This is a genomic window from Escherichia sp. MOD1-EC5495 (genome assembly GCF_002965965.1).
GTDB lineage: Bacteria > Pseudomonadota > Gammaproteobacteria > Enterobacterales > Enterobacteriaceae > Escherichia > Escherichia ruysiae.
The window spans coordinates 1-115,343 of the sequence record NZ_PTRI01000016.1 but is presented as its reverse complement, the minus strand read 5'-3'; the positions used below and the strand labels follow the sequence as shown (position 1 = coordinate 115,343).

Here is a 115,343-nt window from a genome sequence, read left to right as displayed (position 1 = left end):
GAAGATTTCCTCAACCATCGCGCCCGCCAGACGCTGTGCTGAACAGAGCCGTGGCATCCCCAGCGCGACGGTTTGCCAGCGTTGGGTTACTGACCAGCAAACGGGCTGCTTATCGGCATCGGACCACTTGCCAAGCCAACTTAAAAAGTCAGCATGATCCCCGCCAGTCGGGGTAGTAGGAGAGGAAAACCACTGATGGTAATAATGGCGAGTAGTCGGTGCCGCATTGATACTTTCAGCCAGATATTGCGTCGCTTTCACGCGTAAATCGCCAAGCAACAACGCCGCTGCTTGTGGGTTTCCCAGACGGCAGGCATCACCAAACGCCCCCCAGCGCAGCTCTTCCAGAGCAATAAAACAACGTCCCGGCAGCGACCAGGCGTTGTACGCACCAGCACACCAGCGGGTAAAAATTTGTTCACTCTGCTCACCTGCCTGAACCAGTAACCCTCGTTGCATTAACGCTTTTTCCTTCCAGCGACAGCGGGCAGAAAACCACTCATACAACGCGGCAATTTGCTGGGGAAGTTCCGGGAAAGCGGAGTGCGAGCGGTGATCCATTTTTTGCAATAGCGCCAGATGTTGCGTGATCTGCGTCAGCGCCAGATGGCCGGGATCCAGCATCGCCGCCAGTTTTTCCACCAATGTCAGGCGCAGGCTAAGTGGCGCATTTAACATTCCGACATTCGCCCACGCCTGAAGCTGTGCGCGCGCAAGGATCTCCTGCATCAGTCGTTCACGAAACTGCTGCTGATGGGCTTGTGGATAGCGGGCATCATCGCCCTGCGCCAGATCCACCAAAAAGCGGGGATAAACCGACTCCAGTACGCGACCGGAGCCGTCCAGTAACGTCTTTGTCAATACTGTTCTGCCATGAAAAGAGTTTGAATATCATCGCGTAACAACTGAGAGTCCGTATAAATCCAGCCATGAATCATCACGGTCTGTTGCAATTGCTGCTGCATCATCCTGACCACGGATTCATTTTGTTGACGCAGAGCCAGACTATCGCGTAAACGCGCCTGTAATTCCGTCAAACATAACGCGAAATCAGCGAAAAAAGTGTTCATGCCTGCCGTGACAGAATCATCGACCTGAACCGCCAAAGCTTTAGCCATTTGTTGGCAATAAAGGTCTACTTCTTCGGTTAACGTTCGTTGTAGCGCACTGTAATCAACGGCCTCTGGCGGGGATTTCTCACCACCCCGTCCCCAGTCAGGCTGATTCAGCCAGCGCGAGAACGTCTCACGCACAATGCCAAAACGGCTGCTCTGCTCATCCGTTGCTTCCTGGTGGGATATTGCATCGCTGAACAACTGGCGAGTATTGAAGTGTGGGACTGCGCCATGAAAAGCAGGAAAATGAAAGCCGGGGCGAAACCCGGACTCATTCAATTCTGTTTTTACCCGCTGCTCGATGGGGTGAATAACATCGGTTAACACCCGGCAAAGGGTTGATTCCAGTTCAGCAAAACGCAGCGTAAAATCACGGCTGATTTTGGTCTGCGCCGCCTGTAACAGCGTCTCGCAGCGGGTACGAATCTCGCTTAACGACCATGAATCATGTTGAAAAAGTACAGCTAACTGGGTATTCACCTCATCTTGCTGCTGACGCAGAAAGTCGTTGGCTGATACCAGAGCCACCTCGATTTCATGTTTAATCTCGCCACTCACCTGCACCTGATTGAGCTGCAATAGCTGCATATTTTCTTCAACCTGGCGGATATTTTGCCGCAATTGCTCGCAGACGACGTTCAGCCCGTGTGCGCGAAAATCAAGGTATTCCCGCGCTTGTTGGGCATAATTCAACAACTTATGCGAGGCAGATCGCAGAGCATATAACGACGCGTTGGCGTAGGCAGCATGGAGTAATGCCTGAACCGGTTGCGCGAACAGCGAATCTTCCCACAGTTGATCGGCGGCATGACGAATACGGTCGATATCTGCCAGATCGGCATTGCGCCAGCGCCTGCCAAGCGCGGCATGGGCAAAATCCTCCACCCAGCGTTGTTGCTCCGGCGCAGGCAACTTCCCATTGTTAGCTAACTCATGACGTGCCCGATTCGCCAGATAGCCCCACATCGACGATACCGGAAATATCTGCCCTGGCGTAACACAGCCTTTCATCAGCGTTCCGGAAATCAGCGCCCGCACCTGTTCGGCATCGTCACTGTTACGATCCTGCTGATCGAACTTATTGACGAGCACATACAGCGGTACTGATTTCCCCACCGCTAAAACCGCCTCACGCACCTCTTCATCGGAGATTGACTTCAGTTGCGTATAGTCCAGCACCGCCAGCACTGCGGAGGCGCGCGCCAGTTGCTCGTTAAGCATTTTTTGCAGATGCGGTTGTCCGGCTTCATTCGGTCCGGGGGTATCCAGCAACGTCAATTGACCGGGATAACTCTCCAGCCCCGCCAGATGGACAAACTCCACTTCAATTACTGGAATATGCTCAATGGCGGCGTAAGCAGAAAAAGGAAAATCGACGTCCAGCGCCTTCGCCAGACGCACCAAATCATTCAAACTTTTCAGACAATGAAAAATTGGCTGGGCACCAAGATAATATTTTTCAAAAGCAACGCCATTTTCGATCCGCTGCATAAGCGCACGCATATCTTTATCTATTTCCAGCAGTTCGGTCAGATGCTCAATATCGCAATCGCGCAGGCGTTGTTGTAATTGTTGGATTAAACAGTCGATTGGTGCGACATGTGAAAAATGCAGCACCGGTTCTTTTTGCCCCGGCGTATGGCGAATAAGCGTCGGCAGCGCAGTCATAGGGCGATTGCGATTAGGCAGAACTTCAGTGCCAACAATAGCGTTAATGGTGGTTGATTTCCCTGCTTTCATGGTGCCAATAATCGCCAGCACCATTTCCAGACGGGAAATTTTACGCAGCTCATTATTCAGCATCGCATGACGCTCGGCGATATTAGGCTGACTCCAGGGTAAAGTCAGTGGTGGTGCATCTTCTCCGGGCACAGAGAGCGGCATTTTTTCCAGTAACTGCAACTGTTGTCGGGAAAGCTGTAACAGACGCTCAGCCTCCTGACTTAATTCATATATTGTCTGTGTGTACATGGAAAATTCTTCCTTAAGGCAAATTTCATTATTTTTTATTTAGCCAGATCGTTTTTTAGTTCTGTTGTCGGCTTTTATAATTACTGCAGGAAATAATTTTTATATTTAATATATTGTTTTTATTAGGATGAATAAATCTCTTCCGACAAGTTAAAAGTCAGAAAGATAAAATAACAATTTAATTAAAAAAAGAACAAGAAGAGAGTTAACCTTAACTTAAATAATAAACAGAGGCAAAAAGATTATTTTCTTTTTGCGTTGTCTTTCAAATGAAAACGATCGTCGACTAAAATCAGCAGTACCCCCGACAAACTCAGGGATTTTGTGTATAATTGCGGCCTTTTTCGGCAATCTGCCGTTTTTTGGCGCTTTTGCCCTGCTGACTTTTGAGGAAATCCACATGTCATTACCACACTGCCCGAAATGCAACTCCGAATACACCTACGAAGATAACGGCATGTACATCTGCCCGGAATGCGCCTACGAATGGAACGACGCCGAACCTGCACAGGAAAGCGACGAGCTGATCGTTAAAGATGCTAACGGCAACCTGCTGGCTGACGGCGACAGCGTTACCATCATTAAAGATCTGAAGGTGAAAGGTAGCTCTTCGATGCTGAAAATTGGCACCAAAGTGAAAAACATCCGCCTGGTTGAAGGCGACCATAACATCGATTGCAAAATCGACGGTTTTGGTCCAATGAAACTGAAATCTGAGTTTGTGAAAAAGAACTGATTTCGAATGCCGGGTGCGATACATCCGGCAACGGTGCCAAATGCCTGATGCGACGCTTGCGCGTCTTATCAGGCCTACTCTTCATCTGTACAAAATTCAAACTACACTTAACTGACTTCTCTTAACTGAGGTCACCATCATGCCGTTAAGTCCCTATATCTCTTTTTCCGGTAACTGTGCCGACGCGATAGCCTATTACCAACGCGCGTTAGGCGCGGAACTGCTCTATAAAATCAGCTTTGGGGAAATGCCGAAACCCACGCAAGAAAGCACCGAAGGCTGTCCTTCAGGGATGCAATTTCCCGATACTGCCATCGCCCATGCTAACGTGCGCATTGCCGGAAGCGACATCATGATGAGCGATGCCATACCGTCAGGAAAAGCCAACTACTCCGGCTTTACGCTGGTGCTCGATTCGCAACAGGTCGAGGAAGGGAAACGTTGGTTTGACAACCTTGCCGCCAACGGAAAAATCGAAATGGACTGGCAGGAAACCTTCTGGGCGCATGGCTTCGGCAAAGTTACCGATAAATATGGTGTGTCGTGGATGATTAATGTCGTTAAGCAGCAGTCAACACAATAGCGGGGCTTTAATAGCTGATGGGGAGAATTAGGGGGAGGGGCGATGCCTGCTCCACACCCAACATCACCGCCCATACTCATCTTCCATTCTCCGCTCTTCATCTTCCAGCTGCCGACGCTCCTGATCAAGCTGGCGCTGGCGGTCGTCAAGCTGCCTGCGGCGATCTTCAAACTGGCGGCGGCGGTCGTCATATTGTCTGCGACGATCGTCGCTCACTTGACGCTGCCAGCCGTCGTCGCGCGAATCTTCATAGTCACGCCCACGATCAGGGTTATAAGCGTCGTTAATCGCCTGCTGAATATTACCAATCGTGTCGTCGATAATATCGGCCTGAGCCGGAACGATGGTCAACGTGAGCAGGGTGAAAAGAAAGAGCGTGGAGTAAGGTTTCATAAGCCAGTCTCTGTGATGGACTGGCTTAACGTTAGTTGAGTGTGAATAACCGGAGTAGCGGAGTAATCTCAAATACGGTAAGGCGCAGACTCTTCCATTAGCTGGATAGCTCGCCGTTTATTTTCCGCCACCAGCACAATGCTATGACATTTTTGATCCGGAGAAATACTCCAGATACGTTCTTCCGGAATGCAGCCACCATCGTAGATCACTTTCGTGCCATCGTAAGGCCAAAATGTCTCTTGTTCAGTGTCTAATATAAACACTGAAATCTGATCGGACTCGCGCGCGATCTTCTGCCAGAGCATCTTCCCGCCATCATACTGATCAAAATCGCTGATGAGTGTGATTCCGCATTGCAGGATTAACGCTTCATACAGTCGCGTTGCCAGACCTTTATCGCGTTCACCTGGGGAGACGCAGATACCTTCCACTTGTACCAGATCCGAGTCTTCCCACCAGCGTTCAACGGCAATAATATCGCTGCCGAACTCTTTTTTACGCTGCAGGTCGAGAGCGGCAAGTACCCGATGACGTGGCACGCCTGCAAAAACTTCAATGTCCGCTTCAATGATGGCCGCTCTTGGCGTCTGGCTGTCATAAATCACCTGTAACAGACGCCCGGAAAGCTCGATCTCTTCCACCACGCGAAAAGAACGAGCAACCGTCATTGGGCTATAGGTGGTTGGCATCACGATCATATGTGAATCGCCTCTTGTCAGTACTGGCATAATTCCTTTTATATCCCATTCAGAACAGAATTGCTCACAATAGCAGCACATTTGCTCCAGGCCTCTTGATAAATTCTGAAAATCATCCCTCAATTTGCCCCAATGCCTGCGCCAGTTGCACGCGGGTAAAAGGTTTGCGCAGCAGCGCCACTTCTGGCAACGCGGGGTTATAGCTGGGGCGTAAATCCTGACCGCTGATAAGCAACAGCGTCAGGTGTGGGTAGCGTTTGCGTGCTGCATTGACCACTTCTGCGCCGCTCATACCGCCTGGGAGCATTAAGTCGCTGATAAAGATATCGATTTCCGCTGATGCCGCCAGCAGATCCAGCGCCTGTTCGCCGCTGCTGGCTTCCAGCGTCAAATAGCCCAGTAGGTGTAACTGTTCGCAGATTGTCTGGCGTACCGCAGCTTCATCTTCCAGCACCAACACCAGCTTATCGCCGCTGACGGCTGTCTGTTCTACCACCGCTGACGATACATTTTTCGCCGCCAACAACGCACGGGGAAGCTGTAGTCTGACTGTCGTTCCCTGCCCCGGCGCACTTTCGATTTCCACCCTCCCGCCGGACTGGCGCACAAAACCATAGACCATCAACAAGCCCAGCCCGCTGCCGCTCCCCGTCTGTTTGGTGGTAAAGAACGGTTCGAACACCTGGTCTTTCACCTCCTGCGACATTCCACAGCCATGATCGATAACCTCCAGAGCCACCATATCCTGACGCTGCCCACCGCTACGGGTGACACGCTGGTTCCAGGTGCGGATTTTGAGGGTTCCCGTCAGCCCTTCCATCGCATCACGAGCGTTCATCACCAGGTTGATGATGGCGTTTTCCAGTTGGCTGACGTCAATCCACGCAGGCCACGCCGGAGACTGCGCTTCAATCTCCAGCGTCAGCGTTGCCGGTAAGGAGTGGCGCATCAATTCGCTTAACTCTTCCAGTAATGTTTTCAGTTCAATGGCTTGTGGATGTAAGGACTGCTTGCGGGAAAATGCCAACAGCCGTTGGGTCAGTAGCGCGCCACGTTCGGCGGCTTGCTGCGCCCGCTGTATTCGCGGCGCGTCGGGCGAGTCCGTGTTCACCAGCTCCAGGCTGCCAATAATCACCGCCAACAGATTATTAAAATCATGCGCCAGTCCCCCCGTCAGTTGCCCGACCGCTTTTAGCTTCTGGCTGTGCAATAGCGCCTCTTCCAGCCCCTGCCGCTCGGTTTGGGCAATCTCCATCTGCGTGGTTTTCTCTTTCAGCAGCCGTGACGTCCGTTCAAGCGATGCGGTATTATGGGCGAAGACGTTAAAGGCGCGTGCCAGTTCCCCCAACTCATCGCGCCGCTGTAACGCCGGAAAGCTGACGTCTGCTTCACCGTGCGCCAGACGACTCATGGCGCGAGAAATCGCCGTCAGGTTTGAGCCAAGATTGCGATAGATGTACCAACCTGCAAACGCGGTGATCACCACCGCTAACAGGGCAAAGATCATGATCACTCTCTCGCCGGAGCGCAGATCCTGGTAGCTTTGCGCTACCCGCTGACCTGAAAGCATCGCCACCTGTTCGGCATAATGGTTAATATCGCTGTTAAGGATCGCCACCAGAGCTTTGATGTGAAACATATACCAGCTAATCGCCAGATCGCTTTGCTCCAGAGCGGCAGAAAGCGGCGCGAGTTTACGTAGTTCATCATTGAAATCAGTAAGTAGCGTATTTACTAACGGCGTATCACTATGAGTCGGCAGCGCAGACATCACTTCAACCAGTTGATGAATAATCGCCTGCGGTGCTGGAGTGGCAATGGTGGCAACAATCAGCCGGTTCATCTCGTTAAGCAAAATATCATCTTGCGCGTGAGTGACTTTTTGCAGATGCCGCAGATAACTTAAGTTTTGATATAGCGAACTTAACAACGCGTTGCGTTCCAGATGCCGCCTTTGCCCCCGCTCCAGCATTCCGCCGACGCTGGTTTGCAGTTCATTGCTGCGCTGGATGATTCGCGCCACCAGTCCGGCGTCCTGCTGTGCTAAAGGCGCTGTCGCCAGTTGCTCAAGTGAGTTTTTTAACGCCCGCTGTGTCTCCAGCAATCGCTCGGCTTCGCCTTTATATTCCAGCGCCCCCACCACCTGTGACAATCGCACCGCCGCCGTCGCCACGTTTGCCGTGTCGCGCGCCAGATTCAGGCTGCCGGTCATATCATCTACCGTTTGCTGCTGCACCTGCTCCTGCATCTGGCTGGCATGACGAAAGCCCATTACCGCCACGCCGCTGACCATCAGCGTCACTGCCACCACCAGCAAATTCAAAAGCAGCAATCGCCCGCGCGCGCTGGCAAAAAAGTGACGTCCGGGGTGCGCCATATCACGCTCCGTGAAGAAAATTCGCAATATGACAAATATGAACGGCTTCTGACATTTTGCATTTACTTTCCTGTGATGGAGTGCTGATATCGACAACCTCGCAGGAGTCCACCATGAACAGCACGCCAGTTCTGGAGATGCGCAATATTGCCAAAGCCTTCGGCAAATTTTATGCGCTCAAAGGGGTGGATTTGACGGTTTACCCTGGCGAGATCCATGCCCTGATGGGGGAAAACGGCGCAGGAAAAAGCACGCTGATGAAGGTGCTGGCAGGGGCTTATACCGCCACCAGCGGCGAGATCCTGATTGATGGCAACCCCTTTCACATTCGCACGCCAAAAGATGCCTTAAGCGCCGGTATTACGCTGATTTATCAGGAGATGCAGCTGGCACCCAATTTGACGGTGGCAGAGAACATTTTCCTCGGCAGCGAGCTTTCCCACGGCGGGCTGGTGCAGCGTAAAGAGATGCTGGTACAGGCGCAAAAAGTGATCGACCGCCTTGGCGCGCAGTTTAACGCCAGCGATAAAGTCATGACGCTGACCATTGCCGAACAACAGCAGGTCGAAATTGCCCGCGCGCTGCATCGCAACAGCCGCATTCTGGTGATGGACGAACCCACCGCCGCCCTCTCCTCCCGCGAAACTCACCGCTTGTTTGAACTGATTATGCGGCTGCGCGATGAAGGGATGGCGATTATCTACATCAGCCACCGCATGGCAGAAGTGTATGAGCTTTCCGATCGCGTCAGCGTGCTGCGCGACGGGCAATACGTTGGCAGCCTGACCCGCGACAACCTCAACGCTGCTGAACTGGTGCGGATGATGGTTGGCAGGCCGCTGAGCGATCTGTTCAATAAAGAACGCGATATCCTGCCCGGCAAAGCCCGCCTGAACGTTCACCACCTGACCGACGGCGGCAAAGTGCAGCCGAGCAGCCTGCTGGTGCGTTCCGGCGAAATTGTCGGCCTCGCAGGGCTGGTGGGTGCCGGACGTTCCGAACTCGCGCAGTTAATTTTCGGCGTGCGTAAAGCAACGGGCGGAATGATTGAAGTGGATGGCGAACCGGTGGTGATCCACTCCCCGCGCGAAGCCATCGATCTTGGCATTGGATTTCTGACCGAAAACCGTAAAGAACAGGGGCTGTTCCTTGAAATGGCAGCAGCCGAAAACATCACCATGGCAACCCTGGAGCGCGATGCCAGCTGGGGGATGCTCAACCGCAAAAAAGCGCAAACCATCTCCGATGACGCCATTAAGTTGCTCAACATTCGTGTGCCACATTCCCAGGTGCGAGCGGGCGGGCTTTCGGGCGGTAATCAGCAAAAACTGTTGATCTCCCGCTGGGTGGCGATTGGCCCACGCATTTTACTGCTCGATGAACCCACGCGCGGCGTGGATGTCGGCGCAAAAAGCGAGATCTACCGGATCATGAACGAGATGGCGCGCAAGGGCGTGGCGATCCTGATGATCTCCAGCGAACTGCCGGAGATAGTCGGGATGAGCGATCGCGTTTATGTAATGCGCGAAGGCAGCATTGCCGGTGAGTTAAACGGCAACAACATCACCCAGGAAAACATTATGACCTTAGCGACCGGCGTCAACGACGCCCATTCCCAGGCGGTGCGCTCATGACAACATCTGCAAAGACCTCTGCCAAAAAAATGTTAATGAGCGATCTGATGCAAACGGTCGGCATTTTGCCAATTCTAATCCTGATCGTGGTAGTTTTTGGCTTTATCGCGCCAAACTTTTTTACCGAAAGCAACCTGCTGAATATTACCCGCCAGGCGTCAATCAACATTGTGCTGGCGGCGGGAATGACCTTCATTATTTTGACCGGCGGGATCGATCTTTCTGTAGGTTCAATTCTTGGCACCACGGCGGTAGCGGCGATGGTCGTCTCCCTTAGCCCGGAGTTCGCCATGCTGTCGATCCCGGCTGCGCTGATGCTCGGCCTGCTGCTGGGGTTGTTCAACGGCGCGCTGGTGGCCTTTGCCGGATTACCGCCGTTTATTGTCACACTCGGCACCTATACGGCGCTGCGCGGGGCAGCGTATCTGCTGGCGGATGGCACTACGGTTATCAACTCCAACATTAATTTCGAGTGGATAGGCAACAACTATCTTGGACCGATCCCCTGGCTGGTGGTCATTGCGCTGGCGGTAATCGTGCTGTGCTGGTTTATTCTGCGCCGTACCACGCTTGGCGTTCATATCTACGCCGTCGGCGGCAATATGCAGGCGGCACGTCTTACCGGCATAAAAGTCTGGCTGGTGCTGCTGTTTGTTTATGGCATGAGCGGCCTGCTTTCAGGGTTGGGCGGGATTATGAGTGCCTCGCGACTGTACAGCGCCAACGGCAACTTAGGCATGGGTTACGAACTGGACGCCATTGCAGCGGTGATCCTCGGCGGCACTAGTTTTGTCGGCGGCATCGGCACCATCACCGGCACGCTGGTGGGGGCGCTGATTATCGCCACGCTAAACAACGGCATGACCTTAATGGGCGTCTCTTACTTCTGGCAACTGGTGATCAAAGGGGCGGTGATCATCATTGCGGTGCTGATCGACAAATACCGTACCCGACATCATCAAAGCGCATAACAACAATACCCTACACATGAGGAATACAGCATGAGGAATACAGCATGAGATTGAAGCCCTTAGTGACCGCGCTCTGTGCAGGCGCGCTGCTGGTCGCTGCACCGTTCGCCCAGGCGAAAGAACTGAAATCGATAGGCGTGACGGTGGGCGATCTGGCGAACCCGTTCTTCGTGCAGATAACCAAAGGCGCGGAGCTGGAAGCGCGCAAACTGGCAGGCGATAACGTCAAAGTGACGCTGGTGTCCAGCGGCTACGATCTGGGCCAGCAGGTGTCGCAAATAGACAACTTTATCGCCGCCAACGTCGATATGATCATTTTGAATGCTGCCGATTCAAAAGGGATCGGCCCGGCGGTGAAACGGGCGAAAGACGCCGAGATCGTGGTAGTGGCGGTTGACGTAGCGGCAGAAGGTGCCGATGCCACCATCACCTCCGATAACACCCAGGCGGGCGAAATGGCCTGTAAATACATCACCGATCGCCTGAAAGGCAAAGGCAACGTGGTGATCATCAACGGGCCGCCGGTGTCCGCCGTACAGAACCGCGTCGAAGGCTGCCAGACCGAATTTAAACGCCATCCTGACATCAAGGTGCTCTCTGACAACCAGAACGCCAAAGGCAGTCGTGAAGGCGGGCTGGAGGTGATGACCGGGCTGCTGGCGGCGAATCCGAAGATCGACGGCGTGTTTGCGATTAACGATCCCACCGCGATCGGCGCCGATCTGGCAGCAAAACAGGCACAACGTAACGAGTTCTTTATTGTCGGTGTGGACGGAAGCCCGGACGCCGAAGAGGCGCTGAAGCGTGAGAACTCGTTGTTTGTCGCGACTCCCGCGCAAGACCCACAGGTGATGGCGGCGAAAGCCGTTGAGATCGGTTATGACATTTTGCAGGGCAAGCCCGCGCCGAAAGAGCCGGTGCTAATCCCGGTGACGATGATCGACAAAGACAACGTCGGCAATTACAAAGGCTGGACGGTGAAATAAGTCCGAGGCCGGGCGGCGACGCTGCCCGGCGGTAGCGCATTAGCTAATCCAGGAGCTGGCATGATGGAACGTAAAGGTATTATCGCAGCAGGAAATATGTTGGTTGATCACGTCCACCAGATTATCCAGTGGCCGGAGCGCGGCTGGCTGGCGGAGATCACCCACAGCGAACGCTCTACCGGTGGCGCACCGCTTAACGTCCTGCTGACGCTGGCGAAAATGCGCGCCGGACTGCCTTTGCAGGCGGTCGGACTAATCGGTCAGGATAGCGATGGCGATTACATTATGGCAATGCTGGAGCAATATCACGTCAACCGCCAGCATGTGCAGCGCACCACCTTTGCGCCGACGTCGATGTCGCAGGTGATGACCGATCCCAGCGGACAGCGCACATTTTTCCATTCACCGGGCGCTAACCGGCTGCTGGATCTCCCGGCGTTCGACCAGCTTGATAGCAGCATGAAAATCTTCCATCTCGGCTATCTGCTCCTGCTCGAAAGCCTGGATATGCCAGACGATGTTTATGGCACTCGCAGCGCCCGCCTGCTGGCGCAGATGCATGACGCTGGCTATGAAACCTGTCTCGATCTGGTTTCCCGCAAGGGCGATCCGCGCTATCAGCCGCTGGTATTGCCCGCGTTGCGTCATCTGGATTATCTGGTGATTAACGAACTGGAGGCTGGGGAATTTAGCGGGCTGGAGATTCGTTTGCCTAACGGCGAGCCACATATCGCGCATATTGCCGCCGCCGCGCGCGAACTGTTAGATGCGGGCGTGCGCCAGCGCGTGGTGATTCACTGCGCGGAAGGCGCATGGGGAGAGACGCCAGAACAGGGCGGCATGTGGATACCCTCACGGAAATTAGAACCGCGCGAGATTATCGGTAGCGTCGGCGCGGGTGATGCGTTTTGTGCCGGATTTTTGTATGGCTGCCACGAACGCTGGACGCTTACCGAGAGCATCAAACTGGCACATGCCTGCGCACGCGCGAGCCTGTTATGCGCCAACGCCATCGACGGGGCAAAAACACTGGAAGAGCTGCAAACAGAAATGTCGGATTAATGCACGTCGGCAGCGAAGACATAACCCAGACCGCGCAGAGTTTTAATCAACATTGGCTGATGCGGGTTCAGTTCGATTTTGCGTCGTAGTCGCATGATTAATACGTCGATGGTGCGATCAAACACCTCTATGCTGTCACTATGGGTAAACTCCAGCAACTGCTCGCGGCTCAATACCCGACGGGCGTTTTGTGCCAGAGCCAGCAACAAGCCATATTCGCCCTGAGTCAGCTCAACAAGTTGCTGTCGCGGATTGTGTAGCTGGCAGCGTGTGGTACCGAGATACCAGCCATTAAATGACAGCCCGGCATTTTTCTCCTCATTGACCGCCAGCACGCCAACGCGCCGTAACACCGCTTTTAGTCGCGCGACCACTACCCGTGGGGTAAATGGCTTGCAGATGTAATCATCCGCGCCCATTTCCAGCCCGACCACCACATCAGACTCACTGCCCAGACCGGTCAGCATCACCACCGGCAATGCAGGACGCATTTTCTGTAGTTGTTGTAATACCATCAGGCCGTTGGTATCAGGCAACATCATATCCAGCACCACCAGCGCAATATCAGGATCGCCTTCAATACACGATATTGCCTCCTGTCCGGTATGGCAGACTGAAACCGTAAAGACATGTTCGCTTAACACGTCCTGCAACAGTGCACAGATAGCCGCGTCATCATCCACCACCAGCACCACGGGTTTCATGGTTACACTCCGCATTATTCACCTGATTAATCATTGTGCGTACTTCCTGGCGAAGTGAAAGAGGAAAGCAATATATATAATGAAAATATAATTCATGTCACATTATTGATATTGTTAATAGATATGCCGTACTTTTTCACCTTCAGCACAAATGCCTAATAAAATGGCTCGTTCCGCTCACACTTCCGTTTATTAAAGTCGTCGTTTCCCAATTATGATAACGCCAGCTTTAAATGACGTATTTTGCATGGATTACATATTTACGACATAAATGATAAATGGAGATTTATATGAATAACTCTCAGTTATTCCGTTTGAGCAGGATTGTTATTGCCTTAACCGCCGCCAGCAGCATGATGGTAAATACCGCTTACGCAACAGATGAAGCGAAAGCCGCCACTCAATATACGCAACAGGTAAATCAGAATTACGCCAAATCATTACCGTTTAGCGATCGTCAGGATTTTGACGATGCCCAGCGTGGATTTATCGCCCCGCTGCTCGATGAAGGTATTCTGCGTGATGCGAATGGCAAAGTTTACTACCGCGCGGACGATTACAAATTTGATATTAATGCCGCTGCGCCGGAAACGGTAAACCCCAGCCTGTGGCGTCAGTCGCAGATCAACGGTATTTCTGGCCTGTTCAAAGTCACCGATAAAATGTATCAGGTGCGTGGTCAGGACATCTCCAACATTACGTTCGTGGAAGGCGAGAAAGGCATTATTGTTATCGACCCGCTGGTGACGCCGCCAGCCGCAAAAGCCGCACTTGACCTTTACTTCCAGCATCGTCCGCAAAAACCGATTGTTGCGGTTATCTACACCCATAGCCACGCCGACCATTATGGCGGTGTGAAAGGCATTATCTCTGAAGCTGATGTTAAATCGGGAAAAGTTCAGGTGATCGCTCCGGCTGGCTTTATGGACGAAGCCATCAGCGAAAACGTACTGGCGGGTAATATTATGAGCCGCCGTGCGCTCTACTCTTACGGCCTGTTACTGCCGCACAACGCGCAGGGTAACGTGGGTAACGGCCTCGGCGTGACGCTGGCAACCGGTGACCCAAGCATTATTGCGCCAACCAAAACTATCGTCAGAACTGGCGAGAAGATGATTATCGACGGTCTGGAGTTTGACTTCCTGATGACCCCTGGCAGCGAAGCGCCAGCGGAAATGCACTTCTATATTCCGGCACTGAAAGCCCTATGTACCGCCGAGAACGCTACTCATACCCTGCACAACTTCTACACTCTGCGCGGCGCGAAAACCCGCGACACCAGCAAGTGGACCGAGTATCTGAACGAAACGCTGGATATGTGGGGTAACGAAGCAGAAGTATTGTTTATGCCGCATACCTGGCCGGTTTGGGGCAATAAGCATATCAATGATTATATTGGTAAATATCGCGATACCATCAAGTATATTCACGACCAGACCCTGCACCTGGCAAACCAGGGCTACACCATGAATGAAATCGGCGACATGATTAAGCTGCCGCCAACGCTCGCCAATAACTGGGCCAGCCGTGGCTATTACGGTTCTGTCAGCCACAACGCCCGTGCGGTATATAACTTCTACCTCGGCTATTACGACGGTAACCCGGCAAACCTGCATCCGTATGGTCAGGTGGAGATGGGTAAACGTTATGTGCAGGCGCTGGGCGGTTCCGCACGCGTCATCAACCTGGCGCAAGAAGCGAACAAGCAGGGTGATTATCGCTGGTCGGCAGAACTGCTGAAACAGGTGATTGCCGCCAATCCGGGTGACCAGGTGGCGAAAAACCTGCAAGCCAATAACTTTGAACAGCTCGGTTATCAGGCAGAGTCCGCCACCTGGCGCGGTTTCTACCTGACTGGCGCGAAAGAGCTGCGCGAAGGGGTACATAAGTTCAGCCATGGCACCACCGGTTCCCCGGATACCATTCGCGGTATGTCGGTCGAAATGCTGTTCGACTTTATGGCTGTTCGCCTCGATAGCGAAAAAGCCGCCGGGAAGAATATCAGCCTGAACTTCAATATGAGTAACGGCGATAACCTCAACCTGACCCTGAACGATAGCGTGCTTAACTACCGTAAAACGCTGCAACCGCAAGCCAATGCCTCTTTCTACATTAACCGTGAAGATCTGCACGCCGTGCTGACCGGACAGGCGAAAATGGCGGATCTGGTAAAAGCGAAGAAAGCCAAAATTATTGGCAATGGTGCGAAACTGGAAGAAATTATTGCCTGTCTGGATAATTTTGATTTGTGGGTGAATATCGTAACCCCGAATTAATTCCACTCATTCTCGGGGGCGTTCAAGCCCCCGAAAGCATTTATATTAAAAATATATGCAGCAAATTAATACACAATATATATAAGTTATGAATGCGGTGGCTGAATAAAGCTATTTTTATTCATCAAGAAAATAGCCATACTGACGCCTTCAATGGATATTGATATTCACTACAGATATTGTTCGCAGCAGACAGGATGTATTTAATATGCCAACAGTTCTCTCTCGCATGGCGATGCACCTCAAAAAAACAGCCTGGATAGTTCCCGTCTTCATGGTTTCGGGATGCTCATTATCTCCGGCAATCCCGGTGATCGGCGCTTATTATCCCAGCTGGTTTTTCTGCGCCATTGCCAGCCTTATTTTGACGCTCATCACGAGGCGAATTATTCAGCGGGCAAATATCAATCTGGCATTTGTCGGAATTATTTATACCGCCCTTTTTGCTCTCTACGCCATGCTGTTCTGGCTGGCATTTTTCTAATCTATTTGAGATGCGCTCATGGAAAGTACGCCGAAAAAAGCTCCTCGCAGTAAGATCCCTGCACTGCTGGTCGTTGCGCTGGCGCTGGTTGCCCTCGTTTTCGTTATCTGGCGCGTAGACAGTGCGCCATCAACCAACGACGCTTATGCTTCTGCCGATACCATCGATGTGGTGCCGGAAGTCAGCGGTCGTATTGTGGAACTGGCAGTCACAGACAACCAGGCAGTCAAACAGGGCGATTTGCTGTTTCGTATCGATCCTCGCCCTTACGAAGCGAATCTGGCGAAAGCCGAAGCCTCCCTCGCCGCACTGGATAAGCAAATTATGCTCACCCAGCGTAGTGTTAACGCCCAACAGTTTGGCGCCGACTCAGTTAACGCCACGGTAGAAAAAGCCCGCGCCGCCGCTAAACAGGCCAGCGATACATTGCACCGTACCGAGCCATTACTGAAAGAAGGTTTTGTTTCTGCTGAAGAAGTTGACCGTGCGAGAACTGCACAGCGCGCTGCAGAGGCCGACCTTAATGCCGTATTGTTGCAGGCGCAGTCAGCCGCCAGCGGCGTCAGCGGCGTCGATGCACTGGTCGCCCAACGTGCAGCGGTGGAAGCGGATATCGCGCTGACCAAACTGCATCTGGAAATGGCAACCGTTCGCGCACCGTTTGATGGTCGGGTTATTTCCCTCAAAACCTCGGTTGGACAATTTGCCTCCGCAATGCGCCCTATTTTCACGCTAATCGACACCCGTCACTGGTACGTTATTGCCAACTTCCGCGAAACCGATCTGAAAAATATTCATGCCGGTACGCCTGCGACAATTCGCCTGATGAGCGACAGCGGCAAAACCTTCGAGGGTAAAGTGGATTCCATTGGCTACGGCGTGCTGCCGGATGACGGCGGTCTGGTGCTTGGCGGCCTGCCGAAAGTGTCTCGTTCTATTAACTGGGTTCGCGTTGCCCAGCGTTTTCCGGTCAAAATCATGGTCGATAAACCTGACCCGGAAATGTTTCGCATCGGCGCGTCGGCAGTCGCTAATCTTGAGCCGCAATAATGAGCGCCCTCAACTCCCTGCCATTACCGGTGGTCAGGCTGCTGGCGTTCTTTCATGAAGAGTTAAGCGAGCGGCGGCCTGGTCGTGTGCCGCAGACCGTGCAGCTCTGGGTAGGCTGCCTGCTGGTGATTCTGATCTCAATGACCTTCGAGATCCCCTTCGTGGCGTTATCACTGGCGGTGCTGTTTTACGGTATTCAGTCGAACGCGTTTTACACCAAATTTGTGGCGATCTTGTTTGTGGTCGCCACGGTGCTGGAGATCGGCAGCCTGTTTTTGATCTACAAATGGTCATACGGCGAACCATTGATCAGATTGATCATCGCAGGTCCTGTCCTGATGGGCTGTATGTTTTTGATGCGCACCCATCGGCTGGGACTGGTCTTTTTCGCTGTCGCCATTGTCGCTATTTACGGGCAAACCTTCCCCGCCATGCTCGACTATCCGGAAGTGGTCGTGCGTTTAACGCTGTGGTGCATCGTTGTCGGCCTCTATCCAACCTTGCTGATGACGTTAATCGGCGTGCTGTGGTTTCCCAGCCGCGCCATTACGCAGATGCATCAGGCGCTTAATGATCGGCTTGATGACGCGGTACGTCACCTGGCAGAAAGTCTTGCGCCGCTACCCGAAACGCGGATTGAAAGAGAGGCGCTGGCGCTGCAAAAACTGAATGTCTTTTGCCTCGCGGACGACGCCGACTGGCGAACCCATAGCGCATGGTGGCAAAGCTGCGTGGCAACGGTAACCTACATTTACTCCACGCTGAATCGCTACGATCCCACCTCTTTTGCTGATTCGCAGGTAATCATTGAGTTTCGGCAAAAATTAGCCGCTGAAATCAACAAGCTGCAACATGCCATTGCCAAAGGGCAGTGCTGGCAAAGCGACTGGCGGCTTAGTGAAGATGAAGCGATGGCGGCACGGGAATGTAACCTGGAGAATATCTGCCAGACACTGTTACAGCTTGGTCAGATGGATCCGCACACGCCGCCAACGCCCGCCGCCAAACCGCCGTCAATGGTCGCCGATGCCTTTACTAATCCGGACTATATGCGTTACGCGGTAAAAACGCTGCTGGCCTGTTTGATCTGTTACACCTTCTACAGCGGCGTGGACTGGGAAGGCATTCACACCTGTATGCTGACCTGCGTGATCGTCGCTAACCCCAATATCGGTTCTTCGTACCAGAAGATGGCGCTACGTTTTGGCGGAGCTTTTTGCGGTGCAATTCTGGCGTTGCTGTTTACGCTACTGGTCATGCCATGGCTGGACAATATTGTCGAATTGCTGCTCGTACTGTCACCGATTTTCCTAGTGGGCGCGTGGTTCGCCACCAGCTCTGAGCGTTCTTCTTATATCGGCACGCAGATGGTGGTGACCTTTGCTCTCGCCACGCTCGAAAACGTCTTTGGTCCGGTTTACGACCTGGTGGAAATACGCGATCGTGCCATCGGCATTCTTATCGGTACGGCGGTATCGGCGGTGATTTACACCTTTGTCTGGCCTGAAAGCGAAGCGCGTGCACTGCCGCAAAAACTGGCCGGCGCGCTGGGTATGTTAGGCAAACTGATGTGTATCCCGCGCCAGCAGGAAGTCACGGCTCTGCGCACTTATCTGCAAATTCGTATAGGTCTACATGCGGCGTTTAATGCCTGTGAAGAAATGTGCCAACGCGTGGCGCTTGAACGTCAACTGGACGGCGATGAACGCGCCTTACTGATTGAACGCTCGCAAACAGTTATTCGTCAGGGACGCGACATTCTTCACGCCTGGGATGCCACCTGGAACTCGGCTCAGGCGCTGGATCACGCGCTCCAGCCGGACAGAGCCAGCCACTTTGCCGATGCACTGGAGAAATACGCTGCCGGTCTGGCAACCGCACTCAGCCATTCTCCCCTGATAACGCTTGAAGAGATACCCGCCTCGCAGGCCATCCTGCCCACCTTATTAAAACAGGAGCAACACGTCTGCCAGCTCATCGCCCGCTTGCCAGACTGGACAGCCCCGGCATTAACGCCCGCCACGGAACAGGCACAAGGAGCCACTCAATGATCAATCGTCAACTTTCACGCTTGTTGTTGTGCAGCATTCTCGGCAGCGCGACGCTGATTTCCGGCTGTGCGTTAGTGCGTAAGGATTCAGCCCCTCATCAACAGCTTAAACCAGAGCAGATCAAACTTGCCGATGATATCCATCTTGCCAGTTCCGGCTGGCCGCAAGCGCAGTGGTGGAGACAGTTTAATGATCCACAACTGGATGCGCTGATCCAACGGACGTTAAGCGGTTCTCACACCCTCGCCGAAGCGAAATTGCGGGAAGAAAAAGCGCAGTCGCAGGCAGATTTGTTAGATGCTGGTTCACAATTGCAGGTGGCGGCGTTAGGGATGCTCAACCGCCAACGCGTCTCTGCCAACGGCTTTTTAAGCCCTTATGCGATGGATGCGCCCGCACTGGGAATGGATGGTCCGTACTACACCGAAGCCACCGTAGGTTTATTTGCCGGATTAGATCTCGATTTATGGGGCGTACATCGCTCAGCGGTTGCCGCAGCCATTGGCGCGCATAACGCCGCGCTGGCAGAAACTGCGGCAGTGGAACTGTCGCTCACTACAGGCGTAGCGCAGCTTTATTACAGTATGCAGGCCAGCTACCAGATGCTCGATCTGTTAGAGCAAACCCGCAGCGTGATTGATTACGCGGTGAGAGCGCACCAGAGTAAAGTGGCGCACGGTCTGGAAGCGCAAGTACCGTTCCACGGCGCGCGGGCGCAGATTCTGGCGGTCGATAAACAAATTGCTGCCGTCAAAGGGCAAATCACTGAAACGCGAGAATCTCTGCGCGCATTGACTGGCGCGGGCGCCAGCGATATGCCGGAGATCAAACCAGTGGCATTACCGCAAGTCCAGACCGGTATTCCGGCGACACTCTCTTATGAGTTGCTCGCCAGACGCCCGGATCTGCAAGCCATGCGCTGGTATGTTCAGGCGTCATTAGATCAGGTGGATTCCGCACGGGCGCTGTTCTACCCAAGCTTTGATATCAAAGCGTTTTTCGGACTGGATTCCATCCACCTGGATACCTTATTCAAAAAAACCAGTCGCCAGTTCAACTTCATTCCGGGTCTGAAATTGCCGTTGTTTGACGGTGGGCGGTTGAATGCCAATCTCGAAGGCACTCGTGCTGCCAGCAACATGATGATTGAACGTTACAACCAGTCCGTGCTGAACGCAGTGCGCGACGTTGCAGTCAATGGCACGCGTCTGCAAACGCTGAATGACGAGCGGAAGATGCAGGCAGAACGCGTAGAAGCGACCCGCTTCACCCAGCGCGCCGCCGACGCCGCCTACAAGCGCGGTTTAACCAGCCGCTTACAGGCAACCGAAGCCGAATTGCCGGTGCTTGCCGAAGAGATGTCATTACTGATGCTGGATAGCCGCCGCGTGATCCAAAGCATTCAGTTGATGAAATCGCTGGGCGGCGGATATCAGGCGGCTCCCATCACCGAGAAAAAATAAAATGTCTGCCGCGTGATGGCTGTCACGCGGTATTTCGTTTCGTCACGTCAAAACTGACGACAGCCTGTTTTTCGTCAGAGTTTTGAATAAATAGTGCCCGTAATATCAAGGAATGTCCCCAAATAAAATGTGGCATAAAAGATGCATACTGTAGTCGAGAGCGCGTATGCGTGATTTGATTAACTGGAGCGAGACCGATGAAAAAAGTCGTCACGGTTTGCCCATATTGCGCATCAGGTTGCAAAATCAACCTGGTCGTCGATAACGGCAAAATCGTCCGGGCGGAGGCAGCGCAGGGGAAAACCAACCAGGGTACTCTGTGTCTGAAGGGTTATTATGGCTGGGATTTCATTAACGATACCCAGATCCTGACCCCGCGCCTGAAAACCCCCATGATCCGTCGCCAGCGTGGCGGCAAACTCGAACCTGTTTCCTGGGATGAGGCACTGAATTACGTTGCCGAGCGCCTGAGCGCCATCAAAGAGAAGTACGGTCCGGATGCCATCCAGACGACCGGCTCCTCGCGTGGTACGGGTAACGAAACCAACTATGTAATGCAAAAATTTGCGCGCGCCGTTATTGGTACTAATAACGTTGACTGCTGCGCTCGCGTCTGACACGGCCCATCGGTTGCAGGTCTGCACCAATCGGTCGGTAACGGCGCAATGAGCAATGCTATTAACGAAATTGATAATACCGATTTAGTGTTCGTTTTCGGGTACAACCCGGCGGATTCCCACCCAATCGTGGCGAATCACGTAATTAACGCTAAACGTAACGGGGCGAAAATTATCGTCTGCGATCCGCGTAAAATTGAAACCGCGCGCATTGCTGACATGCACATCGCACTGAAAAACGGCTCGAACATCGCGCTGTTAAATGCGATGGGCCATGTCATTATTGAAGAAAATCTGTACGACAAAGCGTTCGTCGCTTCTCGAACAGAAGGCTTTGAAGAGTATCGTAAAATCGTTGAAGGCTACACGCCGGAGTCGGTTGAAGATATCACTGGCGTCAGCGCCAGTGAGATTCGTCAGGCGGCGCGGATGTATGCCCAGGCCAAAAGCGCATCCATTCTGTGGGGCATGGGGGTTACCCAGTTCTATCAGGGCGTGGAAACCGTACGTTCTCTGACCAGCCTCGCAATGCTGACGGGTAACCTCGGTAAGCCACATGCGGGCGTTAACCCGGTTCGTGGTCAGAACAACGTGCAGGGTGCCTGCGATATGGGCGCGCTGCCAGATACGTACCCTGGCTACCAGTACGTAAAAGATCCGGCTAACCGCGAGAAATTCGCCAAAGCCTGGGGCGTGGAAAGCCTGCCAGCCCATACCGGTTATCGCATCAGCGAACTACCGCACCGTGCGGCACATGGCGAAGTCCGTGCGGCGTACATTATGGGCGAAGACCCGCTGCAAACTGATGCGGAACTGTCGGCAGTACGTAAAGCCTTTGAAGATCTGGAACTGGTCATCGTCCAGGATATCTTTATGACCAAAACCGCGTCGGCGGCGGATGTTATTTTACCGTCAACCTCGTGGGGCGAGCATGAAGGTGTCTACACTGCGGCTGACCGTGGCTTCCAGCGTTTCTTCAAGGCGGTTGAACCGAAGTGGGATCTGAAAACGGACTGGCAAATCATCAGTGAAATCGCCACCCGTATGGGTTATCCGATGCACTACAACAACACCCAGGAGATCTGGGATGAGTTGCGTCATCTGTGCCCGGATTTCTACGGTGCGACTTACGAGAAAATGGGCGAACTGGGCTTCATTCAGTGGCCTTGCCGCGATACATCAGATGCCGATCAGGGGACTTCTTACCTGTTTAAAGAGAAGTTTGATACCCCGAACGGTCTGGCGCAGTTCTTCACCTGCGACTGGGTAGCGCCAATCGACAAGCTCACCGACGAGTACCCGATGGTGCTGTCAACGGTGCGTGAAGTCGGTCACTACTCTTGTCGTTCGATGACCGGTAACTGTGCGGCGCTGGCGGCGCTGGCTGATGAACCTGGCTACGCACAAATCAATACCGAAGACGCCAAACGTCTGGGTATTGAAGACGAGGCATTGGTTTGGGTGCACTCGCGTAAAGGTAAAATTATCACCCGCGCGCAGGTCAGCGATCGTCCGAACAAAGGGGCGATTTACATGACCTACCAGTGGTGGATTGGTGCCTGTAACGAGCTGGTTACCGAAAACTTAAGCCCGATTACGAAAACGCCGGAGTACAAATACTGCGCCGTGCGCGTCGAGCCGATCGCCGATCAGCGCGCCGCCGAGCAGTACGTGATTGACGAGTACAACAAGTTGAAAACTCGCCTGCGCGAAGCGGCACTGGCGTAAATCAGTCCCTCTTACAGCCTCCTTTCGGAGGCTGTTTTTTTATCGATTCGAACTCTCTATACTGACTATTCCCTACCCAATCGTATTATCAAAATGAAAAAAATTATCGCATTGATGTTGTTTTTGACATTCTTTGCCCACGCAAACGACTCCGAACCCGGCAGCCAGTATGTAAAGGCAGCAGAGGCCGGAGACCGACGCGCACAATATTTTCTTGCCGATAGCTGGTTTAGCTCCGGCGATTTGAGCAAAGCCGAATATTGGGCACAGAAAGCCGCTGACAGTGGTGATGCCGATGCCTGCGCGCTGTTAGCGCAGATCAAAATCACCAATCCGGTCAGTCTGGACTATCCACAAGCAAAAGTGCTCGCCGAGAAAGCGGCGCAGGCGGGCAGTAAAGAAGGTGAAGTGACGCTGGCGCATATTCTGGTTAATAGCCAGGCGGGTAAACCAGATTATCCGAAGGCGATTTCGCTGTTAGAAAACGCCTCGGAAGATTTAGAGAATGATACTGCCGTTGATGCCCAGATGCTGCTTGGCTTGATTTACGCCAACGGCGTGGGCATTAAGGCCGACGATGACAAGGCAACCTGGTATTTCAAACGCAGCTCTGCAATTTCCCGAACCGGTTATTCCGAGTACTGGGCGGGAATGATGTTCTTAAACGGTGAAGAAGGTTTTATCGAGAAGAACAAGCAAAAGGCGCTGCACTGGTTGAACCTGAGCTGTATGGAAGGGTTTGATACCGGGTGTGAAGAGTTTGAAAAATTAACCAACGGTTAAGCCAGGCCTGATAAGACGCGTTAAGCGTCGCATCAGGCATCCACACATTGCCGGGTGGATATAACCCTCCGGCAATCTTCAATTACTGATCCGCAGTCTTATCAAATTTGCCCAGCATTTCACGTTCATAGGCCATCGCCTTTTTGCGGTCAAATTTGTGTTCCCACTTGGCAATCACCAGCACCGCCAGCGCATTACCCACCACGTTCAGCGCGGTACGTGCCATGTCGAGGATACGGTCAACACCGGCAATAAACGCCAGGCCTTCCAGCGGAATACCCACGCTCCCCAGCGTTGCCAGCAGCACCACAAACGACACGCCCGGCACGCCTGCAATCCCTTTCGAGGTCACCATCAGCGTCAGCACCAGAATGATTTCCTGCCAGATGGAAAGGTCAATGCCATACAACTGCGCGATAAAGATAGCGGCAATACTTTGATACAGCGTCGAACCATCGAGGTTAAAGGAGTAACCGGTCGGCACCACGAAGCTGGTGATCGACGCCGGTGCACCGTAGGCTTCCATCTTTTCAATAATTCGCGGCAGCACGCTTTCAGAGCTGGCAGTGGAGTACGCCAGAATCAGCTCATCTTTCAGAATGCGAATCAGGATCCAGACGCTCAACCCGCACAGACGCGCCACAATTCCCAGCACCACCAGCGCGAAGAACAAAATAGCGAAATGCACCAGCAGCACCAGTTTCGCCAGTGGCCACAGAGAAGAGAAACCGAAGTTAGCCACCGTCACCGCAATCAGCGCAAATACACCCACCGGTGCATAACGCATCACCATGTGAGTCACTTTAAACATGGTTTCAGAGATGGAGCGGAACACAGTCACCAGCGGTTCACGATGCGTCGCTGGCAGGGAGGAAAGCCCCAGACCAAACAGCACCGAGAAGAAGATGATCGGCAGCATTTCACCTTTCGCCATCGACGCCACAATGTTCGTCGGCACCAGCGACAAAATCGTGCCCATAATGCCGTGGGAACTGCTTTGTACCGCTTCCGTAGTGCTCTGATATTTCGAGATATCAACGGTCGCCAGCTGCGACATATCCACCCCGGCACCGGGCTGGAAGACGTTTGCCAGAGTGATCCCCAGAATGATGGCGACGGTGGTGATCACTTCAAAGTAGATAATGGTTTTCGCGCCGATACGCCCGAGCTGTTTAGCATCACCAACACCTGCAATCCCAACCACCAACGTGGAGATAACAATCGGCACAACAATCATTTTGATCAGGTGGATGAAGATATCACCCGCCGGAGAGAGCAAATTGACGACCAGCCATTCGCGACTGTCGCTATGGTAGTGCAGGTAGCTTCCCAGGAGAATGCCCAGCACCATAGCAAACAGAATCTGCCAGGCCAGGCTGAATTTTATATTTTTCATATGAATGACTTCCTCAATGGAGCGCCGTTCCCCGCTCAGAAACGCGAGAACGTGACATACTGCCAGGGCATGAATTGTGTTGCGTTGGTTTGTAGATTTTTTTAACGCTTATGATCAGTATCATTTGCGCGGTATGTTGCGCAACCCTTTAACAACAGAGCTTTTCGCTGCATTAATGCATAATAACGCGAGTTTATGACAGGTTATATGAATAACCATTTGTTATGGAAAGATTTTTATTTGTTTAATCTGCAATAATCGTTAATGGTGATTATTTTTTACATGTGTTCATTCGATTATTTTTTATGCAGCTCAATAACATAATCTGCAACACCGAATGATTAATCCGATCGCCGTTGAAGGAGTTTTGCCATATTAATCGACTCAACCAACTGTGTCCGGTTGACCTTGGGTGAATTGAGATCCATCACTTTTTGCCATAGTTCGATGGCTCGCGCGTAATTCGCCTGCATAAACGCATCGGAAGCCAGCAGCATCAGGGCGGTGATTTCGTTTTCGTCCAGCGCGAGAGCTTTGTCGATCATCGCGCGAGTCTGGGCGGTCATATGCTGGCTGGCCTGGTAATAAAGCACCGTCGCCAGCGCCGCGTACAGTTCTGCATTTTCACCACGCAGCCGTAGCGCCTGACGGTACGCCAGCAGCGAATTACTGTAATCGTTTTGCCACAGGTAATACTCGCCCAGCAACGCCCATTGTTCGCTGTTTTGCGGGTTGGCGCGGATTTTATCCTGCAATGCCAGAAGCTGTGTCTCTGGTGTTTGCTGGCTGGAAAACTGATGTAGCGGATCGCGCTGACGCTGATACTCCGCACGTACCGCCTGCCATTTTGGGGTTAACAGATAACTGCCGACACAGACAAATACCATCAAAATCGCGAGTGTTACCAGCATTTTTACCGGCATTTGAGGCTTTTTCATCGCTTCACCCTCACCCGCCAGAGGATCAGCACCATCAGCAGTAACAGCACCACTGGCAGCGCCCAAAGGAGCAGCGTCTGACCGGTCAGCGGTGGGTTATAGCGAACAAAATCACCGTAGCGTTCGGTCATCCAGCCAATGATTTCAGCTTCGCTTTTCCCCTCCGCCACCATGCCGTAAACCTGATGACGCATACTGACTGCCACCGGCGCATTAGATTCCAGTAAGTTCTGATTCTGGCACTGCGGACAGCGTAACTGACTGGCAATACTTAACGCCTGTTCCTGTTGTTGCGGATTGGCGAATTGCCAGGTGTCTACGACCTGAGCGTGCACAAAACAGGCGAACAGCAGCAGCAAAGTGAGAAGCCCTTTATTCATCGCGCTTCCTCCCCCGCCATCCGCTTAATAACGCGCCCGCAATCATCAACAATCCTCCCCCCCAAATCCAGCGCACACCGCTTTGTACATACAAACGAAATGCATAGCGATCCGACCCGGTTTTTTCTCCCATGACCGCATACCAGTCATGGATGCCGTTCCAGCGAATTGAGGGCTCCATCATTTGCTGACGACGTGCTTCGTAAAAACGCCGCTCCGGTGTCAGTTCACCAATGCGTTGCTGATGGTCAAACAGCGCCACTATCGCTTTTTCGCTGGTGTAATTGCCTTTGGCTTGTAGATCGAGGCGTTCAAAACGGAAGGTGTATCCTGCCAGCGTCACCTGCTGACCCGGCTGTAAATTCAGGCTGATCTCCTGACGGCTGACGCTGGAAACCACAATCCCGGCGGCAAACAACAGCACGCCCGCATGTGCCAGCAGAGCCGGAAGCTGCGCACGTTTGCCAGAGACAAGCGTCGCCAGCACAATCACCACCAGCATCAACAGGCCAAATGGTAACGTCGCGCGGTTAAAATACGGCGCGCCAACGGAGAGGCGTCCCCAGCCCAGCAGGCCGTAAATCATCGGATAAAGCGTTCCCACCAGCACGATCAGTAGCACCGCGCAAAACAGCAGCAGCGTTGCGAGGATTAACATTTCTCGCGATAACCCCGAAAAACGCCCCGCCGGCTCACCGTCCCGCGCTCGCCAGCCATATAGCGCCAGAGACGCAAGGCTAATCAGCGCAAACAGGCTAAACAGCGGCACTGCGCGGACATTATCCAGCGCGAACGCATGAACCGAAACCAGAATGCCAGAACGGACAATCAACGTACCCAGCAATGACAGCATCAGAGTAACTATCGCCAGTAACAGCGACCAGTGGCGGAAAATCCCCCGCTGGCGTGTCAGGGACAAACTGTGCAGCAGCGCAGTGGCAGAAAGCCAGGGTAATAAAGAGGCGTTTTCCACCGGATCCCAGAACCACCAGCCGCCCCAGCCCAGTTCGCAATAGGCCCACCAGGAACCGAGGATGATCCCCGCCGTTAATGCGCTCCAGCCAGGTAGTGCCCAGCGCCAGCAAATTCGGGCGCTGGCCGCATCAAACTCGCCGCGCAGTAAACTCGCCAGCGCCACGCTCGCCGCCACCATCAAACCGCCATAGCCGAGATAAAGCAGCGGTGGATGAAAGATAAGGCCGGGATGTTGCAGCATCGGATTGAGATCGCGACCTTCAATTGCTGGCGGAAATATCCGTACAAAGGGATCGGACCACAGCACCACAAACAGCAACAGTGCGGCGAGCATGAGAGATAAAACGGCTAACGTCAGCGGAAATAACGGATCGGTTTGCTGCCGATAATGCCAGGCAAACAGCGCGCTCCAGGCGGAAAGTAACAACATCCAAAGTAGCAACGAACCTTCATGACCGCCCCACACCGCCGCCAGTTTGAGTTCCCACGACAGCAGGCTGTAGCTATGTTGGGCGACATAAATGACCGAGAAATCGCTGATGAGAAAACAATATGTCAGCACGCCAAAGGCGAGCAGCAGGAGCACGAACTGCGCCAGAATGCCGATGCAAGTGAGTCGCATCATGGCAGGCCAGCGCAACCGCACTCCCGCGAAGGTCGTCAACGGGGTCAACACATTGACCCCAAGACTTAACAACAACGCCAGAAAACCGACTTCAGGAAGGAATACGTCCAGAAACCACCTCTTTTCTGGTTTACGCCACCGTCAACTGTCCGGCGTAGAGAATGAAAAAGCGCAGCATCAATACACCGACCAGGCTGGCTCCACACGCCGCCAGCACGGCAGGAATGCCGGAACTGCGATTCACCCACGGTTTGAGCAGCATTGGCACAATCAGCCCCAGCCCGGCAACACCAAGCCAGAACCACCACGTCCAGAAACCGCCGCCCAACGCCGCCACCAGCGCACGCACTTTACCGTCATCGCCCAGCGCCAGACCGACGAAAAACGCCACCAGCAGGAAGATTTCACCCCATACCACGGGAATTTCCATACGGTGAACAAAGTGCGCTTCCGTAGAATGCGGATTACTGCGCTGGCGTATCGCCATGGCGATCAGCGCCACCGCCGCACCGGACGAGATACCGGAGAACAGGAACAGCACCGGCAGGATCGGGTTATTGAGGAACGGATACGATTTCAGCGCCGACAGCAGAAAGCCGGTATAAGCCCCCAACAACACCGCCAGCACCAGCATCAGCGTTTCCAGTCCGCGATGAACGGGCGTCAGCAGGTTCAGAACCTTTTGCACGATCCCCAGCTTCGGCAACCAGCGTTGTTGCAGGGCAAGCAAATCGTGTTCAAAGATTTTCGCCAGCCACAGCACCAGCACCACCATGTAGAGCTGAAACAGCATTACCCCCATCGACATCACCGAGGTAAAACTGTAGTGGAACATCAGCTTCCAGAAGGTCCACGGCCTCGTCAGGTGGAAGACGAGGATCAACAGACCGAGGATCACCGCGCTAGGCCCGACAATCAGCGTGGTTCGCAGCAACGTACTGTCTGCGCCGCCCGCCTGCGGGTAGAAGCGACGCAGCAACACCGCCAGCGTCACCAGCCCGGCAGAAATCCCCACCAAAAACAGATAGATGGCAATCGGCCAGTCCCACACCAGCGATTCAAAATGAAATGCGGAAGCCTGCGTCATTGGCTCACCTCCCCGTATTTAAACGGTACGCGGTACAGCTTCGGTTTGGTTCCCAGCGCCAGCTTGTAGCGGTAAGTGGGCTTCTGGCGCAGCAGTTGCGAAATCTCACTGTTGGGATCGTCCAGATTGCCAAACGTCAGCGCCTTCGTCGGACAAGCCTCGACGCACGCGGGCAGCTTACCGGCCTGCAAATTGGTCTTACGGCAGAAATCACATTTGTCCGCCGTCTTCGTGACCGGATGGATAAAGCGCACGCGGTACGGACAGGCGGCGATGCAGTACTGACAACCGACGCAGAGATCCGGGTTAACATCGACAATCCCGCTGGCAGCATCGCGAAAAGACGCACCTGTCGGGCAGACGTCAACGCACGGCGCATGGTCGCAGTGCTGGCAAGACTTACGGAAGAAGCGATATTTCACATCAGGAAATTCGCCCTGTGGCTCGCTACGAATAATCGTCAGGCGCGAGACACCTTCCGGCACCTTGTTCACTTCCCGACAAGCATCCATACAGGCGGTACAGCCGATGCATAACGACTCGTCATGCACCATGCCGTAACGCACGCCATTAATATTCAACGTTTTCGCCACCACGCGCCCTGCGGTGCCGCTGACGGCTGCCAGCACGCCGACGCCGGTGAGAAACTGGCGACGTGACCAGGTCATGGCTGCTCCTTAAGCAACGGAACAGACGCCGGGTTAAAGTTCGGATTGGTGCGCTGATCGCTGTGGCAATCGACGCAAATCTTAATCCGTCCTTTGTCACTTAACGTCTGCATCGTATCTTGCTGTGGATGCAGGGAATGGCAGCTGGCGCACGCCACTTTGGTCACGTGGACATCGTGCGGCCAGAACGCTTTTTGCAACTGTTCCGGCAGATGGCAGGACATACAAACGCTGTTCTGCTCACCAACGTTGTACATCGGCTCGTTAAAGCGCATCACATCTTTCACCCCTTCACGGTGTTGCGGTGACGGCTGGCCGTGACAGTTGGTGCAGGTGACCGTCAGTTTATTATTTGGGTTGATAACGGAAGCATGTTTGCCATGCATACCTTCGGTGTCTGGCTTATGACAGTCCAGACAGGCGGCATCCGGGTTACGCTGCTGGGTAACTTCGTAGCGATCTTCAGATGCCTGCGCCGCAGGGGTAGCGGTAATTCCGTTCAGGCTCCACAACAGGCCCGACGCCAGCACCCCGGCAGTTAATAACGAACGTAATACGCTCATATTCACTCCATTGTGTTTTCCGCCCCTTGCGAGGCGGAACGGGGGTTATTGGCTTAACAGACCGTTTTTACGTGCCTGCTCTTCCCACTGCGGGATCACCGTTTTGATGAAGTCCTGCTTCTCGGCCTTGATTTGCTCCATGTTCAGGCCAATTGCCTGCTGGGCTTTCTCTTTGGTCGAGATATCCGGGATCTGGATTTCATGGGTGATGCCTTTGGTCGCCAGCAAACGCGCCAGTTTGGTACGCGCATCCGCCGCTTTATCCATCGCCGTGCCAAGCATCCGCAGACCTTCTTCCGGCGCGTGCATATGAATGCCGTGGGAAGCGATCGCCAGATCCCAACGCCACTGAGCATGACGGATATCGTCCTGAATCGGCTTCATTTCAGCCTCCGTCGCGCCTGCATCCAGCGCCGCTTTCGCTTCGAAGTGGGCGTGAACCAGTTGATCTTCGACCTTGATTTTCAGGTCGTTAATCGACTGTTTACGCTCCGCGACCACTTTTTGCAGCGTGGCTTTGTCCTGGGTATGGCAGTTCGCACAGGTCTGGGCAAAGTTATCAAACGGATTGCCAATTTTATGGTCGGTGTAAAGTTTGCCTTCGGCGTTCTGCACTTTCGGCATGTGACAGTCGATACAGGTCACGTTATTTTTGCCGTGAATGCCCGCACTCCAGGTTTCATATTCCGGGTGCTGCGCTTTCAGCATTGGCGTTTTGGACAGGGAGTTAGTCCAGTCAGAGAAGGCAATTTTGTCGTAATACTGCTCCATGTTTTCGACTTTCATGCCGTTATCCCACGGGAATTTAACGGCCTTATCTTTACCGTCAAAGTAATACTCCACGTGGCATTGACCGCAGACCATTGACTGCTGGTCGAAGCGTCCGCCTTTCTCAAAAGGTTTACCAATCGCTTCCATCGCACGAGCCGCATACGGACGTGAAAGGGTTAACTCCGGTTTGCCTTTGGCGAACTCTGGCGAAGCAGTGTTATGGCAGTCAGCACAACCCAAGTTGTTGACGATTTCCGGGCCGCCGCGCGCCCATTTACCGTGGAAGTAGCCATCTTCGCCGTCTTTCTGGATCAGACGCGCCACATCCGGGCTTTTACAACTCCAGCAGGCCATTGGCATCGTGCCATCTTCGGCATTTTTCGGCGCACCGGTACGCAAAGTTTCACGCACATCGGTCACAGCAAAGGCATGTCCGCGCGGCTTGTTGTAATCGCGTGAGAAGGGATATCCCGCCCACAGGATCACCAGACGTGGATCTTCCGCCAGTGCGTCAACACGCTCTGATTGTTCCGAGGTGGCTTTCCAGGAGAGATATTGATCGGGGTGCTGCGGGGCAAAGGTTTCATTCTTCGCTTCCACAGTTACAGGTTTCGCGGGAGCGGCCGTTTGTTCAGCGTGAACAGAAGTGAAAAAGAAAAAAGGAATCAATAAGCTGAAGATACGGCGTGCGTTTATTTTTATCCTTGTCATAGGGGCTTCATCCAAATTTTGCCATTGAGGAAATGGCAGTTTTTATTGTTTTTTCATAACAGTAACCGCACATACACTGTTATGACATTGCTCGCCCCTATGTGTAACAAATAACCACACTCAGAATGTTGTCTTTAATCAATTGTAAGTGCATGTAAAATACCACTTTAGAGTTAGCCAGTATCTTCCTCGTTTTCAACAGCATGCATAACTGCATGTTCCTCAAAGAATTAATCAACTTTTGTTGGTGACCTTCAAAAATTACCCTGCCGTTTATTTGCACAATTCTACTTTTGCGTGATCTGTCGCCCAAATACTAAACAAAACTGCCAATACCCCTACATTTAACGCTTATGACACATATTATTAACATTCTACAAGGAGAACAAAAGCATGAGTCAAATTCACAAGCACACCATTCCTGCCAACATCGCAGACCATTGCCTGATAAACCCTCAGCAGTACGAGGCGATGTATCAACAATCTATTAACGCACCAGATACCTTCTGGGGCGAACAGGGAAAAATTCTCGACTGGATCAAACCCTACCAGAAGGTGAAAAACACCTCCTTTGCCCCCGGTAATGTGTCAATTAAATGGTACGAGGACGGCACGCTGAATCTGGCGGCAAACTGCCTCGACCGCCATCTACAAGAAAACGGCGATCGTACCGCCATCATCTGGGAAGGCGATGACGCCAGCCAGAGCAAACATATCAGCTATAAAGAGCTGCACCGCGACGTCTGCCGCTTCGCCAATACCCTGCTCGAGCTGGGCATTAAAAAAGGTGATGTGGTGGCGATTTATATGCCAATGGTGCCAGAAGCCGCAGTCGCGATGCTGGCCTGCGCCCGCATTGGTGCGGTGCATTCGGTGATATTCGGCGGCTTCTCGCCGGAAGCCGTTGCCGGACGCATTATTGATTCTAACTCACGGTTGGTGATCACTTCCGACGAAGGTGTACGCGCCGGGCGCAGCATTCCGCTGAAGAAAAACGTCGATGACGCGCTGAAAAATCCGAACGTCACCAGCATTGAACATGTGGTTGTACTGAAGCGTACTGGCGGGAAAATTGACTGGCAGGAAGGGCGCGACCTGTGGTGGCACGACCTGGTTGAGCAAGCCAGCGATCAGCACCAGCCGGAAGAAGTAAACGCCGAAGATCCGTTGTTTATTCTCTACACCTCCGGTTCTACCGGTAAGCCGAAAGGCGTGCTGCACACTACCGGCGGTTATCTGGTGTACGCGGCGCTGACCTTTAAATATGTCTTTGATTATCATCCGGGCGATATCTACTGGTGTACCGCCGATGTGGGCTGGGTTACCGGACACAGTTACTTGCTGTACGGCCCGCTGGCCTGCGGCGCGACCACGCTGATGTTTGAAGGTGTACCGAACTGGCCGACGCCTGCCCGTATGGCGCAGGTGGTAGATAAGCATCAGGTCAATATTCTCTATACCGCGCCAACAGCCATTCGCGCGCTGATGGCGGAAGGCGATAAAGCGATTGAAGGCACCGACCGTTCGTCGCTGCGTATTCTCGGCTCCGTGGGCGAGCCAATCAACCCGGAAGCGTGGGAGTGGTACTGGAAGAAGATCGGCAACGAGAAATGCCCGGTGGTCGACACCTGGTGGCAGACCGAAACTGGCGGTTTCATGATCACGCCACTGCCAGGCGCTACCGAGCTGAAAGCCGGTTCGGCAACGCGTCCGTTCTTCGGCGTGCAACCGGCGCTGGTCGATAACGAAGGTAACCCGCTGGAAGGCGCTACCGAAGGCAGCCTGGTGATCACCGACTCCTGGCCGGGTCAGGCGCGCACGCTGTTTGGCGATCACGAGCGTTTTGAGCAGACCTACTTCTCCACCTTCAAAAATATGTATTTCAGCGGCGACGGCGCGCGTCGTGATGAAGATGGCTATTACTGGATCACCGGGCGCGTGGACGACGTGCTGAACGTCTCTGGTCACCGTCTGGGAACGGCAGAGATTGAGTCGGCGCTGGTGGCGCATCCGAAGATAGCCGAAGCCGCTGTCGTCGGTATTCCGCACAATATTAAAGGTCAGGCGATTTACGCCTACGTCACGCTTAATCACGGGGAGGAACCGTCACCAGAACTGTACGCAGAAGTCCGCAACTGGGTGCGTAAAGAGATTGGCCCGCTGGCAACGCCAGACGTGCTGCACTGGACCGACTCCCTGCCTAAAACCCGCTCCGGCAAAATTATGCGCCGTATTCTGCGCAAAATTGCGGCGGGCGATACCAGCAACCTTGGCGATACCTCGACGCTTGCCGATCCAGGCGTGGTCGAGAAGCTGCTTGAAGAGAAGCAGGCTATCGCAATGCCATCGTAACCCACAATTGCCGGATGCGGCGTAAACGCCTTATCCGGCCTACATTTGGCAACGGCTGTAGGCCTGATAAGACGCAACAGCGGCGCATCAGGCGATGGGTTACCTGAGCGTTAACCTTCTCCCATAAGGGAGCGGGAATTAAAACAATCCCTACATTACCTCTGGAGAATCTGTGATGAATGGCACTATTTATCAGCGGATAGAAGACAATGCGCATTTCAGGGAGTTAGTCGAAAAACGGCAACGGTTTGCCACCATCCTGTCGATTATTATGCTGGCAGTTTATATCGGCTTTATTTTACTGATCGCCTTCGCGCCCGGCTGGCTGGGCACTCCGCTGAACCCGAACACCAGCGTCACACGCGGGATTCCAGTCGGTGTTGGAGTGATTGTGATCTCCTTTGTTCTCACTGGTATCTACATCTGGCGGGCGAACGGCGAATTTGACCGTCTTAATAATGAAGTCCTGCATGAGGTACAAGCATCATGAAAAGAGTTCTGACGGCGCTTGCCGCCACACTCCCTTTCGCAGCTAACGCGGCGGATGCTATTAGCGGGGCCGTAGAGCGCCAGCCAACGAACTGGCAGGCGATTATTATGTTCCTGATTTTCGTCGTGTTTACGCTCGGTATTACCTACTGGGCGTCAAAACGCGTACGTTCTCGTAATGACTACTACACCGCAGGCGGCAATATCACCGGTTTCCAGAACGGGCTGGCGATTGCGGGTGACTATATGTCTGCCGCCTCATTTTTGGGGATATCCGCGCTGGTGTTTACTTCCGGCTATGACGGCTTAATTTACTCGCTGGGCTTCCTGGTGGGCTGGCCGATCATTCTGTTCCTGATTGCCGAACGTCTGCGTAATCTCGGTCGCTATACCTTTGCCGATGTGGCCTCGTACCGTCTGAAGCAGGGACCAATTCGTATTCTTTCGGCCTGTGGTTCTCTGGTGGTCGTGGCACTTTACCTTATCGCCCAGATGGTAGGCGCAGGTAAACTGATCGAACTGCTGTTTGGCCTTAACTATCACATTGCGGTGGTTCTGGTCGGCGTACTGATGATGATGTACGTCCTGTTCGGCGGAATGCTGGCGACCACCTGGGTACAGATTATCAAAGCCGTACTGTTGCTGTTCGGTGCCAGCTTTATGGCCTTTATGGTGATGAAACACGTCGGCTTTAGCTTCAACAATCTGTTCAGCGAAGCGATGGCGGTACACCCGAAAGGTGTCGACATCATGAAGCCGGGCGGGCTGGTGAAAGATCCGATCTCCGCGCTCTCTCTGGGTCTGGGACTGATGTTTGGTACGGCTGGCTTGCCGCATATTCTGATGCGTTTCTTTACGGTCAGCGATGCCCGTGAAGCGCGTAAGAGCGTGTTCTACGCCACCGGATTTATGGGTTACTTCTATATCCTGACCTTTATTATCGGTTTTGGCGCGATCATGCTGGTCGGTGCGAATCCGGCCTATAAAGACGCGGCAGGGGCGCTGATTGGCGGTAACAACATGGCGGCGGTTCACCTGGCCAATGCGGTAGGCGGTAACCTGTTCCTCGGCTTTATTTCAGCGGTTGCTTTCGCCACCATCCTCGCGGTGGTTGCGGGTCTGACGCTGGCAGGTGCATCGGCGGTTTCGCATGACCTGTACGCCAACGTCTTCAAAAAAGGCGCGACCGAACGTGAAGAGCTGCGGGTATCGAAAATCACCGTGCTAATTTTGGGCGTGATTGCCATTATCCTCGGCGTCCTGTTTGAGAATCAGAACATCGCCTTCATGGTGGGTCTGGCGTTTGCCATCGCGGCGAGCTGTAACTTCCCAATCATTCTGCTTTCTATGTACTGGTCGAAACTGACCACGCGTGGTGCGATGCTGGGCGGCTGGTTAGGATTGATTACTGCGGTGGTACTGATGATCCTCGGCCCGACTATTTGGGTACAGATCCTCGGTCACGAAAAAGCCATCTTCCCGTATGAATACCCGGCGCTGTTCTCGATCACCGTGGCATTCCTCGGCATCTGGTTCTTCTCGGCAACCGATAACTCAGCGGAAGGGGCGCGTGAGCGTGAACTGTTCCGTGCGCAATTTATCCGTTCCCAGACCGGCTTTGGCGTTGAGCAAGGCCGCGCGCATTAATCTCTACCCTTCCCCGGTCGCCTGATCGGGGAATTCCTTCAGAACATCATCCAGGCCACCAGCGGCGACACCAGTACCATCAATACGCCAGAAAGCATCATGACCAGACTGGCAACCACTCCCTCTTGTTGACCCAGTTCATACGATCGCGCAGTCCCGGCGCCATGAGACGCCGCGCCAAATCCAGCACCTTTCGCCATCCCTTCGCGAATAGATAGACGTAAAAACAGCACGTCGCCAATCGCCATACCAAACACGCCGGTGACCACCACAAACAGCGCCACCAGATCGGGCTGTCCGCCGAGCGACTGGCTCGCTGCCAGAGCAAATGGCGTAGTGACCGAACGCACCGCCAGGCTCCGCTGGATCTCATCCGGCAGGGTAAATAATCGCGCCAGCCACACCGAGCTGGTCACTGCCACCACCGTTGCCGTCAGTACGCCCGCCGTCAGCGACATCCAGTGACGTTTAATGATCGCCCGATTGTCATATACCGGCACCGCAAAGGCGATGGTTGCCGGGCCTAATAGCCATAGTAGCCAGTGCGCTTCGCCAATATAGTTTTGCCAGGAAATATTGCCAAAAACCAGCAGCATAACCAGTAGCGCAGGCGTCAGCACCAGAGGCATCAACGGCAGTTTACGAAAGCGGCGATAAAGGCGTTTGTTAAGAAAATAGATAACCAGCGTAATCGCCAGGCAGAGCATACTTAGCTGAAAATTAGTCACGGTTTAACCTGCGCATTTCATAGCGATAGACTTTTTCCACTACCCAGGCGGTCGTGCCCAGAACCATCACCGTGCTCAACGCGATCACCGCAAAAATACGCCAGCCATCCACCAGTAATAGTTGTGCATAGTTCACCACCGCCACCACGGCAGGGACAAAAAACAGCAGCATTTCGGCCAGTAACCAGCGCGCCCCGGCACGTACCCATTGCAGAGGAATAATGCGGCAAACAATTAGCGCCAGCATCAGGATCATCCCCACCAGATTGGCGGGTAGCGGCAAATGCAGCCAGGAGACGAGATATTGCGCAAAAATAAATAAACCTGCATACAGCACAACCTGCACAAATACCTGCATAGATTGCACAACGGCAGGGGTAATGCGGCGAAGCGCCACGGACATGAGGGGATATCCTGAAAATAAAACAGAACGCTAAGTATAGAGAGCCCCATGCCGCTACTGAAATGAATTAAAATCATTGCAGGTATAGTCAAAGGGAATAGTTATGGATATCAGAACGCTGCGTTATTTTGTCGAAGTCGTGCGCCAGCAGAGCTTCACCCGCGCAGCGGAGAAGCTGTTTGTGACCCAGCCCACCATCAGCAAAATGCTGAAGAATCTCGAAGACGAGCTGAACTGTATATTGTTGATCCGCGATGGTCGTCGGCTGCTTCTCACTGATACTGGTCGCGTCGTGTTTGAGCGTGCACTGGCAATTCTTGCTGAGTTTCGGCAACTAGAGGCCGAGCTGGATGATATAAACCAACTCAATAAAGGCATATTGCGGCTGGGAATTCCGCCAATGGTTGGCATGTTAATGGCTGGACCTGTGGGGCTGTTCCGCCAGCGTTACCCCGGCGTGGAACTGAAGATTTCGGAGTTTGGTGGTCTGACGGTACAACAAGCGGTAATGAACGGCGAACTGGATATGGCACTGACCGCCCTGCCAGTAGAAGAAAGTGGCCTGACAACGTTATCGCTGTTTAGTCATCCGCTTTGTGTGCTGGCGCCGCGTTCAGGTAAATGGCTTGAGCGTGATGCCGTCTCACCAGAGACACTGGCGGAACATCCTCTACTTATCTATAACGAAGATTTTGCCTTAAGTAAGCAATTAATGGCGTTATTCGATGAACATGGCGTTAAGCCGAGGATTGCGGTTCGCAGCGGGCAATGGGATTTTCTCGCCGCGATGGTTCAGGCCGGTGTCGGAATAGCCATTTTGCCGGAACCCATTTGCCAGCGATTAGATAAAAACACCTTAAAATGGCTGCCGCTGGAAAGCGAACTACGCTGGAAATTAGGCATGATTTGGCGTGAGGGCGTTTACCTTTCCCACTGTGCCCAGGCGTGGCTGACCTGTTGTGAAGGATACTGGTTAACCCCAGAGTAAGGCAGGTTGGCGGACTCACCCGCCAACCATGCAGATTATTGATTTTCCTCAATCAACAACGCTTCCAGCAAATCGAGATCGTGCAGTAATTTTTGCAGCGTTTCGTTGCTGATCTCCCGCGTGGCGCGCAGGTGGTAGAGTTCAGCGCGTTCAGAACGCAGCGCCGCCAGACGGAAGCGACGCTCCAGGTTCTCTTCCTGAACTGAACTTTCGACGTCGTTGCGACCATCGGCGCGACGGCGCAGATTACCAATGACGCGAGAGCTGACTTCAGTGAGCAACTGGTTGTCGATATTCTCTTCGGTGTCCGCCGCCAGACGCTCCTCCATTTTCTGGATCGCCACAATCGCCACTTCAGCGGTTGCCGTACGCGCGATTCGCTCCTCTTTCAACTGTTGAGAGTGGTCCGCGACTTCAATGTGTTGCAGCAGAACAGGCAGCATCACTACGCCGACAAACAGCGAAAAGAGAATGACGCCAGCCGCCAGGAACACCAGCTCATAACGCGCCGGGAAGACATTTCCATCCGGCAACAGCAGAGGGATAGAGAGCACACCAGCAAGAGTGATTGCCCCGCGCACCCCAGCGAAAGACGCGATCAGAATTTCTCGTGTAGTCCACGAACCAAACTCCATCGGCTTCTTCTTCAGGAAACGGTTGCTGAACTTTTTCATCGTCCACAGCCAGCCAAAACGTACCAGCATCAGCGCCGCATAAATCAAGATGATGTCGGTAAACAGCATCCAGATTTCGACGTTAGGGTCAATTTCCGCCGCAACCAGCGACGTTTCCAGAATCCCTGGCAGTTGCAGGCCCAGCAGCAAGAACACCATGCCGTTAAAGACAAATTCCAGCATCGCCCAGGTGCTGTTCGCGCGCAATCGCATCGCCAGCGGCGCACGGCGCATCACGCCGGAACGGGTGATGGTCATCCCGGCGGCAACTGCTGCGAGGATGCCGGAAACGCCAATATGTTCGGCAATCAGATAAGAGGCAAACGGCAGCAGGAACAGCAATACGATCTGCGTCGCGGGTTCATCGCCGCCCCAGCGACTGAGGAAACGCAACGAGCGACCATACAGCCAGCTCACCACGAAGCCCGCCAGAATGCCGCCAATGGCCACTTTCATAAATTCGACCGTCGCACCGCCGACGGTGAAGATCATAGTCCCCATCGCCACTGCTACGGCAAACTTCAGCGACACCAGGCCGGAGGCGTCATTCATCAACGCTTCGCCCTGCAAAATGCCCATGATTTTTTTCGGAATGCGCCCTTCGCCAACAATCCCGGAGAGCGCCACGGCATCGGTCGGAGAGAGCACCGCCGCCAGCGCAAAGGCGGGTATCAGCGGGATACCCGGCACCACCCAGTAAATAAGGAAGCCAATGCCGACCACGGTGACCACCACCAGCGCCAGCGCGAGGCCGAATATTTCCCGACCATGTTCGAGAAATTCGCGGGTTGGTGTTTTCCAGCCATCAGCAAACAGCAACGGCGGGATAAACAAGACTAAAAAGAGTTCAGGATCAAACTCCACATGCAAACCAAACGTCGGCCACGCCAGTAGCGCACCGATGGCAATTTGCATAAGCGGAAGCGGGATCTGAAAGGGCATGACACGAGTGACCACCCCGGACAGCGAGACCACGAGGGTCATTATCAGTATGGTGAAGAAGATTTCCATGCGTTCCCTGTTTGCAATGTTTTTTATGATTTGAGAAAGGCGTTATGCCCGGACTCTCAGTTTTTCAGAATATCGCAAAAGCTCACACAATGTACGGAGAAAAATAAAAACGGGCAGCTATTGCCACCCGTTTTCAGAATCTTATTAAGCTTAGATGGCCCAGCCTCCGGCATAGAAGGTGACCAGCGCCACGGCGATAACGACCGTACCGATGTTCAGCTTACGCCATTCGCCAGAAACCAGACGACCAATCACCAGGGTCGCGAAGCCGATCATGATGCCAGTTACGATATTACAGGTCAGCACGATGAATACTGCCGTTACCAGACCCGCCATTGCATCGACGAAATCAGCAAAGTCGATTTTCGCCACGTTGCTCAACATCAACAGGCCAACGTACATCAGCGCCGGAGCTGTTGCGTAACCCGGAACGAGGTAAGAGAGCGGAGAGAGGAACAGAATCAGCAGGAACAGCACGCCAACCGTGATTGCCGTCAGACCGGTTTTACCGCCCGCCGCTGTACCCGCCGCAGACTCAATGTATACCGCAGCCGGAGCCGCACCGACCAGGCCAGAGAAAACACTGCTCAGGGAGTCGGTGGTCAGAGCTTTGCCGCCGTCGATAATCTGCCCGTCTTTATCCAGCAGGTTCGCCTGACCGGCTACCGCACGGATGGTTCCGGTGGCATCGAAAACAGCAGTCATCACCAACGCCAGTACGCTCGGCAGTACCACAGGGTTCAGCGCCCCCATAATATCCAGGCTACCAATTAGCGAATTACCGTTCTCATCGCTCAATGAAGGCATGGCGAAAACGCCAGAGAAGTGGACGTTAGGATCAAAAAGCAGACCCACAATCGAGATGCCGATAATGGTTAACAGGATACCGCCTGGTACTTTCAGTTTTTCCAGGCCGATAATCACCGCCAGACCTACCAGCGACATAATCACCGGGAAGGTCGCGAAATCACCCAGCGCCACTGGCAGACCATCGAGCGGGTTTTTAATCACCAGACCGACGCCATTGGCAGCAATCAGCAGCAAGAACAGGCCGATGCCAATCCCCGTGCCGTGCGCCACGCCGTGCGGTAAGTTGCGCAAAATCCAGCTACGGATACCCGTGGCAGATATTACCGTAAACAGCACACCCATCAGGAACACGGCACCCAGCGCGACAGGTACGCTAATATGTTGCCCCAGCACCAGGCTGAATGCGGTAAACGCCGTCAGAGAGATGGCGCAGCCGATAGCCAACGGCAGATTGGCCCATAACCCCATCGCGATAGAGCCAATCCCGGCAACCAGACAAGTCGCAACAAAAACTGCCGCTGGCGGGAAGCCCGCTTTACCCAACATACCTGGAACGACGATAACCGAGTAAACCATCGCCAGAAACGTTGTTAACCCGGCAACCACTTCCTGACGGACAGTGCTTCCACGTTGTGAAATTTTAAACCAGGCGTCGAGTGAACCGCCGGTACGCGCTGATGGCGTAGACATAAGAAAACATCCCCTGAGAGTTTATTTTTCGTCAAGATGCGTGGCGGACAATCCCCTGCCAGCGAAACGTTATCTTCCTGCTTCAGGTTTGCGACAATCTGGGGCGTCGCAAAAAAGCAAACGTTTAGCTCCGCGCATACAAAACGGGTGGTAAAAAAAAGCAAACGATTATCCGGCGATCATAGCGGCTTTTTCAACCGAAGTTTGCTGCTTTTTTCCCTTTTCTTGTGTTGACGATGAAAAACCAGGCAATTGATGCGCAAACGTTATCGTTGATGCGCAAAATTACGGCATTTGTAGGCAACTTGTGGCGAAGGTTCGCGGTAAAAAATCACGCAAGATGACAAAAATATTGCGGCTAAAAAGGATCGCTTTGCACTGGCGAAGAAACAGCGGTGACATACAATTAAAGTATCAACACTAACCGGAACCTCCACCACGTGCTCGAATGAGGTGTGTTGACGTCGGGGGAAACCCTCCCGTGTACCAGCGGGATAGAGTGAAAGACAAAGACCGGAAAACAAACTAAAGCGCCCTTGTGGCGCTTTAGTTTTGTTCATCTTCCAGCAAGCGTGCGCCGGTGCCTTCTTCCCCTAAGCGGTCGCCAGGGTTACGCAACGGGCAGTCGCTACGCGAAAGGCAGCCGCAGCCAATACAACCGTCCAGTTCATCACGCAGCGCGACTAAGGTATGAATGCGCCGATCCAATTCTTCTCGCCATTGCGAAGATAGCTGTTTCCACTCTTTCGCACTTAACGTATGCCCTTCGGGCAACACACCAAACGCTTCACCAATGGTCGCCAGCGGAATGCCAATGCGTTGAGCAATTTTGATAATTGCGACATATCGCAACACATCACGCTTATATCGCCGCTGATTACCGCTATTGCGGATACTGGTAATCAATCCTTTGCTTTCATAGAAGTGCAGCGCCGATACCGCCACGCCGCTACGTTTCGCCACTTCGCCTGGAGTAAGCAAGGCTTTAATGCGGGGTAATTTCTTTTCCATAAATCGCTTTACCTCAAGTTAACTTGAGGAATTATACTCCCCAACAGATGAATTAACGAACTGAACACTGAAAAGAGGCAGATTTATGTCCCATCAGAAAATTATTCAGGATCTTATCGCATGGATTGACGAGCATATCGACCAGCCGCTGAACATTGATGTGGTGGCGAAAAAATCAGGTTATTCAAAGTGGTATTTACAGCGGATGTTCCGCACAGTGACGCATCAGACGCTTGGCGATTACATTCGTCAACGCCGCCTGCTACTGGCTGCCGTTGAACTGCGCACCACCGAGCGCCCTATTTTTGATATCGCGATGGATCTGGGTTACGTCTCACAGCAGACCTTTTCCCGCGTTTTCCGTCGGCAATTTGATCGCACTCCCAGCGATTACCGCCACCGGCTCTAGGGTTACTGCCCGCGCATGGCGTCATGCGCGGGTAATTGCTCTGCCCATGCCATAAAAACCTGCGGCGGCATCGCCTTTGCAAAGTACCAGCCCTGACAATAGCGCACGCCGCGTTTGCGCAGCCAGTTGACCTGATCCTCAGTTTCCACCCCTTCTGCAATCGTTTTTAGACCCAGACTGTGTGCCAGTTCGATGATGTGTTCCGCTATCAAATGGCTGGTTTTATGCGTGGTCAACGTCTCAACAAACGATTTATCGATTTTCAGGATATCAATATTCAATGAGTTAAGGTTATGCAGGTTGGAGTAGCCAATACCAAAGTCATCGATCGCCACTTCGTAACCAGCCTGACGGAAAGCCAGAATAATCGGCGTCATTTTGGCAACATCAAGAAATGCATGTTCAGTGACTTCAAATTTAATTTGCTGCGGACGCACCGTGAATTGCTCTATTTTTTGATTAGTTAAGGCAATCACCCTTGAAGTATGAAAATCGGAGGCAGACAAATTAATTGAAGTAGATAATTCAGGGTGTTTTTCCAGCCAGGAACCGAGATCGTCAAACACCATATTAATGACATAATCTGTCACCTGCGCAATTAGCCCCTCTTGTTCCGCCAGCGGAATAAACTCTGCTGGCGTCATTACCTGTCCCTGATTCCCCGGCCAGCGTAGCAATGCCTCAGCGCCAATACATTTATTCGTTTTAATATCAATAATCGGTTGGTAATAGAGACAAAGCTGCCGTTTTTCGAGGGCACGTTGCAATTTACGCTTAGGTGACTGGTACTTCTGGTTTATACGCAGCCAGAGTAAAAGTAGCACCAGGCTGCCCATAATGCCTGCCGGTAAGGCAAATACAAGGTGATTATAAAAATGTGACAAAATACGTTGAGTTGAGGTTGCAACGATAGCAGCAATGGGACGTTTTGTTGAATGGACTATCGCATATAAATAACCGTTCTGCTGTACGGTTATTTCCCTTTGATGAATCAATGGTGAAAATTTCTCTGCTGAGGCTTGTTTGCTTAAAGAGAAAAAGGTTTTCGTCACCGTATCATATACCCCCCATTGCAGCGTTGGATCGTCAGACATCACCTCGCTCCAGAATAAAGGGTTAATTACCGCGACATAGTTTCCTCGCTGCATATAAGTCATTTTATAACCGGCAAAAAAAGGAGTGTCGCGATAATAATAGATTGAGACATTAGGTTCACGCTTATAGTTCGCTGGCGGCATCGTATAGCCGTTAACGGGAGCCATTAATGTTGAGCATAAAAAAAGGTTATCGTGGGCATAGATCAATTCGTTGATATAAAGATAACCACGGATAATATTCAGCATTTGTTGTTGATGAGAGGGAGTACAAATTTGTCCCTGATAGCGTTCCGCATCGTCGCTTGCTAAATCTGCCTGGCGAATGACCAGCTCGGATTTCTCCAGTGCCAACAGAGCAAAAGCACGAAGTTGATTATTCGCTTCCGCTTTAGCCCAAAGAAAGGCAATCCATAGCGACAGAATGATGGGAAGGAGGACTACAAAGATAATACCCGGCAACGCCAGCAATTTGTGTCGCACACTATGGCTCATTTCTATCAATTCCCTGCCTGGTTATACCTGGTCATTGCAAGGTGAAAACCCTGACTACCGACGACGTTAGATAAATCTTACGGTATAAATAGCACTTTTGCCTGATTTGAAATTGATACCTTTATAATTGTTGTTTAAATGAAAATAACTCGCTGATATCAAAAGGGCTTTGTTGAAAAAACGCAGGTCAGGCAGGAAGTTACAATATTTCTTTATTGTGCATTGTCTCGATTTCACTGAAAAACCACATAATTAGTGCAGCAATAAAAGTAGCTGCATAATCTGGCTAACAAACGAGCAATTGTGATATAGTTCACAAAAATTTATGAAACAAACTAAGTGTTTCATTTTATGTTCTGAAAGTCCCGCGATAGCCAGAGTGTACCACGCCCCCCGTGAGTAATGCCGCGCTATCCAGGGCTTGGTAATTTTCAGAGGAAATGTTTGATGGCTACCCTCACCACTGGCGTGGTTCTTCTTCGCTGGCAGCTTCTTAGCGCCGTATTGATGTTTCTGGCCAGCACGCTCAACATCCGCTTTCGGCGCTCTGATTATGTCGGGCTGGCAGTGATCAGTAGCGGTCTGGGCGTGGTTTCCGCCTGTTGGTTTGCAATGGGGTTGCTTGGCATCACAATGACCGATATTACCGCCATCTGGCACAACATTGAGTCGGTGATGGTGGAAGGGATGAGTCAAACTCCACCACAGTGGCCGATGATTTTGACCTGATATGCAGAAGCCTCCATAACGGAGGCTTCTTTTTTATGACTGGCGGATGCTTTAATCATCCACCTTAAAACAATATAACCTATTGTTTTAATGACAAATCAGAACGGAATGTCGTCATCGAAATCCATCGGCGGCTCGTTAGACGGCGCTGCCGGTGCGGACTGCTGCGGGCGAGACTGAGCACCGCCGCTGAACTGATTGCCACCCTGCGGCTGCTGAGGCTGACCCCAACCGCCCTGCGGCTGGCCGCCGCCGACGTTACCGCCTGCCGGTGCGCCGCCGCCCTGGCGACCACCCAGCATCTGCATGGTGCCGCCAACGTTCACCACCACTTCTGTGGTGTAGCGATCCTGACCGGATTGGTCAGTCCATTTGCGGGTACGCAGCTGACCTTCGATATAAACCTGAGAACCTTTACGCAGATATTCGCTGGCAACTTCCGCCAGTTTGCCGAACAGCACAACACGGTGCCATTCAGTCTGCTCTTTCATCTCGCCGGTCGCTTTATCACGCCAGGATTCGGAAGTAGCCAGCGTAATGTTGGCAACTGCGCCACCATTTGGCATATAGCGTACTTCCGGGTCCTGGCCCAGATTACCAACGAGAATAACCTTATTTACGCCTCTGCTGGCCATGTCGTGTCTCCTGAAAAAAACGTTCTAATAAGTGTAAACGCGCGATTGTAGCATTACCAATAGCGGTTTTACCACGATGTGACCTCGGTTCCGGTAAACAAACATGGCCCGACATTGTTACACAGCACTCCGGGTTTTGCATTCCAATACTGTATATTCATTCAGGTCGATTTGTGTCATAATTAACCGTTTGTGATCGCCGGTAGCGCCATGCCGCCGGGCAAAAAAGTGTTTAATCCGGGAAAGGTGAATGGATAAGATCGAAGTTCGGGGCGCCCGCACCCATAATCTCAAGAATATCAACCTCGTTATCCCCCGCGACAAGTTAATTGTCGTCACCGGGCTTTCGGGTTCTGGCAAATCCTCGCTCGCTTTCGACACCTTATATGCCGAAGGGCAGCGTCGTTACGTTGAATCCCTTTCCGCGTACGCGCGGCAGTTTCTGTCACTGATGGAAAAACCAGATGTCGATCATATTGAGGGGCTTTCTCCCGCCATCTCAATTGAACAGAAATCGACGTCGCATAACCCGCGCTCCACAGTGGGGACCATCACTGAAATCCACGACTATTTGCGTCTGCTGTACGCTCGCGTCGGCGAGCCGCGCTGCCCGGATCACGACGTTCCGCTGGCGGCGCAAACCGTCAGCCAGATGGTGGACAACGTGCTGTCGCAGCCTGAAGGCAAACGTCTGATGCTACTCGCGCCCATCATCAAAGAGCGCAAAGGCGAACACACTAAAACGCTGGAGAATCTGGCGAGTCAAGGTTATATCCGCGCGCGCATTGATGGCGAAGTCTGCGATCTTTCCGATCCGCCCAAACTGGAACTGCAAAAGAAACACACCATTGAAGTGGTTATCGATCGCTTCAAGGTGCGTGACGATCTGACCCAGCGTCTGGCGGAATCGTTTGAAACCGCACTGGAGCTTTCCGGCGGTACAGCGGTTGTTGCGGATATGGACGATCCCAAAGCGGAAGAACTGCTGTTCTCCGCGAACTTCGCCTGCCCGATTTGCGGCTACAGTATGCGCGAACTGGAACCACGCCTGTTCTCGTTTAACAACCCGGCGGGTGCCTGCCCGACCTGTGACGGCCTCGGCGTACAGCAATATTTCGATCCCGATCGCGTGATCCAGAATCCGGAACTGTCGCTGGCTGGCGGTGCGATCCGTGGCTGGGATCGTCGCAATTTCTATTATTTCCAGATGCTGAAATCACTGGCAGATCACTATAAGTTCGACGTCGAAGCGCCGTGGGGCAGCCTGAGCGCAAATGTGCATAAAGTGGTGCTGTACGGTTCTGGCAAAGAAAATATCGAATTTAAATACATGAACGATCGCGGCGATACCTCTATTCGTCGTCATCCGTTCGAAGGCGTGCTGCACAATATGGAGCGCCGTTATAAAGAGACGGAATCCAGCGCGGTACGTGAAGAGTTAGCCAAATTTATCAGCAATCGCCCGTGCGCCAGTTGTGAAGGGACGCGTCTGCGCCGTGAAGCGCGCCATGTTTATGTCGAGAATACGCCGCTGCCTGCAATCTCCGACATGAGCATCGGTCATGCGATGGAGTTCTTCAACAATCTTAAACTCGCCGGACAACGGGCGAAGATTGCAGAAAAAATCCTCAAAGAGATTGGCGACCGCCTGAAATTCCTCGTTAACGTTGGGCTGAATTATCTGACACTTTCCCGCTCGGCAGAGACACTTTCCGGCGGCGAAGCCCAGCGTATCCGTCTGGCGAGCCAGATTGGCGCAGGCCTGGTTGGCGTTATGTATGTGTTGGATGAGCCGTCTATCGGCCTGCATCAGCGCGATAATGAACGTCTGCTGGGTACGCTTATCCACCTGCGCGATCTCGGTAATACCGTGATTGTAGTGGAGCACGACGAAGATGCGATTCGCGCCGCTGACCACGTTATCGACATCGGTCCGGGCGCAGGTGTTCACGGTGGTGAAGTGGTCGCGGAAGGGCCGCTGGAAGCGATTATGGCAGTGCCAGAATCGTTGACCGGGCAGTACATGAGCGGTAAACGCAAGATTGAAGTACCGAAGAAACGCGTTCCGGCAAATCCGGAAAAAGTGCTGAAACTGACGGGCGCACGCGGCAACAACCTGAAAGATGTGACGCTAACGCTGCCGGTGGGTCTGTTTACCTGCATTACAGGGGTTTCAGGTTCCGGTAAATCGACGCTGATTAACGACACACTGTTCCCGATTGCCCAACGCCAGTTGAACGGCGCGACTATCGCCGAACCGGCACCCTATCGCGATATTCAGGGGCTGGAGCATTTCGATAAAGTTATTGATATCGACCAAAGCCCAATTGGTCGTACTCCGCGTTCCAACCCGGCGACCTATACCGGCGTGTTTACGCCTGTGCGCGAACTGTTTGCGGGCGTACCGGAATCCCGCGCGCGCGGTTATACGCCAGGACGATTCAGCTTTAACGTCCGTGGCGGGCGCTGCGAGGCCTGTCAGGGCGATGGCGTGATCAAAGTTGAAATGCACTTCCTGCCGGATATTTACGTACCGTGCGACCAGTGCAAAGGTAAACGCTATAACCGCGAAACGCTGGAGATAAAGTACAAAGGCAAAACCATCCACGAAGTGCTGGATATGACCATCGAAGAGGCGCGTGAATTCTTTGATGCCGTACCGGCGCTGGCGCGTAAACTGCAAACGCTGATGGATGTTGGCCTGACGTACATCCGCCTCGGGCAGTCCGCCACCACGCTTTCCGGTGGTGAAGCCCAGCGCGTGAAGCTGGCGCGTGAGCTGTCAAAACGCGGCACCGGGCAGACGCTGTATATTCTCGATGAGCCGACCACCGGTCTGCACTTTGCCGATATTCAGCAACTGCTCGACGTGTTGCATAAACTGCGCGATCAGGGCAATACCATTGTGGTGATTGAGCACAATCTCGACGTGATTAAAACCGCCGACTGGATTGTCGATCTTGGCCCGGAAGGCGGTAGCGGTGGCGGCGAAATCCTCGTCTCCGGCACGCCAGAAACCGTCGCAGAGTGCGAAGCTTCGCATACAGCGCGCTTCCTCAAGCCAATGCTGTAATCACAAAGGCCGCTTTCTGAGCGGCCTCAGACTGATGACAAAGCTCGGACAGTCCCCTCGCCCCTCCGGGGAGAGGGTTAGGGTGAGGGGAACAGACCAGCACTGGCGTGATTATTTACCCTCACCCCGGCCCTTTCCCTAAAAGGGCGAGGGGGAAAACCGTGCCGCTTTTGACTTTTAAGCCAGTTTTTCAGCAATATCAGGCCGCTTTCTGAACGGTCTTTTCCTTTCAGAGTTGCACCAGCAATTTACGTTTTTCTTCCGGCAGCAAATTCACCGCCTGCTGATACGACGCATCGACCAGATAATAGATTTGCGAATCCGGCAACGATCCGTCGAGATATACGGTACTCCAGTGCGCTTTATTCAGATGTCGGCTGGGACGTACATCGCTGTGCTGCTGACGCAGAAGATCCGCCAGTTCCGGGCTGGTTTTCAGCGAAACCGCCGGGCGATTTTCCACTTCTTTCACCATCGCAAACAGCACATCTTCCACTTTGATTTGCGTCGCTTTCCAGTCGCTGTGAACGCTCTGTTCAGCGCCAGGTTTTGCCATGCAATATTGTAGCAACTCCGATATGGTCATTTTTTACTCCCCTTGTAGTGTCGCGATGATGCGACGCGATCCGCCGTGGACACGATGTTCCCCCAGCCAGATACCCTGCCAGGTGCCGGTCTGAATACGTCCTTTATGCACTGGCAAAACAAGCGATACTCCCAGCATTGAGGATTTGATATGTGAAGGCATATCGTCTGCCCCTTCATAATCATGCTCATAGTTTCCGTTATCGGGAACAGTGCGGAGGAAAAAACGCTCCATGTCCTGGCGTACCGTGGGGTCGCAATTCTCATTAAGTGTCAGAGAGGCGGAAGTGTGTTGCAGCAACAGGTGCAGTAAACCGACATTAACACGCGGCATATCAGCCAGTTGATTCAGAATTTCATCCGTTACCAGATGAAACCCACGAGATTTGGCGCTAAGCGTGAGCGTCTTTTGATACCACATGTGCTGCTCCTTGATAAAACTCTCTTATTCAGTTTGCAGCAAGACAGCGAAAGGATAAAGGTGTGATTAAAAAAACAGCATTCGGGAGAGTGAAACACTCTCCCGCACTATCAGTATTCTAAATTAACGATCACCTCTTCACCAAAAGCACCCGCTTGTGGCAAGGGTTTGTAGGTAGAGTTGGAGGCACGCAGAATACGGATACCACGAATGCCGACATCACGCGCGGCAGTCATATCATTATCGGAATCGCCATAAAACATTCGGATATTTTTATCCTGCAACCACTGCGTTTTCGTGTTTTGTCCCGGTTTATCACCCGCAAAAATTACCGGATTCATACTGCTTGCTGGAATGTGGAAATCATCGGCTAATGTTTTCGAAACCGTTTCTGTTTTCGTTGGGCTACGGCCAGTCACAAAAAAGATGGTATCGCCACGGCGGACATGTATATCAATTAGCTGACGTGCGACCTCTTTTGGAATGCTGAATTCATCCCAACCGTTGTTCATCTTTTCCCAGAATGCTGGGTTTTTCAGATAATCTTCGCTTTCTGGTGAGAATATTTTCTTGCCGCGCCAGAATCCGGGGCTGGAAAACAAAACGGTATCATCGATATCAAATCCAACCGCCATCGGTGGGCGACCGGCAAGGCTATTTTCAATTTGTGCGACTGATACCCAATGGACAGGTGCCTGTTCAGCGAGTCTGGCAACATTAGTGCCGGGATTAAGCGGTGAAGGTGAAGAGGCCAACGCAACAGCAGAACTGTTTAGAGCGAACAATAAGCAAACGGCACTCAATGCCTGTGTGATCTTGCGCATATTTTTCCCTAAATAGTCAGTAAGTTGAAACTTTTTATTATGAAGTTTGTTGAAAAAGCCATCTGACCATAACGCCAGCAGCAAGGGAAAGGAAGGATTATCTGCGGCTTTTGTGAAGAAAGGGAGAAGGATCACATGAGACCAGCCCGTGTTTGTGACTATTTAATAACTTAATATATTTCCATGGTATAAAAATGTTCGGAAATAAAACGCCTATTTTATTCACTTTTATAAGAAATAAGTCTTCATCTCCTTCGTACTATTTGCCTGGATAATACATAGCCCCCCTTATTTATAATAGAGCAGGCGGCTTTTCAACCGCCTGCTGGTTAACCTTACATCACGGCAGCAAACGCCTTTGCAACGCGCTGCACGTTCGCAGAGTTAAGCCCGGCAACACACATACGACCGCTGGCGATCAGGTAAACGCCAAACTCCTCGCGCAGGCGATCGACCTGGGCGGCGCTTAAGCCGGTATAGCTGAACATGCCGCGTTGCTTAAGCAGGTAATCAAAATTGCGCTCCGGCATCTCAGTGCTCAACACCTGTACCAATTGCTGCCGCATTGCCAGAATACGGGTCCGCATTTCTTCTACTTCCGCCAGCCAACTGGCTTTCAACGCCTCATCGTTCAGCACCGTTGCCACTACCTGCGCACCAAAATTCGGCGGGCTGGAGTAAATACGGCGCACAGTAGCTTTCAGTTGCCCCAGCACGCGACCTGCGGCTTCAGCATCTTCACACACCACCGAAAGACCGCCGACACGCTCGCCGTACAGGGAGAAAATTTTTGAGAATGAATTGCTTACCAGTGCAGGTAATCCGGCGCTGGCAATGGCACGAATGGCGTAGGCATCTTCATCCATACCGGCACCAAATCCTTGATAGGCGATATCGAGGAATGGGATAAGCTCGCGTGCTTTGAGAATTTCAATGACCGCGTCCCATTGGTCGTTGGTGAGATCGGCGCCCGTTGGGTTATGACAGCACGGATGCAGCAGCACAATACTGCGGGCAGGCAATGTTTTCAGCGTCGCCAACAGATCGTCAAAGCGCACACCGTTGGTCGTTTCATCATACCAGGGGTAAGTGCTCACTTCGAATCCAGCCCCGGCGAATATTGCTACGTGGTTTTCCCAGGTGGGATCGCTGACCCACACACCTGAATCCGGGAAGTAGCGTTTCAGGAAGTCAGCCCCCACTTTCAATGCCCCTGAACCGCCAAGCGTTTGAATAGTCGCCACGAGCTGTTGTTGTAACACCGGATGATTAGCGCCAAACAGCAGTGGTGCAATAGCATGACGATAGCTGTTAAGCCCTTCCATCGGCAGATAAAGTGAAGCGCCATGAGGCTGCGCATTCAGGCGCGCTTGCGCTTCTTCGACGGCTTTTAATTGTGGAATAATCCCGTCTTCGTTGTAGTACAGACCGATACTCAAATTCACTTTGTCGCTGCGAGGGTCTTCTTTAAAACGCTCCATAAGCGAAAGAATCGGGTCGCCAGCGTAGGCGTCAACTTTTTGAAACACGCGATGGTTCTCCAGGTTTACGGGCAGGTGGTTAAAACACAATAAACCGGAAGATGGGGAAGATCGAGAGGATGTTTAACAACGAGCGGCAATTAATAACACTGCGAGGCTGATAAAAAGCGCAAAATCTCTAAAGACAAGAACGACAAGAGTGTATCAATTTATTGAATTTACATAGCTTTGCAGGCCGGATAAGGTTTTCACACCGCATCCGGCACAGACAATCAACTATTGCAGAACGATTAATCCACGTACTTCATCGCCACCCTTGACGTCAGGCGCGTGATAAGTTCGTAAGCACTCACTTTCGTCATTTCTGCGATACGCTCTACGGGCAGACCTTCGCCCCATAAAATGACCTGATCCCCGGCTTTATCCTGCGCCTGTGGACCTAAATCTACGCAGATCATATCCATCGCGACTCGCCCCACAATCGGCACTTCGCGACCGTTCACCAGCACTGGCGTACCGGACGGCGCGGCGCGCGGGTAGCCATCGCCATAGCCCATCGCCACCACGCCAAGGCGGGTATCGCGCTCGCTAATCCAGGTGCCGCCATAGCCTACCGGTTCACCTGCTTTATGCTCACGCACGGCAATCAGGCTGGAGGTCAGAGACATCACAGGCTGGCAACCGAAATCGGCACCGGTGGAGCCATCTTCCAGCGGTGACACGCCATAAAGAATGATGCCTGGGCGCACCCAATCAAAATGCGACTGCGGCCATAACAAAATTCCGCCCGATGCGGCGATTGAACGCTTGCCAGGTCTGCCTTCGCAAAAGGTATTGAAGATATCGAGTTGTTTCTCAGTCGCACCACATTTTGGCTCATCGGCACGAGCAAAGTGGCTGACAATATTCACCGGCTGGCGAACATTTTTACATTGCGTAAGACGTTGATAAAACGCCTCAGCTTGTTCCGGTAACACGCCCAGTCGGTGCATACCGGTATCGAGTTTCATCCAGACGGTAACTGGCTCCTCCAGATTGGCCTCTTCCAGAGCAGCAAGCTGTTCTTCGTTATGCACGGCGGTATGCAGATGTTCAGCGGAGATCGTCGGCAGATCGTCTGCTTCAAAAAAGCCTTCCAGTAACAAAATAGGTTGCGTGATGCCCCCCGCCCTAAGCCGCAGGGCTTCTTCGAGACGGGCAACGCCAAAGGCGTCGGCATCGGGGAGCGTTCGCGCGGTCTCAATCAGACCGTGACCGTAGGCGTTCGCTTTCACCACCGCAACCAGTTTACTGGCAGGTGCCAGTTCACGCAGACGTTGCAGGTTGTGTCGCAGAGCGCGGCGGTTAATCACAACAGTTGCCGCTTGCATTTGTGTTCCTTGATAAGTGTTTGCTTTAATTACCTAATTCATAAAATAATTATTATTCGTCGTCGTACTGTGGTCCCGCGTAGTTGTCGAAACGCGACCATTGACCGTTAAAGGTCAGGCGTACCGTCCCGATTGGGCCGTTACGTTGTTTACCGATAATAATTTCCGCGATGCCTTTTAAGTCACTATTTTCGTGATAAACCTCATCACGATAGATAAACATGATCAAGTCCGCATCCTGCTCGATGGAGCCGGATTCACGCAGGTCGGAGTTGACCGGGCGTTTGTCGGCACGTTGTTCCAGAGAACGGTTCAACTGAGACAGCGCCACCACCGGCACATTCAGTTCTTTCGCCAGGGCTTTTAGCGAGCGGGAGATTTCTGCAATTTCCAGCGTACGGTTGTCTGAAAGCGCCGGTACGCGCATCAATTGCAGGTAGTCGATCATGATGAGTCCGATGCCACCGTGTTCTCGGGCAATACGGCGTGCGCGGGAGCGCACTTCCGTTGGCGTCAGACCGGAGGAGTCATCAATATAGATATTTCGTTTTTCGAGCAAAATGCCCATCGTGCCGGAAATGCGCGCCCAGTCTTCATCATCCAGTTGCCCGGTACGGATTTTAGTCTGGTCAACGCGCGACAACGATGCCAGAGAACGCATCATAATCTGTTCCGATGGCATCTCCAGCGAGAAGATCAATACTGGTTTATCCTGCAACATCGCCGCATTTTCAACGAGGTTCATCGCAAATGTCGTTTTACCCATCGACGGACGCGCGGCGACGATGATCAAATCCGACGGCTGCAAGCCAGCGGTTTTTTTGTTGAGATCGTCATAGCCGGTATTTACCCCGGTAACGCCATCGTGTGGCTGCTGAAACAACTGCTCAATACGCGCCACCGTGGCGTCGAGCACATCGGCGATGTTCTTCGGCCCTTCGTCTTTATTGGCACGGCTTTCGGCAATTTTAAAGACACGGGATTCAGCAAGGTCGAGCAAGTCTTCGCTGGTGCGCCCTTGCGGATCAAAACCGGCTTCGGCAATCTCATTCGCAACAGAGATCATCTCGCGGACAACAGCACGTTCGCGCACGATGTCGGCATAGGCACTGATGTTCGCTGCACTTGGCGTATTTTTTGACAGCTCCGCCAGATAAGCAAAACCACCAACACTATCAAGTTGCCCCTGACGTTCCAGCGATTCCGCCAGGGTGATCAGGTCAATTGGGCTACCGCTTTCCTGCAAACGCGCCATTTCGGTAAAGATATGGCGGTGCGGACGGGTGTAGAAATCATCTGCCACCACTCGCTCGGCCACATCGTCCCAGCGTTCGTTATCCAGCATTAAACCGCCCAACACCGACTGCTCCGCTTCGATCGAGTGCGGAGGCACTTTCAGCCCGGCAACTTGTGGATCGCGATCGCGGGGTTCAGCCTGCTGTTTGTTGAAGGGTTTATTTCCTGCCATAGTGAATGGAGTTACCGAGATAAAGAATGGGTCGAAACTTTACCATATGAAGCAGACCCTGACGATACGTTCTGGAGGACACATGGCAACACGAATTGAATTTCACAAGCACGGTGGCCCGGAAGTACTTCAGACTGTGGAATTTACTCCTGCCGATCCGGCAGAGAATGAAGTCCAGGTCGAAAATAAAGCCATTGGCATCAATTTTATCGACACGTATATCCGCAGCGGCCTTTATCCGCCGCCATCGCTACCCAGCGGATTAGGCACCGAAGCGGCTGGCATTGTGAGCAAAGTCGGCAGCGGCGTGAAACATATTAAAGCAGGCGATCGTGTGGTTTATGCGCAGTCAACGTTAGGGGCTTACAGCTCTGTGCATAACGTCAATGCCGATAAAGCGGCAATTCTGCCAGCGGCGATCTCTTTTGAGCAAGCTGCCGCGTCGTTCCTGAAAGGCTTAACGGTTTATTATCTGCTGCGCAAAACGTATGAAATCAAACCTGACGAACAGTTCCTGTTCCATGCGGCTGCTGGCGGCGTGGGCTTAATTGCCTGCCAGTGGGCAAAAGCCTTAGGGGCAAAACTTATTGGCACTGTGGGCAGCGCGCAAAAAGCGCAAAGTGCATTAAAAGCGGGAGCGTGGCAGGTAATTAACTATCGCGACGAAAATCTGGTCGAGCGATTAAAAGAGATCACCGACGGCAAGAAAGTGCGCGTGGTGTACGATTCCGTAGGCAAAGATACCTGGGAACGGTCGCTGGATTGCCTGCAACGTCGCGGTTTAATGGTCAGTTTTGGTAATTCATCAGGCGCGGTGACGGGGGTGAACTTAGGCATTCTCAATCAGAAAGGCTCGCTGTATGTGACACGCCCTTCCCTGCAAGGCTATATCACCACGCGGGATGAGTTAACCGAAGCCAGTAACGAACTGTTTTCATTGATTGCCAGCGGCGTGATTAAGGTCGATGTCGCAGAGCAACAGAAATATACGCTAAAGGATGCGCGGCGTGCGCATGAGATTCTGGAAAGCCGGGCGACGCAGGGTTCCAGCTTACTGATCCCATAAAGAAATTGGGCTTCCACCTGGGAAGCCCTTTCTTTTATAGTTCGGCTGTATGTAGGGTACAGCACGATGAATCTGTTAGAGGCGCAATAGTGACAGATTTGATAATCAATTCCTATTTTGTTCTAAGGATAAAACCTTAGGTTGTGATCATCCGCACAATCCCTTAGTAACGCCAGTGGTCATAACGCTGATATTTCGGCACTTTTGGTGCTTTAATCGCCTTTATTACCCACACTACTGCAATCGCCAATAGCAGCCACGGCAGCAACTTGATCATCAACGCCAGCATACCACCGAGGAACATAATGGCCGTCGCCACAACCAGCGCGGCGATAATGCCCAGCAACGAAACGCCGGTGACCATCAACATGACAAAAAAGCCAATCACAAAAAGTAGTTCCAGCATGATGTTCTCCCAAAAATGAAATCTCTTGCAGCCATTACAAGAATCATGCCAAAACCTAACATTATGATTTATCAAAAAATATGCCCCGCGACGGTGCGCAGGGCATAGTGAATTTGACTACTTTGTGGTGAAAAATTAACGCTTATCCGCCACCAGTTTGAGCGCATGTTCCAGCACGTTAATGTCAGCACCCGCTTTATGAGCATTTTCACTTAAATAACGACGCCACTGCCGCGCACCTGGAATACCCTGGAACAGACCCAGCATATGCCGGGTAATATGACCGAGATATGTCCCCTGGCTAAGCTCACGCTCAATGTATGGGTACATAGCGCGCACCACCGCCACCGGATCGGCATCGGTATCCGAGGAACCAAAGATCTCTCGATCTACCGCCGCCAGAATCCCCGGATTCTGGTACGCCTCGCGCCCGACCATCACACCGTCCATATGTTGCAAATGCGCTTTAGCCTCTTCCAGCGACTTGATGCCACCGTTAATCGACATCGTCAGATGCGGAAAGTCACGCTTCAGTTGATAGACGCGCGGGTAATCGAGCGGCGGGATTTCGCGGTTTTCTTTCGGGCTTAAACCAGAAAGCCAGGCTTTACGCGCGTGGATGATAAACATCTCACACTCACCTTTACCGGAAACGGTGTTGATGAAATCACAAAGAAATTCATAGCTGTCCTGGTCGTCAATACCAATACGCGTTTTCACCGTGACTGGAATCGACACCACATCGCGCATCGCTTTCACGCAGTCGGCTACCAGTTGTGCATTACCCATCAGGCACGCGCCAAACATCCCGTTCTGTACCCGGTCAGACGGGCAGCCGACATTCAGGTTGATTTCATCGTACCCGCGCGCTTCCGCCAGCTTCGCACACTGCGCCAGCGCCGCTGGATCGCTTCCACCCAGTTGCAACGCCACCGGATGCTCTTCTTCACTGTACGCCAGGTAATCACCTTTACCGTGAATAATTGCCCCCGTGGTCACCATTTCGGTATAGAGAAGCGTATTACGGGAAAGCAGACGCAGGAAATAACGGCAGTGTCTGTCCGTCCAGTCGAGCATCGGGGCAATGGAGAAACGGTATGCGGGATAAGCGGTTTGTGATTCTGCTGACATGGCGTTTTTTTAAGCACCTGGTGAATTGGGGGCGCTACTATAGCATAACGAATATGCGATCAGGCAATGCGGCAGCTATGACGCCCTGTTCTCGGCGTTTAAGTGAGAACTATGGTAAAGTAAGGACATTCTTAACCCCACTTTGAGGTGCCCAATGGAAAAGACCACAACGCAGGAGTTATTAGCGCAGGCTGAAAAACTCTGTGCGCAGCGTAATGTGCGCCTGACCCCGCAGCGCCTTGAAGTGTTGCGCCTGATGAGTCTGCAGGAAGGAGCAATCAGCGCCTACGATCTGCTTGATTTACTGCGTGAAGCAGAGCCGCAGGCCAAGCCGCCAACGGTTTATCGCGCGCTCGATTTTCTGCTTGAACAAGGTTTTGTGCATAAAGTTGAGTCCACCAACAGCTATGTGCTCTGTCACCTGTTCGATCAACCAACGCATACTTCAGCGATGTTTATTTGCGATCGCTGCGGCGCAGTGAAAGAAGAGTGTGCGGAAGGTGTGGAAGACATCATGCATACGCTGGCGGCAAAAATGGGTTTTGCCCTGCGGCATAATGTGATTGAAGCGCATGGATTATGTTCAGCATGTGTAGAAGTAGAAGCGTGTCGTCATCCTGAACAGTGCCATCATGACCACTCTATTCAGGTGAAAAAGAAACCTCGTTAAGAGGGCGTACATCCTTGTACACGTCGGGCAGGAGGGATTAATTACCAGCGGTATTCATTGCGGGTTTCCCAGTCCACGACCTCTTTCTCTGCCTGATCTTTCTGGTAACCGTAACGTTCCTGGATTTTACCCACTAACTGATCACGTTTACCTTCAATGACCGTCATATCATCATCGGTCAGTTTGCCCCATTGCTCTTTCACTTTACCTTTGAACTGTTTCCAGTTACCGCCGACTTCGTCTTTATTCATATTCAAGTCCTCATCGTTAGGTGGTGAATGAGAGTACGCTCGCTTTTCTTCTGAACGTGGGATTAAGTGTAGTCAGGAATTTGGCTTAGGATTATTTATTCAGAATATTTAACCGTCACGTTGCGGCAAACCAGGTACCATTGCGCCAGTGACGCCGCCAGATAGCCACCAGAGAAAGCCCGCGCAACGCCAGAAAGACGGTTAACGCCAGCCACAAACCATGATTACCCAGCCACGGCAGCGTAAGGAGCGTCAGCGCAAAACCTGCGGCGGCCACCGCCATACTGTTACGCATTTCGGCTGCGCGCGTTGCGCCTATAAACATGCCGTCCAGCAGATAACACCAGACGCCAACCAACGGCAAAATCACCTGCCAGATAAGATAGCGGTCAGCCAGCTGCTGAATCTGGGTTAACGACGTCAGCAACGCAATGATGTGTTCCCCTGCCAGCAAATAAACCACCGAAAACAGTAACGCTACGATGCCCGACTGGCGGCACGCTGCCCGCCAGACATCCAGCAACTGGCTACCGTCGCGCGCACCGTATGCCTGACCGGAATGTGCTTCAACCGCGTAGGCAAAACCATCCAGCGCATAGGCGGTAAAGGTGAGTAGCGTCATCAGAACCGCGTTAACAGCGATAATGTCACTCCCCAGTCGCGCGCCAAGTACGGTGATCGCGCCGAAACAGAGTTGCAACAACAGCGAGCGCAGCATGATATCGCGGTTAAGCGCCAGCAAGCGACGGAAGTTTCCTCGCCAGGCAGTTTTCAGCATTTCGCCGGAAATTCCGCGTAGTTTGAGGATTTTACGCACCATTAGCAGACCAATCAGCAATGTTGCATATTCCGCAATAACCGTCGCCAGCGCCGCGCCCTGCACGTTCATGTGCAGCCCCATCACCAGCCAGACATCCAGCACAATGTTGAGGATATTGCCGACCACTAACAAAATTACTGGCGCACGGGCATATTGCACGCCGAGTAACCAACCGAGTAATACCAGATTCGCCAGCGACGCAGGTGTGCTTAACCAGCGGATTTCAAGAAAGCGCCGCGCCTGTTCCAGGACTGCTTCACTACCGCCAACAATATGCAGCGCCAGATCGATAATCGGTGTACGCAGCAGCGCAATTAACGCCCCAGCCCCCAACGCCAACAGCAACGGTTGCACCAGCGCACGGGCTAATGCCTGAGGATTTTTGGCACCATAAGCCTGCGCAGTCAGCCCGGTAGTGCTCATGCGCAAAAACAGCAACAGCATAAAGAGAAAGCTGGTCGCCGTTGCACCAACCGCCACGCCGCCCAAATAAACCGGGCTATCAAGATGACCGATTACCGCCGTATCGACCAGTCCCAGCAACGGAACGGTGATATTGGAGAAAATCATGGGTAAGGCGAGATGCCAGAGTGCTTTATCAGATGAAGTGAGGAATGCCATGCAGACAAGCCTGATGAAGAGAGATGAAAAACAAACCGCGACGCCTGGCGGCATCGCGGTCTCAGAGATATGTTACAGCCAGTCGCCGTTGCGAATAACTCCAACCGCCAGCCCTTCAATGGTGAAGCTCTGCTGACGAAGGTCAACGACAATTGGTTTAAACTCGCTATTTTCTGGCAACAGTTCGACTTTATTGCCCTGTTTTTTCAGTCGCTTAACGGTAACTTCGTCATCAATACGTGCGACAACGACCTGACCGTTACGTACATCCTGAGTTTTATGCACTGCCAGCAAGTCGCCATCCATAATGCCGATATCTTTCATCGACATCCCGCTAACGCGCAGCAGGAAATCAGCATTCGGCTTGAACAAGGAAGGATCGACCTGATAATGACCTTCAATATGCTGCTGCGCCAGAAGCGGTTCACCGGCAGCCACACGACCTACCAGCGGCAACCCTTCTTCCTCTTCCTGCAACAGACGAATCCCGCGTGATGCGCCGGAAACAATTTCAATTACGCCTTTGCGTGCCAGCGCCTTCAGATGTTCTTCAGCCGCGTTTGGGGAACGGAACCCCAAACGCTGCGCGATTTCCGCACGCGTCGGCGGCATACCTGTCTGGCTGATGTGATCACGGATGAGATCAAACACCTCTTGTTGCCTGGCCGTTAACGCTTTCATTCCGCCCCCTGGGTGTATATACAGTTATGCTGTGAGTATATACAGCAAAAGGCGATTTTGGAACCATAAACTACACAATAAACCAGAGATTTATCGAATTCTGGAAGGGTTATCCAAAATGTGACCATAACAGAATAACCCAGGTTGCCACAGCGACGATAATCGCGATCAGCACCGCTGCGGACCCCATATCTTTTGCCCGCCCGGAAAGCTCGTGGTATTCAGAGCCAATACGATCAACCACCGCTTCGATGGCGCTATTGAGAATTTCCACAATCATCACCAACATAACGGAGCTAATAAGCAGTACGCGGGTAATCGCGTCCACATCCAGCCAGCAAGCGATGACCACCGCCAACAATACCGCCACGCCTTCCTGACGGAATGCCGCTTCGTTGATCCATGCAGCGCGTAAACCTTTCCAGGAATAGCCAGCGGCTTTGATAATTCGAGTGAATCCAGTGGTATTATTGGCCATTGAAAGAACCTTTTTACATTATGAGCGTCAATATCAGTGTACCGTTGAATCCGATGATTCCGGTAGCGTAGCGCCGCGCGAAACATAAGCGGATACCACAGAATTTCCCATGACTTTCTGCTATCCTTCCCGCGCATTTGCATTATTAACCAGAGGCTTTACATCGTTTATGTCCGGCTGGCCACGAATTTACTACAAATTACTGAATTTACCATTAAGCATCCTGGTAAAAAGCAAGTCTATTCCGGCAGATCCTGCCCCGGAATTGGGGCTCGATACCTCTCGTCCAATTATGTACGTTTTACCGTACAACTCAAAAGCGGATTTGCTGACGTTGCGCGCCCAGTGTCTGGCGCATGACCTGCCTGATCCATTAGAGCCGCTGGAGGTAGACGGCACGCTACTGCCGCGCTATGTGTTTATTCATGGCGGGCCGCGTGTTTTCACCTATTACACGCCGAAAGAAGAGTCTATCAAGCTGTTCCACGACTATCTCGATCTGCACCGTAGCAACCCAAATCTGGATGTGCAGATGGTGCCGGTATCGGTGATGTTTGGTCGTGCGCCAGGACGTGAAAAAGGCGAAGTAAACCCGCCACTACGTATGCTCAACGGCGTACAGAAATTTTTCGCCGTACTGTGGCTTGGTCGCGATAGCTTTGTGCGTTTCTCGCCGTCAGTTTCGCTACGCCGCATGGCTGATGAACACGGCACAGATAAAACTATCGCCCAAAAACTGGCGCGTGTGGCGCGTATGCACTTTGCCCGTCAGCGTCTTGCTGCCGTGGGTCCACGCTTGCCTGCTCGTCAGGATTTGTTCAATAAGCTGCTCGCCTCGCGTGCAATTGCCAAAGCGGTAGAAGATGAAGCACGCAGCAAAAAAATCTCCCATGAAAAAGCGCAGCAGAACGCGATTGCGCTGATGGAAGAGATTGCGGCGAATTTCTCTTACGAGATGATCCGCCTGACTGACCGTATTCTGAGCTTCACCTGGAACCGGCTCTATCAGGGCATCAACGTCCATAATGCCGAACGCGTTCGCCAGCTGGCTCATGACGGTCATGAGCTGGTGTATGTGCCATGCCACCGTAGCCACATGGACTACCTGCTGCTCTCCTACGTGTTGTATCATCAGGGGCTGGTGCCACCGCATATCGCCGCCGGGATCAACCTGAACTTCTGGCCTGCCGGGCCGATTTTCCGCCGTCTGGGTGCGTTCTTTATTCGCCGTACTTTTAAAGGCAATAAACTCTACTCTACCGTCTTCCGTGAATATCTCGGTGAACTGTTCAGCCGTGGTTATTCCGTTGAGTACTTTGTGGAAGGCGGTCGTTCGCGTACAGGGCGTTTGCTTGATCCGAAAACCGGCACGCTGTCGATGACCATTCAGGCGATGCTGCGTGGCGGTACACGTCCGATTACGTTGATTCCGATCTACATCGGTTATGAGCACGTCATGGAAGTGGGTACTTACGCCAAAGAGCTGCGCGGCGCGACGAAAGAGAAAGAGAGCCTGCCGCAGATGCTGCGCGGTTTAAGCAAGCTGCGTAATCTCGGTCAGGGGTATGTCAACTTCGGTGAACCGATGCCGTTGATGACCTATCTCAACCAGCACGTGCCAGACTGGCGTGAATCTATTGATCCCATCGAAGCTGTACGCCCGGCCTGGTTAACGCCGACAGTCAATAACATTGCTGCCGATCTGATGGTGCGCATTAACAACGCAGGCGCGGCTAACGCCATGAACCTGTGCTGTACTGCGCTGCTGGCGTCACGTCAGCGTTCACTCACTCGCGAGCAATTGACTGAGCAGCTTAATTGTTATCTCGATTTGATGCGCAACGTGCCTTACTCCACGGACTCTACCGTTCCTTCAGCCAGCGCCGGTGAGCTGATTGATCACGCGCTGCAAATGAACAAGTTTGAAGTCGAGAAAGACACCATCGGCGACATTATTATCCTGCCGCGCGAGCAAGCGGTGCTGATGACCTACTATCGCAACAACATTGCGCATATGTTGGTTCTGCCTTCGCTGATGGCAGCAATTGTCACCCAGCATCGGCACATCTCCCGCGAAGTGTTGATGGAGCACGTCAATGTGCTTTACCCAATGCTAAAAGCGGAGCTGTTCCTGCGCTGGGAGCGTGACGAGTTGCCGGGCGTTATTGATGCGCTGGCGAATGAAATGCAACGCCAGGGGCTGATTACGCTGCAAGATGATGAGTTGCATATCAATCCGGCGCACTCCCGCACGCTTCAGTTGCTTGCCGCAGGTGCGCGCGAAACGCTGCAACGTTATGCGATTACTTTCTGGCTGTTGAGCGCCAACCCGTCGATCAATCGCGGTACGCTGGAGAAAGAGAGCCGCACTGTGGCCCAACGTCTTTCCGTACTGCACGGCATCAACGCGCCGGAGTTCTTCGACAAAGCGGTGTTCAGTTCTCTGGTGCTGACGCTGCGTGATGAAGGGTATATCAGCGACAGCGGCGATGCAGAACCGGCAGAAACGATGAAGGTTTATCAGTTGCTGGCGGAGTTGATTACGTCCGATGTGCGCTTAACGATTGAGAGTGCGACGCAGGGCGAAGGGTAACTGGTGAGCGTTGCCGGATGTATCCGGCCTACCATGGCCTGCAAATTCAATAAATTGCGATGTGTTATGTAGGCCTGACAAGCGCAGCGCATCAGGCAGCTTTTCCCAGAAAAAAGCCGGATGACCATGACCATCCGGCTTTTTTACATCATCAGAAATGCCAGTAACTCATTGCCAGCCCTAAAAACAGTACCAGGCCAACATAGTTATTATTCATAAACGCTTTAAAACAGGCTTCACGCTCGCGATTGGCAATCAGTTTTTGTTGATAAACAAACAGCGCGCCCGCGACCAGAATTGACCAGTAATATCCCCAGCCTAATCCATTTAACTCACCAATAATCGCCATCAGCGCCAGTACGCCAACCTGTAAAATGCCAATAATCAATTTATCGTATTGACCAAACAGAATCGCAGTGGATTTAATGCCAATCTTCACGTCGTCGTCACGGTCAACCATCGCATACTGCGTGTCGTAAGCCACCGCCCACAGAATATTGGCGAGGAACATTAACCAGCAGCTTAACGGCACCGATTCACTCACAGCGGCAAAAGCCATTGGAATCGACCAACCAAACGCCGCCCCCAGCACTACTTGCGGTAGATGGGTGTAACGCTTCATAAACGGGTAAACCCACGCCAGCACCAGCGCGGCAATCGACAACAGAATAGTCATCGTATTCAGCGTCAGCACCAGTAAGAACGAAATTAGCACCAGCACGACAAACAGCGCGCGCGCCTCTTTCTCCGTCACCGCGCCACTGGGAAGCGGTCGGTTTGCCGTGCGCTTAACATGACCATCAAACTTACGGTCAGCATAGTCATTCACTACACAACCGGCGGCACGCATCAGCCAGACGCCAGCAACAAACACCGCCAGGATCCAGAGTTGAGGAACACCGGGGGTCGCCACCCATAGCGCCCATAAAGTTGGCCAGAGCAGCAGTAACGCACCAATTGGCTTATCCGTACGCATTAAGCGGTGAAACGCCAGCAGCTTATTTTGCGTCAGACTCCACTCCATATTTTTTTCCTCTTAGTACAACGGTGATGCCGGTAAAAACAGTTCGGTCAGCAGCAGCGGCTTACCGCTTAATCGCAGGCGGGAACGTCGCCCCCACAGTCCGGCATCACGGCCTATCTCAATAAAGTCCCGGGTTAATGTCGATGATGTGAACAGATAGCGACCTAACGGCGTTTTACCCAATTTTTGTAACGCCAGCTCAGGGCCGCTTAACGTTGACACAGGAACGACGGTACGCCCGGCGAGCCAGGGTTCTCCATCAGCGCATAACAAAATCTCACGTAACCAGTAACGGGATTCTTTCGGCAACAGCGGTAATTCTTCGGGGATTTCATTCTGCTCGACAAACCCTTCGCGGATCATCGTCACGCTCACCGTTTTTCCCTGCTGTTCAAAACGTTTGGTCATGGAATCTTCCAGCAACAACCAGTCGAGCAGTTGCGGTTCCAGCGCAGGGATCTCTGCAAAATAGCGCAGCGCACGCAGTTGCGTTAACGCGGGGTGTGACATGCCGAACTCTCCGTTACATAACGTAAAGGCATTGTATCGCAGAAAAGCGTTAACGGGAGATGTAAAGCATATTAAGTGATCTAATACGCAACAATAACGCAACAATCACAGGAAGGAGAGAAAAAAAAGGTGCGCCCGAAGACGCACCAGTTGTTGCAAAATCAGCACTGTGGGGCGTAATTACCCCTTGCCTTTTACACTGCTGATAAAGGTGGAACGAGCAGATGTCGAGCCCAGGCGTTCAGCTTCATCAAGCAGTTTTAACGCCTTATCAACATCACCTTTCGCGACAGCGTTTTTAATCGCGGTATTAAAATAACTTTCCGTGTCGTTGAGCATAGGTTCACTTTTCTTCGCCGGTGCCGGAGCAGGTGCAGCTGCGGCTGGTGCCGTGTAGGTCGCCGGTGCCGCAGTGTTGCCTACCGTAACCGGAGCTGGAGCGGAAGAACCAAACAACGGCCCCACCAACACGCTGGAGCTGGAGTTGGTTTTCACTTTCAGTTTCAGCAGACCATCAGTGGTATGACGGGCAACCGGGTCTGGAATATCCGGCACCGAGTTACCGACGCCTTTGGCATAGGCTTTTGCCGGATCGAGCAGTTGCGTCGTCTGCTGGAGATCTTTTTCAGTGGTAAAGACCAGTACATAAAGTTTCTGCTGCCCCAACGCCGGTGTCAGGCGCATAACGCCTTCCAGACGATCTGCACTCATCACACCAGGTTCCTGGTAGGTGAAATAACTGCTGGGAAAGAAGGCCGATGGTGTCATGTTCTGATCAAGAATCAGCACGTTCGGTGCAAATACGCTGGTTTGTTTGTTCACTTCACTGGTCAGAGTCAGGGTCAGCTCGCCAATTGGGTGGTCTGGGTTTTAGATTGATCGACTGGCGTCCAGGTTAATTGTTGCAGCGCGGCAGATGGAATGGCTGGCGCATCGCTGGTGTTTTGCGGCACGTAGTTAACATCGGCAAGGCTGATTCCAGGCGCGCTTGCCAGCAACCCTGCTGATAAACAGAGGGCGATGAGACTTTTATTCATTTTCATTGTTTTTACCTCAAAATCTGGAGTTCAGCGGTAGCCAGGCAATAGCGCGCTTAACCCGATAATCAGAGGGGCTTACGCCCCTTATAGATAATGACAACCTATTTTTATGCCGGATGCGGCGTAAACGCCTTACCCGGCCTACACATTGCTATTACCACCAGATTTCCATCTGGGCACCGAAGGTCCACTCATCGCTATCACCGCGACCGAAGCTACCGCCTTCGAAATTCGCCGGAACAGCTTTGCCGTAGTTCGGGTTGGAAGAGGAGCTACCGTTGTAGTCATAACCCCATTTCTCATCCCACTTGGCGTAGGTTGCGAAGACACGAATAGCCGGGCGTGACCAGATGCTGTCGCCAGCCTGCCATTGTTGTGCGAGGGTGATTTTGTACTGATTGTTCTTGTCGCCAGTACGCTGGGATTCGACGTTGTCGTAGCCCACTTCCAGCAAGGTACTCATGATAGGCGTCCACTTGTACATTGGACGAATACCGACGGTCCACCATTTGGTGCCGTTGTCGTTATCCCAGTTGATATCCTGGTACATACCCACGTACATCATGTCCCAGTTGTCGCCCATGGAGATCGCACCGTGATCGAGGATACGCAGCAGGTGACCGTTATTGTTGATATTGTAGGCAAATTTTTCGTTATCAAACGCAACGCCAGAACCCTGCGACAGACCTTTACCCTGCGAGGTCATCGAGTCAGTAGCGTACTGAACAACAAACTTGTTGAAGCCTTTCAGGATGCTCTGGGTATGCTCGGCAGTGAACATCCAGCCATCTTTCGATGCGCCATCAACCAGACGATAGTTATCACGCAGGTTAGCGCGACCGTAGTCAACACCCAGCTCCAGGGTGCCGCCGGGGTTAATTTCCATCTGCGCTAAACGCACGTCGAAGACGTCGTTCGCAGTCTCATTGGTATAGTCATAGATATTGTTGCTGGCGAAAGAAGAAGAACCGCCCGCTTCAGAAGAACGCGTTGCTGCCAGAGAAAGTTTACCGAAGCCAACGTCGATGTTTTCCAGACCGGCACCAGGACCAGAAATATCCCAGTAGTAGAAGTCGATCATATGAACGTCATGACGCTGATAGAAACGCTTACCGGCCCAAATGGTGGCACCAGGCAGCCATTCAATCAGGTTTTTCCCCTGCACGTTCGCTTCACGGAAGGCCGGATCGGTGGCTTCCCAGTCATTCTGTTGTGCTACGGAATAGGCCACGTTAGTGTCGAAATAGAAGCTCTTATCGCCCTCTTTCCACACTTCCTGACCCAATTTTAATTCAGCATAAGTTTCACATTCGTTGCCAAGACGGTATTTACTTTGAGCGCCAGTGGTCTGGAAACACTGTTGTTCACCGCCGCTCCCTGTCCAGCCGATCCCGGAACGGGCGTAACCGTGGAAATCCACAGCCATTGCCTGAGCAGACATTACGCCTGCTGCGACGGCAACCGCCAGAGGAAGTTTGCGCAGAGTAATCATCATTCTATCTCCTGAGTCATTGCTTTTCTTTTTTCACATCGCCTGTTACAGGCTTTGTGTCTTTTGTAGGGGTGCTTAAACGCCCGGCTCCTGATGCAGTCGACGACATGCAGTGCCATCCTCACGGAACAGATGGCAACGCTCTGGCGGCAGGCCGATAGCGAATGTGGCACCTTCTTCTACCAACACCACGTCAGACTGGCGGTACACCAGGTTTTGACGAATGGAAGGGATCTGGATATGAATTTGCGTTTCGTTGCCGAGCTGCTCGACCACCTGAACTTCACCCTCAAGGATGACGTCGGCGATATCGCTTGGCAGTAAATGTTCTGGGCGAATGCCCAGCGACATGTTGGCGCCGACCTGAACGTTATGGCTTTCAACCGGCAGCCAGACCTGCTGGAGGTTTGGCATCGGCAGCTCAACCTGGACTTGATCGATTGCAACGGCGGTTACTTTCACCGGCAAAAAGTTCATCTTCGGTGAACCGATAAAACCGGCGACAAAGCGGTCGGCCGGATAGTGATACAACTCAAGCGGCTTCCCGACCTGCGCCACGCGACCGGCGTCCAGCACCACGATTTTGTCGGCCAACGTCATCGCTTCGACCTGATCGTGGGTGACGTAAATCATCGTGCGCCCCAGGCGTTTATGCAGACGGGAAATTTCGATACGCATCTGTACACGCAGCGCAGCATCGAGGTTGGAAAGCGGTTCATCGAGTAAAAACACGCTTGGCTCGGCCACCAGCGTACGACCAATCGCCACACGTTGACGCTGTCCGCCGGAGAGCGCCTTCGGTTTGCGATCCAGCAAATGCGCCAGTTGCAGCACTTCCGCCACCTGGTTAACACGCTGGTTGATGACCTCTTTCTTCGCGCCTGCCAGTTTCAGGCCAAACGACATATTTTCTGCCACAGACAGATGGGGATAGAGCGCATAGGACTGGAACACCATGCCGACGCCGCGTTCTGCTGGCGGGGTGTCATTCATTCGTTTTTCATCGATGAACAGGTCGCCGCTGGTGATCGTCTCAAGACCGGCAATCATGCGCAGTAAAGTAGATTTACCGCAGCCAGATGGTCCGACAAACACCACGAACTCACCTTCGTGGATGTCGAGGTTGATATCTTTCGATACCACCACATCCCCCCAGGCCTTCGTTACATTTTGTAGCTGTACGCTCGCCATGCCCTTCTCCCTTCGTTACAACCTGTCATCGACAGCAACATTCATGATGCAGTGACTATGCGTCATCGGAAGATGGCTTAAATCCTCCCCCCCCTGGCTTTTTTATGGGGGAGGAGGCGGGAGGATGAGAAGATGGGCTCTGCATACTAATCCGAGGGAAAGTAAGGAAATTCGTGATATTGCTTGCAAAAAACATGGCAATTTTGTGTGCGCCTTCCCGCAATACTGCTGTTTCTGCGATGCAGATCACATAAAACGAAGGTGGGGCGTAGGGGCAAGGAGGATGGAAAGAGGTTGCCGTATAAAGAAACTAGAGTCCGTTCAGGCGTTTTCACAAGCACTTCACCAACAAGGACCAGAGATTATGAAAATAAAAACAGGTGCACGCATCCTCGCATTATCTGTTTTGACGACGATGATGTTTTCCGCCTCGGCTCTCGCCAAAATCGAAGAAGGTAAACTGGTAATCTGGATCAACGGCGATAAAGGCTACAACGGCCTCGCAGAAGTGGGTAAGAAATTCGAGAAAGATACCGGAATTAAAGTCACCGTTGAGCACCCAGATAAGCTGGAAGAGAAATTCCCTCAGGTTGCGGCCACTGGCGATGGTCCGGACATTATTTTCTGGGCGCACGACCGCTTTGGCGGCTATGCCCAATCTGGCCTGTTGGCTGAAATATCCCCAGACAAAGCGTTACAGGACAAGCTGTATCCGTTTACCTGGGACGCTGTACGTTATAACGGCAAACTGATTGCTTATCCGATTGCCGTTGAAGCATTATCGCTGATTTATAACAAAGACCTGCTGCCGAACCCGCCAAAAACCTGGGAAGAAATCCCGGCGCTGGATAAAGAACTGAAAGCGAAAGGTAAGAGCGCGCTGATGTTCAACCTGCAAGAACCGTACTTCACCTGGCCGCTGATTGCTGCCGACGGTGGTTATGCGTTCAAGTATGAAAACGACAAATACAATGTGAAAGACGTTGGTGTGGATAATGCTGGCGCGAAAGCGGGTCTGACCTTCTTGGTTGATCTGGTTAAAAACAAACACATGAATGCGGATACTGATTACTCCATCGCAGAGGCGGCCTTTAACAAAGGTGAAACGGCGATGACCATCAACGGTCCGTGGGCATGGTCCAACATTGACACCAGCAAAGTGAACTACGGTGTGACGCTGCTGCCGACCTTCAAGGGACAACCTTCCAAACCGTTCGTTGGCGTTCTGAGTGCAGGCATCAACGCTGCCAGCCCGAACAAAGAACTGGCAAAAGAGTTCCTCGAAAACTACCTGCTGACTGACGAAGGGCTGGAAGCGGTAAATAAAGATAAACCGCTGGGTGCCGTGGCGCTGAAGTCTTACCAGGATCAGCTGGCGAAAGATCAACGCATTGCCGCCACTATGGATAACGCCAAGAACGGTGAAATCATGCCGAACATCCCGCAGATGTCCGCCTTCTGGTATGCCGTGCGTACCGCAGTGATCAACGCCGCCAGCGGTCGTCAGACTGTTGATGCCGCGCTGAAAGATGCACAGGGTCGTATCACCAAGTAATGCTGCTAAATGCCGGATGCGGCGTGAACGCCTTATCCGGCCTACGAAACCGAAACATATGTAGACCTGATAAGACGCCTCAGCGTCGCATCAGGCGGTTATTGTCGGGTACGGCGTAAATGCTTCATCCGACATACAAAACTAAATGCCGGATGCGGCGTGAACGCCTTATCCGGCCTACGAAACCGAAACATATGTAGGCCTGATAAGACGCGTCAGCGTCGCATCAGGCGGTTGTTGTCGGAGCGGCGTAAATGCTTCATCCGACCTGGAAAAACGAACTGTACGTAAGCCTGATAAGACGCGCCAGCGCCGCATCAGGCAGTTGTTACCGGATGCGGTGTAATCATTTATCCGTCCAGGAATGAGGAAGAACCCCATGGATGTCATTAAAAAGAAACATTGGTGGCAAAGCGACGCACTGAAATGGTCAGTGTTAGGTCTGCTTGGCCTGCTGGTGGGTTACCTTGTTGTTTTAATGTACGCACAAGGGGAGTACCTGTTCGCCATTACCACGCTGATTTTAAGTTCTGCGGGACTGTATATTTTCGCCAACCGGAAAGCCTACGCCTGGCGCTATGTTTATCCGGGAATGGCAGGAATGGGGCTGTTCGTGCTCTTCCCTCTGGTGTGTACCATCGCCATTGCTTTTACCAACTACAGCAGCACTAACCAGCTAACTTTTGAACGCGCCCAGGAAGTTCTGTTAGATCGTTCCTGGCAAGCGGGCAAAACCTATAACTTCGGGCTTTATCCGGCAGGTGATGAGTGGCAACTGGCGCTCACCGATGGCGAAACCGGTAAGCATTATCTCTCCGACGCCTTTAAATTTGGCGGCGAGCAAAAGCTGCAACTGAAAGAAAGCGCCACACAGCCTGAAGGCGAGCGCGCAAATCTGCGCGTGATTACCCAAAATCGTCAGGCACTGAGCAACATTACCGCCATCCTCCCGGATGACAACAAAGTGATGATGAGCTCCCTGCGTCAGTTTTCTGGCACTCAACCGCTCTACACACTGGGCGATGACGGTACGCTGACCAATAACCAGAGTGGCGTAAAATATCGTCCGAATGACCAGATCGGCTTTTACCAGTCCATCACCGCCGATGGCAACTGGGGCGACGACAAACTCAGCCCGGGTTACACCGTGACTACCGGCTGGAAAAACTTTACCCGCGTCTTCACCGACGAAGGCATTCAGAAACCGTTCCTCGCGATTTTCGTCTGGACCGTGATGTTCTCACTGATCACTGTCTTTTTAACGGTTGCAGTCGGCATGGTGCTGGCCTGTCTGGTGCAATGGGAAGCGTTGCGCGGCAAAGCTATCTACCGCGTACTGCTGATTCTGCCCTACGCGGTGCCATCGTTTATTTCAATTTTGATTTTCAAAGGATTGTTCAACCAGAGCTTCGGTGAAATCAACATGATGCTGAGCGCGCTGTTTGGCGTGAAGCCCGCCTGGTTCAGCGACCCGACTACCGCACGGACGATGCTGATTATCGTCAACACCTGGCTGGGTTATCCGTACATGATGATCCTCTGCATGGGCTTGCTGAAAGCGATTCCTGACGATCTGTATGAAGCCTCAGCGATGGATGGCGCAGGTCCATTCCAGAACTTCTTTAAAATCACGCTGCCGTTGCTGATCAAGCCGCTGACGCCGCTGATGATCGCCAGCTTCGCCTTTAACTTTAACAACTTCGTACTGATCCAACTGTTGACCAACGGTGGCCCGGATCGCCTTGGCACCACCACGCCAGCCGGTTATACCGACCTGCTCGTTAACTACACCTACCGTATCGCCTTTGAAGGCGGCGGAGGTCAGGACTTCGGTCTGGCGGCAGCAATTGCCACGCTGATCTTCCTGCTGGTAGGCGCGCTGGCGATAGTGAACCTGAAAGCCACGCGAATGAAGTTTGATTAAGGGAGATAACAAAAATGGCAATGGTCCAACCGAAATCACAAAAAGCACGTTTGTTTATTACTCACCTGCTACTGCTACTTTTTATCGCGGCGATTATGTTCCCGCTGCTGATGGTCGTCGCAATCTCGCTGCGCCAAGGGAACTTCGCGACAGGCAGCCTGATCCCGGAACAAATCTCGTGGGATCACTGGAAACTGGCGTTAGGCTTTAGCGTTGAACAGGCCGATGGTCGCATTACGCCACCGCCATTCCCGGTACTGCTGTGGCTGTGGAACTCGGTAAAGGTCGCCGGGATTTCCGCGATTGGTATCGTGGCGCTCTCCACCACCTGCGCCTACGCCTTCGCCCGTATGCGCTTCCCTGGCAAAGCGACGCTGCTGAAAGGAATGCTGATTTTCCAGATGTTCCCGGCGGTACTCTCACTGGTGGCGTTGTATGCGTTGTTTGACCGTCTGGGTGAGTACATTCCGTTTATCGGTCTGAATACCCACGGCGGCGTTATCTTTGCTTACCTAGGCGGGATTGCGCTGCACGTCTGGACGATTAAAGGTTATTTCGAAACGATCGACGGCTCGCTGGAAGAAGCGGCGGCGCTGGACGGTGCGACACCGTGGCAGGCCTTCCGCCTCGTACTGCTGCCGCTGTCAGTACCGATTCTGGCGGTGGTGTTCATCCTGTCGTTTATCGCTGCCATTACTGAAGTTCCGGTCGCATCGTTGTTACTGCGTGACGTGAACAGCTACACCCTGGCCGTGGGAATGCAGCAATACCTCAACCCGCAAAACTACCTGTGGGGCGATTTTGCCGCCGCTGCCGTAATGTCTGCATTACCGATCACCATCGTCTTCTTGCTGGCTCAACGCTGGCTGGTCAACGGCCTGACGGCAGGTGGTGTGAAAGGTTAAAGATGTTGTTCTGCCAATGTTATGCCGCTGCACCCTCAACTTACGTTATCCCAACTTGTGACTGTTATTCGGCGCTCCCTGGAGCGCCTTTTTTTACTCCCGCTTCAGCCGTTTCGAATTACACAACCACAGGGTGATCACCAGTAGCAGGATCGCTGCCGAGTAGATCAACACATCCAGTGGCGATTTATGATCGACGATGATCAAGCGCACAATGGCGGTGATCCCGATATAGACAAAGTAACGTAGCGGGAAGTGAAAACCGGACTGGAAGTACTTCACAATCAGGGCGATAAATTCGAAATAGAGAAAGTAAACCACCAGCCCTTCCACCAGCTCATATTTGCTGGTTTGTTCTGGCGCGAACAGCACATCAGCCAGATGCACCGTTTCTTTGCCGAGGAAGACAACCAGAATCAGGCCGAGGCACAACAGGCCAAGATTGAGTACGGTCTGCAAAATGGTGGAGATAAACTCCACGCGCGGACGAGATAACGACGTCATAACAGCTCTCCAACTCAGTGGCGAGCTTCCTGTATAACGCAAAAATGTGACGGGGATCTATATTTTTTGTGTATGTTTTGTTCAACCTGGTGTTAGGACGCCCCCACCAACATCGGATGTGCCTACCCGTAGGCTGGATAAGCCGCGCCTGGCGGCGCATCCGGCAAGACAAACCGCACCATAGCCTGTACTGCAAAAATCACCCATTCAGGTGATTCCCAGCCACCAGCAATACGCGAAAAATCGACAATGTTCCTCTGGAACAAATGAAACGTAACCTGATAAAGGTGGTAAAAATGAAGCCTTATTTTGCTGCTTTGTTGTTATCAGTCTCTGTTCTTCCTGCTTTTGCCGGTCCGCTCGGTACTGCTGATAAAGCCGACCTTCCGCAAAGCAATGTCTCCAGCCCAATGATGGCTCAGTCGCTCAGGCAATCAGACCTGCAACCGATATCGACGGACAGGAAGACAGAATGTTTTCGCCTTTACACACCAGATCGCAAACCGGGGGTGAACTGCGTTCCTGATGGCTCAACAGGTCATTAAGAATGAGGGTGCCAGTGATTGCGAAAACTGGCACCTTTCCCAAGACTTAGCGGAAATTCACGCTTCGGTCGCTGGTCATGTCATACAACTGGAACTTACGCCCAAGTTGCTGACCACCGTCACGCGTCAGCGGCGTCCAGCCAATTGCCGCACGGCTGCGTGTCGGGCCAGACGAGAAGAGATCCAACGGTACAGAGACATACACGCCTTTGGTGAAGTCCCCTTCGCCGTACTCCTCTTTCGAAACATTCGTGATCGTGGCATAGCCACCCACCACCACGCCGCTATCAAAGCGTTTGGCGATCTCCAGCGTGCCGCCTTTATCCCCTGCCAGATACTGCCCGACGCTGGCTTTCACTAACACATCCTGAGCGAAAGATGGCGTCCAGTATGCGGTCAGATGTCCGGTTTTCACGCTGTAGTCGGTGAATTTCATCATATCTTTTGCACTACGCCAGTCGCGCTGTTTAACGTAGTTGGCGTCCAGACCAAACGCCCAGTTGCTGTCCAGCGGGCGATACAATACTTCTGCCCCCGCGCCGCCAAACATGGTTTCGAGATAACCGCCATAAATCTGCCCGTAGAAGCCGTTGCCCAGATGCTGGAAGTAGTTGGCTTGCAGGTTATTCACATAGACATCGTTCTGCACATATTCACGCACATGGGTACGAACGCGCGGTAAGTGCGAGTCCTGCGGTGGATTGGTGTAGTTAAACTTGTCGTAATTGTTGGCAAGGTTAGCAAACAGGCTGCCGGTGGTGAGCAGATGGTCCGTCAGCCACAAATCCGCCGTTCCCATCACGCCTAGTTGGTACATGTAAAAGTTTTCCGGGCCACCGACTGACTGGTTCAGCACCGGATCGATATGGAAATCAAAGCGCGATTTGTCGATATACCAGCCCTGCTCGGTGGACTGCGGAACCACCGGCTCGACGCGTTTTTGCGCCAGCTTCGTTTCATGCCCAAGCAGCTCGCCGGCGAGATGATTTTTCAGGCTGGCGACATCGGTTTCCGTCGTCACCTGCGGCATGTTAAGGCGGTTTTCCGTGATACGGATCGTTTTGATCCCATCCGGCAGATCGTTCATCACGATCCGATTAGCACGGATGATCCCTTCGCGCGAATCACGATATTTCACCTGCTCGCCGGTAACATACAGCGTATCGCCTTTCGCCTGGATCTGCGGATCGGCCAGTCCGGCGTTATATTTCAACAGTGTTAGCTGATTCGCCACCACCGAATGCTGCAAAATGGCATCCTGTGGCTGCGGTTGATATTGCGGGCGGGCGTTATCGTTGTACGAAGGACGTAGATCGTTAAAGTTGGTGCGCAGCGTAACGCCAAACATAAAGGTATTGCCGCGTTCATAGCTAAGGTTAACGTCGGCCCAATCGGTAACGCGATAAATCGCCCCGACGTTAAACTTACTTTTTTGCTCCAGCTTCCCGGCAAAATCCTGCTGATAATTATTGCCTTCATACTCTAGTTTCAGGCGCAGCGGCTGCCAGGGGGTCTGGTATTCCACGCCGCCAAACAGTGAGGCTGGGCCGTGGAACATCTGGCTGCCGTCGATAGATCCCGCCTGTTTATAGCTGTTATCGCGATAGCAATATTTATCACTGGCTGAACAGAGCGGATTTTTCACATTACCGCTGGTGCCCAGATATCCCCAGCCCAGGCCGAGTGTAAAATCGAACGGCCCCCAGGCTTTGCTGGCGACCAGATATTCCGCATCAAACAGCCCCGTACCGCCGATATCCCGCGCACCAACCGCCACTTGCGGCAGCCAGTAACTCTCTTCCCACAAACGCAGTTTGAGATCGAAGGCTTTATCTTTATACGTTTGATCGCCAGAGAACGCTTCGACGCTGCTGTACTGCCGGGTGCGCACATCGGTGTAGCGCAGCGTTGTTTCCAGCCACGGGAAGAGTTGCACTGAAGCAGAGTAATAACGGTACTGATCGTTATCACGATAGTTCAAACTCAACTCCCCTTCCCGCGCCATACGGGCGGTAGGCGTTTGTAACAGACCGACGCCGCCGAAGTCCGATTGCGATGGGCCAATAGGCGCAGGATACGTTTCGCCGTAGCAGGCCGTGCTAATGCCCAGCGCCAGTAAGCTAAGCAGATGTCTTTTTTTCATTATTGCGGTATCCGCTGCGTCAGAGTCTGAAGAATGTCGGCGTTCAGGGCATCAGGCGTCTTACTCCAGGCGGAGTCCGCCAGGCCAACATAAATAATGCTGCCGGGCATCGGCTCTACGTGACGCTTGTTCCAGTAAGCCACCGGCGCTTTTTGCGTGCGTCCATCCGGGTAAACCACCCACGCGTAGCTACGATCTGCACTGCTAAGCAGCTTCTGACCGGAGAGATAGCTCGCCACATCGCGACCTGGAGTGAATGGCTGCTTGCCAGGACGGCTGATAAGCCCGAACAACGTGACCGTGGACGGCGCGGAACCCACCCACAGCGTGTAATTACCCTGCAACGGCGGGTTGCCGCGTTCGGCAACGCGGACGATATCGGGATCAAGATTGATTTTTTGCCTGCCCGTCACTTTCAACGCCTGAATTTGCTGGCGTAAGGCGTTGATCGCGGCTGCATCGTCGGCGCTGGAATCTGCGGCCTGTTCTGCCAGCCGCGTCAACAACGCCTGCTGCTGCCGCAATGCTGCCGCCGTTGCCCGCTCTTCGCTAATCACCGCACCAGGCCACCAGCTGTTTGCCAGCCGTGGTTGGCCTACCAGATCGATTAAATGCTCCGCGCCCGTCAGCGTTTTGGCCTCACTACTACCATTGCTGAACACCTTGACGGTGCCTGCCGCAAAGACCGATGACGCTCCCACGCTCAAAAGCAACGCGACAATAGTTTGTTTAATCATTGTTTTGCCGCCTTGATGAGAGTGGTTTTCACCGGGAAGTAATCCGCGCCGAGATACTGTTCCGACTGGCGAATTTGCCCTTCGCTGTCGATCCAGTAGCGGTTATGCCATCGCGCCTGGTCGGTGGAGACTTCTTCGTCCAGCACGCGAACCGGGGTTTCATCGCTGCCGACTTTGACGGTATCGGTGCCAGCCCATTTGAAGACCGAGCGTGCGGTGGCGTAGCGCACCTGCTGGTACTCGGTCCAGCCCATCGTGCGCGTCCAGGTTGCGCCATCAACGATTTGTGCAGGTTTGATCAGCGGATCGGCAGCAAGGTTATTCACCTCAATCAGGTTGTCGCCGCCGAGCAGAGTCTTCACCAGACGGTCATGTTGGGTAACGAGAGTGGCCTGATCCTGAGTGACCCATTTTTGTTGTCCGTTTTCAGCGAAGGCCAGCACCACAAATAACTGCGGCCCGCCATTAAACTGCATGTACTGGCTGGCGTAGGGCATATTTTGAATATCATCGTCCGTCAGCTGTACGCCTGGCGTGCCGAACAGACTGTCCCACAGTGAATTGCCCAGCTCTTTAGTCGAGGCTGAACACGCCTGTAATAACAGGCAGATAAGAATGAGTGCAGGTCGCTTCACGACTCTTCTCCAGAGGGGCAGAATAACCACATCGGAGTGTGGTTATGGTAAATCCCTTCATACTTCAAGCCACAGATGCAATGACTCGAATTATTTTGGGGATACATACGTTATTACTGGGTACTGGTGGTCGTGGTTGTGGTGGTCCCGGTATTAGAACCATCGCCGCCACCGGTTGCCGCGAGCGCGACACCCACCGCCGAGCTTACGGTGCTAACGCTGGTCGCGGAGGAACTACCCGCCGAAACCGACGTTGCTGCCGACCCTGCCGCTTCGCCCACCTGTACAGGTGCAGCCCACGCAGAAGTCGCCGCAAGCGCAGATATGGCAAAAATGCCATACAGAACTTTTTTCATAACAATTTCCCTTCATTGAATGAATGGAGATTTACCCAAAAACATTTCGGGCGGAATCGAGTATACACAACTAAAGCATGTGGATTACGGCGTGGGGAATTAGTTATGGGGTTTTAGGATAATTGGAATGAATAGCAATTATATATTTTTTATTATATATAAATAATCATGTTAATCATGAGGTTAAAATAAATACAAAAGCGATTAACCTGCGTATATTCCGAAATGATTACAGACTGAAAATCTATTTTAGGATTAACCTCACGGTATGATTTTCGTTAAATCACAGACAAGAGGATTTATCTGATAAAACAATGCCGACTTATAGTCGGCATTGTTATTAAGGTTATTAAATCAATCGTGCTATGTATTAATTGCCGAATACGATGTACATATCGGCATCGACCTGTAGGCCTGATAAGACGCGACCGCGTCGCATCAGGCACCGGTTGCCGGATGCGGCGTAAACGCCTTATCCGGCCTACGTAGCGACATCAGGTATGCACGATGATTAACCGCGCCACGCTTTATAGCGGTTAATCAGACCATTGGTCGAGCTATCGTGGCTGCTGATTTCTTTGTCATCTTTCAGCTCCGGCAGAATGCGGTTAGCCAGCTGTTTACCCAGCTCCACGCCCCACTGGTCAAAGGTGAAGATGTTCAGGATCACGCCCTGAGTAAAGATTTTGTGCTCATACAGCGCAATCAACGCCCCCAGGCTGAACGGGGTGATTTCGCGCAGCAGGATGGAGTTGGTCGGACGGTTACCTTCGAACACTTTAAACGGCACTACATAGTCGAGCGTCGCCGGATCTTTACCCTGATCACGATATTCCTGCTCAACCACTTCGCGGGATTTACCAAAGGCCAGAGCTTCGGTCTGAGCGAAGAAGTTAGACAGCAGTTTCTGGTGGTGATCAGAGAGCGGGTTATGGGTGATAGCTGGCGCGATGAAATCGCATGGCACCATTTTGGTTCCCTGGTGGATCAGCTGGTAGAACGCGTGCTGACCGTTAGTACCTGGCTCACCCCAGATAATCGGGCCAGTCTGGTAATCCACGACGTTACCGTTACGGTCAACGTATTTGCCGTTGGATTCCATATTGCCCTGCTGGAAGTACGCCGCAAAACGGTGCATATACTGGTCATACGGCAGAATCGCTTCAGTTTCCGCGCCAAAGAAATTGTTGTACCAGATGCCAATCAGCGCCAGCAATACAGGCAAGTTTTTCTCTGCTGGAGTAGTGGAGAAATGCTTGTCCATGGCATGTGCGCCGGAAAGCAGTTCAACGAAGTTATCAAAGCCGATGGAGAGAACAATCGACAGGCCAATCGCTGACCACAAAGAGTAACGACCGCCGACCCAGTCCCAGAACTCGAACATGTTGGCGGTATCAATACCAAACTCGCCAACGGCTTTCGCATTGGTGGAAAGCGCCGCAAAGTGTTTCGCAACGTGCTTCTCATCACCTGCCGCTTTCAGGAACCAGTCACGTGCGCTATGGGCATTGGTCATGGTTTCCTGAGTGGTGAAGGTTTTAGACGCCACCAGGAACAGCGTCGTTTCCGGGTTCACTTTTTTCAGCACTTCTGCGATGTGAGTTCCGTCAACGTTAGAAACAAAGTGCATGTTCAGGTGATTTTTGTACGGACGCAGTGCCTCAGTCACCATGTACGGGCCGAGGTCAGAACCGCCGATCCCGATGTTCACCACCTCGGTGATTGCTTTGCCGGTATAACCCTTCCACTCACCGGAAATAATCGCTTGCGAGAAGGTTTTCATCTTCTCCAGCACCGCGTTGACTTCCGGCATTACGTCTTTGCCATCAACCAGAATCGGCGTATTGCTACGGTTACGCAGTGCCACGTGCAGCACGGCACGGTTTTCGGTGCGGTTGATCTTCTCGCCAGAGAACATCGACTTAATCGCGCCCGCCAGATCGCACTCTTTCGCCAGATCCTGCAATTTCGCCAGCGTTTCTTCGGTGATGCGGTTTTTGGAGTAATCCACCAGCATCTGATCGTCGAAGGTTGCGGAGAACTTAGAAAAACGATCGCCATCTTTAGCAAAAAGATCGGCGATCGTAACGTCTTTCATTTCATCGAAGTGTTTCTGTAGTGCCTGCCAGGCAGCGGTCTGCGTTGGATTGATGTTTTTCATTAGCAATACTCTTCTGATATTGAGAATTGTGACTGTGGAAGATTGTAGCGCCAGTCACAGAAAAATGTGATGGTTTTAGTGCCGTTAGCTCAGCTAACTACTGAAGAGGATAAAAAGTATAGACGTTATAAGCACAATTTCTGACCACGCCCGCTGCATGAATAATCCGCATAATCCCAGCGTTGACACACTCCCCTACACCTTTTATTTATAAATACGGTCTGCGCCTGCACCGGTTTCTATTTTGCCTTTGTGCCAAGGTCGCTTCTTTCATTCCCTGACACGAGGTTGTTATGCCCGATATTGTTGTCTCCAAATTTGGTGGTACTAGCGTGGCTGATTTCGACGCCATGAACCGCAGCGCCGACATTGTGCTTTCTGATGTGAATGTTCGTTTGGTTGTGCTTTCTGCTTCTGCGGGGATTACTAACCTCCTTGTCGCACTGGCTGAAGGTCTGGAACCGGTTGAGCGTTTCGAAAAACTCGATGCTATTCGCAATATTCAGTTCGCCATTCTGGAGCGTCTGCGTTACCCGAACGTCATCCGTGAAGAGATTGAACGTTTGTTGGAGAACATTACTGTTCTGGCCGAAGCGGCGGCACTGGCAACATCTCCGGCACTGACGGATGAACTGGTCAGCCACGGCGAACTGATGTCTACTCTGCTGTTTGTTGAAATCCTGCGCGAACGCGATGTCCAGGCGCAGTGGTTTGATGTGCGTAAAGTGATGCGCACCAACGACCGTTTTGGTCGTGCGGAGCCAGATGTTGTTGCACTGGCGGAACTGGCTGCGTTGCATCTGACTCCACGGCTCAGTGAAGGTTTAGTCATCACCCAGGGCTTTATTGGTAGCGAAAGTAAAGGGCGTACAACAACACTTGGACGTGGCGGCAGCGATTATACGGCAGCCTTGTTGGCGGAAGCCTTACACGCATCTCGCGTTGATATCTGGACTGACGTCCCTGGCATCTACACTACCGATCCACGCGTGGTGCCGGCAGCAAAACGCATTGATAGAATCGCTTTTGAAGAGGCCGCTGAAATGGCGACCTTTGGCGCGAAAGTGCTGCATCCAGCGACGTTGCTGCCCGCAGTGCGCAGCGATATTCCGGTGTTTGTCGGTTCCAGCAAAGACCCACGTGCTGGCGGTACGTTGGTGTGTAATAAAACCGAAAATCCACCGCTGTTCCGTGCACTGGCTCTGCGCCGTAAACAAACGCTATTAACCCTGCACAGCCTGAATATGCTGCATTCCCGTGGCTTCCTCGCGGAAGTTTTCGGTATCCTCGCGCGGCATAATATTTCGGTGGATTTAATTACTACGTCCGAAGTGAGCGTGGCATTAACTCTTGATACTACTGGTTCAACTTCTACCGGCGATACATTGTTGACGCAATCACTGCTGATGGAGCTTTCAGCACTGTGCCGTGTAGAAGTGGAAGAAGGCCTGGCACTGGTGGCGCTGATTGGTAATGACCTGTCCAAAGCCTGCGGCGTCGGCAAAGAAGTATTTGGCGTACTGGAACCGTTCAACATCCGCATGATTTGCTACGGCGCTTCCAGCAATAACCTGTGCTTCCTGGTGCCAGGTGCTGATGCAGAGCAGGTAGTGCAGAAATTGCATAGTAATTTGTTTGAGTAAACGACCAGTACAGGTGAATAGCGACCCACGTCGCTATTCACCATGCCGGATCAATTACGAATTACTACGGCGCTGTTGCTTTTCCGCATGTACGCGTTTCACTATCTTATAAATCCATTGCAACGTCAGATTATATTTCTTCGCTAATTCGGCGTAGTTGCGACCATCGCACTCGCTATAGATTTGGTAGTCACGCTCCGACGCCCGTCCGGAGATCCCTTTCGGGAAATAAATGCTTTGCCCACCCCAGTTACGCATCATTCGGTCGGCAATGGCAAAGCCCACATTTTCCGCCGATGAACTGTCGAGATTGATGCTCTCAATCAGAACTTGCGATGCATGAAACGCCAGGTCGTTAATGATCTCCGGTGTCCGGGCCATCTCTTTTGATTTTCGTATCATTTTTCATCTCCATATATCTTGCATCCTGTATAAGACCCGATGCGTGTAAAACCACGGATATACGCTAAGCAGTTGTCATTACTGCTACTCAATACATTCAACAAACAAATAAACAATCACCAAAAATATAAATTTTTAATATTAATGAACGTCATAAATTCACAAAATAAATATATTGTTTGCGTTATGTTTCTTGTCAACTGGAGTATCATTTTACACGATACTGTATGTGCATACAGTATTATTTTTACCTGTAGTGTAAAAAGATCGTTTCCCTCACAGTCGCTGACTTTCTTAAACAAACTTTAAAAATCAAATGACTATGGGCTATTCCTACGATTCACCATCCTCTTTTCCCTGCATAATGACGCGCTTATTCTCCAGGACACCTTTTGCTCTTTTATTAATGGGTGGATTTATTAGCAAGCATGTTCATTTATAGAGGATCTATTTTTTAAAGTTATTTATTAAAGCTTTTTTCATTCTTCACTGGAGGGATCTGGCGACACTAAACGCTCACTTATCAGGAGATATCGTATGAAAAAAGTCACTTTTCCCCGTCTTTCCGGCTGGCTGGTCGCTTCCGTCGCGCTGTTTGTCGCGATCGGCTGTACATCTTCCGCACAGATCCCGGTTGTCATTTATAAACTAAGTCTGGTTTCGCTCGCCGCTGTGCTGGGATACTGGCTCGATCGCAGTCTGTTTCCCTGGGCGCGGCCTGACTCATTTTGCCCCTGGGAAGAGGCGCGATGCTGCGCGGCGGCAATGATTCGTCGGGCTATCATCGTTGCAGCCGTCTGCCTTTCCGTCGCGTTAGGACTTTAGTGATGCAGGTAAAATTTCTCGCGCTAATTACTCTGTTCGCGTTCTTCCCGCTTAACGCATCTGAACCGCCGCGAGCATCTCTGGCATGGCGAAACGAACTGATTCGAACTGCACGAGAAGTCTGGGGACTGAACGCCCCGGTGGCAGACTTCGCCGGGCAGTTGCACCAGGAATCAGCCTGGCAGCCAATGGCGCGTTCCCCCGTCGGCGCACAGGGTATGGCGCAATTTATGCCTGCCACAGCGACATGGATAAGCCAGTTGTATCCACAGCTACGTGAAAACAAGCCCTATAACCCAACCTGGGCGATTCGCGCATTGGTGCAATATGACCAGCATTTGTGGAAAAACATCTCGGCGAAAAATGGCTGCCAGCGTATGGCGTTTACCCTAAGCGCCTATAACGGTGGTCAGGGATGGGTTAATCGGGATAAAAAACTGGCCGCATCCAAAGGGTTAGATGCCACCATCTGGTTTGGTCATGTTGAGCACGTCAACGCCGGGCGTAGTGCCGCAAACTGGCGAGAAAATCGTCACTATCCGAAGATGATCCTCTATCAACATGCCGCCCGCTACTTACTCTGGGGGCAGGCAAGCTGTCTTCACTAATCAGAGGGGCCGATGAAACTCAGTATCGATTTTTGGGAAGTGATCTCCCTTATGCTTTCCTTCGTTGGATTAATGTTTGCTGCCGGAAAATTGCTGTTAGCGCAAATTGAAAAAAGACTTAATGAGCGTTTTGAATCTCTGGAAAACGCGCGCCGGGAATCAGAAACAAGCTGGTCGAAACTGGAAAGAGAATTTCTCGAATTTCGTGCCGAGCTTCCGCTGCATTATGTCCGCAGAGAAGATTATCTTCGTGGCCAGGCAGTATTAGAAGCAAAGCTGGATGCCTTATATAGCAAAATAGAGCTATTACAACGTGGCAGCTATTAAATACATCCCCACCTTTACGTAAGTGTGGGGATTTTTATAGCCATTCAATTTTTTCTCTAAATCACATTAAAAGATTCTTCACCTTCACTGCTTCAGAATACATTTCAACGATAACGAAGTGAGCAGTAATTAAGGAACACCCTATATGGAAATTTTATCTGTAATTAATTCTGTTGTGACCAGATTACGTGAACAGAATCCCGAAATGGACGTATTTATTTCATCGGTTGATGCCAATAAATATATTCCGCAGACGCAGAAAGTTACAGTGATTATTAATTATAGCGGTTCTCTATTTGCCATGCCTGAAAGCAGTGATGCCCTCGTGCAACAGCAAACGCTCCGTTTAACTGCCACCGTTATTGTTGGCAAAAATTGTGGCGCGTTAAACGCACTGGATCGCATACGCAGCGCATTGGGGGGGATCCAGCTTCCTGATTGCGAGCGTCTTCTTTGGCTTGAAACAGAAATCAATGCAGGCGAGAGCGGTGGTTTCTGCCGCTACATCCTGGAAATGGCGACCAGATCGCTGTTTATCGCAAAACGGGAAAGCACGGACCTTACCCTGCTTACTGAAGTTAATTACGAGGAAACTGAATGAAATACATCTACAACGGCCCGGCAAGCGGCGTCACCCTTGCCGACGGACAAGAAATCTTATTGTGGCCGAACAGTGAAATTGATCTGCCAGAAGAAAACGAGTGGGTTATGACCATGATTGCCCGCAATCACCTGACTCCTGTCATCACTCAGGAAGAACAAAATAACGGAGAGGAAATTGTACATGGCAGCTAATTACCTGCACGGTGTAGAAACCATTGAAATTGAAACCGGTCCGCGCCCGGTTAAAGCGGTAAAATCCGCTGTAATCGCTTTAATCGGTAGTGCACCATGCGGTCCGGTAAACAAACCAACATTGTGCCTTTCTGAAAGCGATGCCGCGCAGTTTGGCTCGACTCAGGCTAACTTTACTATCCCGCAGGCGCTGAAGGCGATTTATGACCACGGCGCCGGTACGGTGGTGGTGATTAACGTACTGGATCCGGCAAAACATGGCTCCAGCATCAGCAATGAGAGTATCACTTTTGATTCCAACAACCAGGCAAAACTGGCTCATCGTGCGGTGCGTAATGTCGTCCTGAAACCCTCTTCAACATCAGCCACTACGTATAGCAGCACAGCGTTTCATGTTGATGAACAAACAGGAATAATCACTCGTGCAGAGACTGAGATCCCTGCCGGAGCGAAAGTTTGTGCCTATTACTCATGGGCCGATCCAACAAAAGTTACCGCAGCCGATATTATTGGCGCCGTTAATACCGCAGGCGATCGCACTGGGATGAAACTGCTACAGGATACCTATAACCTGTATGGTTTCTACGCCAAAATCCTGCTTGCTCCCGTTTTCTGTACGCAAAAATCGGTCACCACCGAACTGATTGCTCAGGCGGAAAAACTCGGTGCTATCGCCTACATTGACGCCCCAATCGGTACTACATTCCAGCAGGTGCTGGCTGGTCGCGGCTCGAAAGGCGCAATCAACTTCAACACCAGTTCTGACCGTGCGCGTTTGTGCTATCCGCACGTCAAAGTTTATGACGGCGCAACCAACCAGGAAGTTCTCGAACCGCTCTCTTCACGCGCTGCCGGACTGCGTGCCAAAGTAGACCTGGAGAAAGGTTTCTGGTGGAGCAACTCAAACCAGGAAATTCAGGGCATTATCGGTATCGAACGTTCACTTTCCGCAATGGTTGATGACCCGCAAAGTGAAGTGAATCAGCTCAACGAAAACGGCATTACCACAGTTTTCAATAGTTACGGCTCTGGTCTGCGTTTATGGGGCAACCGCACTGCGGCATGGCCAACCGTGACCCATATGCGTAACTTTGAAAACGTTCGCCGCACGGGTGATGTGATTAACGAGTCGATCCGTTATTTCAGCCAGCAGTATATCGATATGCCGATTAATCAGGCGCTAATTGATGCCCTGACCGAGTCGGTAAATACCTGGGGCCGTAAGCTGATTGCCGACGGCGCACTGCTTGGCTTTGAGTGCTGGTACGATCCGGCGCGAAATTCACCGACCGAACTCAGTGCCGGGCATTTATTGCTGAGCTATAAATTCACCCCGCCACCGCCGCTGGAACGTCTGACGTTTGAAACTGAAATTACCTCTGAATATTTAGTCTCTCTGGAGAGCAATAGCTAATGGCTGGAAAAATTCAAATTAACCGTATTACCAATGCCAATATTTATCTCGATGGTAATAACCTTTTAGGTCGTGCAACCGAAATTAAATTACCGGATGTCAGTTTAATTATGCAGGAGCATAAAGCACTGGGCATGGTCGGCAAAATCGAACTCCCGGCAGGTTTCGATAAACTGGAAGGGGAAATTAAATGGAACTCCTTTTATCAGGACGTCATGCGTAAAACGGCAAACCCGTGGCAGGCGGTAGCATTACAGTGCCGCTCCAGTATTGATTGCTATAACTCCCAGGGGAAAGCGAATCAATTAGCGTTAGTCACTCATTTGACTGTTATGTTTAAAAAGAATCCATTGGGAACATTTAAACAGAATGAAAACCCGGAATTCAGCAGCGCCTTTGGTTGTACCTATATTAAACAGGTGGTCGATGGTGAAACACTACTGGAACTGGATTACCTGGCGAATATTTTCCGCGTTAACGGCGTGGATCAATTAAGTACCTATCGCAATAACATCGGTGGCTAAGTTATTCGGGGCTACGGCCCCGATTTCCGCATGACCAATAAGGATACAAAATGAAAGAACATTATACCTTACAGTTCCCGTTTACTTCAGCGGCGGGAGACGTAATTAACACTCTGCAATTACGTCGCCTGAAAGTAAAAGATATGCGCAACGCGCGCCGGATCAGCGAAAAACCAGAAGAATGGGATGAACCGCTAATGGCTGCAATGACCGGACTGGTGCCAGAAGATTTAGCTGAAATGGATTTGCTGGATTACCAGGCATTGCAGAAACGATTTCAATCCATGCTTAGCGTGGCTACAGAATCTGCCACTGTTATGGCAAGCGATGGCGTTACTGGCAAGATGGTTTCGCTTTCCGCCCAGTGAGATAGACGCCCTTACCGTCGATGACTTTAGCAACTGGCTGGATGAAGCCAACGCCCAAATAAAAATCGAATATGACTCGCAGACCTGATGTCTGCGAGTTTTCCAAGCCCGTCAGGTTTATTTCTTCCCTGCCCCTTTTTTTTAGAAAAATAACCAGCGGGCCATTATCAATATTTAAAGAGAAACAATTTTGGCCAACGATATTATTACCCAGCTTCAGGCGCGTAATGAGACGTTGACGCAGGCAATAGCCCGTTACGGCTCACTCAACGCCAGAACATTGTTAACTCTCTCTACTCAGCAAGCGACAGTTATCAAACTAACGCAGCGACTTGCCGATTCCGCTCTCCGCCTGGAGGAAAATAGCCGCAGCCGCGCTAATCTGATGGAGAAAACCCAAACATTTGCCGGGCAATTTAGCAAAGTATTCAATGTTGAAGCCCCCGACTGGAAGTTACCGTATGAGTTTCAGGACAATATGGTCAATATGGCGGCCAAAGGTGGGATGAGTGATGCCACTCGCGAGACGCTCAGCCTGAATCTGCGCGACTGGAGTATGGATTTTAACCAGCAGCAGACCACGTTACAGTCCGCCGCTCTGACCTTAGTTGAAGGCAATGTATCGTCCTTGCAGGATCTCAACCGCTATATGCCGGAGATCGCCAAAGCCGCCACCGCCACGCGCGACAGCGCCGAAACATGGGCGAAAGCCGCGCTCGCGACTCATGATCGACTGAATATTGCCCCGGAAAATTTCAACGCCGCGCAAAACATGATGTACAGCGTGACCAAAAGCGGTGGGCCTGCCATTGCCGAACAAACGCAGTGGATAGAGAAATTTGCAGGTAAAACCGGCACTCAGGGTCTGGAAGGTATGGCTGAACTGACCGCCACCATGCAGATCGCCATGAAAAACGGTGCCAGCGCCAGTACAGCGGCGGAGAATTTCGACCATTTTCTGCAAACCACCTTTTCGAAAAAAACCGATAGCTGGTTCGCCAGCCAGGGCGTCGATCTGCAAGGTTCTCTGCTTGAGCATCAGCAAAACGGTATGGGTGTTAGCGAAGCCATGACTCATATCGTGCAAATGCAGCTTGAGAAGATGAATCCGGCGATCCTCGATACCTTCAAACGCACCATGCAGATTGAAGATTTATCTGCCCGCAGCACTGCGCTGCAATCGATGGTGACGCAGTTTAATCTGGACGAAATGTTCGGCGATGCACAAACGGTGGAATTCCTGGCCCCTATGCTGGCGAACATGGAAGAGTATCGCCAGCTAAAAGCCTCTGCCATGCAAGCCACCAGCAAGAATCTGATTGATGCCGACTTTTCTGCGCAAATGGCTTCGCCCATTGAACAGACTAAAGCGTTACAACTGGCGTTAAATGATTTATGGCTCAGCATTGGCTTACAACTTATGCCGGCGATTGGCGAGCTGGCGCAAAGCCTTGCGCCGGTTATTCGCCAGTTCAGCGCCTGGCTACGCGAACATCCGGCGCTGGTGCAAAACATTGCGAAAATCGTCGGGGCGATTTGGCTGTTTAACGGCGCGCTGAATGTTTTAAAGCTGGGCGCGAACTTCATCGCCTCGCCGTTTATTCGTCTGGTCGATATCTTCCTGAAAGTCAGGGCAAGTCTGGCGCCCGGAGGCGCAGCGAGTAAGGTGCTATTGGCGGTTAAGTCATTGGGTGGCGGCGCAAAATGGCTAACGCAACTGCTTGGTCGTGGCCTGATCGGAGCATTGAAACTGGTTGGTCGAACCGTTCTCTCACTAGGCCGGGTGCTACTGATGAATCCCATTGGTCTGGTCATCACTGCGATTGCGGGCGCGGCTTATCTGATTTATCGCAACTGGGAACCTATCACCAGGTTCTTTTCCGCCATCTGGAAACGTATTACCACGGCCTTTGACGGTGGCATTGCAGGTATTAGCCGGTTGATTCTCGACTGGTCGCCACTGGGGCTGTTCTACAGCGCCTTTTCCGGTGTGATGAATTGGTTTGGTGTTGAGATGCCTGCGAGTTTTAGCGAGTTCGGCAGCAATATACTGGCTAGCCTGGCCGACGGCATAATGAATGCTTTCCCCGCTCTGAAAGGCATTATTGATCAGGTCAAAAACGCCATGCCAGACTGGCTAAAAGCCACAATGGGGATCGGCACAGAAGCATCGGCTGCGACTGTTACAGGCACGACTAATACCGCATCAGTCTCCCCCGCGACCGTTGTTCCAGGCGTTGCCGGTGCGCTTTTAACGCCTCCAGTGGGCAAACAACTCGCGCCATCCAGCAAAACGACAACGCCGTCATCGGCGCCAGTGGCAAAACCCGCGTCGGCCTCTTTATCAGGTAAATCCGTAACCAAACCGGCGACGCTACCCTCCCGTTCCCCAGGAAAAGTCCAGGTGAATTTTTCGCCACAAATTACCGTGCAGGGTAACGGACAAAACACCACTAAAGACATTCAGAACGTATTGACGATGAGTAAACGCGAACTGGAAAGAATGATTAACGACGTAATGGCGCAGCAACAGCGCCGGGGGTATGCCTGATGTATGCCGTTTTAGGTGAGATTGAATTTAAAGTTGTCACATTCTGGGACGGCTTTAAAAGCACAATGGGCGTGGATTACGCCACACATGCCCGTATTGAAGGCAAACCTGGCGTGCAGTTTATTGGCGATAAGCTGGACATGCTGGCGCTGGAATTTTCCCTGCACAGCCAGTTTTGCCAACCCACAACAGAGCTGAATCGACTGCGTGAAGCCATGCTTGCCCACAAAGCAATGGCGCTGGTGTTTGGCAACGGTGATTATCGCGGCTGGTTTGTAATTACAGAGTTAACCGCCACTCACCAGCACACCGATCCCTGGGGCAATGTCATTGCCCAAAGCGGAACAATGTCGCTCCAGGAGTATACCGGCGATCCGAAAAACCCACTCCTGCCCCCGGCGATTACCACCCAGGAGCCTAATATTGACGAAAAGGCGAGCGATTTTCCGGACAAGGTGGAGTCCTGGTTGGATCAGATATTGAACGCCATTGAAGAAGGTATGCGCAAAGCCAAAGAGATGATCGATGAACTGGCGCAATCCATTGAAGATATTAAAAAAACAGTGGCAAAGGTCAAAGCACTGATTAAAGAGGCCAAAGCGTTAAAAGAAAAGTGTGAAAAGATAATTAAGTCGTTGAAAAAGACTATTGATGCCATCGAAACCCTGTTTAAACAGCCGATGGATCTGCAAACGCTGGCAGGATTACCAAAAGCGTTGTCGGCGCAGATTAAAGCATTGCTGGGTAACATGCCGGGCATCCGCGACTGTGCCGAAGACGCCGGGACACTGGTTGACCATGCACAAGAACTGTTTGGCAGCATCACCAGCGCCATCGCCGAAGCAACTTTCGATAAAGCCACAACGTTGGTTGAGCAGGCGCGTACAACGGTACAGCAAACCACTCCCGCAGTGACTCAGCTCGCTGCCGCGACCATTACGAGGAGCTGGTAATGCGATACCTTGAACATATCACCACCGACGGCGAACGCTGGGATAACCTGGCATGGCATTACTACGGTGATGCACTGGCTTATGAACGCATTATCGCCGCCAATCCACATGTCGCCATTTATCCGGTACTGCCTGCCGGTATTCAGCTCATTATTCCGGTCATTACCGTCAACAAGACCGTATCGGAGATCCCACCATGGCTGAGATAAGCGTAACTGGCGGCGTCTTTGCCACGCTCGCGCCCATTTTTACCCTGTGGTATGGGCATAAAGATATCACTTATGACATCACGCCTTATGTCACCAGCATCAGTTACCAGGACAGTATTAAAAACGAGTCGGATACCATCGCGATCACACTGGATGACACCGATGGACGCTGGATAAAAGAGTGGTATCCCGGCAAAGGCGATACGCTGGCGCTGCACATAGGTTATCAGGGGGAAAAACTGCTCGATTGTGGTCAATATATCATTGATAAAATTGACATTTCAGCACCACCTTCCACGGTAAATATTGATGGCATCGCCACTTCCGTCAATCAGGCGCTGCGCACCCGTAACAGTCAGGGCTTTGAAGAGACAACGCTTTCAGCCATCGCCAGCCGTATCGCGCAAACTCACGGCCTGACGCTGGTGGGCAAAATCGAGCCGCTGACGATTGACCGGGTGACACAGTACGGCGAAACCGATGTCGGATTTCTCAAGCGCCTGGCCAGCGAATATGGCTATGCGGTAAAGGTGACCACCAAAGAGCTGATTTTTTCGCATTTACCCACGCTGCGCTGCCTGGCGCCGGTGAAAAAGATCGACCGCAAAGACGTTTCGCATTTCACCTTCAAAGATACCATTAACCGCATCTACAAAAACGCCACCGTACAGCATCAAAATAGTAAGAAAAAAGAACTGGTTATCTACACTCACGACAGCCAGCAAAAGCCGTCTGCCCGTGGAGTCGGCACCAGTGCCGACACGCTGAAACTGAACAGTCGGGCGCCGGACGTTGGCGCGGCGCAGGCAAAGGCCAACGCCGCGCTCGACAGCCACAACGAATATCAACAAACCGGAACGCTCAGGATGATGGGCTGCCCGGAACTGACGGCAGGCAATAAAATCGAGCTAACCGATTTTGGTGTGCTTTCCGGTCAGTGGCTGATTGATAAATCTACTCACAGTTTTGTGCGCAGCGGCTATACCACTGAAATCGACGTTTCACGCGGGCCAGCGACCAGCCAGTAAGGAGGCAATATGAAAGGAGTAACCCGGCAAACGGGGATTATCAGCGATATTGACGAAACCAGCGTTCGGGTGCGGGTCACGCTACCAGAGTGTGACAATCTGAAGAGTAACTGGCTTGCGGTGCTGCAGCGCAATTCTCAGGACAATAAGGATTACTGGCTACCGGATATGGGCGAACAGGTGGAAGTTCTGCTGGATGATAACGGTGAAGATGGCGTGGTGCTGGGCGCAGTATATTCAACGGTAGATACCGCGCCAGTAGCATCGCGCGACAAACGCTATGTCCAGTTTTCTGATGGCGCAGCGTTTGAATATGACCGCAGCACCCACCAGCTTACGATTAATGGTGGCATCGAAAAAATCGTGATTGAGGTTATTGACCGTACCAGCCTGACATCGCCCAACGTTGAGGTTAAAGCCCAACACGTCACCGTGACTTCCGACACTGTTGATGTGAAAGCCACCGATGTCAGCATTGAAGCCAGTAAGGTCGATGTTAAAGCGGCAGCAGTGACGGTAGATGCGCCCATGAGCACCTTTACCGGCAACGTCACAGTGATGAAAAAACTCACCTGGCTTGGTGGCATGGCAGGAAGTGGAGGCATCGGCAACGCCGCCACGATAACTGGCAATGTTAATGTGATTGGTAACGTTCAGGCCAGCGGCACATTGCAGGACAGCGGTGGCAACTCCAACCACCATTCACACTGACGTTTAACCCGCCTGATGGCGGGTTTTCTCTTTTTAATCAATCAGTTTTTTAAATCGCTTTAATATCCCCGCCGCCTGTTCAGGGCGAAAATACCCTCATGAACACGACAACACGCCCCTCTACGCTGCACTGGCAACCAGCCTTGCAGCGGCCTGAAGAATACGTCTGCGGACTGGATGATATTCACCAGGCAATACACATCATTCTGCGCACACCGCGCGGCAGTGATCCCCACAGACCGCTGTTTGGCAGCAACTTGTGGCACTACATCGATTATCCCATCGAGCGGGCGATTCCGCATGTGGTAAGGGAGTCGGTAGAGGCCATCCGCCAGTGGGAACCGCGCTGCCGGTTGCTGAAGGTGACACCGGTAATCGACGGGGAACATCTGACGTTACGTGTGCAATGGCGCGCCGCTGACGGCGTAATCAACTCAACGGAGGTGTTATGGCGATAGCCGAACCCGATTTTATTGACCGCGATCCTGCGCAAATTACCAGCGAGATGATTGCGCAGTATGAAGATGCCAGCGGCAAAAAGCTCTACCCGGCACAGGCCGAGCGGTTGCTGATTGACCTTTTTGCCTATCGTGAAAACCTTGTACGCATCGCCATTCAGGAAGCGGCGAAACAGAATCTGGTCGCGTATTCCCGCGCGCCAATGCTGGATTATTTAGGTGAGCTGGTGGGCGTTCACCGCTTACCTGCACAACCGGCAAAAACCACGTTGCAGTTTTCGGTAGCCAGTAAGAATCGAAATAACATTCTAATTCCACAAGGAACACGTGCCAGCGCCTCTGACAGCGTGATGTTTGCTACCGATGAAGATGTTCTGATTCCGGCGGGAAGTTTGCATATCGCCGTTCCCGCCACCAGTCTGGCAACAGGCGAAGCGGGCAATGGCTGGCAGCCTGCACAGATTAGCGCCCTTGTTGACAGGATTGGTTATTACGATATCAGCGTGACCAACCTGACGGCCTCAACCGGCGGCTGCGGTGAAGAGAGCGATGACGCACTACGCCAGCGGATCCAACTGGCGCCGGAAAGTTTCAGCAATGCGGGCAGCTATGGTGCCTACCGCTTTCATACGCTTTCCGTAAGCCAGTCGATTATTGACGTCGCGGTACTGGGGCCGGACGAAGGATTACCAGAAGGCTGCGTGGAGATCTACCCGCTAACGCTGAATGGTCTGCCGGGCGTGGAACTGCTCGCGCAAATTGAACTGGAGGTTAGCAAGGAGAAAAAACGTCCGCTGACCGACAAAGTAAGTGCGAAATGCGCCGTTAGGGTGCCGTATGAGATCCGTGCGCAGCTCACGCTGTTTACCACCGCCGATCAGGAAACAACGCTGGCTGAGGCGCATAAAGCGATTAGCCTCTGGACGCAACAGCGCCAAACACATCTGGGACAGGACATTGTGCCAAACCAGATAATCAAAGTGTTACAAGTCGATGGTGTTTATGACGTTGCGCTGAATATGCCTACAAAACGTATTTTGCAGGCGCATGAGTGGGCGGAATGCACCGCGATAGACGTCACGATTGCCGGAGTCAGCGATGGATAAATTGCTGCCGCCACCGCCGCTTGCCAGCGATGAGCGTTTTTCAACTCTGGCAAATATCGCTGCCGAGCGTTTTGCCCAACTCGATCTGACGGCGTTGATGGTTTATCTGGTAGACCTGGTTGATGCTTCGGCTTTGCCTACGCTTGCAGAACAATTTCACGTTCAGGGGCTGGAAGGTTGGTTATTTACCACTGATGAACGGGAGAAGCGCGAGTTAATTAAGCAAGCCATTGAGCTGCATAAATATAAAGGAACGATTTGGGCGGTACGGCGGGTGCTGGAAATACTTTCGCTACCAGGAACTATTTCAGAATGGTTTGAATATGGGGGGAAGGCTTATTTTTTTAAGGTTGATATTACACTAGAGGAAAAAGGATTAAATGAAGATGAATTTAATGCACTTATCGCATTAATTCACGAATATAAAAATGTTCGTTCAAAACTTGAAAGCATTACCATCTGGCTTATTAACCAAAGTCAAATGCCAGTTATTGGCAGCGCAATCCAGGGTGGGGAGGTTATTACTGTATTACCCCCTATTGCGGAGAGTATTTGGCAGTCATCGACACTATTTTTAGCGACAGGTTACTGTGTTGAGGAATACATAAATCTCTTTCCGTATCAACCTGATCGCATTACACAATCCCAACCGATTCATGTCGGCACAGGATACTGGAGTACCGAAATTATGTCTGTATACCCGGAGTAAGTATGGCAAGTGAATTTTTTACAATATTAACCACCGCAGGCAAATCAAAAATTGCCTCTGCGCTGGCGGAGCAAAAACAGATCCGCCTACAAACTATGGTGGTCGGCGATGGCAATGGTCATTATGTCGAGCCGACAGAAAGTCAAACCAAAGTTGTGCATGAAGTCTGGCGTGGGCAACTAAATACCTTAAAAATTGCGCCTGATAATCCAGCCTGGGTTATCGCAGAGACGATTATTCCTGAACAAGTAGGTGGCTGGTACGTCCGCGAGGTTGGGCTACTGGATGCTGACGGCACACTAGTTGCTATTGGCAAATTTCCGGAAACCTATAAACCGCTATTACCTGCGGGTGCCAGTAAGCAAATTGTTATTCGCGCAGTTATGGAAGTGACCAATGCTGACGCGGTGACGCTTTTGATCGACCCTTCAGTCGTTATAGCAACCAGAGAATATGTCGATGAAACGCTGAAAGAACATCAACAATCACGGAATCATCCTGATGCGACGCTGACGCAGAAAGGTTTTACGCTGCTGAGTAATGCGACCAATAGCGATGATGAAACCAAAGCGGCCACGCCAAAAGCGGTAAAAGCGGCATATGACCTGGCAAATAGTAAAGCCGCCACTAGTCATACTCATGCCTGGAATCAGATTACTGGTATCCCTGACGGTACGCTGACGCAGAAAGGGATCGTTAAACTTAACAACACGACAAATAGCACCAGTACGGCGGAAGCTGCAACGCCAAGTGCGGTTAAGGCCGCAATGGATAAGGCCAATGCTGCGGCACCTGCCAGCCATACCCATGCCTGGGGGCAAATAACAGGTATCCCCGACAGTACGCTGACACAAAAAGGGGTCGTGAAGCTTAATAATGCGACCAACAGCACCAGTACGACGGAAGCTGCAACACCAAATGCGGTTAAGGCAGCGATGGATAAGGCTATTGCTGCGGAAAGCTGTCCTGTAGGGATGCCTATTCCCTGGCCGTCTGATTCTGTACCTTCTGGCTACGCCCTGATGACAGGTCAGACATTTAATAAAGCCTCATATCCCAAACTGGCAATTGCATATCCATCTGGCGTTATTCCTGATATGCGTGGATGGATAATTAAAGGGAAACCCAGCAGTGGGCGTAATATATTATCTACTGAACTGGATGGGGTTAAATCGCACAACCATACGGGTAGTATTTCGAATACTGATTTAGGGACGAAAACCACAGTTTTAACAGACTTGGGTACTAAAACTACATCAGCATTTAACTATGGTAATAAAAAAACAAGTTCATCTGGCTCAGGCTCGGCAACTGCAACAGTAAGAACAGGGACATCTTCACCAGAGGGCCAAGGCGACTGGACATCATATGGCCCTGGTACCGGATCATCTTTGGCTATTAATGTTCCATCACACGCTCATAGTATTACAATTGGTTCCCATTCGCACACTGTTACTCTCGGCACCCATTCACATTCAATTGCACTTGGGGCCCATAACCACTCTATAACCATTAATAATACCGGCAATACCGAAAACACCGTTAAAAATATCGCATTCAATTATATTGTGAGGCTAGCATGAATACTTTTACATTTTCCGATGAAGCTCAAATACTGACTGTTTATAACTTTTCACAAGACACCCAAGAATATATCGGTGAGTCTGATGCATACATTGCACCTAATACAGGTTTGCCAAATCATTGCACATTAAATTCACCACCCGAAAAGGTTTCAGGTTTTACTCCTGTTTGGGTGAATGAAAAATGGGAGCTCATTGAAGATCATCGCGGGCAAACTGTTTATAACAAAGTTGATGGTAGCCAGCTTATTACTCAAGAATTGGGCCAATTACCTGAAACTGTCACCATCATTTCCCCAACAGGTTCTTTTGAACGTTGGGATGGTGAAAAATGGCAACCATCCATAACTGATGCTAAAGAGGCGAAATACTCTGCAATCAAAAATCAACGCGATGCCATCACAACCGATTACATCATCATCAACAACCATCATTTCCACAGTGATACAAATAGCCGTATCCAACAGCTCTCGCTCACTAAAATGGGAGCGGAGAAAAAAATCCTTCCAGGTTTAATGTGGAAAACTAAAAATAACGGTCTGATTGAGTTAACCAACGAAATCGCCGCTCAGTTTGAATCGGTAACAATGGATCACGATATGCGCCTGTTCGCCAACGCCCAGCGTCATATCGCGGCGGTGGAAGCTCTGGACGATATTCAGGCGGTGCTCGACTACGATTACTCCACAGGCTGGCAACCATGAGTAAAACCACTGTCTGGCTCGCTTGTTATAAGGGCCGAACAGAGCACCGTGGTATTGCCCGACTGGCTGACTGGCTTACCCGTAAAATCACACACGGTAGTTATTCCCACTGTGAATTAGCCGTGGCGCATGGTGAAAAGAGTTACCTTTGTTACTCTGCATCACTGCGCGATCGCGGTGTACGCGGAAAGATAATGCCATTGCCAGCGGATAAGTGGGATATGCTGCCGCTCCAGGCCAGCCTTCAGGATGTGGAAACTTTTTTCCGTAAACATGATGGCAAGAAATATGACTGGCGCGGAGCATTAGGAATTATTACCGGTAATAAAGAACAGCGCGATCGCCTGTTTTGCAGTGAATTTTGTGCTGAATTTCTGCAACTGAAGGAAAGCTGGCGCTATTCTCCAAACCACTTGTACGCTTTAGTCAGCAGTTGGCAATACCAGCAATAAATCACGCCGGGCTTTATGCCCGGCGCATTACTGTTTGATACAGCAAATTATCTAGCTCCCGAACATCTCCGTCTCTGCTGTCCGGTAACATCGGTGGAATTTCTCCACGCGCCAGTTCTGCACGAATAAACGCATGTAGCAATGGACAGCGCGGACCATATTCCGCTTCTCCTGCGCGCTGTTTACGTTCCAGCAATTCGTCTATTTCTGCGCGTAACGGCGCATCAAGTTCGCTTCCCGCCAGTAGCTCGGCAAAGCGCATTGGCGGCACACCTTTACCCGATTCGACCCAGCGCACAGCCAATAGCGGGCGCAGTACGTAAAAGTATTTTTTCAGCCGAACTTCGTCGCCCTGCAAATAACCACGAAAGTTTTTCCGTGCCATCGAATAATAATGCCAGCGCGCACGTAGCGGAGAAAACCACTTTGGCACCATTGCTTTTAGCGCCGTTATCGTTTCTTCGTCTTGCTGATAGACCACCGGTGAGTCCAGCCATTCAATCAGCGTCGGGTTCGCGCCTTTCAATAATCCCAGCGCCTTACGCCACTCCCAGCCTGAAACATCCAACTCGTCGTCGATGGGCAGTTCGATAACATCGCGCGGCGACTCCACCCGCAGATACCATTCCAGCGGATGAACATACAAAAAACGCACATCATAATCGCTGTCTGGCGAAGCAAATCCCCAGCCGCGACTCCCTGATTCGCAGGCGTACAGCACTTTCACACCATACCGCCGTTCAATTTCCTTTAACTGTTGCGATACCCGTTCACGCATCGCAGCACTGACTCCATTTAAGGACATTTTGCTCATCCTTTGATATTAACTAACCCATGCTGCACCTGGTCAAGACCACCAAATACAGAGATGTAATCGATCCACTCAGCCACTCTCTCCAGCGTTTCCAGCTCTTTTAAGCGCAACGCCACCGGGTTGTTTTCCATGACTTTGGCGGTATTCAGCAACGAACGCGTGGCGGCGGTTTCTTCACGCCGACGAATCACATTTGCCTGCGCGGATTTCTCCGCTTCAACCAGTTGCGCAAGAATATGTCAGTATCGCATCTCGGCCTTTAATAGCCCCTTTGCGCCGTGGCTGCAATACCGTGTTCATCACATCCGTTTGTATCTGGACTTGCTGCGTATTCATCCGTATCAGCGCCAAGTCTGGTGTGCCAACGGGGTTAAATCCCCTGTATCATTCAGTATCAACGCGAAAGTTTTTTGCTAAAAGTGTGCCAAAAGTGAAATTACACACTTAATTAATTGAATGATAAAGATTTAATTAAATTAGTTAACTTGCTGGATAATAATTTCCGTTAAATTTTTATCTGCATTTATCACTAATTATCGAGAGAGATAAATATTTAAGAGACGGCAAAATGAATATTATCAGTTCTGCTCGCAAATGAATTCCCGTACACTGAACCCTCTGGCTCAATGAGGGCACCATTATGGCACTCCCCCGTATTACACAAAAAGAGATGACTGAGCGTGAACAGCGCGAATTAAAGACGCTGCTGGATCGGGCGCGTATTGCGCATGGTCGCGTGTTGACCAATGCCGAAACCAACAGCATTAAAAAAGAGTACATTGATAAGCTGATGGTTGAGCGTGAGGCTGAAGCGAAAAAAGCCCGCCAGTTGAAGAAAAAGCAGGCTTATAAACCGGACCCCGAAGCGTCATTCAGCTGGTCGGCAAATACATCGACGCGCGGCAAACGCTGATTAGCGCCCTTTTTTCTTCCGCCCCGGCGAGGTGAAACGCTTACCGTTTGATGCCGGGCGACTACCTTTTTCCGCCGCCTTTTCCATCTTCACCACCGGGCGCTTGATACCCGCCGTTTTCGGTTTGGCCTTCGCTTTGGGTTTTGCCTCGGAAGAGGAATTTTCAATGAGCTTAAAGAGGTCGATTAACTCATCATCAGTTAAATCGCGCCACTCCCCCAGCGGAATGCCGCTTAAGCTGACGTTCATAATCCGTGTACGTTCCAGCTTCTTCACTTCGTAGCCAAAGTGCTCGCACATGCGACGAATCTGTCGGTTCAGCCCCTGCACCAGGGTAATGCGAAAGACAAATGGCGCTTCTTTTTTGACTTTGCATTTTTTGGTCACCGTCCCGAGGATCGGCACACCTGCGCCCATGCCACGAATAAATTCATCGGTAATCGGTTTATCCACCGTCACCAGATACTCTTTCTCATGGTCATTACCCGCACGGAGGATCTTATTCACCAGATCGCCGTGATTGGTGAGGAAAATCAGCCCCTGGGAGTCTTTATCAAGGCGACCAATCGGGAAGACGCGTTTACTGTGGTTAACGAAATCGACAATGTTGTCGCGCTCACCATCTTCCGTGGTACTGACAATCCCCACTGGCTTATTCAGGGCGATAAGCACTAAATCTTCGGCTTCCCGAGGCTCAATCAACTGACCGTTTACTTTCACAACGTCGCCGGGTTTCACCTGATCGCCAATAGTGGCACGCTTGCCATTAAGGAACACATTGCCTTGCTCGATATAGCGATCCGCTTCGCGGCGTGAGCAAATTCCGCTTTCGCTGATGTATTTATTTAAACGGACTGATGAGTCGGGCAGCATAAATTCTCCTGTAAAACGCGGAATATACCGTACCTCCTCCTCCCAAAAAACAGGATTTATGCGGGATGCGATAAGTTACGCGTCTGCATTAATAGCCGTTTAATAGAAAATCGATAGCATCACGCAGTACGATTCGCTGTTGACTAACGTTCTCCCAACTCTTTTAGCGGTATTCCTGTCATCATGTGTGCCATTACCATGTGATCCAGGCCTGCAATTGAAACCACCGGACAAACTTTTACCGGCGATCAAGCCTGACCGCCGGAGCAACAATGGTATGCTTTAATACATTGGCGACAGGATGCTGGAGATTGATGAGATAAGGATAAACGTGCCGCCCACTCCCCAGGTTCTCATAAGCACAATATTGATCCATTAGAATGACCTTTGGTAATCGCTAAATGAACCGTTCTCATCCACCCACTGATTAACAGCGTCGACAGATTCTTTGTTTTCTCGCAACCAGGTTTCTCTCTGATTCTGACGGATTTTTTCCAGTAACGCTTCGGTTAATACCGCCGAGAGATTGAGTTTGAGTTTACGAGCTTCTTCCAGAATCTCTGGTGGCAGCGAGGCATTAACAGATTTTTTCACCTTCGATATTGTGCGCATAATTCCCTCCATCATGATGCGCATACTCTGTCTAAAAGTAGCGTAATTAGCGAGCATTTTTCCTCCAGTTCCCTTAGAAATTTGTCGAAAAATACATCTACTACGAATACCTGTCACGCCTGATCATTCAAACTTGCGAGGCGCTTTCCAGAAGCAATACGCGACATCGTGAGCCATGTCAGTAAGCAGTTAAAATCACAGTGGTAGCATGGCTCCCGTGATTTCTTACTAACCGGAGAAGTAATGGAACTGCTTTTATTGAGTAACTCGACGCTGCCGGGAAAAGCCTGGCTGGAACATGCGCTGCCGCTGATTGCTGAACAGTTGCAGGGGCGCCGTTCAGCGGTGTTTATTCCTTTCGCTGGCGTAACGCAAACCTGGGATGATTACACCGCCAAAACGGCTGCGGTTCTCGCTCCGCTGGGTGTTTCTGTCACCGGTATTCATAGCGTTGCCGATCCTGTTGCCGCAATTGAAAATGCGGAAATCGTGATTGTCGGTGGTGGCAACACTTTCCAGTTACTGAAGGAATGCCGTGTGCGCGGTCTGCTGGCACCAATTGTTGACGTGGTGAAACGCGGCGCGCTGTACATTGGCTGGAGTGCAGGGGCTAACCTTGCCTGTCCGACTATCCGTACTACCAACGATATGCCAATTGTCGATCCACAAGGTTTCGATGCGCTGGATCTGTTCCCGCTGCAAATCAACCCGCACTTCACCAACGCGCTGCCGGAAGGCCATAAAGGTGAAACGCGCGAGCAGCGTATTCGCGAACTGCTGGTGGTCGCGCCAGAGTTGACGATTATTGGTCTGCCGGAAGGTAACTGGATCACGGTGAGTAAAGGTCACGCTACGCTGGGCGGCCCGAATACCACCTATGTGTTTAAAGCGGGTGAGGAAGCAGTACCGCTGGAAGCCGGGCACCGTTTTTAAGTGAATTGCCGGATGCATTATCCGGCATCTTGTACACAATGCCTGATGCGACGCTTGACGCGTCTTATCAGGCCTACAGGGTTCCTGTATTAATACTCGTCCCGTCCCTCATCTTCATCTGGTTGTTCCAGCACGCTGTAAGCGACTGAACAAAACAGCGAGTTCAGACGCTGCATATCTCCCAGCAAGCCTAAATGTAGCGAACTGGTTTCAATACTCTGCACGTTCTGCTGATGCAGGCGATCTACGTGAGCGTGGGAATAACGGCGATTAAGAATGCGAAAGCGATGCTTACTGCGGCGTAAACGACGGGCGCTGGTGACATCGCCAGAGAAGAAAACCGACATTGCCAGTTTTAAATTACTGAGCAATTGCTCATAGAGCGCATCCAGTTCCTTCAACCCATCAATCGAAAATGCCCGCCGCGCTGCCAGCGATTTGTCAGCAATTTCACTACCCATACGCTCTACAATATCGGAAGCCTGTTCCAGATTGAGCGCCATTTCAATGATTTCCGCCCAGCGTCGAGACTCTTCTTCTGCCAGCTCCTCTTTTGGCATCCGCGCAAGGTAAAGTTTAATCGCGGTATACAACACGTTGATATCATCCGCCAGCTTGCGCAGCTCTTTCTCTTCACGAGGCGCGCCGTGCATCACTTTATTCAGCCCTTCCATCATCTGTTCCATTGCGTCACCGATGCGCAATGTTTCGCGCGCCGCATTGGCCAGGGCGAGCGTTGGCGTATCCAGCGCGCTAACGTCCAGATGTTTCGGTTTCAGATGGGCATCCAGTTCGGGTTCATCGCGAATAATCGTTTTGCAAAACCGCGCCATCGGGTCAACAAATGGGAGCATTACCAGACAGCGCACAAGGTTGTAGAAGACGTGGAAATAGATTACCAGTTCCGCTTTTGGCAAAGGCAGTTTACCCATTGTCTCTGCCAGCAAATGAACAAACGGTAGAATAATCAGGCTACCCACCAGCTTAAACAACAGGCTACCCAGCGCCACACGGCGTGCTGCGGCATTAGCGGCGCTGTTGTTGAGCATCGCCAGCAGGCCGGAGCCAAGGTTAGCACCAATCACCAGACAGAGCGCCACCGGGAAAGAGATAATACCTGCGGCAGTCAGAGTGGCGGTCAGCAGTACGGCGGCAAGGCTGGAGTAGCTGATAATGGCGAACATCGCGCCAATCAGCGCATCCAGTAAAATATCGCCAGTCAGCGAGGCAAAGATCACCTGAACACCGTTAGCCTGGGTGATCGGCGTTACGGCCTGCACAATCAACTCCAGTGCCAGCAAAATCAGCCCAAGACCGATACCGACGCGCCCCAGTTGCCCGGCGCGCGACTGTTTGCGTCCGAGGAAAAAAATCACGCCGATAAAAATAAGTAACGGTGACAGCCAGGATAAATCGAAGGTAAGAATACGCGCCATTAGCGCCGTCCCGACATCTGCCCCCAGCACAATCACCAGAGCCGGTGCGAGGGCAACCAGATCCTGAGCGACAAACGAGGTCACCAGCATGGTGGTGGCATTACTGCTCTGTACCAGTGCGGTAACACCTATTCCCGCACAAAAGGCGAGCGGCTTCTTTTCGACGCTCCGGCTAAGGACAGTACGCAGTCGTGCGCCGAAGACGCGCATTACGCCTGTTCGAACAATATGTGTCCCCCAGACCAGCAGGGCGACGGCAGAAAGCAGGTGAAGCAGTGTTAACACGAGTTCAGGTTCTCCTTATCGTTATATGCTCCTGAAACAGATACCGAAGGGGGCGAGCTGCGCTTTTCCGGTCTGATATAAGACCAGTATAAGTGTTTCATATTAATAAAGAGACAGGGCACTCATTGAGCGCCCTGTTTGTTGTAAGGAAAAGTGACAGATTTGTGAATCAGTCCGCGTCATACCCCAGATTCGGCGCCAGCCAGCGTTCAACATCAGCAACGCTCATGCCTTTACGGCGAGCATAGTCTTCCACCTGGTCGCGCTGAATTTGCGCCACGGCGTAATACTTGCTATCCGGGTGGCTGAAATACCAACCCGAAACCGAAGCACCTGGCCACATCGCGAAAGATTCCGTGAGTTTCATGCCGGTGTGTTTTTCCACTTCCAGCAGCTCCCAGATGGTGGCTTTTTCCGTATGTTCCGGGCAGGCCGGGTAGCCGGGCGCCGGGCGGATACCCTGATAGTTTTCGCGGATCAGCTCTTCGTTGCTGAGATTCTCGTTCGGCGCATAGCCCCAGTAAACTTTACGTACCCGCTCATGGAGATACTCCGCAAAGGCTTCCGCCAGACGGTCGGCAAGGGCTTTCACCATGATTTTGTTGTAATCATCATGCTGCGCTTCGAACGCTTCTGCCAGCGCGTCCTCTTCCAGCCCGCCAGTCACGGCAAATGCGCCAATGTAATCCGCTTTACCAGAAATCTTTGGTGCCACGAAATCCGCAAGGCAGTAGTTGGCGAAGCCGGTTTTTTCCGTCTGTTGGCGTAGATGGTGGCTGACGTTGATCACATGGGTGCGCGTTTCGTCGCGGTAGATTTCAATGTCGTCGCCCACGCGGTTTGCCGGGAACAGACCAACCACACCGCGTGGATTCAGCGTTTTCTCGGCGCTTAATTTATCCAGCATGTCATTGGCGTCTTTAAACAGGCGCTTCGCCTCAACGCCTACCACTTCATCTTCCAGAATGCGCGGATACTTCCCGGCCAGCGACCAGGTCATAAAGAACGGCGTCCAGTCGATGTAATTACGCAGCGTTTCGATGCTGGCTTCGACTTCCTGCACGCCGAGACGGTGCGCCACCGGCGGCGTGTAAGCCTGCCAGTCAAAAGCGAAGTCGTTATCACGCGCCGCTTCCAGCGTGACCGGCGGTGTGCGCGGTTTCTTGCGCCCGTGCTGAATACGCACGGTTTCGTACTCTTTGCGGGTACGAGCGACAAAGTCGTCACGCTGAGTGTCGGAAAGCAGCGCCGCCACAACGCCAACGGTGCGCGAGGCGTTTTGTACATACACCGTCGGGCCACTGTAGTTCTGCTCTATTTTCACCGCCGTGTGCGCTTTTGAGGTGGTCGCACCGCCAATCAATAGCGGAATGGTAAAGCCCTGACGCTCCATCTCTTTCGCCACGTTAACCATTTCGTCCAGCGACGGCGTGATCAGCCCCGAAAGGCCAATCAAATCGGCATTCACTTCTTTGGCGGTGCGGAGAATTTTTTCCGCAGGCACCATAACGCCGAGATCGACAATTTCGTAGTTATTACATTGCAGCACCACGCCAACGATATTTTTACCGATATCGTGCACATCGCCCTTCACGGTGGCGATCACCATCTTGCCGTTGGTTTTGCCCTGCTCTTTGCTGGCTTCGATAAACGGTTCGAGATATGCCACCGCCTGCTTCATAACGCGTGCCGATTTCACTACCTGCGGCAGGAACATTTTCCCTTCGCCAAACAGATCGCCGACCACGTTCATGCCGTCCATCAGCGGGCCTTCAATCACTTCAATCGGGCGCGTAGCCTGCTGGCGGGCTTCTTCGGTATCCTGCTCGATAAACTCGGTAATGCCTTTAACCAGCGAGTACTCCAGCCGTTTTTTCACGTCCCACGAGCGCCACTCTGCCTGCTGGGCGTTAGCGGTGTCGTCTGTTTTACTACCGCGATATTTCTCGGCAAGCTCCAGTAAACGCTCGGTGCCATCGTCGCGACGATTGAGGATCACATCTTCCACCGCATCGCGCAGTTCAGCGGGCAGGTCGTCGTAAATCGCCAGTTGCCCGGCGTTGACGATCCCCATATCCATGCCATTGCGAATAGCGTAGTAGAGGAACACCGCGTGAATGGCTTCGCGCACCGGATCGTTGCCACGGAACGAGAAAGAAACGTTAGATACGCCGCCGGAAATCAGCGCGTGCGGCAGTTCGCGTTTGATGTCTTCACACGCGCCAATAAAGTCCTGCGCGTAGTTGTTGTGCTCTTCAATACCAGTTGCGACCGCGAAGATGTTCGGGTCAAAAATGATATCTTCCGTCGGGAAACCAACCTCTTCGGTGAGGATTTTGTACGCCCGACGGCAAATCTCGATTTTCCGCGCGCGGGTATCGGCCTGGCCCTGTTCGTCAAAGGCCATAACCACCACTGCCGCACCGTAACGACGCAACAGTTTTGCGTGATGGATAAAGGCATCGACCCCCTCTTTCATTGAGATGGAGTTAACAATGCCTTTGCCCTGAATACACTTCAGCCCTTTTTCAATGACGTCCCATTTTGAAGAGTCGATCATAATCGGCACGCGGGCAATATCCGGTTCACCCGCAATCAGGCTGAGGAAACGCACCATCGCCGCTTCGGCGTCGAGCATCCCTTCATCCATGTTGATATCGATAATCTGCGCGCCGTTTTCCACCTGCTGACGCGCCACATCCAGCGCCTCGCTGTATTTCTCTTCTTTGATCAGGCGTTTGAACTTAGCGGAACCGGTGACGTTAGTCCGCTCGCCGACGTTCACAAACAGGCTATCGTCGCCAATATTCAGCGGCTCCAGGCCGGATAAACGGCAGGCTACGGGGATCTCAGGCAGTTTGCGCGGCGCTAATCCTTCTACTGCACGGCTCATCGCTGCAATATGTTGTGGCGTGGTGCCGCAGCAACCGCCGACGATATTCAGGAAGCCCGCTTCCGCCCATTCGCGAATCTGTTTTGCCATCGTGTCGGCGTCGAGATCGTATTCACCAAAGGCGTTAGGCAGTCCGGCATTCGGGTGAGCGGTGACGTAGCATTCTGCTATTCGCGACAGCTCCTGCACATACTGGCGCAGTTCATCTGGCCCCAGCGCACAGTTGAGGCCGAAAGTCAGGGCTTCGGCATGGCGCAGAGAGTTGTAAAACGCTTCGGTGGTTTGCCCGGAGAGCGTGCGGCCGGAGGCGTCGGTGATGGTGCCGGAGATCATAATCGGCAGTTCAACGCCCAGGGCTTCAAACTCCGTTTTCACTGCAAAGACCGCCGCTTTAGCGTTGAGGGTGTCGAAGACGGTTTCAATCAGAATCAGGTCTACACCGCCTTCCACCAGTGCTTTAGTGGATTCGCGATAGGCTGCCACCAGCTGATCAAAGGTAATGTTACGGAATGCCGGGTCGTTTACGTCCGGAGAAATAGATGCCGTGCGGTTGGTTGGGCCGAGAACACCAGCAACGTAGCGCGGTTTCTCTGGCGTGCGGGCGCTCCATTCGTCGGCACAGGCACGCGCCAGTTTCGCCGCCGCAAAGTTGATTTCCGCTGACAGGGATTCCATCTGGTAATCCGCCATCGCAATGGTCGTGGAGTTGAAGGTGTTGGTTTCGATGATATCCGCGCCCGCTTCAAAGTAAGCGTTGTGGATAGCAGCAATCACGTCCGGTTTACTGAGCACCAGCAGGTCATTGTTGCCTTTGAGATCGCACGGCCAGTCGGCAAAGCGTTCACCACGAAAATCGGCTTCGTTCAGTCGATAACTCTGGATCATGGTGCCCATTCCGCCGTCCAGCACCAGAATACGTTCATTTAACTGCGCACGCAGTTGTTCCACTTTGCTGCTCACACTTGCTCCCGACACGCTCAACCCAGATTTAATAAAAATTCAACAAACCATACTGGCATAAACGCATCTGTGGTAAAAGCGACCACTACGCAACATGAGATTTGTTCAACATTAACTCATCGGATCAGTGCAGCAGCTATTGCATTAGTTAACAATAAAAATGAAAATGATTTCCACGATACAGAAAAAGGAGGCTGTCATGGTCGCACCCATTCCCGCAAAACGCGGCAGAAAACCCGCCGTTGCCACCGCACCTGCGACCGGACAGGTTCAGTCTTTAACGCGTGGCCTGAAATTACTGGAGTGGATTGCCGAATCCAATGGCAGCGTAGCGTTAACCGAACTGGCGCAACAAGCCGGATTACCCAACTCTACCACCCACCGACTGCTAACCACGATGCAACAGCAGGGCTTCGTCCGTCAGGTTGGCGAACTGGGTCACTGGGCGATCGGCGCACATGCCTTTATGGTCGGTAGCAGCTTTCTCCAGAGCCGTAATTTGTTAGCCATTGTCCACCCTATTCTGCGCAACCTGATGGAAGAGTCTGGCGAAACGGTCAATATGGCGGTGCTGGATCAAAGCGATCACGAAGCGATTATTATCGACCAGGTACAGTGTACGCATCTGATGCGTATGTCCGCTCCTATCGGCGGTAAATTACCGATGCACGCTTCCGGTGCCGGTAAAGCCTTTTTAGCCCAACTGAGCGAAGAACAGGTGACGAAACTGCTGCATCGTAAAGGGTTACATGCCTATACCCACGCAACGCTGGTTTCTCCTGTGCATTTAAAAGAAGACCTCGCGCAAACGCGCAAGCGGGGTTATTCATTTGACGATGAGGAACATGCGCTGGGACTGCGTTGTCTCGCGGCGTGTATTTTCGATGAGCACCGCGAACCGTTTGCCGCAATTTCGATTTCCGGGCCGATTTCACGTATTACCGATGACCGCGTAACCGAGTTTGGCGCAATGGTGATTAAAGCGGCGAAGGAAGTCACGCTGGCGTATGGTGGAATGCGGTAACTTTTCGCCTCCGATTTATACAAACCGCACGCTAAACCGCTGCCTGCGCCGATACGCATAGACATCTTCCACATGCCCTTCACGGATACGGTTTTGTAGCGCGCGCCAGTAGTCGGCGCGGAACAGGTCAGCGTGCATTTCTTCAAACAGCGGGCCAATGCGCGGGTCGGCGCATAGCCAGTGACGGAACTCTTCCGGGAAAACATCGCCCGGCGAGACGCTGTACCACGGTTCGCTGGCGAGTTCGTCTTCCGGGTAGCGCGGTGGCGGTATGTCGCGGAAATTCACTTCCGTCATGTAGCAAATTTCATCGTAATCATAAAACACCACGCGCCCGTGACGGGTGACGCCAAAGTTTTTAAATAACATATCCCCAGGGAAGATATTGGCAGCGGCAAGCTGGCGAATGGCGTTGCCATACTCTTCAATGGCGTCGCGCAGTTGCTGCCCTTCAACTTGCTCAAGCCAGATATTGAGCGGCACCATTCGCCGTTCGATATAGAGATGGCGAATCACAATCTGTTCGCCGAGATCGGTAATTTTTTCCGGCGCTTCCTGGAGCAGTAATTCCATTAATGCTGGAGAAATATGCCGCTTCTCCAGCACAAAGTTTTCAAACTCCTGGGTATCTGCCATTCGCCCTACGCGATCGTGCTCCTTAACCAGTTGATAGCAAGCGCGAACATGAGCGGCAGACATCTCCTTCTGCGGCGCGAATTTGTCTTTGATCACTTTGAATACTCGATCAAAACCCGGCAGCGTGAACACCAGCATCACCATTCCACGAATGCCCGGCGCTTCAATAAACTGTTCATTACAGCCCTGTAGATAAACGAGATATTCGCGGTAACTTTCGGTTTTAGCGTGTTTCTGGCAGCCAATAGCCATATACAGTTCTGCGGTGGTTTTGCCCGGCAGAATTTCCCGTAACCACTCGACCAGCGCAGCTGGCAGCGGCGCGTAAACCATAAAATAGGATCGCGCAAAGCCAAAGACGATGCTCGCTTCGGCGGTCGTCGTCAGGCAGGTATCAATAAATAACTCGCCATTGTCCGTCTGATGGATCGGCAGCAAAAAGGGCAACGTGCCGGAAGGCGTGATCAGTTTGCCCACCAGCCAGGCGGCTTTATTGCGGTAAAACAATTCGTTCGCCACCTGTAAATGACTTTCGGCGAGGTTGTCTGTCCCCAGCGTCTCCGTCAGATGGCGAATGATGTAGTTGATATCGCGGCTTTTATTCTGCCAGCGCAGACGCAGCGGCAGGTCGCTGAGAACGCGCATCAGCAGAGATTCCCAGCCATGATCGGGATAAAAATCTTTTGCCAGCGGGCGCGGAATAGTACGAAAGCGGCGCTCCGGCTGGGAGCTAAAGATAAAAAGCCGCTCGGGAGTAAGCGAGCGGTGGTCAAATAACCGGCAGTATACGGAGTTGAAAAAACTCTCCGCAATCTCGAAGCGCGGGTAATCCGGCAACAGCCGGGTGTAATGTTCTTTGACGTGTAGTAAAAATGCGGCATCCGTGCTTTGACCGTTGGTAATGCAGCGCAGTTGCTCCACTACCAGCCCCACGTGATGATCGTAAAGATGGATACGGTTTTTCATCGCCTGCTGGACAGCGTGCCAGTCGGCTTGTTCGAAACGCTGCTGCGCCCCGGAAGTCACTTCGAGGAATCGACCATACTGGGCGTCGAAACCTTGTAAAATGGTTTGTGCAATCAGTAATTCCAGGCCACGCGGCATTTGTTGCCCTCATCAGGAGCAGAGAATTGCCGGAAAAGACGCGTCAGCGTCGCATCAGGCGCTGATTGCCGGATGCGGCGTGAACGCCTTATCCGGCCTACAGTCAGCAACGTTTATAGGTTGCTTAGAACTGCGATTCTTCGGTGGAGCCAGTCAGCGCAGTAACTGACGACGTGCCACCCTGAATAATGGTTGTCACTTTATCGAAGTAACCCGTACCCACTTCCTGCTGATGAGAAACGAAGGTATAGCCATCTTTCGCAGCAGCAAATTCTGGCTGTTGCACTTTCTCAACATAATGCTTCATACCCTCGCCCTGTGCATAGGCGTTTGCCAGGTCGAACATGTTAAACCACATGCTGTGGATCCCTGCCAGGGTGATGAACTGGAATTTGTAGCCCATATCCGACAGCTGCTGCTGGAAGCTGGCGATAGTTTTGTCGTCGAGATTTTTCTGCCAGTTGAACGATGGCGAGCAGTTATAGGCCAACAGTTTGCCCGGGTATTTCGCGTGGATAGCTTCCGCAAAGCGACGTGCCAGTTCCAGATCCGGTGTAGAAGTTTCACACCAGACCAGGTCGGCATACGGCGCATACGCCAGGCCACGGCTGATCGCTTGTTCAATGCCTGCGTGAGTACGGAAGAAGCCTTCGCTGGTACGCTCGCCGGTAATAAATTCGCTGTCATACGGATCGCAATCAGAGGTGATCAGGTCTGCTGCATCAGCATCGGTACGTGCAACCAGCAGGGTTGGAACGCCCGTCACGTCGGCTGCCAGACGCGCTGCGACCAGTTTCTGGATCGCTTCCTGAGTTGGCACCAGCACTTTGCCGCCCATGTGACCACATTTCTTCACGGACGCGAGCTGATCTTCGAAGTGAACTGCCGCTGCACCGGCTTCAATCATCGCTTTCATCAGTTCAAAGGCATTCAAAACACCGCCAAAACCGGCTTCCGCATCGGCGACGATCGGCAGGAAGTAATCGACATAACGCGGATTGCCCGGTTCAATACCAGCAGACCACTGGATCTGATCGGCACGACGGAAGGTGTTGTTGATCCGTTCCACCACGGCTGGCACCGAGTTTGCCGGGTAGAGAGACTGATCCGGATACATGCTGGCCGCGAGGTTAGCGTCTGCCGCGACCTGCCAGCCAGACAAGTAAACCGCTTCAATACCCGCTTTCGCCTGTTGCAGTGCCTGACCGCCAGTCAGTGCACCGAGGCTGTTGATGTAGCCTTTTTTCGACTCACCGTGCAGCAGGCGCCACATTTTCGCCGCGCCCAACTGCGCCAGCGTACATTCCGGATTGACCGAACCGCGTAATTTCACCACATCTTCCGCGCTGTACGGGCGAGTAATGCCTTCCCAACGCGGTTGAGTCCACTCTTTCTGTAATTCTTCAATTTGTTGTGTACGGGTTTTCATGTGCAGATGCTCCATAGTTATGTGGTGGTTTACGCTAACAGGCGGTAGCCTGGCAGGGTCAGGAAATCAATTAGTTCATCGGATGTAGTGATCTGTTCCATCAGGCGTGCGGCGTCGTCAAAACGCCCCTGGGAGAAACGTTCTTCGCCCAGTTCGCTGGCAATGACTTTCATCTCTTCGCCCAGCATCTGACGGAACAAGGCTTTGGTCACCGGTTTGCCATTACTCAACGTTTTTTGATGATGGATCCACTGCCAGATGGAGGTACGGGAGATTTCAGCCGTCGCCGCATCTTCCATCAGGCCATAAATCGGCACACAACCGTTGCCGGAGATCCATGCTTCAATGTACTGGACGGCTACGCGAATATTGGCGCGCATACCTTCTTCGGTGCGTTCACCGTCACAAGGTGCCAGCAGTTGTTCGGCGGTAATCGGCGCGTCTTGTTCGCGCATCACCTCAAGCTGATTTTTACGGGAACCGAGGATGTCGTTGAAAACCGCCATTGCCGTGTCAGCAAGGCCAGGATGGGCGATCCATGTGCCATCGTGACCGTTATTGGCTTCCAGCGATTTATCCGCTTTCACTTTGTTGAGCACCTGGTTATTGCGCTCTTCATCTTTGCTCGGAATAAACGCCGCCATGCCGCCCATCGCAAATGCGCCGCGTTTATGGCAGGTTTTGATTAACAGGCGTGAGTAGGCATTAAGGAACGGTTTGTCCATTGTCACAGCCTGGCGGTCTGGCAGGACACGGTCGGGATAATTTTTCAACGTTTTGATATAGCTGAAGATATAATCCCAGCGACCGCAGTTCAGACCAACAATATGGTCGCGCAACGCGTGAAGGATTTCGTCCATCTGGAACACAGCGGGCAGCGTTTCGATCAGCAACGTCGCCTTGATAGTGCCGCGCGGCAGATTAAAGCGATCTTCTGCATAGCTGAAAACTTCGCTCCACCATGCTGCTTCCTGCCAGGACTGGGTTTTCGGCAGATAGAAATAAGGGCCGCTGCCTTTTGCCAATAGAGCCTGGTAGTTGTGGAAAAAGTAGAGTGCAAAATCAAACAGGCTGCCAGGGATGGCTTCACCGCGCCAGGTGACATGTTTTTCCGGCAAGTGCAGACCGCGTACCCGACAAATCAAAACCGCCGGATTGGGTTTGAGTTGATAAATTTTGCCGGCTTCGTTGGTGTAACTGATGGTGCCGTTAACCGCATCGCGCAGATTAATTTGCCCGTCGATCACTTTGTTCCAGCCCGGAGCCAGTGAATCCTCAAAGTCAGCCATAAAGACTTTCACATTGGCGTTGAGCGCGTTGATCACCATCTTGCGCTCAACGGGTCCGGTAATCTCTACCCGGCGATCTTCTAAGTCCGCAGGAATCCCGCGAATTTTCCAATTACCATCACGAATGGAAGCTGTTTCCGAAATAAAACCAGGCAACGTTCCGTTATCAATATCCTGCTGTTGCTGAATGCGCGCTGCCAGAAGTTTATTGCGTTGTGGCGTAAAATGCGTCACCAGTTCAGTCAGAAATTCTACCGCTTCGGCAGTAAGAATTTGCTTCTCCTGCTCGCCATACGGCCTTGTGAAAGCCAGTTCATCGGTTGTTGTTGCCTGTTCAGTCATCGTGCTGCTCCTCGTCATGGATCCGAAAACTTCCCCACTGTGAACGAAGGATCGTTGTGCGCTTTTCGTTCAGCACAACTAAGACTACTCATTTAAAATGCAAAATCAAAAACAATTTCCATTTTTAATTTAAAATGAATTTAACTTACTGATAACAATAAGAATAAAATTTATTCACCTATTGAGGTGTGTTTCGGAAATAAAAAAGGCACCCGAAGGTGCCTGATTCAAGGTGCTGAAACGCTTAACGATCCTTTGCCGCAGAAGATTAATCCAGCGTTGGATTCATATGGCGTAGATCGTATGGCGTGATCTGGTAGACGTAATAGTTGAGCCAGTTGGTAAACAGCAAATTGCCGTGGCTGCGCCAGCTCGCTCGCGGTTTGTTTTGCGGGTCGTTATGCGGGAAATAGTTATACGGTACATCCGGGTTTAGCCCGGCTTCAACATCACGGAAATATTCCTGCGCCAGCGTTTGCGCATCGTATTCCGGATGCCCCGTTACAAAGGCAATACGCTTATCTTTGCTGGCAAACAGATATGCGTCCCCTTCTTCTGTCTCTGCCAGAATTTCCAGATCGGTGTAATCACGAATCAACGCTGCCGGAAAGTCAGCATAGCGCGAATGCGGTGCCAGGAATGAATCATCAAAGCCACGCGTCAGAAGCGCATGAGGATGGAGAATGTGATGCTCGTAAACGCCAGAGAGTTTGTCCGTGCGGGTTTGCTTAGGAATGCCGTAAAGAATATTGAGTGCGGCCTGAACCGCCCAACAGACAAACAGCGTTGAAGTGACGTGATCTTTCGACCACTCCAGCACCTGTTTGATCTGCGGCCAGTAAGCGACGTCATTAAACTCCACCAGACCCAGTGGCGCGCCAGTTACAATCAGACCATCGAAGTTCTGCTCCTGAATGTCTTCAAAGTTGCAGTAAAAGTTGTTCAGATGCTCTGCGGGCGTGTTGCGCGACTCGCGGGAATCGATGCGCAACAGCTGAATATCGACCTGTAAGGGCGAGTTTGAAAGCAGGCGCAGAAACTGATTTTCAGTTTCGATCTTCTTCGGCATCAGGTTAAGGATCAGAACCTTAAGCGGACGAATTTCCTGACCAGACGCGCGAGAAGTTGTCATCACAAAGACGTTTTCTTCACGCAAGAAATTGACGGCGGGCAGCTCGTCCGGCACACGAATCGGCATAACCTGATTACCTCTTTATATACGCTTATACGTTTAGACATCCAGATAGCTGAAGATAACCAGAAAATTTGCCAATGTCGAGCCTGCATGTTGAAGGTGAGAAAGTTTCAAGGAAAAGGCTACGTTAGAATATAAGAATGACGAAAAGGAGAGAAAATGGTTATTAGTATTCGCCGCTCACGGCATGAGGAAGGGAAAGAGCTGGTTGCAATTTGGTGTCGTTCTGTCGATGCTACCCATGATTTTTTATCAGCAGAGTATCGGACTGAACTGGAAGATCTGGTACGTTCGTTTCTGCCAGAAGCGCCATTGTGGGTCGCGGTTAATGAGCGGGATCGGCCGGTTGGGTTTATGTTGCTAAGCGGGCAGCATATGGATGCGCTGTTTATCGATCCTGATGTGCGCGGCTGCGGCGTGGGTCGAATGCTGGTGAAACATGCGCTCTCAATGGCACCGGAACTGACAACCAACGTTAATGAGCAAAATACGCAGGCGGTTGGGTTCTATAAGAAGATGGGGTTTAAGGTTACAGGACGCTCTGAGGTGGACGATTTGGGGAAACCGTATCCGTTGCTGAATCTGGCGTATGTGGGGGAATAATGCGCTG

General features: G+C 52.1%; 105 protein-coding genes and 2 pseudogenes (1 of these 107 running past the window's edge). 51 read left to right on the top strand and 56 right to left on the bottom strand.

Features of this window, described 5'->3' with window-relative positions; all coding sequences use genetic code 11:
- Together BEG40_RS14555 and crfC are read right to left on the bottom strand one after the other, a co-directional pair.
- Positions 1-861: the 5' portion of a diguanylate cyclase regulator RdcB family protein gene (locus tag BEG40_RS14555; protein ID WP_105285635.1), read on the bottom strand. The gene continues 12 nt to the left of window position 1, outside the view; the window shows 861 of its 873 coding nt (coding positions 1-861); its start codon is at positions 859-861; its stop codon lies beyond the left edge, outside the window.
- Positions 858-3,086, bottom strand: coding sequence for a clamp-binding protein CrfC (gene crfC / locus BEG40_RS14550; protein WP_000288530.1), 2,229 nt, complete (start codon positions 3,084-3,086; stop codon positions 858-860). The genes BEG40_RS14555 and crfC overlap by 4 nt, the downstream gene beginning before the upstream one ends.
- Before the next feature lie 400 nt (positions 3,087-3,486).
- On the opposite strand from crfC, the gene BEG40_RS14540 reads away from it, so the two are divergent.
- Both BEG40_RS14540 and yjdN read left to right on the top strand, forming a co-directional pair.
- Positions 3,487-3,822, top strand: coding sequence for a zinc ribbon domain-containing protein YjdM (locus BEG40_RS14540; protein WP_001300891.1), 336 nt, complete (start codon positions 3,487-3,489; stop codon positions 3,820-3,822).
- 139 nt (positions 3,823-3,961) lie between these two features.
- On the top strand, positions 3,962-4,405 hold the full coding sequence (gene yjdN / locus BEG40_RS14535; protein ID WP_105285634.1) for a VOC family metalloprotein YjdN: 444 nt from the start codon (positions 3,962-3,964) through the stop codon (positions 4,403-4,405).
- 63 nt (positions 4,406-4,468) lie between these two features.
- On the opposite strand, the gene yjdP is transcribed toward yjdN, so the two are convergent.
- From yjdP to BEG40_RS14520, 3 genes are all read right to left on the bottom strand, one after another.
- Positions 4,469-4,798, bottom strand: coding sequence for a DDRRRQL repeat protein YjdP (yjdP, locus tag BEG40_RS14530; protein WP_016159899.1), 330 nt, complete (start codon positions 4,796-4,798; stop codon positions 4,469-4,471).
- A 68-nt stretch (positions 4,799-4,866) separates the two neighbouring features.
- Positions 4,867-5,499: a GNAT family protein gene (locus BEG40_RS14525; protein WP_000636711.1), complete on the bottom strand. Its 633-nt coding sequence runs from the start codon at positions 5,497-5,499 to the stop codon at positions 4,867-4,869.
- A 112-nt stretch (positions 5,500-5,611) separates the two neighbouring features.
- Positions 5,612-7,876, bottom strand: a complete 2,265-nt coding sequence (locus tag BEG40_RS14520; RefSeq protein WP_105285633.1) for a hybrid sensor histidine kinase/response regulator — start codon at positions 7,874-7,876, stop codon at positions 5,612-5,614.
- Between the two features lie 113 nt (positions 7,877-7,989).
- Here BEG40_RS14520 and BEG40_RS14510 point away from each other — a divergent pair, with 113 nt between their 5' ends.
- Genes BEG40_RS14510 through BEG40_RS14495 form a run of 4 tightly spaced genes read left to right on the top strand, consistent with a single transcriptional unit; the run spans position 7,990 to position 12,529 of the window.
- Positions 7,990-9,510 carry a sugar ABC transporter ATP-binding protein gene (locus tag BEG40_RS14510; RefSeq protein WP_105285632.1) on the top strand — a complete coding sequence of 507 codons (1,521 nt, stop codon included), beginning with the start codon at positions 7,990-7,992 and terminating at the stop codon, positions 9,508-9,510.
- A complete protein-coding gene (locus BEG40_RS14505; protein ID WP_105285631.1) occupies positions 9,507-10,481 on the top strand; it encodes an ABC transporter permease subunit in 975 nt (324 codons plus the stop codon). Before BEG40_RS14510 ends, BEG40_RS14505 begins: the two co-directional genes overlap by 4 nt.
- A 44-nt stretch (positions 10,482-10,525) precedes the next feature.
- Complete coding sequence (locus BEG40_RS14500) at positions 10,526-11,467, top strand: ABC transporter substrate-binding protein (RefSeq protein ID WP_105285630.1); 942 nt, start codon at positions 10,526-10,528, stop codon at positions 11,465-11,467.
- Positions 11,468-11,527: 60 nt separating this feature from the next.
- Positions 11,528-12,529 (top strand): carbohydrate kinase family protein, encoded by a 1,002-nt coding sequence (locus tag BEG40_RS14495; protein ID WP_000970595.1) that lies wholly within the window; start codon positions 11,528-11,530, stop codon positions 12,527-12,529.
- On the opposite strand, the gene BEG40_RS14490 is transcribed toward BEG40_RS14495, so the two are convergent.
- Positions 12,526-13,233 carry a response regulator transcription factor gene (locus BEG40_RS14490; protein ID WP_105285629.1) on the bottom strand — a complete coding sequence of 236 codons (708 nt, stop codon included), beginning with the start codon at positions 13,231-13,233 and terminating at the stop codon, positions 12,526-12,528. The two genes, BEG40_RS14495 and BEG40_RS14490, sit on opposite strands and share 4 nt — an antisense overlap.
- 290 nt (positions 13,234-13,523) lie before the next feature.
- Between BEG40_RS14490 and yjcS the strand changes: the two genes are divergently transcribed.
- The 7 genes from yjcS (at position 13,524) to yjcO (ending at position 23,685) form a co-directional block, all read left to right on the top strand.
- Positions 13,524-15,509, top strand: coding sequence for an alkyl sulfatase YjcS (gene yjcS / locus BEG40_RS14485; RefSeq protein WP_105285628.1), 1,986 nt, complete (start codon positions 13,524-13,526; stop codon positions 15,507-15,509).
- A 208-nt stretch (positions 15,510-15,717) separates the two neighbouring features.
- On the top strand, positions 15,718-15,993 hold the full coding sequence (locus BEG40_RS14480; RefSeq protein ID WP_010351753.1) for a YtcA family lipoprotein: 276 nt from the start codon (positions 15,718-15,720) through the stop codon (positions 15,991-15,993).
- An 18-nt stretch (positions 15,994-16,011) separates the two neighbouring features.
- Positions 16,012-17,043 (top strand): multidrug efflux transporter periplasmic adaptor subunit MdtN, encoded by a 1,032-nt coding sequence (gene mdtN, locus BEG40_RS14475; RefSeq protein ID WP_000446396.1) that lies wholly within the window; start codon positions 16,012-16,014, stop codon positions 17,041-17,043.
- On the top strand, positions 17,043-19,094 hold the full coding sequence (mdtO, locus tag BEG40_RS14470; RefSeq protein ID WP_105285627.1) for a multidrug efflux transporter permease subunit MdtO: 2,052 nt from the start codon (positions 17,043-17,045) through the stop codon (positions 19,092-19,094). The genes mdtN and mdtO overlap by 1 nt, the downstream gene beginning before the upstream one ends.
- Positions 19,091-20,557 (top strand): multidrug efflux transporter outer membrane subunit MdtP, encoded by a 1,467-nt coding sequence (gene mdtP, locus BEG40_RS14465; protein WP_105285626.1) that lies wholly within the window; start codon positions 19,091-19,093, stop codon positions 20,555-20,557. Before mdtO ends, mdtP begins: the two co-directional genes overlap by 4 nt.
- 197 nt (positions 20,558-20,754) lie before the next feature.
- Positions 20,755-22,902 (top strand): formate dehydrogenase subunit alpha, encoded by a 2,148-nt coding sequence (gene fdhF, locus BEG40_RS14460; protein WP_105285625.1) that lies wholly within the window; start codon positions 20,755-20,757, stop codon positions 22,900-22,902.
- A 93-nt stretch (positions 22,903-22,995) separates the two neighbouring features.
- Positions 22,996-23,685, top strand: a complete 690-nt coding sequence (gene yjcO, locus BEG40_RS14455) for a Sel1 family TPR-like repeat protein YjcO (protein ID WP_105285624.1) — start codon at positions 22,996-22,998, stop codon at positions 23,683-23,685.
- Positions 23,686-23,767: 82 nt separating this feature from the next.
- On the opposite strand, the gene gltP is transcribed toward yjcO, so the two are convergent.
- The 8 genes from gltP to nrfA all read right to left on the bottom strand — a co-directional run bounded on the left by gltP (position 23,768) and on the right by nrfA (position 31,799).
- The gene (gene gltP / locus BEG40_RS14450; protein ID WP_000789605.1) at positions 23,768-25,081 is read right to left on the bottom strand and encodes a glutamate/aspartate:proton symporter GltP; all 1,314 of its coding nucleotides are present in this window, start codon (positions 25,079-25,081) and stop codon (positions 23,768-23,770) included.
- 341 nt (positions 25,082-25,422) lie between these two features.
- The gene (nrfG, locus tag BEG40_RS14440) at positions 25,423-26,019 is read right to left on the bottom strand and encodes a heme lyase NrfEFG subunit NrfG (protein WP_105285623.1); all 597 of its coding nucleotides are present in this window, start codon (positions 26,017-26,019) and stop codon (positions 25,423-25,425) included.
- Positions 26,016-26,399 carry a heme lyase NrfEFG subunit NrfF gene (nrfF, locus tag BEG40_RS14435; protein WP_105285622.1) on the bottom strand — a complete coding sequence of 128 codons (384 nt, stop codon included), beginning with the start codon at positions 26,397-26,399 and terminating at the stop codon, positions 26,016-26,018. The genes nrfG and nrfF overlap by 4 nt, the downstream gene beginning before the upstream one ends.
- The gene (locus BEG40_RS14430) at positions 26,392-28,110 is read right to left on the bottom strand and encodes a heme lyase CcmF/NrfE family subunit (RefSeq protein ID WP_198600210.1); all 1,719 of its coding nucleotides are present in this window, start codon (positions 28,108-28,110) and stop codon (positions 26,392-26,394) included. The genes nrfF and BEG40_RS14430 overlap by 8 nt, the downstream gene beginning before the upstream one ends.
- A gap of 19 nt (positions 28,111-28,129) precedes the next feature.
- Entirely contained in the window at positions 28,130-29,086 is a 957-nt protein-coding gene (gene nrfD, locus BEG40_RS14425) for a cytochrome c nitrite reductase subunit NrfD (RefSeq protein ID WP_105285620.1), read from the bottom strand.
- Positions 29,083-29,754 carry a cytochrome c nitrite reductase Fe-S protein gene (nrfC, locus tag BEG40_RS14420; protein WP_000220281.1) on the bottom strand — a complete coding sequence of 224 codons (672 nt, stop codon included), beginning with the start codon at positions 29,752-29,754 and terminating at the stop codon, positions 29,083-29,085. Before nrfC ends, nrfD begins: the two co-directional genes overlap by 4 nt.
- Complete coding sequence (gene nrfB, locus BEG40_RS14415; RefSeq protein ID WP_105285619.1) at positions 29,751-30,317, bottom strand: cytochrome c nitrite reductase pentaheme subunit; 567 nt, start codon at positions 30,315-30,317, stop codon at positions 29,751-29,753. Before nrfB ends, nrfC begins: the two co-directional genes overlap by 4 nt.
- 45 nt (positions 30,318-30,362) lie before the next feature.
- Positions 30,363-31,799: an ammonia-forming nitrite reductase cytochrome c552 subunit gene (gene nrfA / locus BEG40_RS14410; RefSeq protein ID WP_000196877.1), complete on the bottom strand. Its 1,437-nt coding sequence runs from the start codon at positions 31,797-31,799 to the stop codon at positions 30,363-30,365.
- Positions 31,800-32,192: 393 nt separating this feature from the next.
- Between nrfA and acs the strand changes: the two genes are divergently transcribed.
- The 3 genes from acs (at position 32,193) to actP (ending at position 36,287) form a co-directional block, all read left to right on the top strand.
- Positions 32,193-34,151 carry an acetate--CoA ligase gene (acs, locus tag BEG40_RS14395; protein ID WP_105285618.1) on the top strand — a complete coding sequence of 653 codons (1,959 nt, stop codon included), beginning with the start codon at positions 32,193-32,195 and terminating at the stop codon, positions 34,149-34,151.
- Positions 34,152-34,326: 175 nt separating this feature from the next.
- A complete protein-coding gene (locus tag BEG40_RS14390) occupies positions 34,327-34,641 on the top strand; it encodes a DUF485 domain-containing protein (RefSeq protein WP_001296646.1) in 315 nt (104 codons plus the stop codon).
- The gene (actP, locus tag BEG40_RS14385) at positions 34,638-36,287 is read left to right on the top strand and encodes a cation/acetate symporter ActP (protein ID WP_000832546.1); all 1,650 of its coding nucleotides are present in this window, start codon (positions 34,638-34,640) and stop codon (positions 36,285-36,287) included. Before BEG40_RS14390 ends, actP begins: the two co-directional genes overlap by 4 nt.
- A 38-nt stretch (positions 36,288-36,325) precedes the next feature.
- On the opposite strand, the gene BEG40_RS14380 is transcribed toward actP, so the two are convergent.
- The gene (locus tag BEG40_RS14380; RefSeq protein ID WP_000181101.1) at positions 36,326-37,015 is read right to left on the bottom strand and encodes an LrgB family protein; all 690 of its coding nucleotides are present in this window, start codon (positions 37,013-37,015) and stop codon (positions 36,326-36,328) included.
- Entirely contained in the window at positions 37,008-37,418 is a 411-nt protein-coding gene (locus BEG40_RS14375) for a CidA/LrgA family protein (protein ID WP_000109438.1), read from the bottom strand. The genes BEG40_RS14380 and BEG40_RS14375 overlap by 8 nt, the downstream gene beginning before the upstream one ends.
- Positions 37,419-37,521: 103 nt before the next feature.
- On the opposite strand from BEG40_RS14375, the gene BEG40_RS14370 reads away from it, so the two are divergent.
- The gene (locus BEG40_RS14370) at positions 37,522-38,406 is read left to right on the top strand and encodes a LysR family transcriptional regulator (RefSeq protein ID WP_000354951.1); all 885 of its coding nucleotides are present in this window, start codon (positions 37,522-37,524) and stop codon (positions 38,404-38,406) included.
- Between the two features lie 35 nt (positions 38,407-38,441).
- Here BEG40_RS14370 and BEG40_RS14365 read toward each other — a convergent pair whose 3' ends face one another.
- The 3 genes from BEG40_RS14365 to soxR form a co-directional block, all read right to left on the bottom strand.
- Positions 38,442-40,091, bottom strand: coding sequence for a Na+/H+ antiporter (locus BEG40_RS14365; RefSeq protein WP_105285617.1), 1,650 nt, complete (start codon positions 40,089-40,091; stop codon positions 38,442-38,444).
- A 150-nt stretch (positions 40,092-40,241) separates the two neighbouring features.
- A complete protein-coding gene (gene ghxP / locus BEG40_RS14360; protein WP_000106865.1) occupies positions 40,242-41,591 on the bottom strand; it encodes a guanine/hypoxanthine transporter GhxP in 1,350 nt (449 codons plus the stop codon).
- A 546-nt stretch (positions 41,592-42,137) separates the two neighbouring features.
- The gene (gene soxR / locus BEG40_RS14340) at positions 42,138-42,602 is read right to left on the bottom strand and encodes a redox-sensitive transcriptional activator SoxR (protein ID WP_000412428.1); all 465 of its coding nucleotides are present in this window, start codon (positions 42,600-42,602) and stop codon (positions 42,138-42,140) included.
- An 85-nt stretch (positions 42,603-42,687) separates the two neighbouring features.
- Here soxR and soxS point away from each other — a divergent pair, with 85 nt between their 5' ends.
- The gene (gene soxS / locus BEG40_RS14335) at positions 42,688-43,011 is read left to right on the top strand and encodes a superoxide response transcriptional regulator SoxS (RefSeq protein ID WP_000019358.1); all 324 of its coding nucleotides are present in this window, start codon (positions 42,688-42,690) and stop codon (positions 43,009-43,011) included.
- Positions 43,012-43,013: 2 nt separating this feature from the next.
- Here the strand turns inward: soxS and pdeC are convergent, their stop codons facing one another.
- Positions 43,014-44,600: a cyclic di-3',5'-guanosine monophosphate phosphodiesterase PdeC gene (gene pdeC / locus BEG40_RS14330; RefSeq protein ID WP_105285615.1), complete on the bottom strand. Its 1,587-nt coding sequence runs from the start codon at positions 44,598-44,600 to the stop codon at positions 43,014-43,016.
- A 447-nt stretch (positions 44,601-45,047) separates the two neighbouring features.
- On the opposite strand from pdeC, the gene BEG40_RS14320 reads away from it, so the two are divergent.
- Positions 45,048-45,329, top strand: a complete 282-nt coding sequence (locus BEG40_RS14320) for a YjcB family protein (RefSeq protein ID WP_016159882.1) — start codon at positions 45,048-45,050, stop codon at positions 45,327-45,329.
- Between the two features lie 98 nt (positions 45,330-45,427).
- Here BEG40_RS14320 and ssb1 read toward each other — a convergent pair whose 3' ends face one another.
- Positions 45,428-45,964 (bottom strand): single-stranded DNA-binding protein SSB1, encoded by a 537-nt coding sequence (gene ssb1, locus BEG40_RS14315; RefSeq protein ID WP_000168309.1) that lies wholly within the window; start codon positions 45,962-45,964, stop codon positions 45,428-45,430.
- Positions 45,965-46,214: 250 nt separating this feature from the next.
- Between ssb1 and uvrA the strand changes: the two genes are divergently transcribed.
- Positions 46,215-49,037, top strand: coding sequence for an excinuclease ABC subunit UvrA (gene uvrA, locus BEG40_RS14310; RefSeq protein WP_000357756.1), 2,823 nt, complete (start codon positions 46,215-46,217; stop codon positions 49,035-49,037).
- A gap of 229 nt (positions 49,038-49,266) precedes the next feature.
- Here the strand turns inward: uvrA and BEG40_RS14305 are convergent, their stop codons facing one another.
- The 6 genes from BEG40_RS14305 to dnaB all read right to left on the bottom strand — a co-directional run bounded on the left by BEG40_RS14305 (position 49,267) and on the right by dnaB (position 55,186).
- Positions 49,267-49,623: an MmcQ/YjbR family DNA-binding protein gene (locus BEG40_RS14305; RefSeq protein ID WP_000155671.1), complete on the bottom strand. Its 357-nt coding sequence runs from the start codon at positions 49,621-49,623 to the stop codon at positions 49,267-49,269.
- A 3-nt stretch (positions 49,624-49,626) separates the two neighbouring features.
- Positions 49,627-50,043 (bottom strand): secondary thiamine-phosphate synthase enzyme YjbQ, encoded by a 417-nt coding sequence (locus BEG40_RS14300; RefSeq protein WP_000270381.1) that lies wholly within the window; start codon positions 50,041-50,043, stop codon positions 49,627-49,629.
- 110 nt (positions 50,044-50,153) lie between these two features.
- Entirely contained in the window at positions 50,154-50,867 is a 714-nt protein-coding gene (gene aphA, locus BEG40_RS14295) for an acid phosphatase AphA (RefSeq protein WP_105285614.1), read from the bottom strand.
- A gap of 335 nt (positions 50,868-51,202) precedes the next feature.
- Positions 51,203-52,396, bottom strand: coding sequence for an aromatic amino acid transaminase (gene tyrB, locus BEG40_RS14290; RefSeq protein ID WP_105285613.1), 1,194 nt, complete (start codon positions 52,394-52,396; stop codon positions 51,203-51,205).
- Positions 52,397-52,638: 242 nt separating this feature from the next.
- Complete coding sequence (gene alr, locus BEG40_RS14285; RefSeq protein ID WP_001147290.1) at positions 52,639-53,718, bottom strand: alanine racemase; 1,080 nt, start codon at positions 53,716-53,718, stop codon at positions 52,639-52,641.
- A 52-nt stretch (positions 53,719-53,770) separates the two neighbouring features.
- Entirely contained in the window at positions 53,771-55,186 is a 1,416-nt protein-coding gene (gene dnaB / locus BEG40_RS14280; RefSeq protein ID WP_000918355.1) for a replicative DNA helicase, read from the bottom strand.
- Positions 55,187-55,268: 82 nt separating this feature from the next.
- Between dnaB and BEG40_RS14275 the strand changes: the two genes are divergently transcribed.
- Positions 55,269-56,252: a quinone oxidoreductase gene (locus tag BEG40_RS14275; RefSeq protein ID WP_105285612.1), complete on the top strand. Its 984-nt coding sequence runs from the start codon at positions 55,269-55,271 to the stop codon at positions 56,250-56,252.
- A gap of 163 nt (positions 56,253-56,415) precedes the next feature.
- Here BEG40_RS14275 and pspG read toward each other — a convergent pair whose 3' ends face one another.
- Together pspG and dusA are read right to left on the bottom strand one after the other, a co-directional pair.
- Positions 56,416-56,658 (bottom strand): envelope stress response protein PspG, encoded by a 243-nt coding sequence (gene pspG / locus BEG40_RS14270; protein ID WP_105285611.1) that lies wholly within the window; start codon positions 56,656-56,658, stop codon positions 56,416-56,418.
- A gap of 135 nt (positions 56,659-56,793) precedes the next feature.
- Positions 56,794-57,789: a tRNA dihydrouridine(20/20a) synthase DusA gene (gene dusA, locus BEG40_RS14265; protein ID WP_001272043.1), complete on the bottom strand. Its 996-nt coding sequence runs from the start codon at positions 57,787-57,789 to the stop codon at positions 56,794-56,796.
- 154 nt (positions 57,790-57,943) lie between these two features.
- Between dusA and zur the strand changes: the two genes are divergently transcribed.
- A complete protein-coding gene (gene zur / locus BEG40_RS14260; RefSeq protein WP_000416266.1) occupies positions 57,944-58,459 on the top strand; it encodes a zinc uptake transcriptional repressor Zur in 516 nt (171 codons plus the stop codon).
- 41 nt (positions 58,460-58,500) lie between these two features.
- Here zur and BEG40_RS14255 read toward each other — a convergent pair whose 3' ends face one another.
- The 4 genes from BEG40_RS14255 to dgkA form a co-directional block, all read right to left on the bottom strand.
- Positions 58,501-58,710, bottom strand: coding sequence for a CsbD family protein (locus BEG40_RS14255; RefSeq protein ID WP_001030603.1), 210 nt, complete (start codon positions 58,708-58,710; stop codon positions 58,501-58,503).
- Between the two features lie 115 nt (positions 58,711-58,825).
- Complete coding sequence (gene dinF, locus BEG40_RS14250) at positions 58,826-60,151, bottom strand: MATE family efflux transporter DinF (protein ID WP_123058470.1); 1,326 nt, start codon at positions 60,149-60,151, stop codon at positions 58,826-58,828.
- 72 nt (positions 60,152-60,223) lie between these two features.
- Positions 60,224-60,832, bottom strand: a complete 609-nt coding sequence (lexA, locus tag BEG40_RS14245) for a transcriptional repressor LexA (RefSeq protein WP_000646078.1) — start codon at positions 60,830-60,832, stop codon at positions 60,224-60,226.
- A gap of 109 nt (positions 60,833-60,941) precedes the next feature.
- Positions 60,942-61,310, bottom strand: a complete 369-nt coding sequence (gene dgkA, locus BEG40_RS14240) for a diacylglycerol kinase (protein WP_000002906.1) — start codon at positions 61,308-61,310, stop codon at positions 60,942-60,944.
- Positions 61,311-61,479: 169 nt separating this feature from the next.
- Between dgkA and plsB the strand changes: the two genes are divergently transcribed.
- Entirely contained in the window at positions 61,480-63,903 is a 2,424-nt protein-coding gene (gene plsB, locus BEG40_RS14235; protein WP_105285637.1) for a glycerol-3-phosphate 1-O-acyltransferase PlsB, read from the top strand.
- Between the two features lie 151 nt (positions 63,904-64,054).
- Here the strand turns inward: plsB and ubiA are convergent, their stop codons facing one another.
- The 5 genes and pseudogenes from ubiA to malK all read right to left on the bottom strand — a co-directional run bounded on the left by ubiA (position 64,055) and on the right by malK (position 69,160).
- Positions 64,055-64,927: a 4-hydroxybenzoate octaprenyltransferase gene (gene ubiA / locus BEG40_RS14230; protein ID WP_105285609.1), complete on the bottom strand. Its 873-nt coding sequence runs from the start codon at positions 64,925-64,927 to the stop codon at positions 64,055-64,057.
- Between the two features lie 12 nt (positions 64,928-64,939).
- Positions 64,940-65,437 carry a chorismate lyase gene (ubiC, locus tag BEG40_RS14225; RefSeq protein ID WP_000019214.1) on the bottom strand — a complete coding sequence of 166 codons (498 nt, stop codon included), beginning with the start codon at positions 65,435-65,437 and terminating at the stop codon, positions 64,940-64,942.
- Between the two features lie 180 nt (positions 65,438-65,617).
- Positions 65,618-66,480, bottom strand: a pseudogene (malM, locus tag BEG40_RS14220) (maltose operon protein MalM).
- Positions 66,481-66,631: 151 nt separating this feature from the next.
- Positions 66,632-67,972, bottom strand: coding sequence for a maltoporin LamB (lamB, locus tag BEG40_RS14215; RefSeq protein WP_000973648.1), 1,341 nt, complete (start codon positions 67,970-67,972; stop codon positions 66,632-66,634).
- Between the two features lie 72 nt (positions 67,973-68,044).
- Positions 68,045-69,160, bottom strand: coding sequence for a maltose/maltodextrin ABC transporter ATP-binding protein MalK (malK, locus tag BEG40_RS14210; protein WP_000179159.1), 1,116 nt, complete (start codon positions 69,158-69,160; stop codon positions 68,045-68,047).
- Between the two features lie 364 nt (positions 69,161-69,524).
- Between malK and malE the strand changes: the two genes are divergently transcribed.
- The 3 genes from malE (at position 69,525) to malG (ending at position 73,544) form a co-directional block, all read left to right on the top strand.
- Entirely contained in the window at positions 69,525-70,715 is a 1,191-nt protein-coding gene (gene malE / locus BEG40_RS14205; RefSeq protein ID WP_000695404.1) for a maltose/maltodextrin ABC transporter substrate-binding protein MalE, read from the top strand.
- A 379-nt stretch (positions 70,716-71,094) separates the two neighbouring features.
- On the top strand, positions 71,095-72,639 hold the full coding sequence (malF, locus tag BEG40_RS14200) for a maltose ABC transporter permease MalF (RefSeq protein WP_010352841.1): 1,545 nt from the start codon (positions 71,095-71,097) through the stop codon (positions 72,637-72,639).
- A 14-nt stretch (positions 72,640-72,653) separates the two neighbouring features.
- A complete protein-coding gene (malG, locus tag BEG40_RS14195; protein ID WP_001252052.1) occupies positions 72,654-73,544 on the top strand; it encodes a maltose ABC transporter permease MalG in 891 nt (296 codons plus the stop codon).
- Positions 73,545-73,637: 93 nt separating this feature from the next.
- On the opposite strand, the gene psiE is transcribed toward malG, so the two are convergent.
- Together psiE and BEG40_RS21860 are read right to left on the bottom strand one after the other, a co-directional pair.
- Entirely contained in the window at positions 73,638-74,048 is a 411-nt protein-coding gene (gene psiE, locus BEG40_RS14190) for a phosphate-starvation-inducible protein PsiE (protein ID WP_000202902.1), read from the bottom strand.
- Between the two features lie 122 nt (positions 74,049-74,170).
- On the bottom strand, positions 74,171-74,314 hold the full coding sequence (locus BEG40_RS21860; protein WP_000487762.1) for a hypothetical protein: 144 nt from the start codon (positions 74,312-74,314) through the stop codon (positions 74,171-74,173).
- Here BEG40_RS21860 and BEG40_RS14185 point away from each other — a divergent pair, their 5' ends adjacent.
- Positions 74,315-74,593: a hypothetical protein gene (locus BEG40_RS14185; RefSeq protein WP_010344805.1), complete on the top strand. Its 279-nt coding sequence runs from the start codon at positions 74,315-74,317 to the stop codon at positions 74,591-74,593.
- A gap of 46 nt (positions 74,594-74,639) precedes the next feature.
- On the opposite strand, the gene BEG40_RS14180 is transcribed toward BEG40_RS14185, so the two are convergent.
- From BEG40_RS14180 to pgi, 5 genes are all read right to left on the bottom strand, one after another.
- Positions 74,640-76,736 (bottom strand): YjbH domain-containing protein, encoded by a 2,097-nt coding sequence (locus BEG40_RS14180; RefSeq protein WP_105285608.1) that lies wholly within the window; start codon positions 76,734-76,736, stop codon positions 74,640-74,642.
- Complete coding sequence (locus BEG40_RS14175; protein ID WP_105285607.1) at positions 76,736-77,473, bottom strand: capsule biosynthesis GfcC family protein; 738 nt, start codon at positions 77,471-77,473, stop codon at positions 76,736-76,738. The genes BEG40_RS14180 and BEG40_RS14175 overlap by 1 nt, the downstream gene beginning before the upstream one ends.
- Complete coding sequence (locus BEG40_RS14170) at positions 77,470-78,108, bottom strand: YjbF family lipoprotein (RefSeq protein WP_105285606.1); 639 nt, start codon at positions 78,106-78,108, stop codon at positions 77,470-77,472. The genes BEG40_RS14175 and BEG40_RS14170 overlap by 4 nt, the downstream gene beginning before the upstream one ends.
- Before the next feature lie 113 nt (positions 78,109-78,221).
- Positions 78,222-78,464 carry an exopolysaccharide production protein YjbE gene (gene yjbE / locus BEG40_RS14165; RefSeq protein ID WP_000757333.1) on the bottom strand — a complete coding sequence of 81 codons (243 nt, stop codon included), beginning with the start codon at positions 78,462-78,464 and terminating at the stop codon, positions 78,222-78,224.
- A 511-nt stretch (positions 78,465-78,975) separates the two neighbouring features.
- The gene (pgi, locus tag BEG40_RS14160) at positions 78,976-80,625 is read right to left on the bottom strand and encodes a glucose-6-phosphate isomerase (RefSeq protein ID WP_105285605.1); all 1,650 of its coding nucleotides are present in this window, start codon (positions 80,623-80,625) and stop codon (positions 78,976-78,978) included.
- Positions 80,626-80,918: 293 nt separating this feature from the next.
- Between pgi and lysC the strand changes: the two genes are divergently transcribed.
- Positions 80,919-82,268, top strand: coding sequence for a lysine-sensitive aspartokinase 3 (gene lysC, locus BEG40_RS14155; RefSeq protein ID WP_001112918.1), 1,350 nt, complete (start codon positions 80,919-80,921; stop codon positions 82,266-82,268).
- A 54-nt stretch (positions 82,269-82,322) separates the two neighbouring features.
- Here the strand turns inward: lysC and BEG40_RS14150 are convergent, their stop codons facing one another.
- Positions 82,323-82,670 carry a Mor transcription activator family protein gene (locus BEG40_RS14150; protein ID WP_000619864.1) on the bottom strand — a complete coding sequence of 116 codons (348 nt, stop codon included), beginning with the start codon at positions 82,668-82,670 and terminating at the stop codon, positions 82,323-82,325.
- A gap of 537 nt (positions 82,671-83,207) precedes the next feature.
- Between BEG40_RS14150 and BEG40_RS14145 the strand changes: the two genes are divergently transcribed.
- The 19 genes from BEG40_RS14145 (at position 83,208) to BEG40_RS14050 (ending at position 97,995) form a co-directional block, all read left to right on the top strand.
- Positions 83,208-83,495 (top strand): putative holin, encoded by a 288-nt coding sequence (locus tag BEG40_RS14145; RefSeq protein WP_105285604.1) that lies wholly within the window; start codon positions 83,208-83,210, stop codon positions 83,493-83,495.
- A 2-nt stretch (positions 83,496-83,497) separates the two neighbouring features.
- Positions 83,498-84,103: a transglycosylase SLT domain-containing protein gene (locus BEG40_RS14140; RefSeq protein WP_016159866.1), complete on the top strand. Its 606-nt coding sequence runs from the start codon at positions 83,498-83,500 to the stop codon at positions 84,101-84,103.
- A gap of 12 nt (positions 84,104-84,115) precedes the next feature.
- On the top strand, positions 84,116-84,430 hold the full coding sequence (locus BEG40_RS14135) for a membrane protein (RefSeq protein WP_000777272.1): 315 nt from the start codon (positions 84,116-84,118) through the stop codon (positions 84,428-84,430).
- A gap of 145 nt (positions 84,431-84,575) precedes the next feature.
- The gene (locus BEG40_RS14130; protein WP_105285603.1) at positions 84,576-85,031 is read left to right on the top strand and encodes a Gp37 family protein; all 456 of its coding nucleotides are present in this window, start codon (positions 84,576-84,578) and stop codon (positions 85,029-85,031) included.
- A complete protein-coding gene (locus BEG40_RS14125) occupies positions 85,028-85,225 on the top strand; it encodes a hypothetical protein (protein ID WP_016159864.1) in 198 nt (65 codons plus the stop codon). The genes BEG40_RS14130 and BEG40_RS14125 overlap by 4 nt, the downstream gene beginning before the upstream one ends.
- Complete coding sequence (locus tag BEG40_RS14120; RefSeq protein WP_105285602.1) at positions 85,215-86,639, top strand: phage tail sheath subtilisin-like domain-containing protein; 1,425 nt, start codon at positions 85,215-85,217, stop codon at positions 86,637-86,639. The genes BEG40_RS14125 and BEG40_RS14120 overlap by 11 nt, the downstream gene beginning before the upstream one ends.
- Positions 86,639-87,163: a phage major tail tube protein gene (locus BEG40_RS14115; protein ID WP_000907501.1), complete on the top strand. Its 525-nt coding sequence runs from the start codon at positions 86,639-86,641 to the stop codon at positions 87,161-87,163. The genes BEG40_RS14120 and BEG40_RS14115 overlap by 1 nt, the downstream gene beginning before the upstream one ends.
- A 50-nt stretch (positions 87,164-87,213) precedes the next feature.
- Complete coding sequence (locus BEG40_RS14110; RefSeq protein ID WP_105285601.1) at positions 87,214-87,531, top strand: phage tail assembly protein; 318 nt, start codon at positions 87,214-87,216, stop codon at positions 87,529-87,531.
- A gap of 190 nt (positions 87,532-87,721) precedes the next feature.
- Positions 87,722-90,082, top strand: a complete 2,361-nt coding sequence (locus tag BEG40_RS14100) for a phage tail tape measure protein (protein ID WP_105285600.1) — start codon at positions 87,722-87,724, stop codon at positions 90,080-90,082.
- Positions 90,082-91,035: a phage tail protein gene (locus BEG40_RS14095; RefSeq protein ID WP_105285599.1), complete on the top strand. Its 954-nt coding sequence runs from the start codon at positions 90,082-90,084 to the stop codon at positions 91,033-91,035. The genes BEG40_RS14100 and BEG40_RS14095 overlap by 1 nt, the downstream gene beginning before the upstream one ends.
- Entirely contained in the window at positions 91,035-91,244 is a 210-nt protein-coding gene (locus BEG40_RS14090; protein ID WP_016159859.1) for a tail protein X, read from the top strand. Before BEG40_RS14095 ends, BEG40_RS14090 begins: the two co-directional genes overlap by 1 nt.
- The gene (locus tag BEG40_RS14085) at positions 91,232-92,272 is read left to right on the top strand and encodes a phage late control D family protein (protein ID WP_105285598.1); all 1,041 of its coding nucleotides are present in this window, start codon (positions 91,232-91,234) and stop codon (positions 92,270-92,272) included. The genes BEG40_RS14090 and BEG40_RS14085 overlap by 13 nt, the downstream gene beginning before the upstream one ends.
- Positions 92,273-92,281: 9 nt before the next feature.
- Positions 92,282-92,983, top strand: coding sequence for a phage baseplate assembly protein V (locus BEG40_RS14080; RefSeq protein ID WP_016159857.1), 702 nt, complete (start codon positions 92,282-92,284; stop codon positions 92,981-92,983).
- 98 nt (positions 92,984-93,081) lie between these two features.
- The gene (locus BEG40_RS14075; protein ID WP_105285597.1) at positions 93,082-93,441 is read left to right on the top strand and encodes a GPW/gp25 family protein; all 360 of its coding nucleotides are present in this window, start codon (positions 93,082-93,084) and stop codon (positions 93,439-93,441) included.
- On the top strand, positions 93,432-94,547 hold the full coding sequence (locus BEG40_RS14070) for a baseplate assembly protein (protein WP_105285596.1): 1,116 nt from the start codon (positions 93,432-93,434) through the stop codon (positions 94,545-94,547). The genes BEG40_RS14075 and BEG40_RS14070 overlap by 10 nt, the downstream gene beginning before the upstream one ends.
- Complete coding sequence (locus BEG40_RS14065) at positions 94,540-95,256, top strand: phage tail protein I (protein WP_105285595.1); 717 nt, start codon at positions 94,540-94,542, stop codon at positions 95,254-95,256. The genes BEG40_RS14070 and BEG40_RS14065 overlap by 8 nt, the downstream gene beginning before the upstream one ends.
- A gap of 2 nt (positions 95,257-95,258) precedes the next feature.
- Positions 95,259-96,839 carry a phage tail protein gene (locus BEG40_RS14060; RefSeq protein ID WP_105285594.1) on the top strand — a complete coding sequence of 527 codons (1,581 nt, stop codon included), beginning with the start codon at positions 95,259-95,261 and terminating at the stop codon, positions 96,837-96,839.
- Entirely contained in the window at positions 96,836-97,543 is a 708-nt protein-coding gene (locus tag BEG40_RS14055) for a DUF4376 domain-containing protein (RefSeq protein ID WP_105285593.1), read from the top strand. Before BEG40_RS14060 ends, BEG40_RS14055 begins: the two co-directional genes overlap by 4 nt.
- Positions 97,540-97,995, top strand: coding sequence for a hypothetical protein (locus BEG40_RS14050; RefSeq protein ID WP_105285592.1), 456 nt, complete (start codon positions 97,540-97,542; stop codon positions 97,993-97,995). The genes BEG40_RS14055 and BEG40_RS14050 overlap by 4 nt, the downstream gene beginning before the upstream one ends.
- Before the next feature lie 13 nt (positions 97,996-98,008).
- On the opposite strand, the gene BEG40_RS14045 is transcribed toward BEG40_RS14050, so the two are convergent.
- Positions 98,009-98,800, bottom strand: a complete 792-nt coding sequence (locus BEG40_RS14045) for a nucleotidyltransferase domain-containing protein (protein WP_105285591.1) — start codon at positions 98,798-98,800, stop codon at positions 98,009-98,011.
- Between the two features lie 5 nt (positions 98,801-98,805).
- A pseudogene (locus tag BEG40_RS14040) lies at positions 98,806-99,048 on the bottom strand (slipin family protein); the annotation flags it as partial.
- A 401-nt stretch (positions 99,049-99,449) separates the two neighbouring features.
- Between BEG40_RS14040 and BEG40_RS14035 the strand changes: the two are divergent.
- Complete coding sequence (locus tag BEG40_RS14035) at positions 99,450-99,722, top strand: YjbD family protein (RefSeq protein ID WP_001207629.1); 273 nt, start codon at positions 99,450-99,452, stop codon at positions 99,720-99,722.
- Here BEG40_RS14035 and rluF read toward each other — a convergent pair whose 3' ends face one another.
- Positions 99,723-100,595: a 23S rRNA pseudouridine(2604) synthase RluF gene (gene rluF / locus BEG40_RS14030; protein WP_021551591.1), complete on the bottom strand. Its 873-nt coding sequence runs from the start codon at positions 100,593-100,595 to the stop codon at positions 99,723-99,725.
- A 375-nt stretch (positions 100,596-100,970) separates the two neighbouring features.
- Entirely contained in the window at positions 100,971-101,264 is a 294-nt protein-coding gene (locus BEG40_RS14020; protein WP_105285590.1) for a type II toxin-antitoxin system CcdA family antitoxin, read from the bottom strand.
- A 186-nt stretch (positions 101,265-101,450) separates the two neighbouring features.
- On the opposite strand from BEG40_RS14020, the gene pepE reads away from it, so the two are divergent.
- Positions 101,451-102,140 (top strand): dipeptidase PepE, encoded by a 690-nt coding sequence (gene pepE, locus BEG40_RS14015; protein WP_000421752.1) that lies wholly within the window; start codon positions 101,451-101,453, stop codon positions 102,138-102,140.
- A gap of 89 nt (positions 102,141-102,229) precedes the next feature.
- Here pepE and BEG40_RS14010 read toward each other — a convergent pair whose 3' ends face one another.
- Both BEG40_RS14010 and metH read right to left on the bottom strand, forming a co-directional pair.
- Entirely contained in the window at positions 102,230-103,861 is a 1,632-nt protein-coding gene (locus BEG40_RS14010) for a Na/Pi cotransporter family protein (RefSeq protein WP_105285589.1), read from the bottom strand.
- A 169-nt stretch (positions 103,862-104,030) separates the two neighbouring features.
- The gene (gene metH / locus BEG40_RS14005; RefSeq protein WP_105285588.1) at positions 104,031-107,714 is read right to left on the bottom strand and encodes a methionine synthase; all 3,684 of its coding nucleotides are present in this window, start codon (positions 107,712-107,714) and stop codon (positions 104,031-104,033) included.
- Positions 107,715-107,913: 199 nt separating this feature from the next.
- Here metH and iclR point away from each other — a divergent pair, with 199 nt between their 5' ends.
- A complete protein-coding gene (iclR, locus tag BEG40_RS14000; RefSeq protein ID WP_000226403.1) occupies positions 107,914-108,738 on the top strand; it encodes a glyoxylate bypass operon transcriptional repressor IclR in 825 nt (274 codons plus the stop codon).
- Between the two features lie 15 nt (positions 108,739-108,753).
- Here the strand turns inward: iclR and aceK are convergent, their stop codons facing one another.
- From aceK to metA, 4 genes are all read right to left on the bottom strand, one after another.
- Positions 108,754-110,478, bottom strand: a complete 1,725-nt coding sequence (gene aceK, locus BEG40_RS13995) for a bifunctional isocitrate dehydrogenase kinase/phosphatase (RefSeq protein ID WP_105285587.1) — start codon at positions 110,476-110,478, stop codon at positions 108,754-108,756.
- A 124-nt stretch (positions 110,479-110,602) separates the two neighbouring features.
- A complete protein-coding gene (gene aceA / locus BEG40_RS13990; RefSeq protein WP_105285586.1) occupies positions 110,603-111,907 on the bottom strand; it encodes an isocitrate lyase in 1,305 nt (434 codons plus the stop codon).
- A gap of 29 nt (positions 111,908-111,936) precedes the next feature.
- Positions 111,937-113,538, bottom strand: a complete 1,602-nt coding sequence (gene aceB / locus BEG40_RS13985) for a malate synthase A (protein ID WP_105285585.1) — start codon at positions 113,536-113,538, stop codon at positions 111,937-111,939.
- Positions 113,539-113,806: 268 nt separating this feature from the next.
- Positions 113,807-114,736 (bottom strand): homoserine O-acetyltransferase MetA, encoded by a 930-nt coding sequence (gene metA, locus BEG40_RS13980; protein ID WP_001122790.1) that lies wholly within the window; start codon positions 114,734-114,736, stop codon positions 113,807-113,809.
- Between the two features lie 156 nt (positions 114,737-114,892).
- Between metA and BEG40_RS13975 the strand changes: the two genes are divergently transcribed.
- Positions 114,893-115,336 (top strand): acetyltransferase, encoded by a 444-nt coding sequence (locus tag BEG40_RS13975; protein ID WP_105285584.1) that lies wholly within the window; start codon positions 114,893-114,895, stop codon positions 115,334-115,336.
- Positions 115,337-115,343 lie beyond the last annotated feature (7 nt).

Bases quoted from the DNA above. Each gene is read 5' to 3' on its own strand.
- BEG40_RS14020 (WP_105285590.1), bottom strand. From the start codon at position 101,264: ATGCTCGCTAATTACGCTACTTTTAGACAGAGTATGCGCATCATGATG.
- aceA (WP_105285586.1), bottom strand. From the start codon at position 111,907: ATGAAAACCCGTACACAACAAATTGAAGAATTACAGAAAGAGTGGACT.
- BEG40_RS14175 (WP_105285607.1), bottom strand. From the start codon at position 77,473: ATGATTAAACAAACTATTGTCGCGTTGCTTTTGAGCGTGGGAGCGTCA.
- BEG40_RS14085 (WP_105285598.1), top strand. From the start codon at position 91,232: ATGGCTGAGATAAGCGTAACTGGCGGCGTCTTTGCCACGCTCGCGCCC.
- nrfG (WP_105285623.1), bottom strand. From the start codon at position 26,019: ATGAAAAAGCCTCAAATGCCGGTAAAAATGCTGGTAACACTCGCGATT.
- uvrA (WP_000357756.1), top strand. From the start codon at position 46,215: ATGGATAAGATCGAAGTTCGGGGCGCCCGCACCCATAATCTCAAGAAT.
- psiE (WP_000202902.1), bottom strand. From the start codon at position 74,048: ATGACGTCGTTATCTCGTCCGCGCGTGGAGTTTATCTCCACCATTTTG.
- rluF (WP_021551591.1), bottom strand. From the start codon at position 100,595: ATGCTGCCCGACTCATCAGTCCGTTTAAATAAATACATCAGCGAAAGC.
- acs (WP_105285618.1), top strand. From the start codon at position 32,193: ATGAGTCAAATTCACAAGCACACCATTCCTGCCAACATCGCAGACCAT.
- malG (WP_001252052.1), top strand. From the start codon at position 72,654: ATGGCAATGGTCCAACCGAAATCACAAAAAGCACGTTTGTTTATTACT.
- pspG (WP_105285611.1), bottom strand. From the start codon at position 56,658: ATGCTGGAACTACTTTTTGTGATTGGCTTTTTTGTCATGTTGATGGTC.
- yjbE (WP_000757333.1), bottom strand. From the start codon at position 78,464: ATGAAAAAAGTTCTGTATGGCATTTTTGCCATATCTGCGCTTGCGGCG.
- aceK (WP_105285587.1), bottom strand. From the start codon at position 110,478: ATGCCGCGTGGCCTGGAATTACTGATTGCACAAACCATTTTACAAGGT.
- BEG40_RS14140 (WP_016159866.1), top strand. From the start codon at position 83,498: ATGCAGGTAAAATTTCTCGCGCTAATTACTCTGTTCGCGTTCTTCCCG.
- BEG40_RS14135 (WP_000777272.1), top strand. From the start codon at position 84,116: ATGAAACTCAGTATCGATTTTTGGGAAGTGATCTCCCTTATGCTTTCC.
- nrfC (WP_000220281.1), bottom strand. From the start codon at position 29,754: ATGACCTGGTCACGTCGCCAGTTTCTCACCGGCGTCGGCGTGCTGGCA.
- BEG40_RS14520 (WP_105285633.1), bottom strand. From the start codon at position 7,876: ATGGCGCACCCCGGACGTCACTTTTTTGCCAGCGCGCGCGGGCGATTG.
- malF (WP_010352841.1), top strand. From the start codon at position 71,095: ATGGATGTCATTAAAAAGAAACATTGGTGGCAAAGCGACGCACTGAAA.
- actP (WP_000832546.1), top strand. From the start codon at position 34,638: ATGAAAAGAGTTCTGACGGCGCTTGCCGCCACACTCCCTTTCGCAGCT.
- BEG40_RS14050 (WP_105285592.1), top strand. From the start codon at position 97,540: ATGAGTAAAACCACTGTCTGGCTCGCTTGTTATAAGGGCCGAACAGAG.
- yjcO (WP_105285624.1), top strand. From the start codon at position 22,996: ATGAAAAAAATTATCGCATTGATGTTGTTTTTGACATTCTTTGCCCAC.
- ubiC (WP_000019214.1), bottom strand. From the start codon at position 65,437: ATGTCACACCCCGCGTTAACGCAACTGCGTGCGCTGCGCTATTTTGCA.
- BEG40_RS14500 (WP_105285630.1), top strand. From the start codon at position 10,526: ATGAGATTGAAGCCCTTAGTGACCGCGCTCTGTGCAGGCGCGCTGCTG.
- yjcS (WP_105285628.1), top strand. From the start codon at position 13,524: ATGAATAACTCTCAGTTATTCCGTTTGAGCAGGATTGTTATTGCCTTA.
- yjdP (WP_016159899.1), bottom strand. From the start codon at position 4,798: ATGAAACCTTACTCCACGCTCTTTCTTTTCACCCTGCTCACGTTGACC.
- mdtP (WP_105285626.1), top strand. From the start codon at position 19,091: ATGATCAATCGTCAACTTTCACGCTTGTTGTTGTGCAGCATTCTCGGC.
- BEG40_RS14365 (WP_105285617.1), bottom strand. From the start codon at position 40,091: ATGGAAATCTTCTTCACCATACTGATAATGACCCTCGTGGTCTCGCTG.
- BEG40_RS14055 (WP_105285593.1), top strand. From the start codon at position 96,836: ATGAATACTTTTACATTTTCCGATGAAGCTCAAATACTGACTGTTTAT.
- BEG40_RS14060 (WP_105285594.1), top strand. From the start codon at position 95,259: ATGGCAAGTGAATTTTTTACAATATTAACCACCGCAGGCAAATCAAAA.
- BEG40_RS14320 (WP_016159882.1), top strand. From the start codon at position 45,048: ATGGCTACCCTCACCACTGGCGTGGTTCTTCTTCGCTGGCAGCTTCTT.
- BEG40_RS14490 (WP_105285629.1), bottom strand. From the start codon at position 13,233: ATGAAACCCGTGGTGCTGGTGGTGGATGATGACGCGGCTATCTGTGCA.
- BEG40_RS14035 (WP_001207629.1), top strand. From the start codon at position 99,450: ATGGCACTCCCCCGTATTACACAAAAAGAGATGACTGAGCGTGAACAG.
- BEG40_RS14255 (WP_001030603.1), bottom strand. From the start codon at position 58,710: ATGAATAAAGACGAAGTCGGCGGTAACTGGAAACAGTTCAAAGGTAAA.
- BEG40_RS14305 (WP_000155671.1), bottom strand. From the start codon at position 49,623: ATGACCATATCGGAGTTGCTACAATATTGCATGGCAAAACCTGGCGCT.
- alr (WP_001147290.1), bottom strand. From the start codon at position 53,718: ATGCAAGCGGCAACTGTTGTGATTAACCGCCGCGCTCTGCGACACAAC.
- BEG40_RS14480 (WP_010351753.1), top strand. From the start codon at position 15,718: ATGCCAACAGTTCTCTCTCGCATGGCGATGCACCTCAAAAAAACAGCC.
- BEG40_RS14150 (WP_000619864.1), bottom strand. From the start codon at position 82,670: ATGATACGAAAATCAAAAGAGATGGCCCGGACACCGGAGATCATTAAC.
- BEG40_RS14390 (WP_001296646.1), top strand. From the start codon at position 34,327: ATGAATGGCACTATTTATCAGCGGATAGAAGACAATGCGCATTTCAGG.
- BEG40_RS14095 (WP_105285599.1), top strand. From the start codon at position 90,082: ATGTATGCCGTTTTAGGTGAGATTGAATTTAAAGTTGTCACATTCTGG.
- BEG40_RS14110 (WP_105285601.1), top strand. From the start codon at position 87,214: ATGAAAGAACATTATACCTTACAGTTCCCGTTTACTTCAGCGGCGGGA.
- dgkA (WP_000002906.1), bottom strand. From the start codon at position 61,310: ATGGCCAATAATACCACTGGATTCACTCGAATTATCAAAGCCGCTGGC.
- pgi (WP_105285605.1), bottom strand. From the start codon at position 80,625: ATGAAAAACATCAATCCAACGCAGACCGCTGCCTGGCAGGCACTACAG.
- soxS (WP_000019358.1), top strand. From the start codon at position 42,688: ATGTCCCATCAGAAAATTATTCAGGATCTTATCGCATGGATTGACGAG.
- aceB (WP_105285585.1), bottom strand. From the start codon at position 113,538: ATGACTGAACAGGCAACAACAACCGATGAACTGGCTTTCACAAGGCCG.
- dinF (WP_123058470.1), bottom strand. From the start codon at position 60,151: ATGGCATTCCTCACTTCATCTGATAAAGCACTCTGGCATCTCGCCTTA.
- BEG40_RS14115 (WP_000907501.1), top strand. From the start codon at position 86,639: ATGGCTGGAAAAATTCAAATTAACCGTATTACCAATGCCAATATTTAT.
- ssb1 (WP_000168309.1), bottom strand. From the start codon at position 45,964: ATGGCCAGCAGAGGCGTAAATAAGGTTATTCTCGTTGGTAATCTGGGC.
- BEG40_RS14375 (WP_000109438.1), bottom strand. From the start codon at position 37,418: ATGTCCGTGGCGCTTCGCCGCATTACCCCTGCCGTTGTGCAATCTATG.
- BEG40_RS14540 (WP_001300891.1), top strand. From the start codon at position 3,487: ATGTCATTACCACACTGCCCGAAATGCAACTCCGAATACACCTACGAA.
- mdtO (WP_105285627.1), top strand. From the start codon at position 17,043: ATGAGCGCCCTCAACTCCCTGCCATTACCGGTGGTCAGGCTGCTGGCG.
- lamB (WP_000973648.1), bottom strand. From the start codon at position 67,972: ATGATGATTACTCTGCGCAAACTTCCTCTGGCGGTTGCCGTCGCAGCA.
- iclR (WP_000226403.1), top strand. From the start codon at position 107,914: ATGGTCGCACCCATTCCCGCAAAACGCGGCAGAAAACCCGCCGTTGCC.
- nrfA (WP_000196877.1), bottom strand. From the start codon at position 31,799: ATGACAAGGATAAAAATAAACGCACGCCGTATCTTCAGCTTATTGATT.
- BEG40_RS14090 (WP_016159859.1), top strand. From the start codon at position 91,035: ATGCGATACCTTGAACATATCACCACCGACGGCGAACGCTGGGATAAC.
- lysC (WP_001112918.1), top strand. From the start codon at position 80,919: ATGCCCGATATTGTTGTCTCCAAATTTGGTGGTACTAGCGTGGCTGAT.
- pdeC (WP_105285615.1), bottom strand. From the start codon at position 44,600: ATGAGCCATAGTGTGCGACACAAATTGCTGGCGTTGCCGGGTATTATC.
- BEG40_RS14370 (WP_000354951.1), top strand. From the start codon at position 37,522: ATGGATATCAGAACGCTGCGTTATTTTGTCGAAGTCGTGCGCCAGCAG.
- malK (WP_000179159.1), bottom strand. From the start codon at position 69,160: ATGGCGAGCGTACAGCTACAAAATGTAACGAAGGCCTGGGGGGATGTG.
- BEG40_RS14180 (WP_105285608.1), bottom strand. From the start codon at position 76,736: ATGAAAAAAAGACATCTGCTTAGCTTACTGGCGCTGGGCATTAGCACG.
- BEG40_RS14505 (WP_105285631.1), top strand. From the start codon at position 9,507: ATGACAACATCTGCAAAGACCTCTGCCAAAAAAATGTTAATGAGCGAT.
- zur (WP_000416266.1), top strand. From the start codon at position 57,944: ATGGAAAAGACCACAACGCAGGAGTTATTAGCGCAGGCTGAAAAACTC.
- BEG40_RS14145 (WP_105285604.1), top strand. From the start codon at position 83,208: ATGAAAAAAGTCACTTTTCCCCGTCTTTCCGGCTGGCTGGTCGCTTCC.
- BEG40_RS14275 (WP_105285612.1), top strand. From the start codon at position 55,269: ATGGCAACACGAATTGAATTTCACAAGCACGGTGGCCCGGAAGTACTT.
- BEG40_RS14525 (WP_000636711.1), bottom strand. From the start codon at position 5,499: ATGATCGTGATGCCAACCACCTATAGCCCAATGACGGTTGCTCGTTCT.
- BEG40_RS14120 (WP_105285602.1), top strand. From the start codon at position 85,215: ATGGCAGCTAATTACCTGCACGGTGTAGAAACCATTGAAATTGAAACC.
- lexA (WP_000646078.1), bottom strand. From the start codon at position 60,832: ATGAAAGCGTTAACGGCCAGGCAACAAGAGGTGTTTGATCTCATCCGT.
- nrfF (WP_105285622.1), bottom strand. From the start codon at position 26,399: ATGAATAAAGGGCTTCTCACTTTGCTGCTGCTGTTCGCCTGTTTTGTG.
- BEG40_RS14130 (WP_105285603.1), top strand. From the start codon at position 84,576: ATGGAAATTTTATCTGTAATTAATTCTGTTGTGACCAGATTACGTGAA.
- pepE (WP_000421752.1), top strand. From the start codon at position 101,451: ATGGAACTGCTTTTATTGAGTAACTCGACGCTGCCGGGAAAAGCCTGG.
- aphA (WP_105285614.1), bottom strand. From the start codon at position 50,867: ATGCGCAAGATCACACAGGCATTGAGTGCCGTTTGCTTATTGTTCGCT.
- mdtN (WP_000446396.1), top strand. From the start codon at position 16,012: ATGGAAAGTACGCCGAAAAAAGCTCCTCGCAGTAAGATCCCTGCACTG.
- gltP (WP_000789605.1), bottom strand. From the start codon at position 25,081: ATGAAAAATATAAAATTCAGCCTGGCCTGGCAGATTCTGTTTGCTATG.
- crfC (WP_000288530.1), bottom strand. From the start codon at position 3,086: ATGTACACACAGACAATATATGAATTAAGTCAGGAGGCTGAGCGTCTG.
- BEG40_RS14080 (WP_016159857.1), top strand. From the start codon at position 92,282: ATGAAAGGAGTAACCCGGCAAACGGGGATTATCAGCGATATTGACGAA.
- BEG40_RS13975 (WP_105285584.1), top strand. From the start codon at position 114,893: ATGGTTATTAGTATTCGCCGCTCACGGCATGAGGAAGGGAAAGAGCTG.
- BEG40_RS14125 (WP_016159864.1), top strand. From the start codon at position 85,028: ATGAAATACATCTACAACGGCCCGGCAAGCGGCGTCACCCTTGCCGAC.
- metA (WP_001122790.1), bottom strand. From the start codon at position 114,736: ATGCCGATTCGTGTGCCGGACGAGCTGCCCGCCGTCAATTTCTTGCGT.
- yjdN (WP_105285634.1), top strand. From the start codon at position 3,962: ATGCCGTTAAGTCCCTATATCTCTTTTTCCGGTAACTGTGCCGACGCG.
- nrfD (WP_105285620.1), bottom strand. From the start codon at position 29,086: ATGACGCAGGCTTCCGCATTTCATTTTGAATCGCTGGTGTGGGACTGG.
- plsB (WP_105285637.1), top strand. From the start codon at position 61,480: ATGTCCGGCTGGCCACGAATTTACTACAAATTACTGAATTTACCATTA.
- malE (WP_000695404.1), top strand. From the start codon at position 69,525: ATGAAAATAAAAACAGGTGCACGCATCCTCGCATTATCTGTTTTGACG.
- BEG40_RS14300 (WP_000270381.1), bottom strand. From the start codon at position 50,043: ATGTGGTATCAAAAGACGCTCACGCTTAGCGCCAAATCTCGTGGGTTT.
- ubiA (WP_105285609.1), bottom strand. From the start codon at position 64,927: ATGGAGTGGAGTCTGACGCAAAATAAGCTGCTGGCGTTTCACCGCTTA.
- dnaB (WP_000918355.1), bottom strand. From the start codon at position 55,186: ATGGCAGGAAATAAACCCTTCAACAAACAGCAGGCTGAACCCCGCGAT.
- BEG40_RS14185 (WP_010344805.1), top strand. From the start codon at position 74,315: ATGAAACGTAACCTGATAAAGGTGGTAAAAATGAAGCCTTATTTTGCT.
- nrfB (WP_105285619.1), bottom strand. From the start codon at position 30,317: ATGAGCGTATTACGTTCGTTATTAACTGCCGGGGTGCTGGCGTCGGGC.
- BEG40_RS14070 (WP_105285596.1), top strand. From the start codon at position 93,432: ATGGCGATAGCCGAACCCGATTTTATTGACCGCGATCCTGCGCAAATT.
- BEG40_RS14045 (WP_105285591.1), bottom strand. From the start codon at position 98,800: ATGTCCTTAAATGGAGTCAGTGCTGCGATGCGTGAACGGGTATCGCAA.
- soxR (WP_000412428.1), bottom strand. From the start codon at position 42,602: ATGGAAAAGAAATTACCCCGCATTAAAGCCTTGCTTACTCCAGGCGAA.
- BEG40_RS14075 (WP_105285597.1), top strand. From the start codon at position 93,082: ATGAACACGACAACACGCCCCTCTACGCTGCACTGGCAACCAGCCTTG.
- ghxP (WP_000106865.1), bottom strand. From the start codon at position 41,591: ATGTCTACGCCATCAGCGCGTACCGGCGGTTCACTCGACGCCTGGTTT.
- dusA (WP_001272043.1), bottom strand. From the start codon at position 57,789: ATGTCAGCAGAATCACAAACCGCTTATCCCGCATACCGTTTCTCCATT.
- BEG40_RS14510 (WP_105285632.1), top strand. From the start codon at position 7,990: ATGAACAGCACGCCAGTTCTGGAGATGCGCAATATTGCCAAAGCCTTC.
- BEG40_RS14495 (WP_000970595.1), top strand. From the start codon at position 11,528: ATGATGGAACGTAAAGGTATTATCGCAGCAGGAAATATGTTGGTTGAT.
- BEG40_RS14065 (WP_105285595.1), top strand. From the start codon at position 94,540: ATGGATAAATTGCTGCCGCCACCGCCGCTTGCCAGCGATGAGCGTTTT.